This window comes from Aeromonas sp. R5-3 (genome assembly GCF_040908225.1).
Lineage (GTDB): Bacteria > Pseudomonadota > Gammaproteobacteria > Enterobacterales > Aeromonadaceae > Aeromonas > Aeromonas dhakensis.
The window spans coordinates 115,344-230,142 of record NZ_JBFODH010000019.1; the positions used below are offsets into that span (position 1 = coordinate 115,344).

A 114,799-nucleotide genomic window follows, 5' to 3' on the forward strand; every position below is an offset into this window, starting at 1 on the left:
TATAGAGACCGTGCTGGGGCGGCACACCACTGGCAATGGCCAGCGCCATGGCCAGCGGAATGGCGATGATGCCGACCGTGATGCCGGCGATCAGGTCGCGGCCGAAGCGGGGAACGCTGTAGGGTTCGTCAATACAGGATTGGCGTAAAGCAATGGCCAGCTTCACGCTTTGCAAAGGTGCTTGGTTGTGCATGTATTCGTAATACCAGAAGAGGGAGATAAAGGCCGGATTGAACCGGCGCCCGATCATCATCAAGGGCCGGCAGAGCTGTCGACACGGCGATGGTATCCTGGCCAACCATACCCCAGCCGATGAAATATTTCGATGGGCGGGATCAATGAATGGCCGTTACCACGCAATATTGCCGGTGATAGTCAGCATATCGACCACTTTTCTCACCATTACGCAGCACTCTCACTTCGCCTGCTAACCAATTTTTCCCTTCCTTATCCTTGTCGCGCCCTCCCCCTCTTTATATCTGCCCGTTGGATACGGTGCCGGCGCTCGCCCCTCCCTCATCTTGTCCCGGCAGCCAATGCACTTCGTCTACCCCCTCCTTACACGGCTGCGCCCCCTTGGCGAGCCTGCGAGGCTCACTCCAAGCTGCTGATTGTGCTGAAAATAGTCCGCAGCGGCCAAGTTTTGGGCAAACGGTCCAAAATCCCCTTTTTGCAGCGGATCGCGGGTTGACACCCGGCGGACGGGCCATTAATATCCGCACCGTCTCGACGAGACAGGCAATTCCTCCTTAGTTCAGTCGGTAGAACGGCGGACTGTTAATCCGTATGTCACTGGTTCAAGTCCAGTAGGAGGAGCCAATTCCCTCGTAGTTCAGTCGGTAGAACGGCGGACTGTTAATCCGTATGTCACAGGTTCAAGTCCTGTCGAGGGAGCCACATTCGAAAGCCCAGTTTTCGAGCTGGGCTTTTTCATATCCATCTCTCCATTGTTTCAAGCTGAGCCAGCTCCCCCTCACCGCTTGCTCTGCCACATTCCCCTCGCAGTGAACGATCCACTCTCCCTGTTTTCTCTCAACTCAAATTCGACTAACGATTACTCCGGTCCCTATCCGGTCAGCTCAGCTGGCGAATGGGTCACGATCTAGCCCAAACCAGAAGCCATCCCCTCCCCTGACGTAAATCCCCCCAGAAAAACCCTCCGGTCACAGCTTCCGGTCTTTCTGCTGAGAGACCATGGGGATGGTCAGACCGGAGCAAGTGGCTCTAGCGTGGAGATAACGCAAATTGAAAGATGGAGACGCTCAGGAAGGGCAAGGGAGGAGGAATGGTTAGTGGGCAAGACCGGAGCAGCTCTGGGGCATATCCGGTCGCTTGGGCTGTAGCTAAGTTTGCCAGGAGTTGTGTAAAGTCGCGTCGATGCCGACGAGGTGACGGGGCGTCACGACGACAAGATCGTCGGCATTTTCCGTTTGTTTGGAAAAAATCAGCCTACAAATCCCTAAGTAAAATCGCGTTGGATATCGTCCTTACTATCTGAATTTGCGAAGAAATCGCTATCAACAAAGTGGTATGCTTCCAACCATGTGCTCTGACCAAGCGTTCCAGCCCCCCCCCTCATAGCTTTGGCAAAGCAACGGTCGAGCTAGGCTTTAAGCAATTAGGAAACACGATCAATGATTTCTCATGGCATCTCAATTCCATGGATGTTTAGTACTGAGTGGATCAGACTAGATTTTCAAAACCCCTTTGACACGCATGTAAAGCAAACCCTGGATGTAGACCGCAGCACCGGCGAATTGCGCGTTTTCAATGTAGATCCGCACTGGGACATCGAGGGAACAAGAGCCGAGCTCACCCTGTCATACTTTGAAGCCAACAACCCCTCTTTTGCTGGTAAGGAATATCTAGAATTCTGGGGGGAGTCTTTGATCGAAATAGACCTTAAAAAGCCATGCGGTAGAGCCACATGGAAAGGCGAACACTCAAAAAGGTGGGACGGCTCCGTTGAATGGACCCGCATTGACCAAGCGCTAAGAGAAGTGAAGAAGCGTGAAACCGTAAGCCGGATCAAACGTGAGCAACAACGACTTCGTAATGCATTGTTAGCTTTAGACAAAAAGTGCGCTATCACTGGTGAGGAACTGCCGGAAGTTATCGATGCAGCACACATAATTTCCGCAGCTGATGGGGGCAAAGAGGTATTGGAGAATGCAATCCTCCTCCGGGCAGACCTACATCGGCTGCTTGACAGCAAGCAGTTCCACATCACAGCCAAAGGAACTATTGTCCCCAATCCGTCACTGCCATCTGGCTACTTGAAACTTCTAGCAAACAAACAACTCCCCACGGAAGTTCACCTTCGGGTTAGGAACGCTCTTCTCCAGGTACCCTAGAAAGACAATCCCCCGAAAAACTGGGGGATCACGAGTAGAGCACTCCCGTATCTTGAACGCAGAGACTATTGTCGTTAGAACTTGGAAAAATAGTGTCGGTGCTGGTGGCTTGGAATCTGAAATAATTATGTGTAACAGCCTACTCTGACCATCACCAGCATCTGTCACAGATAACACAACTCTTGCCAAAAGCTCGAAAAATCTCGTCGATGCCGACGAGGTGACGGTCGTCACGCCGACGCAACCGCCAGCAACTTTTGAAACATTGTTGAAAGCGTCGAAATGTCAACGATTTTGTGTCGATTTATTGCTTATGATTGCATAAATGGATTCAGGTCAGAGGATCTCAATTGGGTCAGAATCCTATCATTTGAATTGAATTATCTGTAAGATTACAGCATCTTGAGTGTATTATCACTCTATGTGAAGACAGTGTTTCCGTTCAGTTACTAGGTTGCCTCTATCTATGGAAAATTTAGAAGTTCTTGAATATTCGTTACATAAGGTTGATGTCAAATCTGCTGGACCAGTGCCTATGGCGTTGGATGGTACTGCGGAAGGATTAAAAACGTATACTGAACTTGTTTTGAAAGACCTGTTAGAAAGCCCTCGTAGCCGTTTCTTTAAATTTAAAGACATGGATGAACTGGTTGCATCATCACTTGTGACCTTATCAAAAGGGGCAGACTGGAAAGCCAAATCGAATCAAATTGCACGTAAATTGTATGATGTTGAAATTACAGTGCAGGATAAAATCAAGCAAATGACCAACGTTAAAGCTGGTGGATTATTACAGCTTAAAGTTAAACACGATGGATGCCTGAAGTTTGTTCTTATCAAAATTGATAATAGTGATTACCTTGATGAAGTTAATCTTTCTTTGAAATCTGGCTTACCTACATCTAAAGACAGATTACAGAAAGCGGCGGTAATTACATTTAATTCTGAATCTACCGTAGATGAAGTTATTGTATCAGACAGTAAAGCAACAATTACGGAATACTGGTATCTATCATTTCTAGTTGCAGAGCAGTTACAGGACTCTGAAACAAATACTAAAAATGCTTTTGCTGCTATCGATAACTTGCTCTCCAAAGAAGTAAAGAATGTATCTCCGGTAGACTATTGGTTCTTAAGAAATGATATAATCAATCATTTCAGAAATGAAAGCTCATTGGCCTATGACGATCTTGTTAATAAAGTAAAATCTCACAAACCTGAAACAGAAGAATTTAAGGCTAAGTTTGGTTCGTTTGTAGAAAAATTTGAAGCACTACCAACAACATCACCTCGACCTTTTGATACACAGTTTGACTTAGAGCCAAGTGTTATTAGGGCTAGAATTGTTAGAAAGGTTATGCTAGACAGTAACTTTGAATTACGAATAAATGGTGAAGTAAAAGATTTAAAATCACGAATTTCTGCAAGCAAAGATGAAAAAGGTAAATTCATTAAGATTTACACTGATAAGGGATATGAGGAATTTAAAACCTCTGAGGAAAAATAATGTCGATCGTCAAACGGATACTAGAGTTATTTGGTGAGATAAATAAGATTAGTGTCGTAGAAAACTTTTGTTTATACGAGGCTAAATATACATTTAATTCATCATCACCTCTAGATAAGCTGAATGATGATTTAGAGGTTATTCTTAAGAGACTAGATGCTCTTGGTGTGAATTTAACGATAACAGTTAATACTGCTGAACCCGTCAGAATATTATCGGAGAATACCGAAAACTTATCTCATAAAACAGATTCAATTATTGAGCATCTATCCTATTTACATGATGAAGATATAGGTGTTGAGTTAAGAGTTGATAAAGACCTGTCAAAACATTTTGATATATTTGACTTTGAAATATTTGTCCGCCACATAAGCACATTAACTTTACAAGAAAGTTTAGAGGCGTGGTGTAAATTTGATTTATCATCCCCTTTAAATATTAATGTTTGGGAGGATATAGATTACTTCTCTACAGAGTCAATCAGATTTATACCTGTCTATCCGTCATTACCAGAAAATAATGACGCTTTTTTATCAAAAATATATGTACATGACCGAGCTACACGAATAGAAAAACGAGATAAGTGTGGGCATTTTGCTAATGCAGCACAATTTTGTTTCATACCTGATGACTTCAAGGTTTGCATTGATAGTAATGCAGAACTAGGGCATTACTTTAATGGTTTATTTAATGCACTCTTGATTGTTTATTTGTCAGACTTTTCATCCATTTCTGATAATACTTTGAAGTATCGTCTTAAAGGTTATAAATTACTGTCTGAGACAGTAAGTCTGGACCAATTGATTGCGCATAACTCCAAGGAGTTAAGCAGTATTTATGAATGGACCTTTCTAGAGGGAAACTATACCGATAAAATCGGTTTAGCTCGAAATGTCTTATCTATTCATTTAGAGAATGAAACTCTACTCTCAATTGAAAGTGGAGCGGCTAATTCTGTACAGTCCGGCTATGACCTATACCTTAAAGATAATGTTAAACAATACATCGAAATTAAGAATAAGATTTCAGAATTCATACAAAATCAGTCAGATAAAGCATTGGAAATGACTAAAAACATGTTTTCAATGTTTAAGACTGGCCTATGGACATTCACAACATTCTTCATAACTGTCTTTTTATTAAGAGTTGTGAATAAAGGAACTATAGAAGGTGCATTTAGTTTCGAGGTGTTTGTTGTCAGTATGCTTTTAATAGCAATATCTTTCATCTATTTATTGATTTCTATATTCGAGATTAATTCAGATAGGAATAGATTACTTGGGAAATATGCTGATATAAGGAATCGATACAAGGATCTATTAAATAAAAATGACCTAGATAAGATTTTTGACGTAGACAACGTCAGCAAGAAAGAAAAACGCTATATTAACAAAAAAAGAAATTGTTATATTCTCGTGTGGTTGTTGACTAACACAATAATTGCCGGTGCTGTATGCATTATTTATTTCTCTTCAGCTAGCCCCTCACTTTATAAAAAATCGGAAGTTACTGAGTATATAGAACCAACCAAGATCAAAGTTGAAAAAATCAATGCAATCACAATTCAAGAGTCTCTGGCTCATAATGAGTAAATTCTGGGGCAATCGCATCGTAGTGTTATGCTTGACTTGAGAAGTTATAGTCAAGGGATACGCCATGACCATTGCTCGTTCACTAGCTCAAAGTTTTGGAATATCTCGTCGATGCCGACGAGGCGTCGGACCGTCCCTCCGACGCTACCGTCGGCAACTTTCACGAAAAATTTCCACTAAAGCCCCCTACTATCCCCCAGCAGTTCAACCTACAAATGCTGTCAGAAATGGCTCCTTTGGGTATCCCATGTTTTGAATGAAACCCAAACTATGGCAGACTGCCTGTTCACAAAAACCTTTGCATTTAAAAGGAGTTGTTTGCATGGCGACCAAGAGTATTGGCGAACTGACCCAAGATGAATTCTTGAGAATACTAGGCCCCGACCAAGGCAGTTCTAGGGATGGTAGCCGTGTTGCTGTGAGCCGATCGACCAGAAATAGCTGCGTAAACGTAGTCGATGGAAAGTTACAGGTAAATGGAAGTGACGAGTTCCGCCGCACAGTTGAGGCAGCAGATTAAATAAAGAATGCCTCCGCAAATGGATATGATGGTTCTGACCACAACCATCGCCAAGACACGAAAATAAATGTAAATCGGAATATTCAAACAAAGAACTTAACTAAAAAAATGGAGGATGATTTTTATATTTTGCGCGCTCCACAATTTTATTAAGTGGTTCAAAATCATAGTCTTTGAATTTAATGGTTACATACCGTAGGCGTGCATACTCTAAGTGCTTTGTTAATGTCCTTCCACTTTTAGCCAATATCGTGTTGACCGTCAGTACATGTCTGTATTCTACAGGTTTATCCATTCCTGCTTTGATAGCTCCCTGTAGGGCTAATGCTAAAGGTGTCATTCCTTTGCTAGCACTATCCCAAAGCATCATTAATAGCCTTGCTGCATCAACGAAAAGTTGTTTACTTTCATTAATCTTTATCGTCTTTACAGGTACCTCTGTACCTGTACCTGTACCTGTACCTGTACCTGTACCAAAATTTTCAGACCGAAGTGGGTTAAATATTGAAACTGGCCCAATCTCAAGCAATGATAGAAAATCTTCTGCCGCTTTATACCCACATAAAAAAGAACCTACTGCGCCACTTTCCTTATGTGTAAATTGAAAACAATAGTAACGCTCTTTAAGCACATAACCTGAGTAACTATATTTTTCCTGCCCAGGGAGGAGTTTAAAATGTGCGATAGGTACAATGTCATACTCAGTGAGTAATTCACGCCGGATCTCGGAACCTCTACGACGAAAACGCTCCGGCAAGCAATCCTTTTCAGTATTTATTATGCTGCACATAGTACCTTCCAACCCAAGAAATAATAATATCTAGCAAACGAAACCGCACATAACACTTACCCAAATCAAAATAGACTACCTTGTATTACTTCAGGACGTAATAGCTCAGTGGACACCCCCTCTGTACCACCAATCAAAAATGGACTTCTAGGATCATGTTTTGCCTTATTCTTTAAAACAGATGATTGACTATATGTGGCATAACAATATGAACATCCATGCAAGCAAGTATTATAAACACCTATATCAACACTTTTAATACAACCACACTCGGCTCGCTGACCACTGTCTTTTCTTTCACTTAACGAAATCCCAAACAATTTCATTAGAAGAGCATCATCAATACATTTCCCATGTGAGACCCCAACCTGTGAAAGATCTAGACCTTCAGCACATGATTCGATCTCCATGCCATGGGCAGATGCTACCTCAGACATATAAGATGACAGGTCTAATACTGATTGTTGCTCATGCAAAATATCTTTATATTCCAGCTCAGATATAACATCCAAATTTTTTTCTGTTTTTTTGTAAAGATCCGCAAAGCTAATAACAACCCGACTAGTTTTCCCCTCGAGCATAGAGGCTATTTTCTTAAACAGTCGTTTATGTTCATCTAAATCTACAATATTTGACAACAGTATGGGATCATAACGCCAAATAACGCGGTCATTACCAATCCGATCGCTTAGCTCAGAAAATGTTGCTATTGCCCTGTGCGGTCTTGGTACAGAATACTCTAATAGCTTAGGATAACCCGTAATTGTATATTGGAAATAATATCTATACCCTAACGAATCTAGCTCATCCAAATGCGTCATAAGCATTTGGGGATTCCTTGTCCAAAACACGATCGCATCTACTTCCGATGGAAGTAGTGATATCCTAGAAATCTGATGGGCATTAAATGGATTTCTTACAAGTAGAAAACCCGCCCTGATTCTATTCATAAACCATGGAGTATAGAATGCTGGAATATCAGTTCTTCTGCTTGCGCTAAGTATCATGGGCAGCCTATAGCATAAGAAACCATAGATGAACGATTCAACTTTACTTCACACGAATCTCTAATTTCATCTGGATAAGAGAAACGAGCCCAACCAGAAGTTGCAAACGAACCCGTCTTTTGAGCATTCAGTAATTTAAACATCAAATCCACCCGATTTATAACAGCTTCTTGATTACGATCATTGACAAGAATAATTGTTTTTTCATTAGACCACCTTTTAATGTTGCTAGATAAGTCAATAGCCTCAACATCTGTAAGCTCAGAAACTATGTAAGATAGTAAAATAACATCCTGAATGTCAATATTTATATCTATAGATGTTGCATTCTCATACAAGCACTCATAGTATTCGCTAACATGATTAAGCTTGGCATTATGCTCTGTATTGATCACCCTTTGGAACAAGTTGTCCCACTTGTTATTTATATCTATTTTTAGATATTTAATCTTGGCAGTATAAGGTTCTACCTTAAAAATATTTTTAAACATATGGTGTGAACGGTGAACGGAGCGAAACCCCATAATATCAGAACCAGGCCCACCACCGAGCGATAGAACATTCAAAGATTCTTTATTAATCACCTCATGCAGGCCTAGTTTTTCGATACCATAGCGGACCTCTGACATATGTACAGGCAGGTATCGTAAAACATATAGTTTCATTTTTTGCTCACATGAATAATCAATTTCATTTTCATAAAAATATTGCCTAGAGCAACACTGAGGGCAAGATGAAATACCTGTGACTGCATGCTCGCAATGAGAAAACTTATTAAAATCAATCTCGGCGTGTAAGTTTTCAATTAAAGTGTTCATATCTGCGCTCACAAATAAATGATGTTACGATGATACCCGAATGAAGACTTGATTCAAACATATATTATATCCATGTTATCCCCGACTCAGGGCCTTTTCATATCCACTATCCAAAGGACAGAACATGTTTATCCACCAAATTTTGCGCAAGCAAGTCGCCGCGATCAGCATCAAGCCAATGAGAGATGGCAGTATCGATTTCACGGTCAAGGGCAGCACCAAGGGAGCAGTCAAAGGTGCTATCACCGGAGCTGGCGTAGGTGCCCGGGGTGGTATCCCTGGAGCTGTTGCAGGCACCATCATCGGCGGCACTATCGGCTACATCACCGGCCCAGCGGACTGAGGGAGGTTAGCCATGGATGAGTTCATTCAAGAAGGGAAATACGCCTCCCACGAGACGCTAAAGGGTTATGCCCACAGTTGGCAAACGCTGAGCTTGTTGATGCAGGAGGTCATCACAAACGGTATGTATGTTCCTGAGTTCCTGCCAGATGAAAATCAGCCTGTGCTGCTGGTCGTGGTCAAAGAGGCGACCGTGCTCAAGGCCAAGTCCCTGCACAGCGAAGCGCCTGAAGTCTTGATCTCGATAGCATCCCACACTGGTGAATCAGTCAGGGATGACGACAACGGTTACTACGCTGACTACTGGCGGTTAGCTGCAGGAACCATCAAGCTGATCGACTGTGCCGAAGATGCTGTGTTCTGGCTGCCCTTCCCCGCTGTCGAAGCATGGGAACCCTATCGCTTCTCTGGCTACGGCTCACCGTTTGATGCCTTGTCTGCACCACTCCCTGTATTTCAGCATCTGGCCTTCTCGCTCAAGCCAGATCAAACCTCGCCTGATTTGGGCACCACTATCTACCTGAAATCCACTATCTGACTATCTCGAAGGACGCTAAGCATGAACACCAAAACCGATAAGCAAGCAGCCAAACAGCAAGTAAATACGACTGCCACAGCCAAGTTTGATGGCATACAAGTATCACCAGCCAAGGTGGTCTTGGTCAGTGGCGTAGCGACTCTGCTCTCGCCAGGCTCAACTACCACCGTGGGTTATGAGATTGGCCATGAACCCGAACAGGCTGAACTACTGATCCGTCTGACAGGTAGCAGTGGTGGCGGCCTCTGTTCCAAGGAGTGGTTCGGTCTGGCACAAGTAGTGGATCTACTGAAGGAGCAACAGCCAGACAAGGCTTTTACTTCCGGCCTGTTCAAGGTGATCTGGCACTTCAAAGGCAGTAGCAATAACGCTGGGTTCCTGGCTGCCGTACTGCGCCATCTGGAGTTGACCAAAGCGGCACCGGAAGTGCGGTTCGGTCACCTGGTAACGGGTAAACATACCGAGTGGTTTGATGGCCTGAAGGCCCAGCTGCCAGCAGAGACCAACGCAGCCCAGTAACCCGTTCAAGCCTCCTACTCTCCCCAACCCCTTTTACTCAATCTCAACGAGAACCAAGATATGAAACCGACCCTCGTTATCACGGGCTTGCCTGTGAGGATAAGTCACGACCTGAAAACGCTACTGGAGCAGGCCATCAGCTCAGCGTTCGAGGACTTCCCTGATGAGATCCCGGATGGCACAACACCAGCAGCCCTGACCCTCAACTATCGAGATCCTGACTACAGCGCAACAACTGGAGGCTATCACCCTGTCGAGATCCGCCTCGAACGTTGGGATGACGGCTGGCACCTGCGCTATGTCACCGACTTTGCCTATGTGGGCCAAGGCTGGTGTACCGAGTTGGCCAAGGAGTTGGATTTTGATTTCAGCATCGAAGAGTACACCCATTCGATGATGGGAGAGATTTCCCCGACAGAGGTGAATGAATGGTTTGACATCTGGCAGCAGAGCTTTTGCTGTTATGTCCAGATGGACGTATTCACCCGGACGGTGACACCTGACTGACCCAGTTCAGGCAAAAAGCTGAAAAAGTCGCGTCGGTGGTGACGGAGCGTCGGGAACCATTTAGGTCAATTCGTCATCTCGTCGCCACCGACAGCAAATTTCTACGCTTGGCGAATTTCCCCGCCCAGAAGACCGGATATCGACCGGAAGTTGGCCAAGCCCTGTTCCACCTCTGGCCAGAGACCAGCATTAGGCTCAGCCAATCCCCAATCTCACCCCAGCAGCACAAGGAATTGACATCCCTGTGCTGTTTTTTCTTGGGCAGGCTAACCCTACCCCCACTTATCAAATGACAGGAGACAGACGATGGCAAATGCTCCCTCCCGATTTCGCTTCACTCAAAAAGCCATTGAGGCCCTACCACCGAACCCACCCCATGCCAGATCAACAGAAGCCGAATACAGCGACACCCAGCTCCCAGGCTTTAAATGTCTGGTAGGCAAAGGGGAAGGTTCCAAGAAATTCCTGCTTCGTTATCTCTGGCAAGGACGTAAACGGGCTATATCTATAGGCCGCTTCCCCGATGTCGACCTGAACACGGCCAGAGATATCGCCACAGACTATAAACGTCTGCTTTCGCAAGGCATCGACCCCAAACAACAGAAGGAAGATAAGCGGCAGGAACTCACCCTGACCGAGTTGTTTGAACAGCATTACTTCCCCTATGCCATGCACCACAAACGATCATGGCGGGATGATGCTCAACGCTTTCGTGACCACTTAAAACCCGCCTTGGGAGCACGACTACTGTCAGAGATAAAGCTTGAGCAAGGCCAGGCCCTGCAAACCAACTTGCTGAGCAAGGTAAAGCCTGCCACCAACAACCGGATCACCACCTTGCTAAAAGCGATCCTGACTTGGAGTGTTCGAATGGGTTATCTGGATCAACACCCAATGAGGCACCTCAAAAGCCTGACCGAGAACAACCAACGTACCCGCTATCTGGACAAAGGAGAGATCAGACGGCTGTTTATGGCTGCGGATATCGATGAAAACCGTTATGCCGGTCAGTACGTCAAACTGCTGTTGCTGACAGGGCTGCGTAAGGACGAGTTGAGGCTGGCCAAGTGGGAACACCTCGATCAATCCCAGCTGACCCTGTTCATCCCCCACACCAAGAATGGGAAGAGCCGGATCCTTCACCTCAACCATATGGCTATGCAGATCCTCAAGGAGACCCACCCCATTGAAGGAAATCCCTATCTGTTTCCAGGACAGAAACAGGGCCAGCCGCTGAACAACGTCACCAGACCATTTAACCGGATGCTCAAGCGGGCAAGGATTGAGGGGCCAGTCTGTATCCATACCTGCCGCCACTCAGTCGCAGCCTTGATAGTCTCCAGTGGCGGAACCTTGTATGACGTGCAAGCTCAGTTGGGTCATGCCAGCAGCCAGACCAGCCAACGCTATGCACACCTGCACACCAGCAGGCTGAGACACACCAGCACCCAAGTGGCCAACTGTGTGGAACAGGCGTTGATACCTAGCAACACAGCCCACTCAGCCCTACCCCAACTCAGCCAAAACGGAGGAATTTAGGGAAAAATGCCGACGGTCGTGACGAGCTGACGGACAAACTCGACGCCTCGACGCGACCGTCGGCATTTTCAAACGTTTGAATACATGTACAGAACATTTCCCCCAAGCGTTATTTTCAAGATGAAAATCACTATTAGATTTAGTTTATGCTCCAGTTACATATATGTAGTTATATGTTGGAGGCTACCTCAAGTTATACTCTGCGAGTTGAGCCATCATTTCAGTCTGTATCCACTCTTCTGTTACGCCAAACTTTTCCCAAATTTTCAAACTGAGCTTTTCTATTTCATGATCTGCGATTTGAAATGTACGTATAAGTCGTTGAAGTTCATTTATCATTTCAACTCGCCCTCCAAAATCTGAAAAATGGGATGCGTAATCATAGAAAAAATCATGGGCCAACCAATTTCTTTTCCGCAACGCATCCTCAAGATATATTTTCAAGTCATGCGACAATCCAGCTTTTGATTTCACCTCACCCAATAGACGCCCAAATGTTTTATCATTTGTTTTATCGTATATTTCAAGCCATTGCTCTTGAGTTAGTATCGTTTCATCAAGCACTCTATATCCCATAGCAAAATTTACGAGTGATTTTTCGGCACATTGTGCATGGAATGCAGCTAAACCATAAAATGCATAAATTTCTCTTTCGTCTCCCAGTTCAAGTTCAGGTATGGGTTTTAATTCTTCAAAATCAAGTTCATTGATTTCCATTCAATCTCCAGTACAGGCGAGCTCAACAAAGCACCATTTGGCATCAAATAGCATAAAAACCATATCGAAGAACTATAAAAAATGCAATAACAACCTTCCGATAGAGTTAACCAAATCTCGACTATAAATTGCCAGCCATTTATTTGCATCATTGTCAAAATGTGAATCACTAAAACTGTTACGTGAATTGGCTATAGCTCCTGTTAATGTCGAGATACTAGTAACCATTAATTCTGGATAACTACCTAATGCGGACAACTTTGAATCAATGTCAGCACGTACAATTTTCGACAAAGGAAGAAGATCGCTAACATTATAACTATCAGGGACATGCTTATGTACATAAGATTTATAAAGACCTTCTAAACATGTGTAAGACAATGTCATTGCATTATTGTAATTTAATGTATCAATAGCCCTGTCTATTTTAGATAACGTTATGTTGAGCCTTTCTGAATTCCAATTGTCATTAGGTACAATTGCTTTAGGCACTGGACTCCCATCTCCAAACAAATAGGAAGCCAAATCTTGAGACTCTTCTGGGAAGTGCGGCGAAACAATGTCGATAAAAGCTCTAAAAACATCAAACCGGATATGCTCATCTAAGTTCTTTAATATATCCCAATAGAAATCCCTTCTAGTGGTACTCTTTTTCAAGCGATTTCGTTCCTCAATATATATGGAATACCCTGGTAATCCAGGGTCAAACTGCTGCACAACTTTTATGAAAGCTGGGCCACTATGATAAGCAGGAGTCCCAGACTTATCTAAAACGTTAAATAAACGACTATAAGCAGAGATCCATTCCATTCATATTCACCTTAATTACCTTAGCACACTATAGTGCACAAAATAGTATTTGAGCTTCATCAATGATTAACTACGATACAGTAAAGCCTATATTAACATCAATAAAACCAACTAATTTTGCTACATTTAAAAGATGTCGCTATTTTAGATATTTTCCGCATTTTCAGATACCAAAGTCCACACTGCTATACCAACTCTGCTTACCCAAACACTCCCCTGTCGTGAAGATCCAAGTCGACATGCCCTGTCGGGCACCTCCGTGACACTTGGATACCTTTGACTACGATGCTTCCCTGGATGGCAGAACACGACACCTTAGCCCAACGCCTCGGCGTGACCCTGACCAAGCTCAACAATGGGCAGCGGCTGGTGATCACCGAACTAGCCCACGAGTTCAATGTCTCGGCTCGCACTATCCAGCGAGACCTGAATGTCAGACTGGCTTATCTGCCGCTGGAGCGTGAGGGACAGACCTATTGGCTCGACCCCAGCTATCTGGGGAGAACCACCACACCTGCCATTTTGAGACTATGCGAGCAACTCGGGGCCAAAGCATTGTTCCCGGATGATCACGATACCCTGATCAAACACTGGCTCAACCCTGCATCAACACCTGTATTCGTCCTTTCCGGCTTTCAACTCGATGAAGACGACAGCCATCACCAATGGCTAAAGCCACTTGCCAAGGCAATCAGCCAACAGCTCAAAGTCAGGCTGTCATGGGTCGGTGAGCAAGCAGAGCAAAAGATTGCGCCATACCGCTTGGTCAATAAGCGGGGCCGCTGGTACTTGGCAGGGGTAACAGCGGATACGCCATTTATCGAACCCTTGTCGAGTATCGCCAACCTCCAGCAGATAGAAACGCCAGCAACGATCAGCGAACCACTGCAGCAACTACTTCAAAAGCTCATCGAGCAAGAAGCCATCCCCACTCACGAAGTCGTGATCAAGGCAGCTTCGCCTATCGCCCACGAGTTCAAGCTAAGGAACATCCTCCCCGAGCAGGCTCTTATCAGAGAGCTGGAGGACGGCAGCATCTTGCTGGCAAGCCGCGTTTTCGATGGGGCCCAGCTACTCCCTGTGATCAAAACGTACCTGCCACACCTTGAAGTGATCAGCCCTGCGGGGATCCAAGCGTTGGTCAAACGTGACCTCAAGGCCCTGCTCAGCCGGATGTAAACCACATTTTCACACCACTTATTTCAATCCCCGACACCACCTGTCGGGGCTAATCACCACTATCGGTAGTTCAACCAACAAGGAGCAAAAACATGGGATCTCCCACGATAACCAAGCTATCAGACCTCGTTCTACGCAGTCATGACGACTATGAAACAGTCTTCGAACACGTAGCCGCTCACCTGCAAGCAGAGGGGGGCACCATCAAGATTGCTGACCGAGCCAAGGGGGCGCTGGAAGCATCCTGGAAGTACGGTATCAATTCATTCGGGTTGCGCGTGACCGTGCATTTCAGTTCACCAGAAGAAGGGATTGTTGAGCTATCGCTGACAGGCTCCTTCGTTGATGCGATCGACACATGGGGCACAGCTAAGAAGAAGGCCAAGGCGATCGCGGAGGTGCTCCCCTTGCCTATTGATGTAGCCGCGTGGCCTATCCGTGAGCAAGCGTCGGTTCCATCTTCAACTCAACCAGCACCAGCGGGAGGCACAGTTCACCATAGAGGTAAGCGAAAGGTCTTGATGGCCCTGTTGGTCTTCTTTGGTGGTGGAATCGGCCTGCACAAGTTCTATGCCGGTAACTGGGGCTGGGGTCTGATCTATCTGGCCGCTTGCACCACTGGGATCCCGGTTCTGCTTTCTCTGGTCGAGTTCATCAAGGTGCTTTGTCTATCCCAATAAGAATTCGACAAGCGTTACAACTATCAGGCTGTGAGGGCATTTCAATGGGTATGGTAAGGGTAAAGAGGCTCGTTCTGGCTGCCAGTGTTTCACTGCTGATGGCACCAGCGGCTCAAGCCGGATTGCTCAGTAAATGGGACGAACTGACTGTGAAAGGGGGAGAGCTAGAAAGCTGTCCAGGCGTGACCTTGGAGCAACAGGCCGATAGCTTCTTTAAGGATCCCGATTGGTCGGCAGGCACAGCCGCCGATGGTCGAAAGCTGGTCAACGTGAGTGGCACGTTCACATACATGGAACGGCCTGCACGGGGCATGCTTCAGATGTGGGTTCAAGGCGAGGGGTTCAGCGTTGAAACGCTGGAGATAAATGGTCAGCCACAGCCTGAGATCATGATTGATGCCCTGCTGGACAAGATGTGTGAAGCAGCAAAAGAAGAAGCAGCTCCCCAAACAGCTCTACGTGGGAAACAACCCCTCCCCTTCATCGGCAAGCGCAGCTTTAACTTTGCAGGTGGAAGTGGCACAGAGCAATACATCACGATCCAACAGAACGGCAAGACGGTGATCGAAAGCTGTGGGGCATCCCTGATGGACGACAATGGCAACTTCCAAGACCCCAGCTGTTCTGTGGATTGGACAGGTACGTTTGCCACGCCACTCAAGACAAGCTCAGCTATGTATCGTATCGAAAAGGATCGGATCTACCAGATCGAGCCAGATGGCAGCCCAGCAAAAGACTGCTTGGCATCAAGAGAGGATTGCAGCGTCAGTCTGTATGAGTAGTGCTAGGTCGGCGGCATGAAAGCGGGAGCAATCCCGCTTTTTTTTAGCCAACGATAAAAAATCGTGACAGTCGCGTCGTCGGCATCGACGACATTTTCACATCACTGTATAAAAAACAGCCACCTCAAGTACTTTGCCATTTTAGCCCTGCAGAGCAGGTCGCTTGCATGCATGAGCGACTAAAAAAACGCCAACCAATCCAAGATTTCATTTTTTTCCAAAAATATTTCAGTGCATAAATCTATTTAAAAACGCCCGCAGCCAAGGCTTGTCATCATAAGCCCAAAAAACCTATCGCCTCGTTAAACGGCTATAAATCAGTTTAAATGGCATTTCAGAAAAACAAGAAGATGTCAATGACAAAAATCTGAAGATATACGAGTGATTTTATATTCTCAAAACATGAATATAGTCATCATTTTAAGCACAATAGTCCATTTATATGCGCCTTGCCACCTATTGACCTACAAAATTCGCCTGCTATTATTCACCGCACTTGGTCAGCACTGCTGGCCCGGTGGATCGGTAAGTAATAACCGATAGTTGCTGACAGTGTTGCCAGCAACAAGCGGATAAGGCCACCTACCAACTTGAAGCAATGTCAGTAGTTCACACTGCTGACGGTTGCTGTTCAGTACATCGAACAGCTTGCTTCGGCTAATTAGGTGACAAATCTTAGCGATGCTCTTTAACAACTTGACATTGTGCTAGGTCTCTACGCGTTAGAGAGCATCTAAATCAGATCATTTATGAGGTGATTTTTATGTCTCTTATGTTGGAACTGCTCAAGCCCTGTTTGGTCGACTCTGTCGCCCTGATCCAAAGCCAAGCTATAAAGCTCCCGCCCGATGGCGTGAAATTTATGCTCGATATGGATCGTTCACTAAATGTGCTTGTGGTAAGTGACAAATCAGCATTCAGCCGCCGCTTATATGCAATAGATCAACGTCTTGCTCAAGAGTTGGGCGATGTGGTCAAGTTGTACGCGTTTATACCGTTCCGCTCAGAAATTGGAGCTGTAGGTATGATGCAGGTGAATCTACAGTCAAAGGATCGTTATAGTACAACTAAAAGACAAATTCTTGAGGCTGCTACCAGTACCTATTCTGTGACGCGACTTGCTGATAGTTATGCTTTTTCCAAAAGCGAAGATAATCTTGGTATAGCACCGATTGCCGACCGAGAATATAACTCTATCTTGGAGCTTGTATTTTCAGAGTCAATTATTGCCTGCCGAGAACATCCGATTTTTAGGAAACTAGCTACGCCAGTCCTCCCAAACAATGACGAGAATGAGGAAAATGAAGAAAAAAGTAACAAAGGTAGTGATACCGTGAGTCTGCCTCCGGCAAGTGATGTTTTATCCATCGATATTGACCTCGAACACATTAATGATCTCCTCTGAAGAAGAGTTCAATGTAAAATTCAAAGAGAAGCTATTAGAGAATACGATTCTCAGCCGCAATATTACTCCCGCTATAATATCCCGCTATTCACCGTCTGGTGAGCCAAAAATTCCATCTATTAGTTCTAAAATCCCATTAATCTACGCCACAATAAATTACCTCTGTCATCAAAAGGGCGTAGAAATACGCCCTGATATTCATCCCTCTCTTATAAGCAACGCTCAGGGGGGTCTTGCTGAACTTGATGCCCTTTGGCGCATCATGGAATTTCACAGCATGACAAAAAACTCAACTAGCTTGAAGCATGTGTCCAAGGCTTTCGCAGCCAGTACGGGTCGAAGCGTTATATACGGGCCGAGCCTCACCAGCCTTAAGAAGAAATTCTGGCCCTTCATTCTAAATCCGATTTCTGGTTATCTCTATATACTGCTGGACTTCGGGCAACAGGAGCCGGCCATTGCGGCCTGCTTTGCCAGTGACCGAGAACTCCAGACGGCTTACCAGCAGGGGGATCTATACGAGCAAATCGGCAAACATCCCAGGCTCGCGGGCTTGAGCCGAGCCACCCTGAAAAAGCTGATCTTACCGTACTCATACGGGCAATCCGCTGGCGCTTACGCCAAGGAGCATGACATTCCCGTGACTGAAGCACAGCGCAGCTGGAACGCCCTGGGTGACATCTTCAACCTGATCAACCAAGAACTCAACCGCCGTTCCCAACAGGCTTTCCGTGATGGCTTCGTCAGATGCCTCGACTGGGGCGCCCATGTGACTCCCCTCAGTAACCCACGTGCTGTTCGTAACTGGCCCGTTCAGGCTGCTGGTGCCGACATCATGCGCAGATCTGTCATCGGCTTGGCAGAAGCTGGGATAGACCTCCGTTTAACCGTTCACGACTCGTTCTTGATCCGCGTACCGATAGCTGAGCAAGAGCAACAGGTAGCGAAAGCGATAACGGTGCTCAAACAGGCTAGTGCTTCGGTGCTCGGCGGGTTCGAGTTGAACGTGAAAATTGATGGTGTATTCGATGGGCAGGTTTCTGAGGGGATGATGTGATGAGCGAGCAAAAATTCAACGCACTGGTTTTGGCTGCCAGTTTTAAAGATACAGTTAAGTTGGCTAAAGATGCAGCAGACCAAGCGCTGGTCATCTTTCCGATGCGACCTGGGGTGTGTCACCAGCTTCGGTCTGAGCGGGTTCAAAAAGCATTGCGAGGCCACGCGAAGTCGAAGGAGACGAGGCTCAACAAGCACCGGATAGAAGAGGTGCTCGACGAGCTCGACGCTATCGCCTTCGAAGAGGGTGAAGTAATCAGCCCCCACTACCGTGTCGCACCGGTAGTCGGCGGTTATCTATACAACTTAGGGGCTGGTCGCTTCCTCCACGTAACAGCCGTAGGCGGAATATCAGTAGCAAGTGAGGTGCCTGACGGGGTTTACTTCACGGAGACCAGTTCCATGCTCTCTGCACCGACACCAGAATCAAAACTTGACGTTAAGGCACTGTTAAGCTGGTTTAATTGTTCCAATGCGGAGAAGCTGCTGTTACTCGCATGGCTTACGTATACAGTGGCTCACCCGAAAGCTGCCAAGTTACCTTACCCAATCCTGACGATCAGAGCTCCCGCAGGGTCTGGCAAAACGTTCTTGTGCAGTAAGTTGATCAGACAGCTGGTTGACCCGAGTTCAGTCGCGAGTCAAACGATGCCTAAGTGTATCAAAGATGTTGCGATTTCGGCCCAGCTCAACCATGTACTTATCTACGATAATCTCCGATTTATTCGGCGCGAACTTAGCGACGAGTTGTGCCAAGTGGCCACAGGGGGTTCGGTGGTGAGTCGTATGCTCTACACCAACGGTGAAGAGTTCAGCCTAGAATTGCGTTGTGCTTTGGTTCTCAACGGGATTCACTCTTTCGTGACCGAGTCAGACCTTGTTAGTCGGTGTGTCAATATCAATCTGGAACCCATAAGTGCAGATCATCGAAAATCTGAGGCTACATTATCAACCGAACTTGATGGAGCGTTACCCTCTCTGATTTACACCGTGCATGCTTTGGCGGCAAAGATTATGAGCGTGAAGGACTCTGTTGAGGTCAACTACAAGAGCAGAATGGCAGACTTCTCCTCTTGGCTGGCCGGACTGGAAGCGGTTTTAAAACGTCCACAAGGCCAACTCCAAGCGCTATATAAAGCGAATGTGGAACAGTCTAAAGTTGTTGGTGTCATGGATGATTCGCTTTTTATGGCTCTGACCGCATTTTCACGGCGCTTCAGTAAAAGTAACCGTTGGCGCGGCACTCCCCATGCTTTGTTTGAAGCACTCAGTTCCCAAACGTCAGTTAGCCTAGGATCCGATATGCCTCGCAATGCATCGGCAATGTCGCGGCATATAGCAACAATGACTGATGCACTAAAAAGTAACGGTGTACATACACGACGAGACCGTGACGCATACCGCTACTACGAGGTCTGGTTCGAGCCCAGGGGCACCGAGAATGCTGCCGATGCCGTCGGCTCGGCGAGTCTACCCGCCGCACAGCCAGTATCCCCTCCCTCATCTGAAACAAGCGAAGCAGACATAGAGGATCTGTTGGCATGACGCTGTAGTAACCAAGCCCCAACCATCGGTTGGGGCTTTTTACTTTATGGCACTCACTACATTCCAGCTCAGGTCCCTACCGGATCACCTAGTAGTTCTTGGCATGTTCCCTAAAGATCATCTGTGCAGCAATATCTATCTCTTCAAGCAACAACTCTCCGGACGAGACCCAGTCATGAGGGATGGCAGATGGCCACAAAGTCTCGACGGACGCGACGGCTCGGCGGTTATCCCAATCCGTTGATAAATGAATGAAGTCCAGTAGGAGGAGCCAATTCCCTCGTAGTTCAGTCGGTAGAACGGCGGACTGTTAATCCGTATGTCACAGGTTCAAGTCCTGTCGAGGGAGCCACATTCGAAAGCCCAGCCTTTGGCTGGGCTTTTTCGTATCCAACGTTCGAAGCTGCCATCCAGGCTACAGTGGCTTGTAATTTCACCGAACGGCCTCACATCCTCTCCTTACGTGCCCTTTCACGACACCACCCTTGCTTTTTTGCTTGCCTCTGCCGGATATTCGTTATCACAATTACCGCCCCTGTACACACCGTCAAAAGGACCCCTTGGCATGTCTGAGGATGCGATGCAAAAAGAAGCAGTGCCTGCTCAAGCCACCAAGCAGCCAAAAGATCCCGTCCGGCGTCTTACGCTGCAATTGGTCATGCTTGCCTTGATCGTCTTGGTCTATGTGCTGTTTGCTCAACGCCTGACCCCGATGAGCAGCCAGGGTACGGTACAGGCCTTTTTGATCCGCCTGGCCCCCGAGGTGGCCGGACGGGTGACTGCGGTGGAAGTCAGTGACAATCAGCAAGTTTCCGCCGGCATCCCTCTGTTTCAAATCAACCAAGAGCCCTATCTGATTGCCCTCACCCAGGCAGAAGCCCATGTGGCAGCTGTCGGGCAATCGATCGGGGCTGACACTGCCGCGGTGCAAACCGCCCAGGCCAAGGTGGTACAGGCCAAATCGGCCAAGGATAACGCTGCCGACAATGCCGCCAGGGTGGTCGAGCTGGCCAAACGAGGGGTCATGTCGATCGCGCAGCGGGATCAGGCGACGGCAACCTTGCAGCAAGCCAGGGCCTCCCTGGCGGCCGCACAGGCAGAGTTGCGTCGTGCAGAACAGAGCCTCGGGCCCGCCGGCAATGAAAATCCCAAGCTGAAAGAAGCGATGGCCGCCCTGGCCAAAGCCAGACTCGATCTCATTCGCACCACGGTCAAAGCGCCCAACAAGGGGGCCATTACCAACATACAGCTGGCGCCAGGCCAGTATGCCGCCGTGGGAAGTCCGGCAATGACCTTCATCGACACCTCGGCGGTCTGGATCAGCTGTATGCTGCCCGAGAACTCGTTGGAGTACCTGCGACCGGGCATCAAGGCCGAAGTGGTCTTCGATGTACTCCCCGGCCGCGTCTTCAAAGCTCACCTCGATACCCTAGGGTGGGGCAGTGCTGGCAATACCACCACAGACCAGACCACCGGCCTGCTCACGGCACCACAAAACAGCCCCAGTGCGCGCCAGTTTCCAGTGAGCCTGGTACTGGATGAGGCACTCCCCCGCGGGTTGCGCTATGGCTCCCAGGCCACCGTCATTTTCTATCCCAACAAGGTGGGCATAATGGATACGATTGCCGCCGGCTGGATCCGTGTTGTCAGCCTGCTGACCTATATTGCCTGATGATGAACAAAGCGTGGTGGCAATGCAGCCTGCGTCTTGGCGTCATTCCCATGGCGGCACTGGCGGTTACCCTGGCCATGGGTCAGGCCTTGCCCTTTCTGATCCCCATGTTCATCGTCATCATGCTGATGCTGAGTCCGACGCGCCTGCCGCTGATGATGGTAGTGAGAATGCTGGCTCTGATCGTCGGCTGTACCGCGCTCATCTGTTTTCTTGCACATGTGGTCGGCACCAATCCCGTCGCTTTCTGGCTCGCCATGGCTGCGGTTGTGGTACTGGCCTTTGCCCGCCTTGGCAAGAACCCTGACGATCTGCCCGGATTGCTGGTGCTGATCGTGTCGTCGATGACGATGGTGCTGGTACAAAGCCAGCCATCGCTGGTCCTGGCACTCCCCGTGTTGATGGGAAAAGCCTTTCTGATCGCCTATTTATGGTGTCTGCTGGCCTTTGCCATCTGGCCCCGGCCTTCCCCTCCGCTGATTCCCCTGACCGCCATGCGCGGTGATGAAAGGGTGATGCTGATCCTGGGAAAGAGCGCCGCTCTGTTGCTGGCCATCGGCATCGCCATCTGGCTGCAAGACAGCAGTGCCATCTTGATCGGGGCCACGATTGCCAACCTGCTGCGCGCCAGCGACCCCCATCTGACACGAATGAACAGCAAACCACTGCTGCAGGCCAACTTGCTGGCGGCGGCCTTGGCCACCCCGGTGATCCTGCTGGCCTACATCAGCCAGTCTCCCCTGATCCTGTCACTGCTGGCGCTCGCCGGCAGCATCTGGCTGGCGGGACGATTGGCGGCAGCCTGGCCCAAAGTGGTGGTGCAAACCGCAATGACGGTTTACATCACTTTGCTGGGAACCGCCTTGCCCCAATATCAGCAAGGGCTGCACCTGGTATGGGATCGACTCGCGACGCTGTTGCTGGTCGTCCTCTATTGCACCCTGGTTGTGCATCTCTTGACCACATCAACCGATAAGTCATGTCCTGCTTGAACGACATCATCTTGTCCAGACCGTTTATTGTCAGAGGGTAGAGACATGCTTTGCCCTTTGCGAGCCCCACTCGATTCAGGAGTTTCTATGCGCCGTTTCAACTTAATGCTCAATGGCAGCCGATTGATGATGTTTCCCTTCTATGTCTGCATCCTTGTCTGTGTCGCCCTCTTGATGGTGAAGTTCGCCATGCAGCTCTATGAGCTGTGTCGCGACATCATCGACATCCCCTATCTGGATCTCATCACAGGGGTGCTGACCCTGGTGGACTTCGTGCTGGTGGCCCAGATGCTGATCCTGGTGGCCATCTGCGGCTACGTGCAGTTCATCAAGACCCCGGAGCAGCGGGCAGCCCTTGGCGACAACTGGCTCAGCAAGATCAACTTCGCCTCCCTCAAACTCATCGTCATCAACTCCCTGGTCACCATCGCCGGGATCGAGGTGCTCAAGGCCTTCCTGACCGACGGTACCGGCAACGAGATCGAGATGAAGTGGTCGGTCATCGTCTTCCTCGCCTTCTCCACCGCAGCGCTCATTTATGCAGTCACCGAGCGGCTGGCGGACCACAAGTAGCGCCGGTTTTCATTCAGCCTTTATTCATCAAAGGCCGAATTGATAACTCTTTTCATTACCTTTACTGCATTGTAAACTTGCTCCCCCCGGGCTTTACTGCCCGGGCGTTGGAGCACCTATGACAAGCCTTTCCCTCTCACCACGACACTGCTGGCAGTGGCTGGCCTATCACCATCAGGCCGCCGAGGGCTCCCTCTATCTGATGTTCTTCTCCGGCCTGCTGCTGTGGGAACCGCTGACCCCGCTCTGGTCGCTGGCACGCTGGAACCTGTTCCTGCACGTCGCCCTCTCGCTCACCCTGTTTCCCCTGCTGTTTGGCGCGTTCTGGCTCTCCCATCGCAGCCTGCTGCGCAAAAGCCGCAAACCTTTCCTGCGCATCACGGGGCGCATCATCGAAGCCTTGCTGCTGGTCTGTCTGGCCAGCGGACTGCTGCTGGTACTGCACGGCACCCCGGGCGATAGCCTCGGCAACCTTGCCAGCTGGGCTCACTGGCTGAGCGCCCTCGCGTTGACTCCCCTGGTGCTGCGCCACGCCTGGCGCTGGACCATCTTGAAATGGCGCACCTGATCTTATGTTGAAGTTGTTGTTATCCCTGATGTTGGCCGCCCTGCTGCTGGGGACCGCCTCGGCCCAGGAGATGGGCACCGCCATGATTGCCTATGACGAGGGGAGTGCCCCGCGCCTCGTCACCGCCAACCAGAGTGCAGGCTCGGTCACCCTGCTTGAGCGCAATAGCGGCAAGCGACTTAAAGAGGCACAACTGGGGGGCGATCTGCGCCAGCTGGCCCGCGCAGACGACGGCACCCTGCTGGTCACCGATTACAGTGGCGATCGGTTGCTGCTGCTGGATGATGATCTCGACCTGGAAAAGGCGATCCCCACCGGCCATAGACCCTACGGGGTCATCTTCGACCCCAAGCGGCAGTGGTTCTGGGTCACGCTGTTCGAAGCAGGCCGCCTGCAGGCCTATGACACCACGGGCAAGCTGCAGCTGGATGCAGAAACCGCCGAGACACCCCGCGGGCTGGCCCTGACCGACGACGATCGCCTGCTGCTCACCCACGCCATGACCGGCCAGCTCGCCATCTATGATCTCGCCAAGCTTGAGAAGGACGCCAAGGGGGCTACCCTGCCCAAGCCCAAGCTCATCACCCTGGCCGAGACCCACAGCGACACCCCAAGCGACTCGCAGGGCTTGCCGCGCCTGCTGGACGGCATCACCCTCTCCCACGATGGCAGCGAAGCCTGGCTGCCCCACGTGCTGTGGAGTTTCGACCACCCCTTCCAGTTTCAGAGCACCGTCTTCCCGGCGGTCTCCATCATCGACCTGGATGAAGAGAAAGAGCGGGTCGATGAGAGAAAGCAGCTCTTCTTGCAGATCAACCTGCCCAGCGTCGGCAACCGCAGCCAGATTGTCTCCAACCCGTTCGCGGCGCGCTTCGCCGCTGATGGCAAGCGGGTCTACCTGACCCTGGCGGGCTCGGAGGATCTGCTGGTGTTCGACCTGTCGCGCAGCGGCAAGCAGAACAGCAACCGCCACCGCCGCAAGAAGTTTCAGGGCGGCGCCAAGGCGACCCAGCTCCTTCGCCACCTGCCGGGCCAGAATCCGCGCGACTTGTTTGTAGACGGCAACCACATCCTGGTCCACAACGTCATGGGGCAGGATCTCACCCGCCTCAACACCGGCGGCAGCGGCCCGTTTGCCCGGGTCACCGTCGATGTGCCCCACTTCGCCAAACTGGTCGAGACGGATCCGCGCCCCGAAGCGCTTCAGCGCGGCGAGCGGTTGTTCAATCTGGGCAACACCGCCGCCAACAGCCGCTTCCCCATGGCGGGGGACAACTGGATGAGCTGCAACTCCTGCCATCTGGACGGGTTCAACTTCACCAACCGCTATCTGATGGCGGCCCATCGCCAGCAGAGCGGCGACAATGCCATCAACGGCCACGCCAACCTCGTCAACATGGTGGCGGGTGACTTTATCGGCGAATACCTGCGCATGACCCAGCAGACCCAGGGCGGCATGGGCCATGACACTCGCGATGGCGCCGAAGCGGTCGACCCCGCCAGGCCCCAGCCGGAAGTGAAAGCGATGATGGAGGATCTGCACGCCTTCGTGACCGCCGATGGCAACCTCCCCTATCTTGCCAACTGGCTCAGGCTCGATGCCCCGCGCACGGATCCCGCCAAGGCGCCGACCACCCATCCCAGGGAGTGGCTCAACTCCGCCTCCTGCCAGAACTGCCACCAACAGGCGTTCCAGGACTGGAGCGAGAGCAACCACCGGCTGATGGGCAACTCCCACCCCTACTACAAGGTGGTGCAAGCGCTGGCCCGCGAAACCGAAGGGGAGGCCTTCGGCCAGTGGTGCCAGGGCTGCCACATGCCTCAGCAGGTGCTGAACGGCCAGCAGGATCTGCCCAAGGGTTCGAATATGTTCGAGCAAGGCGGCGCCTCGCTCATTGCCGCACACCAGAAAGGCGAACCCGTGGTGGAGGAAGGGACCGGCTGCGTGCTCTGCCATCGCATCACCAAAGTGGAAGATGCCGGCGGCAACAGCGCCTTTACCGTGAATCTGAAAGACCGCGAGAGCTATGTGTTCGAAGATGCCGCCGGTGGCAGCCTCAAGCACTGGCTGGCCGAGCGGCAGATCAACGCCCGCCCCGCCATGCACAAGGCCTCTTACCAGAAGGATTTCTACCGCGACGCGGCCCTGTGCAAGTCCTGCCACAACGAGTTTGCCCCCGGCACCGGCGCCAATATCGTCAACACCTGGGACGAGTGGGAAAGCTCCAGCTTCGCCAAGGCAGAGGATCCCGCCAAGCGGCGCACCTGCATCGACTGTCACATGAACCCAACACCGGGCAACGGCGGCGCGCCGGTGGCCGGCCAGTCCACCGAAAACGGCACAGTGAAAGAGCGGCTCTATCGCCACAACTTTACCGGCGCCCAGCACCAGCTGGTGGGGCTGAGGAGTGCAACGCTCGAGCAGGAGAGCCTGGCGCTCTTGCGCTCAAGCGCCACCCTCTCTGCCCGCATTGAAAACCAGAGCGGCCAGCCCGCGCTGGTAGTGCGGGTCGCCAATACCGGCGCCGGCCACGCCCTGCCCACCGGGGTGGCCGATTTCCGCGAACTCTGGCTGGAGCTGACCGTCACCGACGCCAGCGGTAAGCTGCTGCTTGCCAGCGGCCAGCCGGTGGATGGCGCCGTCCCTGAAGATGCGCGGCTGTTCAGAAAAGTGTTCGGCGATGCCGAGGGCAAGCCGGTGGGGCTCAAGTTCTGGCGCTACGCCAAGCTCCTTGAAGATACCCGCATTCCGGCCGATGGCTGGCGCGATGAAGCCTGGCCGCTGCCGGCGGATGCCCAGGGCCCCTTCAAGGCCGATATCAAACTCAATTTCCGCACCTACCCCAAGTGGGTCAATGATGCGGTGCGCGCCGCCGAGCCGAGCTTGCCGGAGCCACCCATAGTGCTACTCAATCGGCTGCAACTCACCCTGCAGCCTCTCCCCGTCACGCCCGCTACGGAGCCTCAAACCTGATGTTTGCAAGTTTTCTCATTACCCTGCGCGAGGGGCTGGAAGCCTTCCTGCTGGTCGGCATCTGCCTCTCCTACCTCGCCAAGCTGGGGGCGAGCCGCTACAACAAATTCGTCTATCTGGGGGTGGGGCTGGGCCTGCTTGCCTCTCTCGTGGTCGCCTTCCTGTTCCAGGTGGTGGTGAGCCAGTTCGAGAGCGAGCGCTACAACCATTTGCTGATGGCGGGGATCCTGATTTTTGCCACCCTGGTGCTCACCTACATGGCGGTCTGGATGCAGAAGCAGGCCAAATCCCAGGTGGGGGCCATGACGGCGCGCATCGATGCCGCCATCGACGGCGGCAACCTGTTCGGTCTGGTGCTGCTCGCCTTCCTGGCAGTGATGCGCGAGGGCTTTGAAACCGTGCTCTTCTTCTCGGCCCTGGTTTACTCCGGGCAAGGGGTGGATCTGCACGAGGGGCTGATGGGGGCGCTGGGCGGCCTGCTGCTGTCGGTGGTGCTGGTGTGGGGGCTGCTGCGCTCCACCCGCAAGGTGGCGCTGGCCCCCTTCTTCCGCTGGACCGGTCTGCTCATCATCATCATCGCCGCCGGCCTGCTGTCGTCCGCCGTCAACATGCTGCAGGCGGCCGGGCTCATCACCTTCTGGACCGAGCCTGTCTTCAACATCAGTCACATTCTCGACGATCAGGGGGTATTTGGTACCTTCCTGCGCGCCCTGTTTGGCTACAATGCCTCACCGGCCGGCCTGCAGTTGCTGACCTGGGCCAGCTACCTGGTGATCTTCGTCACCGTCTGGCATCGCAACTATCGTCCCCAGCGCTGATCGCCCAGCGCGGCGCAGCAGCGGATGACAAGGCGGCTCAGCGGGGCCGCCTTTTCCACTTCTTCTCTTTTGGTCAGCGTTTCGGATAAAGAGTCATGAACGACAATAACACACAACACATAGCGGTACTGGGCGCCGGCCCGGCCGGTCTGATGGCCGCCTGGCGCCTGCGCCAGGCCGGTTTTGCGGTCACCCTGTTCGAGCAGGAGAGCGTGGTGGGCGGCATGTGCGCCACCCAGACCTTCAAGGGGCGCGACGGTGAGTATCGCTTCGACTACGGCGGCCACCGCTTCATCACCAAGAACCCCGAGCTGCTCGCCTTTATCGACGAGCTGATGGGGGACGATCTGCTCCACGCCGAGCGCAAAAGCGTGATCCGCTTTGGCGGGCGCACCTATGACTACCCCTTGAACCTGCCCAATCTGCTCAAGACGGCGCCGCTCGCCCTGATGGCCGGTACGGTGAAGGATCTCCTGCTGCTGCCCTTTGCCAGGAAGCCCACCGATTTCGCCAAGGCGAGCTTTGCCGAGTGGATCCAGAGCCACTTCGGCCGCACCCTCTATCGCCAGTTCTTCGAGGGCTACACCGGCAAGCTGTGGGGCATCAACCCGGACAAGCTCTCCGCCGACTGGGCCGGCCAACGCATCAGCCTGATCGATCTCAAAGACGTGGCGCGCCGCCTGCTGCCAAGACGCAACGGCAGCATCTCGGTGCGCACCTATGCCCGCAAGTACCGCTATCCCAAATACGGCTTCGGCCAGATCTTCACCACCCTGGGGGAGCGGCTGGTGGCCGAGAGGGTTGAGCTGAAAACCGGCGCCACCATCACCCGCCTCGAGCAGGCTGATGGCCGCATCGAACGGGTTTATTGGTCACAAGATAACGTGGAGCAGAGCGAGCGATTTGATCAGGTGATCTCTACCCTGCCGCTGCCGCTCACCTGCCAGCATCTGGGCTTGCCGTGCGATCTGCACTACCGGTCGCTGCGCTTCGTCAATATGCCACTCAAACAGGAGAACCTGTCGGACAATACCTGGCAGTACCTCTCCGACCCCCATATTCTGGCCACCCGTCTGCAGGAGCCGCGCCGGCGCAGCCCCTTTATGGCACCCCAGGGCCAGACCTCGGTGATGCTGGAGATCCCCTGCAACCCGGGAGATGCCACCTGGCAGGCACCGCTCTCTGATCTGCGCGGCCGGGTCACTGCTGATCTCGCCAGTCTCGGCGTCGATACCGCCAAACTTGGCGATGAAACCTTCGAGGCTCGCAGCGAATACGCCTATCCACTGATGGATCTCGGCTACCAGACCCGCCGCAACGAGGCCATCCAGGCGCTGATGCCCATCACCAACCTCATCATGACCGGCCGTCAGGGGACATTCCGCTACATCTTCACCGACACCGCCATGGAGATGGGGATGATGGCCGCCGACATGGTGATCGACGGAGTGGACAGACGCCACGCCATCTTCAATCATCGCAACGAAAATACCGTGATCGAAACCCAGAGCGTGGCCTGATGGCCCCTGAATGTGGTGAACGAAGGAGGTGGACAGACGTCACGCCATCTTCAACCATCGCAACGAAAATACCGTGATCGAGAGCCAAAGCGTGGCCTGAGTGCCGCGCCATTGGCATAACCTCTTGGCAAATGTAAGGAGAACAGGATGACCATACGCCCGGGTTTACTTGCCCTCACCCTGCTGCTGACCCTGAGCGGGCAGGCGCAGGCTTACTCCTACGCCGCCGCCGGCAAGGAGCCGCTGATCGATGCCCGCGAGGCGCTGCTGGGCGCCGCCACTGACGGCAAGGATGCCAGCGCCACCTTGAGCGAGATCGCCGAGGAGCTGACCTATCTGGAGGAGCACCACAAGATCGAGCTGCAAGCGCCGCTCGCGGCCGCCATCAAGGCCAAAGACACCGCCGCTACCGCGGCCCTGCTCAACCGGGCCTACAAGGCGGAGATCGAGCGCCGCCTCGAGGGGGCCAGCCAGAACCTTGGCGACTACCAGACCGCCAAGGTGCTGGTGGTCAAGAGCAAGCGCTTCCTCGATTTGATCCTCCCCTCCCTCAGTGAAGGGGATCGCAAGGCCGCCGAGCAGGCGCTGGCCAAGGTGCTCGATGCCATCGGCAACCCTGGGGTGTTCGGGGTGGGCGCCAAGCCCGCCGATGCAGTTGCCTTTAGCGATGCAGAAAAAGCGCTGATGGCCGTGCTGGCGCCGCTTTGATGGCCACCTGCCCATCATTGCGCCACCTCGCCGTGACAAACGGTGGGTTTCGCTGCGCGCTACCCACCCTACGCACTTTGATGACCTCTCATTGATGACGACGGCCCCCTTCATCCCCGACCCTTCTCCCGCAAGGGGAGAAGGGGGGCGTCACCACGGCCGATTACGCTTCGCCAATCGACCCTACTTGCTGATCCTTCTACAACTGGCCTGGCTTGGCTGGCTGCTGGCCTTCCCGGTGGCCCTCGATTCCGACGATGCCCTCAACTTTGCCCACGGGGTGGTGCGCTTCAGCGTGCTGGAGTTCTCCCCCCACTTTCCGGGCTACCCCGCCTTTATCTGGCTGGCACGGCTGATCAATCTGGCGGTGGACGAACCGGCCCGCGCGGTGCAGTGGGCAAGCCTGTTGGGGAGCAGTTTGCTGGCGCCGCTCGCCGCCTCGCTGGCGGTCAAGTTGTGGCAACGGCCCAGCCTGCTGGCGCCGATCTGGCTGCTGGTGCTGGCCCTGCCGCTCACCCCGACCCTGGCGCTCTCCGGCCTCTCGGATGGGTCTGCGCTCGCCGCCTGGCTGGGGACGCTGCTGGCCTTGCAACAGCGCAAAATCGCGCTGGCCGGTCTGCTGCTGGGCCTGATGCTGGCGCTGCGCCCCTCCTATTTCGTGCTGGCGCTGCTGCCCCTTTGGCTGGGGATGGCGCAAAAAGGTCAGCGGCTTAACTTTCTGCTCCCCATCGCACTGGTTGGGTTATCCTGCCTGCTGTTTGTCTGGCAGGCCGATGGCTGGGCCTATTTCAGCGAGGGGCGGCGCTTTACCGACGGTCACTTTACCCTGTGGGGCAACACGGCAGCGGCCCACGGCGATCGGCTGCTGAGCTGGGCGAATACCTTCAACGATCAGCTCACCCCGCTCTGGCCCTTGGCTGTCGGGGGACTGCTGGTGCAGCCGCTGTGGCAACGATACAAGGGCCACGCTGCCGCCCTCTCCCCGACCTGGTCCCTCTACTGGCTTGCCCTGCTGCTGTGGACCCTGTTTGGCCAGAACCCGGACAATCCCCGCCATCTGGCCCCCATCACCCTGCTAGCCATCATCTTGCTGGCAGGCATGCTGCCGCGCCGGGGCGAGCTGCCAGCCATGCTGGGGGCCCTGTTGCTGCTGCTCTGCGCCCTCACCCCACCGGCGGCACCAGCCATGACCCGGGCTGCCAGACTGGCCGAACAAGCGTGCCCGGCGCTGGTGACCCAGTGGGGAGTGAGGCTGCTGCGCGAAACCACGGCCCTGCCCGTCACCGATGGTTGGTATCAGGGGGATGCCCGCCTTGCATTGGCGCAAGGGGCCTGCCGGCTCAGCCGACGTCCCCTCGGCCCGGAGGATCTGCCCGCAGGTAGCCGGCGAGTCTGGTTTGCCCCCCGCTTTCACGCCGAGCCCGGCCTCTGGCTCGGCATACAGGATCCCCCCCGTCACCAAAACTGGTAGACTGGATGTTTGTCACTCCCTGACTTCGCACTCATCAAGACTGGATAGCCTATGCCCCACGCCCCCCTCTCTCCCCGTTTCCTGTTCATCCTGCTCGGCGCCCTGGCAGGCCTCACGCCGCTCGCGGTCGACATGTACCTGCCCGCCATTCCGGCCATTGCCCGGGATCTGGCCACCAGCATCGATGGTGCCCAGCTCACCATCAGCGCCTTCCTCGGCGGCTTTGCCATCGGCCAGCTGTTCTACGGCCCGCTCGCCGACAGCTATGGCCGCAAGCCGGTGATCCTGGCGGGGCTGGTGATGTTTGCCATCGCCTCGGTGGGCTGCGCCATGGCGGATTCCCTGCCGGAGCTCTTGGCCTATCGGATGTTGCAGGCGGCCGGCGGGGCGGCCGGCTCTGTGGTGGTCAATGCGCTGCTGCGCGACCTGTTCGAGAAGGAAGCCTTCTCCCGCGCCATGTCGTTCGTCATTCTGGTGATGACGCTCGCGCCGCTGGTGGCACCCGTGGTGGGCGGCTACATCAGTGCCCACAGCGACTGGCGAGTGATCTTCTGGCTGCTGATGGGGATCAGCCTGCTCATCTGCCTGGTGATGCAGTGGAAAATTCAGGAAACCCTGAAGCCTGAGCACAAGCAGCCCCTCAACCTCGGCCAGGTGCTGCGCAACTACTGGGGCGTGCTCTCCCATCGCGGCGCCATGGGTTACGTGCTGTGCGGCGCCCTGTCGAGCTCGGGCATGTTCGCCTTTATCAGCGCCTCCCCCTATGTCTACATCGAGTACTTCAAGGTGCCGACCGAGCACTATGGCTGGCTGTTCGGCCTCAACATCCTGCTGATGATGGTGGTCACCTTCGTCAACAGCCGGCTGGTGAAGGGGGTGGGCGCCGAGCGCATGCTGCAATACGGCCTGCTGGTGCTGCCGCTGGCTGGCGCCCTGCTCATCTACAACGCCTGGAGCCAGACCGGCGGCCTGTGGGGCATCGTCATTCCGGTGGTGCTGTTTGTCGGCCACATCAGCCTGGTGGGGGCCAACGCCATGACCGGCCTGATGGGCCACTTCCCGCAGTCCGCGGGCACCGCCTCGGCGCTGGCGGGCACCTTGCGCTTTGGCATCGGCGCCCTGGTGGGGGTGCTGGTCAACCTCAATCCCCCCGAATCGCCGCTGCCGATGGCCATCGCCATCGCCGGCTGCGGATTCGGCTCGGCGCTCTGCTACTGGCTGCTGACCGGCAAGCGTGCCTGAGGACCCCAAGAATGACCAAGCCCTGTCCATGGACAGGGCTTTTTTGTGTTCGCTTGCGTGTGCGTGGCCCCTCAAGGGTCCGATGAGAGTCCGCTTCGCACCAGGATCTCGCTCTCCAGCCCATCCAGGCTCAGCTGATTCTTCTTGCGCCAGTAGGCTTCAATCCCCTCCCGGCCCTGCCGCTCGGACCAGTTGGCGAGGTCTTCCCTGTCCCCCTGGTACTCATACAGAGGCACCGACATGCCACAGGAGGCCTGGACGCGCGCTATGTCCAGCAGGAAGATCTGGCGGGCCGCGACGCTTTGGGGGAAGCGTGCCAGGAACGACGACCACTCAGGGTCACTCCGATGCAGCACCCTTGCCCGGCCATAGGCCCGCAGGATCAGCGGCGCCCCCTCGAAGGCGCAGAACATCACCGTCATGCGCGGGTGTTGCAGCACATGGGCCGCCGACTCGTTGCCACTGCCGGTCAGGTTGAGCCAGGCCAGGGTGTGGGCATCGATGACCCTCAGCGAGTCCCCGCCCTTGGGGGAGAGATTGACCGTCCCCTCTGCGGCCGCCGTGCCGACGAAGAAGATCTTCTGTGCCTCGATGAAGGTCACATGGCGCGGCGAGAGCGCCTCGAACAGTTGTCCCATCTTGTCTGTCTCTCCATGATCACCCGCTCAGAACAGGGCGCTGTTAAGCCACAGGTGCGCCCCTATGCCGACCATATAGCCAAGCAGAATGGCGGGCAACCACTTGAGGTGGCCAACGAAGGTGTACATGCCCCTCGCCTGCCCCATCAGGGCCACCCCGGCCGCCGAGCCGATGGAGAGCAAACTGCCCCCCACGCCAGTGGTCAGGGTCACCAGCAGCCACTGCCCCGCGCTCATCTGCGGCTCCATTGAGAGGACCCCATACATCACGGGGATGTTGTCGATAAGGGCGGAGAGCAGGCCGATGGCCACATTGGCCAGGGTCGGATCCCCCTGGTAGAGCAGTTGGGAGGCGAGCGCCAGATAGCCCATGAAGCCGAGCCCGCCGACACACATCACCACCCCGTAGAAGAAGAGCAGGGTGTCCCACTCCGCCTTGGCTATCTTGTTGAACACATCGAACGGCACCATGGAGCCCAGGCGCAGCAACCGGGCCTCGTCGCCGGTGCGCGCGTACAGCGCCCGCTCACGAGCCAGGGTGACGGGCTGCGTCTTGCGCAGGTAAAAGCCGAAGAATTGCAAATAGCCGAGCCCCATCATCATGCCGAGCACGGGGGGCAGCGCCAGGAAGTGATGGCAGGCGACCGCGGTCACTATGGTGAGCAGGAAGAGCAGCACTATGGTGAAGGCCCCGCGTCTGAGCACCACCCGCTCGTGGCTCATGGTGGGGGCATGGCGCGGCACCATCAGGCTCATCAGGGTGGCCGGCACCAGGAAGTTCAGCAGGGCGGGCACGAACAGCAGCAGAAACTGCTCGAAGGGCACCTGGCCCGCCTGCCACACCATCAGAGTGGTGATGTCGCCAAAGGGGCTGAAGGCACCGCCCGCATTGGCCGCCACCACGATATTGATGCAGGCCAGGTTGATGAAGCGACGCTCCCCGTTGGCCACATGGAGCACGACGGTGCACATCAAGAGCGCCGTGGTGAGGTTGTCCACCACAGGGGAGATGAAGAAGGCGAGGATCCCCGTCAACCAGAACAGGGAGCGCAGGCTGAGCCTGGTACGCACCAGGCGGGCGCGCAGGGCGTCGAACAGCAGCCGGTCCTCCATGGCGTTGACATAGGTCATGGCCACCAGCAAGAAGAGCATCAGCTCGGCGTACGCCAGCAGCGTCTGGCGAAATCCCGCCACCGCCAGCGGGCTCTGCCCCTGCCCGGCATAGACGATACCGATGACGATCCAGATAATGCCGGCTGCCACCAGCACAGGCTTGGACTTGCGCAGCTTCAGGTACTCCTCCGCCATCACCAGGGCATAGGCCAGGGCGAAGATGGCCAGAGCAAAGAGGCCGGCGCCGGTGTGCGTCATGAGCAAAGGGCCGCCGTCGGCGAGCGCGGGGGCGCAGAAGAGGCCGAGGATGACCGAAGAAAACAGACGTGCAGATCCAGACATGGGGCCCCTCTCTTGGAAACCGTCTGGTTTTGAAGCTGGCAGTGGACAGGGTCACCCCCTGCCCTCTCCCTGCTCGCGCCAGGCCCGGGTGGGCGAACGCTTGCATCAGGGGCGCGAGATCAGGCGGCGCTCCTTGCCCCTGCCATCAGGGTTATTTCTTGCCAAACCCCGAGCGTTTGAGGGTGTAGCCGGCACTGTTCTGCCAGGCATCCAGCCCGCTGCGGTTGTTGCCCGCCACCAAGCTGGCGGCCAGGCTCGGGCTGTTGAACAGCTGATCGGCGGTAAAGACGAAGCCCCCTTCGCTGCGCGGGGCCAGGATCCCCTTGCCCAGCAGCTCCTGACGCAGTTCGATCACCGCCTCGCGCAGGGAAGCCGCATCCTCGCCGTTGGCGGTGGAGCCCGCCAGCACCATGAAGCCGGGGTTCTGCCGCTTGCCCACCGGATAACCGTGCGCCTCGGCTCCCTTGCCGTTGAAGTGGTAGAGCTCGCGCTCGCCCGGCTTGTTGTCGGAGAGCGCCTTTTGCAGGGTCATCAGCTCGTTGTAAATCTCGATGGGGACCACGGCAGCCTGCTTGGCGCCCTTGCTGTCGACGATAAAACTGACTTGCTTGTGTAACATCCTTGCGCATCCTGTGACCCATGGAGGCCCCTATTCTAACCACCACAGGCGAGCGGGATCCAGCCAGGATCCTCACCTCTTTTGCAGCCTTGATCACTAACTGGCATAGTGGCACTCATCCTGAGGCGAGCCGAGGGCACGTAATGAAAGCCATTGGCCATCAACCGGTTATCCCATGCTGAATCTGCGCAATCTCGGCAAGAGCTTCGATAACGGCAGCGAACGGCTGCCGCTGTTTCACCACCTTGATCTGACCCTGGCGGCCGGCGAGATCACCCTGCTGCTGGGGCAGAGCGGCTGTGGCAAGTCGACCCTGCTGAACCTCATCGCCGGCCTGCTCCCCCCGGATGAGGGGGAGATCTGGCTGGGGGAGACCCGCCTCGACAACCAGTCGGCGGACGAGCGGGCCCGCCTGCGCGGCCGCCATTTCGGCATCGTCTATCAGGACTTCAACCTGCTGCCGACTTTGACCGTGGCCGAGAACCTCGCCCTGCCCCTTGCCATCAACCAGCTTGCCCGCGATGAGACACGCATTGACGGCCTGCTGGAGCGCCTCGATCTTGCCCACAAGCGCCACGCCTGGCCGGAGCAGCTCTCCGGCGGCCAGCGCCAACGGGTGGCGCTGGCCCGCGCCCTCATTCACCAGCCGAAGTGGCTGCTCGCCGACGAGCCCACCGGCAGCCTCGATGAACACAACGCCGAGCAGGTGATGGCGCTGATGATGACGGCGGTGCGGGGCACCGGCGCCGGCCTCTTGCTGGTGAGCCACAACCCAGCCTATGGCGCCCTGGCGGATCGGGTGCTGCGCCTTGAAGGGGGCCAGCTGGTCGAGCTCAAGGGGCGCCGCCATGACTGACGCCCACCACGGAGGGCTGTGATGTTGCCGCTGCCGCTCAAGGCGCTGCTGCGCCTCTATCGCGCTCATCCCTGGCTGCTGTTGATGAGCCTGGTCGGGCTCACCCTGGGGGTCTCTTTGGTGGTGGCCATCGAGCTCTTGAACCACAGCGCCCGCACCAACTTCGTCGCCGCCCGCAGCCAGCTGGCGGGGGAAGCGAACTACCGGCTGGCGCCGGACGGCGGGCTGGACGAGCAGCTCTATGTGACGCTGGTGCGAAGCCAGCCGAACCTCGACGCCATGCCAGAGCTGCACGGCTGGCTGCAAGATGAACAGGGGCGCAGTTTTCAGCTGCTGGGGATGGATCTGTTCAACCCCGGCCCCTTGCGCCGGCTGTTTGGCGCCGCGCCGGACAATAAGCCCACCTTCTCCCTCACCCGCGCCGACAGCATCTGGCTGGCCGCCCCCGAGGCCAGGCGCCTTGGCTGGCAACCGGGCCAGAGCCGCCGCTTCGCGCTGGGTGGCGCTGAAGGGGCGCAACCCCGCCCACTGACCCTCACCCTGGCCGGCACCTTCGAGCCCGGCACCGTGCCCATGGAGCGGCTGCTGGTGACCGACATCGGCCTCGCCCAGCCCCTGCTTGGCAAAGAAGGGCGGCTCGATCGCATCGTCTTCAAGCTCAGCGAGCAAGAGGCCAGCGCCTTGCAGGCGGCCCTGCAAGCCTATGCCCCTAAGCAGCCCCTCTGGCTTGAGCCCATCAGCCCGGCGCTCGATGCCAGCCAGCTCGGCGATGCGCTGGCGCTGAACCTCACGGCGCTCTCCCTGCTCGCCATGGCGGTGGGATTGTTTTTGGTGTTCAACGCCCAGCGCTTCGTGCAGAGCGTGCGCCGCCCCCAGCTGGCCCAGCTCATCATCCTCGGCATGCCGCCGCGCCGGCTGCTGCGCTGGCTGACCCTGGAGATCCTGATCCTCGCCAGCATCGGCACCCTGCTCGGGCTGCTGCTGGGCAGCTTCCTGGCCCTGGCCCTGATGGGGCAGCTCACCCAGGCGCTGGCGGATCTCTACGGCCCCAACCCCATCGACCTGCTGCGCCTCTCCCCGACGAGCCTTGGCAAGGCGCTGGTGATCGGCCTTCTGGGGACGCTCGCCGCCAACCTGCCCGGCTGGTGGCAACTGCTGCGCCAATCCCCCCTTGAACTGCGAGAGGGCAACAGTCGCCCGCCGGCTCATCCCTGGCAACGTCGGGGGCTCGCCATCGTCATCTTGTTGCTCTGCGCACTTTGTCTATGGCGGCCAGAAACCGGGCTGGGCGGCGCCCTCTTCGTGGCCGGCGGCTGGCTGCTGACCATGGCACTCGCCCTGCCCGATGTGCTGCGCGCCGTGCTGGGCCGGCTGCGCCGACGCGAGCGCGGCCCCCTCAGCGCCCGGCTCGGGGTGGCCGAAACCCTATATCACCTGGATCGCACCGCCATCGCGGTGATGGCGTTGCAACTGGCCATCGCGGCGGCCATCGGCATCGGGGTCATGGTGTCGAGCTTTCGCTCGAGCGTGGAGATCTGGCTCGGCCAGCGTCTGGCCGCCGATCTCTATGTCACCGCCCCCAAGGGGGTGGCCGGCAGCAAGGGCGCCCTGAGCGAGCAGACCCTCGACACCATCCTCGCCGCGCCGGACGTACGCGCCGCCTCGCGCCGCTCGGTGCACCCGGCCCGCTGGCAGGGGCAGCCCATCGAGTGGGCGCAGATGGACTTTATCCCCGAGCTGAAAGCCGCCTATCCGCTGCTGGCCGGACGCTGGCCCGCCACCCCCGACGAGGTGCTGGCGAGCGAGCCGCTGACAGTGCGCCTCGGGGTCAAGGTGGGACAGAGCCTCGAGGTGAGCGGCGAGCAGGGGCCAAGCACGCTTATCGTCACCGGCGTCTATCAGGATTACGGCAGCGACAAGGGGCAGATACTGCACGCCTTCGAAGGAGGCAAGGTGCAATCCCTTGCCCTCTTCAGCCCGGATCCCGAGCACCTTGGCGACAGGCTCAGGAGCCAGTTTGGCGAGCAGGTGAACCTGTTGCCCGCCCCCGCCATCCACGCCGCGGCGCTGAAGGTGTTCGATCAGACCTTCGTGGTGACCGAGCTATTGAAGTTGCTGATCCTGGGGATCGCCTTCGTCGGCATCGGCTCGGCCTTTATGGTGCTGGGGCTGGCCCGGCGCGGCGAGTTGCAGACCCTGCAGAGCCTTGGCTTGAGCCCCCGCCACTGCCGCCGGCTACTGGTGTGGCAGGGGGCGGGATTGGGGCTCCTCACTGCGCTGTTGGCCCTGCCGGTGGGCTATGGTCTTGCCTGGGTACTGATTGAGGTGGTCAACCCCCGCGCCTTCGGCTGGCGGCTGGCCTTCGAGGCCGCCCCCTTGCACGCCGTCACGGCGCTCCTGCTCGCCCCCGTCTGTGGCGCGCTCGCCTCCTGGTACGCCGCAAGGAGAGTGGTATGAAATATCGGTTGGCGCACTGGCTCAGCCATGGCTTGACGTTCCCATTGACCAGATCCCTGTCACCGCCCTTGATTCAGCGCAGAGAAGCACAGAGAGCTGCCGCCAACCATCCCCTCTCCCTTCGGGAGAGGGCCAGAGTGAGGGAAATCTTGTCCTCTTTACGGACCCAGTGGCTCGCAGCCCTCTTGATCCCGCTTGTTGCCATAAGCGGCAACGCGCAGGCCAGCGATCTGGGGAGCATCCTTGGCGGCGGCAACGATCACTTCAAAAAGGCCCTGCCGGGTCAGTCCATCCGCCTGCCCGCGGATCACGGTGCCCACCCCGACTACCGCTCCGAGTGGTGGTATCTCACCGGCAACCTGAAAGACGAGCAGGGACGCGGCTACGGCATGCAGTGGACCCTGTTCAGGCAAGGTATCGAACAACAGATAAAGACAGACAACCCCTGGCTCACTCCCCAGCTCTGGCTGGCCCAATTCGCCATCACGGATGTGAGCAAAGGCAGCCACCAGCAGGACGAGCGCACCAGCCGCCAGGGGCCGGGGCTCGCCGGTGCCAGCGGCGGTCAGTATTGGCTGAAAGAGTGGCGGCTTACCTCTCAAGGGGAAGCGCTCTTTCCCGCCACCCTCAAGGTGCAAAGCAAGGCGGGGGATCTTGATTTGCAGGTGAGTGCCGCCAAGCCGGCGGTGCTGCAGGGCAAACAGGGCTACAGCGAGAAGAGCCCGGGCAACGCCTCCTTCTACTACTCCTACCCGCGCCTGACCATCAGCGGCACCCTGACCCTGGATGGGGAGACCCGCAACGTCAGCGGTGAGGGCTGGTTTGATCACGAATGGAGCAGCTCGGTATTGGCCGAGTGGCAATCGGGCTGGGACTGGTTTTCGCTGCAATTTGACGATGGCCGCGAGCTGATGCTGTTTCGCCTGCGCACCAAATCGGGCCGCGCCAATCCCGAGAACCGCTACGGCATCCTGATTGAGCGGGACGGCAGCAGCCGGGTGCTGAACCCTGAGCAGATCCGCCTCACCCCCGGCAAGACCTGGCGCGGCCCCAAGGGGCAGCCCTACCCCATCGAGTGGCAGCTGGAGGCCGCCGATATGACGCTCACCATCAGGGCTCGCCAGCCCAATCAGGCCATGACGGGGCGCTTTGACTATTGGGAGGGGGCGGTGTCCGTTTCGGGAGATGCCAAGGGCGTTGGCTATCTGGAGATGACTGGCTACTGAGCCCTGCCCCCTGCTTACCCTCTGGCGGCAGCCCCCCACCATCAAAAACCCCGGCCAGGCCGGGGTAACAACCCTGTGCTGTGATGGGATATCAAGACGGGATCAGGGCTGCTTGTCGCCCACCATCATCAGACCATGCTGTTCCGGGAAGCCCACCACCAGGGTCGTCTTGCGGGTATCCGGCATCTCGAATGCGGCGACGTAGGCCGTTGCCCCCTCTTTGGCCTTGGCCAGGCCCAGCATCCACTTGTTCTCAAGCGGGCTGAGATCGCTTGATGCCTTGAAGCTGCACTTGCCAAACCCGCTCAGGTTTAACTTGCTGAGCCCCTTGCCAGGCTCTGCATTGCCCTTGCCGGTCAGGGTACAGCCCGCCTTGGGAAATTCGATCTCCAGGGTCAGGGAGCCGCCGTTGTTGGTGCTGCGGATCAGCCCCACCATGGCATCGCCAAAGCCGGCGTCATCTTCCACCCGCCAGCTGTCGCTGCTGATCGTCCGGGTGGCGAGCTTGCTCACGGCAAGGTGGCCGCTCCAGTCGCGATAGAGGGCGGTGCTCTGATCCGGATCCCGAAACTGGGTGCCGGTACGGCTGAAGTCAAAGGTCCAGCGCTTGACCTCCTTTCCAGCCAGATCGGTTACCGCTTTGTCTTGAAAGCTGATGAGGTTGTGGTCGTTGCTCTGGGCATCGAGCCGCTTGCCCCGCACCGAGGTGCGCTCCAGCAGCACCGGATAGATACCATCCTTGTTCTCTTTCTGGGCAGCCTGCCCGATCCATTGCGAAGAGGTAATCGACTTGCCATCGTTCTCGACCCAGACGCCCCAGCGCTGCTCGCCATCCCCCTTGGGATAGACCAGCGCCAATACCTCCACTCCCTTGATCATCTTGAGCGGCCCCTGATCGCCATCACGGCTGAGCAGGTTTGCCTCATAGACGCCGGCATCGGGCAACGGCAGCGGCGCGCGCTTGGCGATGCTGTTGGCCGCCTTCTCGCTGTCACAGGCGGACAGGGCGGCGGTGCAGGCGATGGCCAGCATGGCCTTGTGGTGCATTCTCATGACTCTTGTTCCTTGCAATTGCTTTGTTATGTGAGGTGCATTCAATCGCCGCTGAATTTACTGGAGGAAGGGTTCGCCGGTCGACGCAAGATCTGTAACCAGCTGTTACAAGGCATTGATGAGCAAGAGATAACACATGACTTGGTTGGCCGGGCGGTGCAGCAAAGTGGGATTACAAAAACACAAGTTACGAGGCTATCAAGAGGGATGTATGCAACGGAGCATTGCAAGGCGTGGCCAGGCACTGCTGCTCAAAAAAAAACACCACAACTCACTTAACGGGGTTTTATGTATCTCTTCGCCTCACAGAATACTGTGATAAGGAATGTCAGCGTAATGGCTGAACATTAGCTGACCCTAAATATACCAATGCTACGATAAATGACCGGCATCCCATTATTAAACAAAGCATTTAAATGGCGAACCACACATATTTCCACCCATCTTCGAACAGAATAATTTATTATATCCCTCCATTCTGAAACCAATATCCGCTCACAATTCCCATCAACTAAAAACACTCCCCTCCGCAAAGAAAATTCAATGAATGCCACAGATCACTAAAGATTTAAATAAATCAAATCAATATACCCCCCCACATGGGTACTTCACCAACAATTAATCCATCTGTAGCATGACTTGTTCACATTGGAGGAAAAACATGAAAGAATTTTTGCTAATGGTATTATTTATAATTCCATCGTTCGCTAACGCAAATACAAAACTGCCATTTTCATTCATTACTGAATGTAAAAAGGTTTTTAATGTAGGTGAGGTTAAAAGAGCAGACAATAGATATTCTTGGAAAGAGGATGACTGTCAATTCCTTCCTCAAGGACAATGTGTTGGCTCTATTAGTGTGCATAGTATATGTGGTGGAGCAGAGGATGGTGTGACTGTTATGAACCCAAAACAGGCACAAGATATGCCAAATGGTGGTGTCTTATTCTACACCACATATAATAGAGAACCATGTGACTGGGGAACAGGGAAGAGTGCTCATATCGCAGTGGTATATCAATGTTTTACTCCTACCACGAAGTAAACTCTTTTTCATGAATGACTTTCCATGCAAAATTGAGAGTCCGATTTTACATTGAATTTCATATGAAATGAAAAGGATGCCTGCATATATTTAAGTCACAGTGACGAATACAAAGGCAACATGAATTACTAAAAACACTCACTCTTCTTGAGATAGCCCCCTGACAGAATATATTCTGCCGGGGGATTATTTATCTCGCCGCCTGATCCACCAGATAGAGGATGCTGTGATAGGGAACGCCGGCGTGCTGGCTGAGCCCCATTTCGCAGGTGCGGCTGTTGCTGAATCCCTGACGGCAATCCCTGGGCACCTGGGCTGGCAGGCTGGCGAGCGCGGCGGCGTTGAGCTCCGGGGTCATCAGCCCCTTGTCGCCGGCAAAGCCGCAGCACTGGATATGCTCAGGCACGATCACCTCGCGGGCACAGGCGCGGGCCACCGCCAGCATCTTATCCCCCAGCCCCATGCGCCGGCTGCTGCAGGTGATATGGAGCATCACAGTCTCATCGATGGGAGTCAGCTCAAGGTGGGGCAGCAGGTGTTCCAGCACAAAGGTAGCGGGTTCAAACACCCGAAGGCCCTTGCCGAGCGCCCCTGAGAGCAGCCGTTGCACGCAGGGGCTGGTGTCGAGCAGCACGGGCCAGCGCCCCTGCTCGCTTACCTGCCACAGGACCTCGGCCAGATCAGTACGCTTGGTCTGTGCCACCTCGCTCATCCCCTTGCTGTCATAGGGCATACCGCAGCAGAGCCCCTCGATGCCTTGCGGCACTATGACCCGGCAGCCCGCCTTCTTGAGCAGGGATAACACCACGTCCGGCAGTGACGGAGCTTCCTCCTGCTGGCCAAATACCCGGCTGGCGCACGACGGCAGATAGACCAGGGCGCGCTCACCGGATCCGCCATGGCTCCCCTCCCCTGGCGGCCAGTGATAGCGGCTTGGCCCCGGCAGGGTGGGCAGCCAGGCGGGTGTGCGCTGGCCGCTCAGATGGCGAACCCCGTTCACCAGACCTGCCAGCGTTTTCTCTCCCAATAGCTTGCCAGCAATCCCTTTGAGGCCCAGCGCACCGCGCGCCGTGCGGGTAACGCCAGCGAAGTGATCGGCGCTCCAGCGGGCGATGGGCACGAAGCGCTGGTACTTGTCAGTGCGCAACTTCTTGATCAGGCTGCCGGTGTTGATGCCCACCGGGCAGCGATCAGCGCAGAGCCCGGTCGCTGCGCAGGTGTCGATGCCCTGATAGTCAAACAGCCGGGCCAGCTGGTTGGATGGCTCATCGGCACGATTGCGGCGAGCCAGTTCGCGATAGAGCACGATGCGCTGGCGCGGCGAGAGCGACAGGGTGCGCGAGGGGCAGACCGCCTCGCAAAAGCCGCACTCGATGCACGGATCGACGATGGCATCGCTCGCCGGCATGGGCTTGAGGTGGGCCAGATGGGCGTTGGGGTCGTCGTTGATGATGACGCCGGGATTGAGCAGGCCATCGGGGTCCAGCAGCGCCTTGATGCGCCGCATCAGTGCCATCCCCTCCGGTCCCCATTCCAGCTCCACATAGGGGGCCATGTTGCGGCCAGTGCCGTGCTCGGCCTTGAGCGACCCGCCAAAGCGCACGGCGACCAGCTCCGCCACCGCATCCATAAAGGCGCCGTAGCGGGCCACCTGGGCCGGATCGTCAAAGCCCTGGGTAAAGACGAAGTGCAGGTTCCCCTCCAGCGCGTGGCCAAAGATGATGGCCTCGTGATACTCAAACTCGTCGAACAGTTGCTGCAGCCCCGCCACCCCCTCCGCCAGGCGCTCGATGGGAAAGGCGACATCCTCGATGATGACGGTGGTGCCTGTGGTGCGCACCGCCCCCACCGCCGGGAAGAGCCCCTTGCGAATGGCCCAGAGCCCGGCGCTATCGCCGGTAAAGGGTACAGAGGCGACCTGGGCGAATTCGGCGGCCATCGCCGTCACCTGCTCGCAGCGATCGACCAGCTCCTCTTTCGATTCCCCATGCACCTCGATCAGCAGGGCGCAGGCGGTTAAGTCCAGCGCCTTGATAAAGTCCGGCAGGCCGGGCTTGCCCGCCACTGAACGAAGGGAGCGTCCATCCATCAGCTCCACCGCCGCCACCGGCGCATTTTTCAGGCGCGAGGTGGCCAGACAGGCCTGCTCGGCGTCCCGAAACACCAGCAGGGCCGAGGCCTTGTGGGGGTATTCGGGCACGGTGTCGAGCACCACCTCGGCGATAAAGCCCAGGGTCCCCTCCGAGCCAATCATCAGGTGGGTGAGGATATCGATGGGGTCCTCATGATCGAGCAGGGCATTGATGGCGTAGCCGGTGGTGTTCTTGAGCCGGTACTTGTGGCGAATTTTCGCGGCAAGCGCCTCATTCGCCAGCACTTCGGCGCGCAGGGCGGCGAGCCCGGCCAGCAGCTCCGGGCGCTTGGCCGCAAAGGCGACGCGGCTATGGGGATCGCCACTGTCCAGCACGGTGCCATCGGCCAGCAGCAGGGTCATGGCGTGCAGGGTGTGGTAGCTGTTGTGGGCGGTGCCGCAGCACATGCCGCTTGCATTGTTGGCGGCGATGCCGCCGAGCTTGCAGGCGTTGATGGAGGCGGGATCCGGCCCAATCTTGCGCCCCAGAGGCGTCAGATAGCGGTTGGCATCGGCGCCGATCACCCCGGGTTGCAGGGCGATGCGCTCGCCCTCGTCCAGAATGCGATGGCCGCGCCAGCTGTCGGTCAGGGTGATGAGCACCGAATCACTCAGGGCCTGGCCCGAGAGGCTGGTGCCGGCGGCGCGAAAGGTGCACGGCAGGTTCAATTCGCGGCACACTCCGAGCACGAAGCGCACCTCATCGAGGGAGTCGAGGCGCACGATGCGCTCGGGCACCAGCCGGTAGAAGCTGGCGTCCGTGCCGTGGGCCAGCCGCAAATCCGGGTCGCTCACCAGCCGCTCCGGCGGGATGCGCGAGAGCACGGCTGCGTCAAATTCATTCCAGCGCATCAGCAATCCTCCACCAGCACCACCAAGAGACGGCTCGGGCCGTGGGCGCCGTAGGCCAGGGTCTGCTGGATGTCGGCGGTCTTGGAGGGGCCGGAGACCAGCAGCAGGTTGGTGGGCATGGCCTGCTGCCAGCGCCCGGCCGCCACCAGCCCCGCCAGGTTGTCGGCGATGGTGGAGGCCGCCAGCAGCGCGATATGGCAGGGGGGCACAAGCGAAATGGTGCGCGGCTCGCCGCTATCCGGCAGCAATACCAGCGTCCCGGTATCGGCGATGGCCCCCGCGCAGTGGGTGATGCCCGCCTGACAAACGTCGAACAGCTCGTCTTTCCAGCTCGCGAACTCGCCAGAGGGGGTCAGCACAGAGCGCCCGGCGCAGGCGGCCGCGACCGCCGCCTGCCAGCGGCCGCCCTGGCCACAGGCCAGATGCGTCACGCCTTCCCCATCCAGCCAAGTGGCCAGACCCCGGGCAAGATTTGCCTCCTTGACGGTGAGGATCTCGGCGTGGCTGGCGCTGATCCCGGCAACAAAACGCTCGCGCCGCGCGCCGTCATCAGCCCCGCGCCAAGGCTGCCAGCCATGGGGGGCGTGGGCAATGGGGGTGGCGGCGCCGCGCAGGCGGTTCAAGATAGCCTCTTTGCTCGACATCTCAGGACTCCTTCTTCTTCTGGCGCAGCAGGGCGTGCAGGCTCTGGGGGGCGGGTTTGGGGGCTTCGCGGCACTGGGTCCAGGGGCCCAAGTGTTTGGGCATCAAGCCCCGCAGGCGACCGGCCACACCGGTCGCGGCGTGATAGAGGCGCGGGTGGGTGGCGGCAAAGGCAAAGCCCTGCATGGCAAGGGTCTCTAGCCGGCTCTTGGCCGCCCCCTGCCCCGCCAGCGGTTCGTGACCGGGCAGTGCGTCGTGTTTGGCCTCCCGGCGCAGGCGCTGCAACAGGTCGGGAATGGGGATGCGCACCGGGCACACCTCGCCGCAGGCGCCGCACAGGCTCGAGGCGGTCACCAGATCCTGGGTGCTCTCGATCCCCAGCAGGTGGGGGGAGACTATCTTGCCGATGGGGCCCGGGTAGATGGTGCCGTAGGCATGGCCGCCGATGCGGGTGTAGACCGGGCAGTGGTTCATGCAAGCACCGCAGCGGATGCACTGCAGGGTCTTGCGCAGCTCCTCGTCCCGATAGGCCTGGCTGCGGCCGTTGTCGAGCAGCACCAGGTGCACCTCGTCCGGGCCATCCAGCTCCCCTGCCCGGCGCGGGCCGCTGATGACGTTGAAGTAGGTGGTGATGGCCTGGCCGGTGGCCGAGCGGGTCAGGGCGCTGTAGAGGGGCGGCACGTCGGATAAAAACTCCACCACCTTCTCGATGCCGGTGATGGCCACGTGGACTTTCGGCACAGTGGTGCACATGCGCCCGTTGCCCTCGTTTTCCACCAGACAGAGGCTGCCAGTCTCGGCCACCGCGAAGTTGACCCCCGACAGCCCCATGCCGGCGCGGCGAAACTCTTCGCGCAGGGCCCGCCGTCCGGTCTGGATCAGCTCGTCCACGTCGGTGGTAGGGGTGAAGCCTTCCAGATTGCCAGCAAAGGTGTCACTCACCTCCTGCTTGTTCTTGTGGATGGCGGGCATGATGATGTGGGACGGGGTGTCGCCGTCGAGCTGGACGATAAACTCCCCCATGTCGCTCTCAAGGCAGCGGATGCCGTGACGCGCCATCTCGTGGTTGAAGCCTACCTCCTCGCTCACCATGGACTTGCCCTTGACGATGGAGCTCACCCCGTGTTGCTGGGCGATGCGAAGGATGATGGCATTGGCCTCGGCCGGCGTCTGGGCCCAGTGCACCCGGATGCCGTTGCGCTCGCAGTTGGTTTCGAGCTGCACCAAAAGATCGGGCAGGCGCGAGAGGCAGCGCTGGCGAATCTGCTCCGCCGCATCGCGCACCGCCGCTTCTTCGGCAGGGTCGGCGAAGGCATCGCGGCGCTTGGCGCGCAGATAATCCATGGCGCCGCGAAAGTTCTGGCGCAGCACGGGGTCGGCCAGGGCCGCCTCGGCCTGGGGATGGAAGCGGCGTGGCGAATACTTGGCGTGATCACTCATGATTAGCCCCCTGTTTTTGCGCTTGTAAGCCCTGAGCCACCGGCTCGCTATGGGCGAGCAGGAAGCTGGCCAGATGGGTGGCAGGGAGCGTCTTGCCCTGATAGGCCAGGGATCCCTTGATGTTCAAGAGGCACCCCCAGTCGGCGCTCACCAGGGTGTCGGCGCCGGTGGCCAGCAGGTGGCGGGTCTTGTCCTCCACCATGGCCTGGCTGATGTGGGGATGACGCACCGAGAAGGTGCCGCCAAAGCCGCAGCACTCGCTCTCGTAGGCCTGCTCGTGCAGGGTGACACCCTCGAGCTGCCCCAGCAGGCTGCGGGCCATGGTGTGCACCTGCATCTCGCGCCTGGCCGAGCAGGAGGTGTGCATGACGATGTTCGCCTCCCCCACTGTGCGCCAACGCACCCGGCAGACCCGGGTCAGGAATTCGGTGAGTTCGAACACCCGCTCGCAAAACGCCGCCACCTCGCGGCTCTCTGGAAAGAGGCGCGCATAGTGGTGGTGCATCATGCCGCCACAGGAGCCCGACAGCACCACCACGGGCCAGGGCTCGGGGAAGAGCGCCATCTGACTTTGCGCCACCTTGCGCGCCTCCTCCTCATGACCCGAGGTGTAGGCCGGCTGGCCGCAGCAGGTCTGCTTCTCGACAAAGTGCACCCTTATCCCTTCCCGCTCGATCAGGACGATGGCATCGAGCCCCGCCACCGGGTCGAACAGGTCCACCAGACAGGTGGCGTAGAGATAGACATCGGCCGGCTTGGCCGGATAGACCCGCATTACCTTCATCACTTGCTCTCCTTTACTTCAACTGCAGCAGTGCGTCCGAGACATGGAAGCTGTACATGAGCGCCAACCCGATAAGGCCTGTGGCCAGCAGGTAGTAGAGGGTCGGCAGCGCCGTCTTGCGCAGCGTCGCCCCCTCGCGCCCCAAGAGGCCCACGGTGGCCGAGGCCGCCACCACGTTGTGGATGGCAATCATGTTGCCAGCCGCTGCGCCCACGGCCTGCAACGCCAGCATGGCGGCGGTGGAGACGCCGAGGGTCTGCGCCACCTCAAACTGGAACTGGCTGAACATCATGTTCGACACCGTGTTGGAGCCGGCGATAAAGGCCCCCAGCGCGCCTATGGTGGCGCTCAGGGCCGGGAAAAACTCCCCGACGAGCCCGGCGGCAAAGTTGGCGGTGGTCACCGGCATGCTGGCGAGATCCGCCCCGTTGACGCCGGAGTTGATGAAGATGCGCACCATGGGCACGGTGAAGATCAGCACGAAGCCGGCGCCGATCAGGGTGCGGCTCGACTCGCTCACGGCGCGGCCGAGGGGCGCCAGGGCGCGGGCCTGAATGAGGGTGGCGAGCAGGGCGCAGAGCACCAGCAGGCCCCCCGGCAGGTAGAGCGGCTCAATGGAGGCGCTCACGCCCTTCTCTCCCAAGAGATCGGTGAAGGCGAGGCTCACCGACAACAGGCTTGCCTTGAACTCCGGGCTCACCCGGCTCGCCACCAGCAGGAGCGCCAGCGCCACATAGGGGAGCCAGGCCAGCAGCAGGGACATGGGGCGGCCGGCGGCCTCTTTGAGATCGAGCTTGAGGGAGCCCAGCCACTCGGCGGGCCACTCGTTTTCGGGGGTGAAATCCCAGCTGTTTTTTGGCACCAGAAAACCGGCCCGCGCCGCCGTTACCACCAGGGCCAGCCCCACCAGGCCACCGATGAGGGACGGAAACTCGGGGCCAAGCAGCATGCCGGTGAGGGCATAGGGCACGGTAAAGGCGAGCCCCGCGAAAATCGCAAACGGCAGGATGGAGAGCCCCTCGGTCCAGCTGCGATTGCGGCCGAAGAAGCGGGTCAGCATCATCACCATCAGCACCGGCATCAGGGTGCCGACGGTGGCGTGAATGAGGGCCACGTTGGTGGTCACCTGCTGCAGGTAGATGTCCCAGCTGCTGCCGCCGGCGCTCAGGGTGTGGCCGATGGCCTGGTTATCCAGCCCCTTGTTGATGCCCACCAGGATGGGGGTACCCACCGCACCAAACGACACCGGGGTGGACTGGATCATCATGCCGAGCAGCACGGCGGCGAGCGCCGGAAAGCCGATGGCCACCAGCAGGGGGGCGGCGATGGCGGCCGGGGTGCCAAAACCGGACGCCCCTTCGATAAAGGCGCCGAAGCACCAGGCGATGATGATGGCCTGGATGCGCCGGTCTGGCGAGATGTTGGTGAAACCGCCGCGAATGGCACTGATGGCACCTGTGTGTTTGAGGGTGTTGAGCATCAGGATGGCGCCGAACACTATCCAGAGCACGGTCACCGTGATGATGAGCCCCTGCAGGCTGGAGGCGAGCACCCGGGTCGGGCTCATCTGCCAGCCCCACAGGGCGATGAATACGGTCAGGATAAAGGCGATGGGCATGGCGCGCTTGGCGGGCCAGTTGAGACCGACCAGCAGCACGGCGGCCACCACGATCGGCGAGAAGGCCACCAGGGCCAACAGGGTGTCTGTCATCATTGCGTCCTTGTCCGAGCGGTGCAGAGGCGCACCTTGTTGTTGTTTTGTTAAGCGGACGTGACCTTACCCTGTTCTTTTTTCGTGATATATGGAAATAATGAACAACATTAGTTCCAAAAATCGATAAATATGACCAGTACCGACGACCTCATTCTCTTCGCCCAGGTGGTGGAGGCCGGCTCCTTCAGCAAGGTGGCCGAGCAAAATTCCCTGACAAATTCAGTGGTTAGCAAACGGATCGGGCGCCTGGAGGAAGAGCTCGGGGTGCAGCTGCTCTATCGCACCACCCGCCGGCTCACCCTGAGCGAGGCGGGCAAGGAGCTCTATCAGGGTGCCAAAAATGTGAAGGCCGCCGCACTGGACGCCTTCGATGCGGTGGCGGGATTTGGTGAAAAGGTGAGTGGGCATGTGCGGATGTCGGTGCCCACCATCTCCGGCGAGCTGCTGCTGGCCGATGCGGTGGCCGACTTTTGCCAGCAACACCCGGGGCTCACGGTGGAGATGTCGCTGGAGAATCGCTTCGTCAACCTGGTGGAAGAGGGGTTCGATCTGGTCATTCGCACCGGCTATCTGGATGATTCGAGCCTGATTGCCCGCCACATCCTCGACTCCCAGTGGGTGATCTGCGCCGCCCCCGCCTACGTGCGCCGCTTCGGCGCGCCGCGCGAGCCGTCGGATTTGCTCACCCACAACTGCCTGCGCTACGCCTACCAAAGCACGGGGGCCTCGGAGTGGGCCTTCAAGGGGGAAGAGGGCAACTATCTGCTGTCGGTGTCGGGCAGTTTTTGCACCGACAACGCGGGGGCCCTGCGCAAGGCGGCGCTGGGGGGGCGCGGCATCGTCTATGTGCCGCGCTGCCTGGTCTATCACGACCTGATGAATGGCGAGCTGGTGGATCTCTTCCCCGATCAGGTGGGCAAGAAACTCGGGATCTACGCCGTCTACCCCTTTACCCGCCAGCCGCCGCGCAAGATCAGGTTGCTGATCGAGCACATCCGCCAGCGCTACCTCGATATCGCCCACTACTTTGGCTGACGGGGGATGGCGCTCATCCCGTGTCAACGGGGGGCTTTTTGACCCGGGCAGCAGCGTTACCTAACATGGCCTCCCCTTCAGCGCGCTGGCTCAAGCCACCAGGGTCGCCTCAAGCAGGCGGTTGGCGCCGGCTCAGCCGGGTTGGGCGGTGAGAAAGGCCAGCGACTGGCGGTTGAAGTGCTCGGGCCGCTCCACATTGCAGACGTGGCCGCAACCGTCGATGATCTCGAGCCGGCTGTAGGGGTCGCGCGCCACCTGCTCGCGCACCGGCGCCAGGAACATGTGATCCTCCTCCCCCATCACATAGAGGGTGGGAATGGGCAGGGCCCGCTCCTTGAAATAGCGCATCAGGGGGTTCACCTCGGTGGCGAGGCGAAACCAGCGCTTGAACTCTTTTTGGCACAATTTGCGCGCCTCGCGCACGAAGAGGTTGCGCGACTCCTGATGGTGCTGGCGCGGCATGATGATGAAGGCAAACAGCCGGTAGAGCCACATGTAGGGCAGGATGTGCTGGCCGAGGCGGCCGAGCTGCACCAGCACCCGCGAGCGGATGTCGAGGCGCAAAATGGCGCCGCCCAGCACCATGCTCTTGACCCGCTCGGGGCAAAGCTCCGCCAGATGGCGAATGAGGATGGTGCCAAGGGAGATGCCGACGAAGTGGGCGCGGCGAATGTTGAGGTGATCGAGCAGTTGCAGGATATCCTCGGTCACCGCCCGAAAGCTGTAGTGACCCTTGATCACCTGCTGCAGCTTGTGGGACTGGCCGTGGCCGCGCAAGTCCAGCAGCAGCACGTTGAAGTGCTCGCGATAGGCCCGCAGCTGCTTGAACCAGATGGAGGAGCTGCCGCCCGCCCCGTGCACGAAGACTACCCAATCCCGCTCGGGACCCAGCTCGAAGGTCTTGTGATACAGCATCTTGCGACTCCCTCATCGACGGCATTGGGGTATAGTAGGCGCGCATCTTAGCAGATTTTTTCACCCGACTAATACGTTTGCACCGCAAGCAGCCAGGAGCATGACCATGGAGTTGACCCGTTTGAGATCCTTTCTGCTGACCCTGCCGGGCGCTCAGGAGGATACCCCCTTCGGCCCAGAGATCCTGGTCTATCGCATCGCCGGCAAGATGTTTGCCCTGCTGGACTGGCAGGCCGAGCCGCTGCGGCTGAACCTCAAGTGCGAACCCGAGCTGGCCCTGCTGCTGCGCGAACTGCACCCCGAGGTCAAACCAGGCTGGCACATGAACAAGCAACACTGGAACACGGTCACCTTCAACGATGGCCTGGCCGACGATCTCTGGCAGGGCTGGGTGCATCACTCCTACGAGCGGGTGGTGGCCGGTCTGCCCAAGGCCAAGCGCCCGCAGGCACCCCAGCGATGAGCCCCGCCATGGCGACAGCGCCCAGGCTCGTCCGGCTGAACGAGCAGCACATCCCCGCCCTTTGCACCCTGTTCGAGCAGTCGGTGCGAAGGATAGGCCCGCAGCACTACAGCCCGGAGCAGGTGGAGCAGTGGGCCCTCGGCGCCCGTCATCCCGGCTTTGTCGGCCAGCTGCGCGAGCACCACGGCTGGGTACTGGAGCAAAGCGGCGAGCCGCTCGGTTTCGTGACCCTGAGCCAGGATGGCCACCTCAGCCTGCTCTATGTGAGCGCCGATCACCCGCGCCTTGGCTATGGCGGCCTGCTGCTGGCCGCGGCCCTTGCCGAGGCGCAACGACTCGGACTCAAACAGCTGACGACAGAGGCCAGCGCCTTCAGCTATGGGCTATTTTTACGGTATGGCTTTGAGCTGACCGGATTGGAGAGCGTGGAGCGCGGCGGCGTCGATTTTATCCGTTATCGCCTGCACTGTCGCTTGCCAAGCTAGGTCCAGCCACTAAAATACGCACAGTTTTTCCGTATTGTTGAGGATTGAGGCCGCCATGGTTGTAGAAAGCGAAGGCTATATCGCCCTGATTGAGTATCTGGTGGAGAGTCTGGGACTGTTTGAAACCCAGCAACAGAGCAGTGGTGAACAGACCATCGAAGATCTGGTGAGCAGCCGGGTGGCCGGCAACCTGATGGCCATCTGCGAGCAGAATCCGCAGCTCGATCCCAAGTTGCGCTTCGTGATCATGCAGGAAGCCGATGCGGTGGTGGCCGATCTGGAAGAGGTGCTCTCTGCCGTCTGGCTGCGCGCCCCGACCCCGGAGCAGAAAGCCTTCCTCGAAGAGTTCATCGATCTCATCAAGAACCTGTTTGACGGCGCCATCAGCTGAGCGCCGTGGCGAACGTTCGCGTCGCCGCTCTCCCACCATTCTTCGCACCGTAGAAATGAAAAGGGCCGCCTTCATTGGCAGCCCTGCTTGCTAGCATTTCAACTCATCAAGTTTTTCAATGACTTTTATGAATTTCGAGGCAAGAAATGTGTCTGGTCTTGGCCGCCGTCCATGGTGGCTACCAAGTTGGGCAAGCCTGGTTCAAATAAGTTCCTTTCCATGACACATTTTTTTATGATTTTTTCACTCTCCTGACAAAGCCCGATAAAAAGGCCGCAAAGGCGGCCTTTTTCTTTTCACAAACAATAACGAGTCACAGATACCCGTCATCTTGCCCTAGCGGTTGAGGCTCGGCGGCAGGCAGACGCCGATGCCACCCAGGCCGCAATACCCGTCCGGATTCTTCTCCAGATATTGCTGATGGTAATCCTCGGCGTAATAGAAGGGGGCCAGCGGCAGAATGCGGGTGGTGATGGCGCGGCCGTCGCCGCTGGCCAGCATCGCCTGCTGATAGGCGGCCAGACTCTGCTGGGCGATGGCCTCCTGGGTGTCGTCCCCGAAGAAGATGACGGAGCGGTACTGGGTGCCTATATCGCCGCCCTGGCGCATCCCCTGGGCCGGATCGTGCTGCTCCCAGAACAGCTTGAGCAGATCGCCGTAACTGATCACCTTGGGATCGAACACTACCTGCACCGTCTCGGCATGGCCGGTCAATCCGCTGCACACCTCCTTGTAGGTGGGATTCTGGGTCACCCCCCCCTGATAGCCGGCAGCGGTGGAGTAGACCCCTGGCTGTTGCCAGAACAGGCGCTCCACGCCCCAGAAGCAGCCCATGCCAAACCAGGCCACCGCCATCCCTTCAGGCCAGGGGCCTTGAGTCGGGTGACCATTGACCGCATGCTGCTGGCCAATCACCATCGCCTCGCGGCGTCCCGGCAGCGCGTCTGCCGGCGAAATAATCTGTTCCATGCACCCTGTCCTTGTATAAAAACCTGTGCGATCGCACAGCTGACGAAAAGGAATATCGAAGATAACAGTTTATGGGCCGGGATCAACCTGAGGCGCACCGCCACACCGCTGCCCCCCCTGTCCCGCCTGGTATCGCCACCGTTCGACCAACCTGACCACCGTGATGACAAAATCATGCCAAATCAATATTTAGTCTTGATTTGTGCATTTATTTTCATATATTGAGCCCATTGCTGTTTTTTTATGGAAGAAGCCTCAAGTGCGTGAACGCGAACCCAGCCTGGTCTATGCCTTTCGGCAGTCAACCCCCTACGTCAATGTGCACAGAGGTGCCACCTTCGTGCTGATGATGGGGGGGGAAGCCCTCTGCCACCCCAATTTTGCCAACATCGTCAGCGATATCGCCCTGCTGCAGACCTTGGGCATTCGCCTGGTACTGGTTTTCGGCTCCCGCCCGCAAAACGACGAGGCGCTGGCCCGCGCCGGCATCGAGGCCCAGTACCACAAGCGGATCCGGGTCACCGATGACGCGAGCTTCGCCATCATCAAGCAGGTGTGCGGCGGCTTGCAGTACGACATCACGGCCCAGCTCTCCATGGGGCTCGCCAACACACCGATGCAAGGTGCCCGCATCAGCGTGGTGAGCGGCAACTTCGTCACCGCCCAGCCGCTCGGGGTGGATGACGGCATCGATTTTTGCCACAGCGGCCGGGTGCGCCGCATCGACGTGGAGGGGATCACCCGTCAGCTCGATCAGAAGAGCCTGGTGCTCATCTCCCCCATCGGCTGCTCGGTCACCGGCGAGAGCTTCAACCTGAGCTCGGAAGAGGTGGCCCGCCGGGTGGCGGTGGATTTGAAAGCGGACAAGCTCATCTGCTTCAGCAGCACCCAGGGGGTGATGGACCGCCACGGCGAGGCCATCTCCGAGCTCTTCCCCGAGCAGGCCGAGGAGCTGCTGGTGGAGCTGGAGCAGGCGGGGGAAGAGATGTCCGGCACCGCCCGCTATCTGCGCGCGGCCATCGCCTCCTGCCGCGGCGGCGTGCCCCGCTCCCACCTGGTGAGCTATCAGGATGACGGCGCCATGCTGCAGGAGCTGTTCAGCCGCGACGGCCTCGGTACCCAGATAGTGCGGGAAAGCGCCGAGCAGGCGCGCGCCGCCACCATAGAGGACATCGGCGGCATCCTGGATCTCATCCGTCCGCTGGAGGAGGAAGGGATCCTGGTGCGCCGCTCCCGCGAGCAGCTGGAGATGGAAATAGACAAATTCACCATCATAGAGCGCGACGGCCTCATCATCGGCTGCGCAGCGCTCTACTGCTTCATGGAAGAGGCGATGGCGGAGATGGCCTGCGTCGCCATCCACCCCGACTACCGCAACTCCAACCGGGGGGATCAGCTGGTGGCCAAGGTGGCCGAGCGGGCCAAACGGCTCGGCATCCGTCGCCTGTTCGTGCTCACCACCCGCTCCATTCACTGGTTCCGGGAACGTGGCTTCGATCCGCTGGAGGTGGAAGATCTGCCGGTTGAACGCCAGCGCCTCTACAACTGGCAGCGTCGCTCCAAGGTTTTGTCCAAGACCATTGTGTAACTCATTGATTCTGTGTTGAGTTGGCTGACTTTTTGAACTTTTTCACAAACTCGATTGACAGTGCAATCCAACGCAAGGTATTTCTAAATGCACTCCACCGCCCTGGTGGAGCCAGAAGAGGAGCGCTGCCCAGGCAGCCCGAGGGAGGACACCAGTGTCCGGTGAACTTGGGTCAGGGGGAGCAGCGCCGAGACATCTGAGGCAACTGGATACCTCAGTGTCGGCTGCGGGGGCTGAATCCCCCGGGTTGTCATCGGTAGTGGTCATCCCCCACCGCGCCCCGTCAGGGGCGGGTACGGGATGGGCTCTGCGGGTGGAGTGCTTCTGGCCGGGATAGTTTCGATCATTCCTGCCATTTTCAGCCTCCTCCTCTCTTTTTGCCCGATGGAACCGGATTTTCATATTAAGACAGGAGTAAGCAATGAGCCCGATCAATGTCGCCAAGTTTGGCGGAACCAGCGTCGCCAACGCGGCAGCCATGAACAACTGCGCCGACGTGGTGCTGGCCAACCCGGCCACCCGGGTGGTGGTGCTGAGCGCCAGCGCCGGCGTCACCAACCTGCTGGTGGCACTGGCCCAAGGCGATCTGGACGAGGCGGGCCAGGAGGCGCAGCTGACCAGACTGGCCGAGATCCAGCAGGCCATTCTGGCCGACCTTGGCCACCCGGGCGACGTGAGTGCCCAGATCCACGACCAGCTCGACGAGATCCGCACCATGGCGCGCCAGGCCCATCTGCGTACCGATGCCGAGCTGGCCGACAGGCTCATCGCCTGCGGCGAGCTGATGTCTACCCGCCTCTTTACCGAGCTGCTGCGCCAGCGCGGCGTCAAGGCCCGCTGGCAAGATGTGCGCCAGCTGCTGCGCACCGACAGCCGCTTTGGCAAGGCCAGCGTGGATCTGGCCGCCACCCGTGACCTCTGCCAGCAGACGCTGGGCCCCCAGCTTGGCGACAGCCTCATCATCACCCAGGGCTTTATCGGTGCCGACGGCGATGGCCGCACCACCACCCTGGGCCGCGGCGGCTCCGACTACAGCGCAGCCCTCCTGGCTGAGGCGCTCGATGCCGGCTCCATCGAGATCTGGACCGACGTGCCCGGCATCTACACCACGGATCCGCGCCTGGTCACCCGCGCCCGCCCCATCCCAGAAATCAGCTTCGTCGAGGCGGCCGAGATGGCCACCTTCGGCGCCAAGGTGCTGCACCCGGCCACCTTGCAGCCGGCGGTGCGCCGCGACATTCCGGTGTTTGTCGGCTCTGCCAAGGATCTGGCCGCCGGCGGCACCTGGATCCGCGCCAGCACCCGCACCAATCCGCTGTTTCGCGCCGTGGCCCTACGCCGCAACCAGGTGCTGGTGACCCTGCACAGCCTCAACATGTTCCACGCCTACGGTTTCCTGGCCGAGGTGTTCGGCATCCTGGCCCGCCACCGCATCTCGGTGGATCTCATCACCACCTCCGAGGTGAGCGTGTCGCTGACCCTGGATCACACCGGCAGCCAGAGCAACGGCGAACCCATCCTCAATGACAAGGTGCTGGCGGAGCTCGGCCAGCTGTGCAAGGTGCAGGTGGAGACGGGACTGGCGCTGGTGGCGCTCATCGGCAACCGGATGAGCGAGGCGGTCGGGGTGGGCAGTCAGGTCTTTGACGCCATTCGCGAACACAACATTCGCATGATCTGTTACGGCGCCAGCGCCCACAACCTCTGCTTCCTGGTCAAGGAGGACGAGGCGGGCCACATCGTCAACCGCCTCCATCAGGAGCTGCTCGACTAAGGGGCAGACAGCTCGCCAGGATCAACAGAGGGGCCGCCGGGCCCCTCTTTCTATATAGGGTGATTTCTGGATAAACGATGATCTTCCCTAGCCCGCCGTAGTCAGCGCCGGCAGCAGGTTGGCCCGGATCTCCTCACGCAGCTCTTCCAGCCGGCGCAGCAGCGCCCCCTGATCCAGCCCCGCCTCGTCGGGGCCCAGGTTGTCCGCCAGTTCGGCGTAATGTTCGGTCACCGCCTGCTCCAGCCAGTCGAGCCGGCGCAGGGTGAGCGGGCCACAGCTCTTGCCGCTGAGATCGTCGGCAATGTCGAGCCGGTGGCTGCGATACATGTCGCGCCACCAGTTGGCGGCGAGCGCCTCTTCGCTGGCCAGCGCCGATCGCCACTCCCCCAAGAGCCCTTGCAAGCGGGCCAGCACCGGCGCACTCGCCCCCTCCCGAGTCAGGTGCTGCAGCTCCCGCTGCGCCCAATTGACGCACAGGCCGCGCCAGTAGCGAAACTGCGGCAGCGGATCCGGCTCGTCTAGCCACAGGCCCGAGAGGGTGCGGGTCTCCAGCCGTTCAGGTACGTGAAAACCGGGATCGGTGAGGCCGTTGGAGTTGAATTCATGGCGGGGATCGAAGGGCCACATGTAGCCAAAGTCGAACACGCTGATCTGCTGACCGTCATCCAGCAGGTTGCCGGGGCTCGGATCCCAGTCGAACCAGCCCCAGTGGGCCAGCTCCGCCTGCACCGCCAGCATCTGCGCCAGGTTGCGCTCATTGAGATCATGCACCGGCACGCCTCGCAGCCAGGGGGAGACCAGCACCCCGGCCCGGGCCGAGCCAAAGCTGGTGCAGACCACATTGGCCAGGATGGTGGGGTGCAACTCCCGCAGGGCCTCTATCTCCCGGCGGCGCTCCAGCTCGGTCAGGAAGGCGGTTCTTCCGTCCACGTTAGCCACCAGAGAGTCGTGCCGGCGCCGCTTCAGGCACCAGTGATGTCCCTCCACCTTGAGGTGGAACACCTCGGCGGTGAGGCCGTGACGATAGACCTTGAGCACGGCCGGATGATCCTCCTTGAGACGCACCAGCTGGGCCACCGAGAGGGGACAGTCCTGCTCGCGCCCGATCCGGATTTCCTCCTTGCTCTCCAGCATGCGGAGCAACCTTGCCTGACGTGCCGCTACTTTGGGATTCATACATGTACCTCCATCCATATTGAGAGACTAAGCAGCAAGGCTGGAGCAGACCAGCGGCAAAGCGCCATGATGACGCTTTCATCACAGAATGAGTATGCCCCCCGGATCGGGATCACAGTTTGCATGGATCCACTGTCACGCAACCTTCATTGTTTGGTCATTAAATTGACAACAAGGAACAAGCCCATCACCATCGGGTCAAATTAAATGCAGCAGCCATGCATCACCGTCACTCGCTCAAAGGATGAGCCCATATGAAAGCCCCCACTTCAGCGCGCTTGCCAGCCAGGGTCTCCGGTCTCCCCGCCCTGCTGCTCGCCATGCTGGCCGCGCTGCTGCTGCTCACCCTGTTGCTGCCGCAGATCAATCCCGCCAGCTGGCTCGGCCGGGCCCAGCCGCTGGTGCTGGGGCCGGCGGACAACCCCATCGCCACCCTCACCCGTCACGCCCTGCTCTACAAGAGCGACAGCCGCGGTCTCTATCTGGTGGTTCGCAGCCAGTGGCAGCTGCGGGGGCCGCTGCAGGAGGGGGACAAGGTCAGGGTGGAGCTGCTCAACGACAGGGGCGAGCGCATCGATCAGCTGAGCCAGCCGGTGGACAAGCGCCAGCAGTGCCGCAAGGGGCGCTGCACCCTGGATCTCAACAGCACCCTGCGCGCCCCCGACGACGCCCTGGCCAGCCGCTATCAGCTGCGGATCGGCCTGCTGCTCAAGGAGAGGCCCGAGAGCGGCGAGTTCAGCCAGATCCTGCAGACCCTGCCGGAGCGAGGCTTCAACCTCACCTATCTCTGTACCAGTCTGCTGCTGGTGCTGGCCCTGAGTGCCGCCGTGCTGAAGGTGGTGCTGCCCACCCTCAGGCGCAATCTGCGCTGGCGCATCGCCGGCAGCCTGCTGCTCGGCAACCTCACCTTCGTGCTGCTGCACGGCTTCGTGGTGTTCAAGCTAGGGGAATTTCTGCTCTGGTCAGGCTTTCGCCCAGAGCACTACTACCTCGCCTGGGGCAGCATGGTGCTGGGCTGGAGCCTCTGCGCACTGGCGGGGTTCAACCTCTATATGGGGCTGGTGTTCACCGCCCTCTCCGGAATCGGCCTCTTGGCGAATTTCATGAAGATCGCCATCTACGGGGTACCTCTCGGGGGGGACGATCTCGGCAACCTGGTGGCACTGCTGCGCATTCTGCTGGAGCAGCATCCTGTGCTGCCGCTGCTGGGCGGTGCACTCGCCCTTTTCTTGTGCTGGCGCTTCGCCCTGTCACGCTGGGTGCTGCGCATCGCCGCCGCCACCGCCGCCTTCTTTGCGCTGTGCGTGTTTGCCACCCAGACCGGCAACAAGCTGCTGGGGCCCAACATTCGCTACGTGGACAGAGCGGTCAACTACCACAGGGACATCATCCGCTCGGGGCCCGGCCTCTATCTGTTCAACCTGGTGGACGAGATGTTGCAAAGCGGCAGCGTGTTTCGCTATCCCTTGCAGATCAACGAGTTCACCCCTCAGCTCAGCCATGTCAGCCTGAACCAGCCGCCCCGCTTCGATCTGGTGATCGTGCTGCAATATGAATCCCTCTGGCTCGGCTGGCAGGGCAAGATCTGCGCGCCGCCCCCCACCCTGAGCCTGCCGGCCAGCGTGCAGCAGTGGCACAAGACCATCCACTCCCCCACCACCGGCGGCATGACGGTGCTGGCGGAGTTCGAGATGAACACCGGTCTGCCGGTGGGGCTGCTCAAGCAGGGGGTGGTACCCTACTACTACCTCTCGGAGCAGGTGCCGGGCCTGGCGCAGAGTGCGAAGCAAAGCGGCTACCGGACCCTGTTTGCCCACCCCTATGTGGAGAAGTTCTGGGGCCGCGCCAAGGCGATCCCGGCCCTTGGCTACGAAGAGCGCTGGTTCGACAACCGTTTCACCACGCTCGAGCATAAGGGGCTCTATATCTCGGATGATGCGTTGATCGACCACCTGCTCAAGCGCAGCGAGCAGGATGAGCAGCCGCTGTTCGCCTACGCGGTCACCATGCAGGGGCACGGCCCCTTCGACGGGGATCGCTACCAGGCCCAGCAGCTCGACAAGGCCTGCCCGGATCAGAGCGACGCCGATCGCCAGCTGCTCAACACCTACTACACCGGCGTGGTGGATGCCATGGCGTCGCTGGAGCATCTGCTCACCAGCCTGGATCGCTCAGGCAAACGCTACCTGGTGGTGGCGTTTGGCGATCACCAGCCGTTCCTGATGTCCGCCGGCAAGGGCATCCACGGCGCCACACCGCCCCGCGATGCCAGCTACCAGATCCCCATGATGGCCTTTGCCCGCGCCGATGACCCCCTCAATCTGGCGACCCAGTTTGCCCCGGTGCGCCAGCTCTATCAGATGGGCCAGGCCACTCGTCAGCTGCTGGCAGGCGACATGACCCCCATCCCGGATCTGGCCCTGCTCCACCCGGTACTGGGAGAAGAGAAGGGATTCGACGTCTCACCCCTGGTGCCGCAGATCCGCGCCAGCTTCCGGCCCGACGCCCTGCCCTGAGCCCCGCTATCGCGGGACAGATGACAAAGAGGTCGCCCAGGCGACCTCTTTGTCTATTTGTCGATACGGCGATGGCAGCCAAAGCGGGCTCACTCGCCGAGCCAGGGCTCGCACAGGGTGAGACTCTGGGCCTCGAGATCCAGTTCGGCCTCGATGCCAAGGGGCAGGGTCAGCATGGGGTGGGTGTGGGCGCAGTCATACTCCGCCAGAATGGGGAAGGTCGGCTCCCCCACCACCTCCAGCAGGATGTCGAGCGGCCGCCGGCCGCTGCCCTGACTGTCGAACAGCTCGTGTTTGCCGAGCACCAGGGCACCGATGCGATCAAACACCCCGCACAGCTTGAGGTGGGCAAACGAGCGCTCCACCGTCTCTGCCAGATGAAGGCTGTCTTCCAGCAGCAGAATGTCCCCTTGCTCGATGGCCGGCATATAGGGGGAGCCCCAGATCCCCGCTAGGGTGTTGAGGTTGCCGCCAATGAGCCGGCCCCGCACCCGACCTGTGCCCACCGAGATCAGCCGGTTTGACCGGCACTGCTTGGCCCGGCTCTGCTGCTCCCAGTCAAGCCGCTCCTCGGTCCATTGCGCCGGGGTCGGCACTGTGTGAGGCACGGCGGCGCCACCGGCCTGGCAGATCTGGCGAAAGCCCGCCAGGGTCTCGTCCACCAGCGGCGAGAGCTCGCCAAAAGAGGCCACCAGCGCCGGTCCGTAGAAGGTGACCAGGCCGGTGCGGGCATGAATGCCGAGCAGCAGGGCCGTCACGTCGGAGTAGCCAATGATGATTTTGGGGTCGCGCATGAGCGCATCAAAATCGAGATAGGGCAGCAGGGAGTTGGAGTTGCTGCCGCCAATCACCGACATGATGCAGCGCACCTCTGGATCGCGAATGAGGGCATTGAGCTCGGCAGCCCGGGCGGCGATGGAGCCGGAGCGCCAGTGATCGCGCTGGCCGGTGAGGCTGCCCGCCTTGAGTCTGAAGCCCTGCCCTTCCAGAAACGCCCCGGCACGGGCAAAGCGGTTTGGCGCCCAGGCAGTGGCCGCACTGGAGGGGGAGAAAAAGCCGATGGTATCGCCGGGCTTGAGCCCCGGCGGCTTGAGTATTGTCATCGCAAACGGTCCTGTTCCAGATCTGGCCATCCAGGGCATGGCAGCCACAAGAAAGGACTCATAATAGCCATGATATGGCCGTCAAGGCACCAAGAAAAGATGGCAGATCAGGTAGTAACCGACGCCACCCGGCTGGTGATCACGAAGTCGAGACCCGCATGGGAGATAGCGCGGCTCACTTGCCCGCCGGCTGAACCCAGAAGCGACGCCCCCATGCCTGGCTTATCTCGTCAAAGGAGCCATCGCGGTGCATCTGCTCCAGCGCCGCCTGCAGGCCTTCGATAATGACGGCATCCGTGTTGCGGCTGAAGGCAAAATAGAACGACTTGGTCTCCTGAAACTCAAACATGGGGACAAACTCCGAGTAGTGATGGCCCAAGGTCTCTATGTGGTAGGCGGCCCCCATCTGCATGGCTGGCGCGACGTCGGCCCTGCCGTGCAGCAGCATGCGAAACTTGTCGTCCTCGTCGTGCACCAGCACCAGATTGAGCCCTTTCTCCGCCAGTTCGATGGCCAGCGCCGAGTCGCGTACCACCGCGATCCGCCAGGGGGCCAGGTCAGCCAGCTGATGGCCCACCACATCGTCGCGTTTTGCCAGGCGATACACCCAGGTGACGCGAGGCCCGATAGGGCCGACCCAATGAAAGAGCGCCTCGCGCTCGGGCAGCCTTATCATGCTGAAGATGACGGTATTGGGGTCATATTGCGCCATCTGATAGGCCCGCGCCCAAGGCAGGAGCTGGATGCCCTTGCGGTCGAGCCCGATGCCGCTGACCTCCAGCATTCGCTTGAGCAGATCCACCGACAGCCCCGTCACCTGGCCGTCCTTGTCCCGATAGTTGTATGGGGGGAGCTCCTCCGTCACCGCCTGAATGGTGGCCCCCATGGCGCTCCCCAGCCAGCACCACAGCAATACCCAGCGCAGAATATGGAGCATGATTGCACCCTCGAGCTGACTCTCTTGTCATGAGTATGATGGACGCGAACAACACAATACAGGCAGGCGGACAGGTGCATGTCAGGGCGCTGGCATCCCCCATCCGCTGGGAAGGCCGCAATAAAAAACCGGCAACAGGTTGCCGGTTTTTTATTGCATCAAGGCGTCAGACCAACACGGCGGTCCCGCTGATGCTGACCATCAGCATGCTGCCGCTTTGCCCCACCACCTCGTAGTCGATGTCGATGCCGACCACCGCATTGGCCCCCAGCGCCGCGGCGCGCTCCCTGAGCTCGTCGAAGGCGATTTCCCGGGCCCGGGCCAGCTCTTTCTCATAGGCGCCGGCGCGGCCGCCGATGATGTCGCGGATCCCGGCAAACAGATCCTTGAACACGTTGGCGCCAAGAATGGCTTCACCCACCACGATGCCGCGGTACTCGCGAATGGTCTTGCCTTCCAGGGTGGGGGTAGTTGAGAGGATCATCTGGGTTTCCTTGTGGATTGAACTGGGGGACAGCCTAAAGCAGCCAAGGGGGCGCAGGCAAGCAGGGAGACCCGGTTCGCCCCTGGCGGAGCATGGCGGCGCGGGCCTGCCAGCACGGATCCCGTGCGCGTCGACGACGTGGCACCTGTCCATATTCAACGACGAAAGGCGACATCGAGCCGTCGCATGGCCTGCTCCGACAGCCCCTTTCATTAGCCGATCCGGCTCAAACATCAAGTGACAAAAGTGTCAGTTGTGGCTCATTTTGCCTTTCCCTAGGGTGAGTCTGTCCCGGCCATGGACCGGAGACAGACCCACTTCTCACGAGGAGAGCAGCATGATGCAGCAGGATACCCGACTACCTCACCCCACCCTCGCACCGGGGGTATGTTCCCCCGCCAGCCAGCTCGCCGACACCACCATGGAGACCATGTCATGACCACGATCGCCACCCTGGATCTGGGGGATCAGGGTCTGCTGGCAGACTACCTGTCGGCGACCTCGCCCGCCCTGCTCAACCAGACCTATGCGAACTTGTTGTTGATGCAGCAGTCATTGGCCAACAGCGAGATCGACTCAATCCTCGCGGTCAAAATCGAGGCCTACCAGGCCCAGATGATGAGTCAGGCACGCTACTACCAGCAGACCAACCTGTCCGGCCTCATCCACCTGCTGAGCAACGGCTCCAACTTCTACGCCCTGGTCGCCGCGTTCAATCGCCTGCTTGGCCAGGAAGAAGACGCCGCCGTGCTCGCGGGGCGCGCCCGGCTGGCCGAGCAGCTGACGTCTCTCGCCGATCAGGCCCTGAGCTATCGGCTCAATGCCCAGGCACTCAATACCCGCGTGCAGGTGGCCTGGGGATCCCTGCGCCCCCTGATGGAGCAGTTCAATGGCGTCATCACCCAGCTCGAGCAGGATCTGATGGCCGATGCCAAGCGCCAGACCGAGATCATTGATGCCCTCAACCAGGCGATTGCCGCCAATATCCAGGCCATCGTCGATGAGGGTGGCAAGGCCGGTGAAGGGGTCAACCAGCTGGGGCGGGCCATCGTCACCTCGCTGACGCTGGAACAGAAACCGGCCGACAAGGAGGCCAAACCCGCCACGTCGCAGGAGATAGCCAAACAGACAGACCAGCAGACCCAGTACATGGTCTCCGGTCTCAAGGCGATCTCATCGGGCATTGCCGGCTCCAGCCTGGCGGCCCGCGAGCTCAAGACCAACACCGACAAACTGGCCGAGGCCTACCAGGCGCTGGCCGCCACCAACACCCTGCTGAGCGTGGCCAAGTCGGTGCAGGCGCAAAACCAGCTGTTTGTCGACACCTACAGCCGGGTTGCCGATGCCGTCACCCAGCTGCCTGCTGGCTGGCAGAAGGTGGCCGATGCCTACCAAGGGGCGGTGCCCGTGGTAGCCGACCTCAACAGCCCCGACGATGTGCGTCAGCTGCGACGCACCGTGGCGCTCAACACCCAGTCCTGGCTGCTGCTCGCGGGCCAGGTTGACGACATCAAGGCAGCCTACGCCGGCAACGGCATCCTGCCCGACGCTTAATCCCACCACGCAAGGACACGCCAAATGACCAACGCAACAACCATCACCATGGACCAGGGTATGGCCAACCAGGCTTCCCAGGCCCTGCAGATCCAGACCTACTGCAACAGCGTCAAGCAGCAGGTGCCGGTGGACTTCAGCCAGTTCCCGAACCTCAAGGACAACCAGACCCAGATCAACCAGGGGCTCGATCTGGCGAAGGGGCACGCCGACCTCTATCTCAATACCGTCCAGCCGCAGATCATCACCAACATCAGCAACATCTCCAACTACTTTGCCCTGCAAAACGCCATTCCGGCCGTGCTGCCGCCCGGCTCCACCAAGGCGCAATGGCTCAGGCAACTGAGCGTCATCAAGGAGCAGGCTACCGAGTATCAACGGCTCTCCGCCGACACCCGGCTGGTGATCGTCAATCTCAACAACAACCTCATCACCGACTCCAGCAACTTCCAGGGCATAGTGGTGAACCTCAACAGCAAGGTGCAGGGGGACAACGGGGTACTCGCCCAGCTCAACGGTGACATCGACAAGGTGAACGCGGCCATCGACGGCGCCATCGCTGGCATCGTCGCCGGGGGGCTGCTGGTGATTGGCGGCGCCTTCGTCACCGCCATCGGCGCCGTGGCTGACTTCGTCACCGCCGGCACCTCGACCCCGGTGGTCATCGGCGGGGTCGCCATGATGGTGGCCGGGGCCGGCGGCATCACGGCTGGCGCCATCGTGCTGCACAACTCCCTCGGTACCCGCCAGGACCTGTACCAGAAACGCAGCAACCTCAACAGCGAGGTACTGATCGCCACCCAGATCGGCAACGGCTACAAGGGGCTGCAGGTGCAGGCGCAAAACGCCGTCACCGCGGCCACCCAGATGAGCAACGCCTGGGACGCCCTCACCTCCGATCTGGGCAGCCTGATCACCGATCTGGACAAGGGGATCACCAGCGGCGACGACATCCGCCAGCTCTGGCTGACCGCCGCCGACACCACGGTCAAGACGGTGCTCACCGACGTGACCACCATCAAGGCCCAGATGGCCGGCGTGAGCCCGCTGCAAGTGCCGCAGACCGACACCATCGCCAACTTCGTGGCGCGCCTGGCCGCCTAACCCACGGGAGGGCGGCCTGGCCGCCCTCTTTTATAAGGAGACCCCATGAGCAACGGCATTCTTTCCCAATCCATTGCCAACATGCAGCAGGCCGAAGCGACCATTCAGTCCTTCAGCGGGCTGCCGCAAAACGCCGTCAACATCCAGCAGAACGTCGGTGAGGTGGTCGCGGCCCTGCTGCCCCAGGTGCAAACCATGCAGCAGCAGGTGCTGGCGTTTGCTGGCCGCCTGGAAACGCAACTGACCCAGCAGCTGGCCAATACCGGCCCCTTCAACCCCGACGCCCTCAAGGCGTTTGTCGATCAGGTCCAGCAGGAGATCGCCCCCATCCAGACCCTGACCGCCCAGACCCTGACTGCCAGCCAGGCGGCCAACGATCGCATCACGCAGGACAACATAGCGTTGCAGCGGATCGGCGTGGAGCTGCAGGCCACCATCGCCGGGCTGCAGTCCAACCTGGCCGGCGCCCGGCAGGAGCTGGACTCCCTCAACAAGAAGAAGCTCTACCTGCTGGGGCTGGGACTACTGGGGCTGCCTGGCCTCATCGCCCTGGCCGTCACCCTGACGCAGACCCAGAACAAGGTGAGCAGCCTGGAGGGACAGGTGAACCAGATTGAGGGGCAGATCCAGCGCCAGCAGGGCTTCCTCGGCCAGACAACGGCCTTCTCCCAGCAATTTGGCTCCCTCATCGATCGGGTGAGCAAGGTGGGCAACACCATCACCCTGCTCGGCGGCGACATTGCCAACGTCGCCCGCGATGCCGGGCAAGGGGATCCGGAACTGGCGCGGCTCTTCTTCACCGCCGCCCTCACCGAGGTGCGCACCCTGCAGGTGGACGCCTCCTGATACGACCGCAATAAAAAAGGAGAGGCCAAGGCCTCTCCTTTTTTATGGTGCGCGGGGTCATTGTAGTCCCGGCACGTTTGCCCCAGGCGGCTTAGTGCAGCTTCAGGGTCGGGCGCAGCACCCGGTTGATGCGGCCCACCAGCATGATGAGGCCGGTCTTGATGTAGCCGTGCAGGGCAATCTGGTGCATCCGGTAGAGCGAGATGTAAACCAGACGGGCGATATAGCCCTCCACCATCATGGAGCCGCGCATCAGGTTGCCCATCAGGCTGCCCACGGTGGAGAAGCGGCTCAGGGATACCAGCGAACCGTGATCGTGGTAGAGGTAGGGCTTGAGCTCGCCACCGTTCATCTTGGCCAGGATGTTCTTGAACGCCTGGGTCGCCATCTGGTGGGCGGACTGGGCGCGCGGCGGCACGAACTTGCCGTCCGGCTGCGGGCAGGCGGCGCAGTCACCGATGACGAAGATGTTCTCGTCGCGAGTGGTCTGCAGGGTCTCTTTCACCACCAGCTGGTTGATGCGGTTGGTCTCAAGACCGGCGATATCCTTCATGAAGTCCGGCGCCTTGATACCGGCCGCCCACACCATCAGGTCCGCTTCAATCAGTTCGCCATCCTTGGTGTGCAGACCATCGGCGGTCGCTTCGGTGATCATGGTGGCGGTGCGCACGTCCACGCCGAGCTTGACCAACTCCTGATGGGCGGCGCCACTGATGCGCTCCGGCAGAGCCGGCAAGATGCGGGGGCCCGCTTCCACCAGGGTCACCTTGAGGCTGTCGGTGGTCAGGTTCTTGAAGCCATAGGCGTAGAGCTGCTCCACCGCGTTGTAGAGCTCGGCAGAGAGCTCGACGCCGGTGGCGCCGCCGCCAACGATGGCAATCTTCACCTTGTCGCCCGGCTGGTATTCGGTGGCGAACTGCAGGAAGCGGTTCATCATGCTGTTGTGGAAGCGGTGCGCCTGGGAGGGGCTGTCCAGGAAGATGCAGTGATCCTTGATGCCCTTGGTGTTGAAGTCGTTGGAGACGGAACCGATGGCCATCACTAGGTAGTCGTAGGGCAGCTCGCGCTCGTTGACCACGATGTCGCCGTTCTCGTCGACGATCTTCGCCAGCACGATGCGTTTCTCGTCGCGCTTGATGTCGGTCAGGGTCCCGAGCTGGAAGTCGAAGCCGTGGTTCTTGGCGTGAGACTGGTAGCTCAGGGCGTCGATGCCCGCGTCCATGGAGCCGGTGGCCACTTCGTGCAACAGGGGTTTCCACAGGTGGGTGCGGTTGCGATCAACCAGGGTGATCTTGGCCTTGTTCTTCTTGCCCAGCTTGCGGCCCAGGCTGGTGGCCAGCTCCAGACCGCCGGCACCGCCGCCGACGACAACAATATTGGTCATGGTTAATTACCTCGGTTCCATTAAAGCGAAGGGAGCCATCGGCTCCCTTGATAGTTGAATCCATGACGTGACGATCAATCAGGCTTCTTTGAAAGCCTTCATCTGCTGCAGGTGATGAGAGATGTTCTTGAACTTGTGCGTCTCTCGTTCATCCCACACGATGTTGTAATAATTCTTCAATTCACGCTCAGTTTCGCCATTATCGCGCACTTCATCCTGAACGGAAAGGATGCAGAGGCAATTTCCTGAATTTTTACTACGAAACTCAGACACACATTTGGTGCCTATATCTTCGTACTCTTCCGGCCGGTCGATCTTGCCCTGCATGTTGATCTCGGGGTGCAGGTTGGGGTTGAAGATCACCTGCTTGATGCCGCACAGAAAGCCAATGCGCTCGCTCCAGTAGCCACCCAGTCCCACCCCGCAGATTAGAGGCTTGGGATCGGTACTCATGTCGAGCTGCTTCTTCACTTCCTTGAGCAGATGGCTCATGTCATGACGGGGGTGAACCGTGCTGTAGTGCACGAAACGTACATCATCATCGATAAACTGCAACTGCAGCACTTTCTCGTGATTGCCTGGGCTGGTGGCATCGAAGCCATGCAGATAGATGATCATGGATAAGACCTCAGGATCTGTGTCGGTTTTATCGAAACTACCCCAGCGGCAGGGCCCTGCGCCACCAAAACATCCAACTTTCTTGCTTTGGATCACGCCCTCTGTTGCTGATGAAACCAGAGCGGCGGGGCCGGCTCGCCATCGGCTATCAATCTGAGAGCCAGACCGACCGAAATGATAACCGGGCTACCAATCTGACAGCCCTCCCCTGCCGGCAGGAAAACGATTGGCAGCCATCGATGCTGTCAAGCGTGATCCCGCCTGCAAAAATGCGCATGAACAGGGCCAACAGGCCCCCATTCATGCCGACCGAGCACGGTTCCTGCACTCCCCCTGTGATGCAGCGCGAAGGCGACCTTCGTCTGCGTGGCCGGATCCTGGTCGACCCGGTCCTCATCCATGAACGGGACAGCCAGCCTGCCCCATCTTGCCCGGCCAGAGCCGCCGGGTCGCAAGGAGTGATCTGTTCATGCACCAGACCCAGCCCCCCGGGGCGGCCAAGGGCCGCGCCATCGACGAAGTGGAGCGCCTGCTCCCCCCCGGCCAGCTCTTTACCCTCGGCCTGCAGCATGTGCTGGTGATGTATGCCGGCGCCGTGGCGGTGCCGCTGGTCATCGGCGGCAGTCTGGGACTGCCCAAGGATCAAATTTCGTATCTCATCAGTTCGGATCTCTTCTGCTGCGGCATCGTCACCCTGCTGCAGTGCCTCGGCATCGGCCGCTTCGCCGGGATCCGCCTGCCGGTCATCATGTCGGTCACCTTCGCCGCCGTCATGCCGATGCTGGCCATCGGCGCCAACCCAGCGCTGGGGCTCACCGGCATCTTTGGCGCCACCATCGCCGCCGGCATCCTCTCCACCCTGCTGGTACCGCTCATCGGCCGCTTGATGCCACTCTTCCCCACCGTGGTGACCGGGGTGGTCATCACCTCCATCGGCATCAGCATCATGCAGGTGGGCATCGACTGGATGGCGGGGGGCAAGGGCAACCCCGAGTACGGCAGCCTGCGCTACATCGGCACCAGCTTTCTGGTGCTGGCCTTTATCCTGCTGGTGACCCGCTTCACCAAGGGCTTTTTCAGCAACATCTCGGTATTGCTCGGCATCCTGTTCGGCTTCGGGGTGGCCATCGCCATGGGGGAAGTGAGCCTGGACGGCCTGAGTGAAGCGGCCTGGTTCGCCCCAATAGTGCCGTTCGCCTTCGGCTGGCCCACCTTCGATCCCATCTCCATCGCCACCCTCACCGTCATCATGCTGATCACCTTCATCGAGTCGATGGGGATGTTTCTGGCGCTCGGCGACATCGTCGGCCACCCGGCCAGCCGGGGCGACATAGTGCGTGGCCTGCGGGTGGACGGCATCGGCGCCATCATAGGTGGCATCTTCAACAGCTTCCCCCACACCTCCTTCTCCCAGAACATCGGGCTGGTGAGCGTGACCGGGGTGTCGAGCCGCTGGGTCTGCGTCATGTCGGGGGGGATCCTGCTCGCCTTCGGCCTGGTGCCCAAGATGTCGGTGCTGGTCGCCTCCATCCCCCCCTTCGTGCTGGGGGGCGCCGGTATCGTGATGTTCGGCATGGTGCTGGCCACCGGCATCCGCATCCTGGCCAGGGCCGACTACAACAGCAATCGCCACAACCTCTACATCGTCGCCATCAGCTTAGGGATAGGCATGATCCCCACCGTCTCCGGCGCCTTCTTCCAACACTTCCCCGCTGCCCTGCAGCCGTTGTTTCACAGCGGCATCCTCTTGGCCACCCTCAGCTCGGTGCTGCTCAACCTCTTTTTCAACGGCTACCAGCCGGACCTGCGCCACCAGCCGAGGCCCCTGCTGGTAGGGCCGGTGCGCCCGCCCGCTCAGCCGCAACCAGGCAAACCCGCCCCATAAAAAAACCGCCGGACAGCATGGCTGCCCGGCGGTTCCATTCAGCAAGCCAGTGTTAACCGCGGGTCTGGGCGAAGCGCTCCACCGCCGCTTCCACCAGCGCCAGGCTCCCCTGCCAGAAGGCGGGCTCGCGAATGTCCTCCCCCAGGTGCTTGGCCACCAGCTCTTCTGCGCTCATGCGGCCGGTATCGCGCAGCAGGTCGCGGTAGGCCTGGGCCACATTCTGTTCTCCCGCCTTCTGGCGATGCATCAGCTGCTGATAGACGCCGAGGCTGAACAGATAGCCGAACAGGTAGGGGTAGTTGTAAAAGCCAAACCCGGCGATGGAGAAGTGCGCCTTGGCCGCCCAGAACAGGGGGTGATAGCGGCACAGACTCTGCTCGTACCAGCGGCCCCAGGCCTCGTCGGTCAGCGCCTTGAGCCGGGCCGGCGAGACATAGCCAGACGCCCGTTCCGCCACCAGGGCGCGCTCGAAATCGAAGCGGGCCGGGATGTTGACCAGGAAGGTGGCGGCGCCATCGGCTTCGGCCCAGGCGATGGCCTGCTGCTCTTCCGAGCTTTGCGCCTGCTCGAACAGGGCGCTGCGCACCAAGGTTTCGGCGAAGATGGAGGCGGTCTCCGCCAGCGTCATGGGGTAACGACGCTGGCTCATGGGCAGATCGCGAATGAGCCAGTTGTGCCAGGCGTGGCCCAGCTCGTGGGCGAGCGTGATGACGTTGTCCATGGTGCCGGCATAGGTGATGAAGACCCGCGGCTCCACCGGCTCGGCAAACTTGGTGCAGTAGGCCCCGGTGCGCCGGTTGGGGGTGGGCGCAGCATCGATCCACCCCTTTTCGGCCATCATGCGGGCAAATTCCCCCATCTCTGGATCAAAACAAGAGAACGCATCGGCGATGATCTCGATGGCCTCCTCGAACGGGATCTCGCGGCTCACCGCGGCCGGCGGCGGGGCAAACAAATCCTCCGGCCCCAGCTCCTCGATGCCGAGGCGCTCGGCCATCAGCCCCAGCGCCCGCTGACCCAGCCCGCGTGCGCGCCAGGTCTCCTGCATCAGGGTATCCAGGGTCGCCCGCTCGATATGGCTCTGATGGCAGGAGAGATCGAGCGCATCGAGCTGGCGGCTGCGGCCGCGCTGGCGCGAAAGCTCAAGCCGCCAGCCATTGAGGGCGTTCAAGATGGCGGCCACCGTCTCCTGCTCCCCCTCCCAGCCGGCGCTGATGGCATCGAACGCTTCCCGGCGCAGGGCCCGCAGCGGGCTGGAGAGCAGGTTGCTCGCCTCGGCCAGCCCCATCTCGCGGCCATCGATCACCAGCCGGATCTTGCCCACCAGATCGTTGTAGAGGTTGCCCCAGGCGTGCAGGCCGTCGGTGCCAAGGCCGATCACCAGCTGCTCAGCCTCCACCGGCAGGCGCTGATCCTGCAAAAGGCGCTCGTGGCGCAGCCGGTACGCCTCCTCCCCCAGCAGGGAGTCGGCCATCAGCTGCTCGAATTCGGGTTCCGGCAGGGCCAGCATCAGATCCTCGACCGGCGCCAGGGTCTTGAACAGATCGGCATTGAGGGCGCGGGCACGGGAGGCCAGCTGCTTGGCCAGCTCGTCGCGGGCATCCTGACTGCCACGGCAGGCCGCCAGCACGGCCAGGTTCCAGCCAATGTTGTGAATGTCCCGAGTCCGCAGCCGCACCTCGCGCAGGAAATCCTGCAGCGCCTGCGCATTGGCCCGGGCGGCGCCAAGCCCCTCGATAAACTGGCCGAGCTCGTCCAGACTGGCGCGCGCCAGGGCGAGATCCGCGCTCACCTGCGGGCAGTCGAGGGCGGGATAGATATGCTGGTTTTGCCACTGTTGTGGGTAGATTCGTTGCTGCATCAAACGCTCGTCATCAGGTTGCGGGGCCGGGCCCCGTTGAATGCGCGTGGCGAGCCACAGGCCCGCCACCAGGATAAAAACGGCCGGGCTACCTACACCAGCCGCTCGAGGCGGGCGACCGCCTCTTCCACATAATCGAGACTCTCCTGCCAGAAGGCAGGTTCACGAATGTCGACCCCCAAATGCTTCTCCACCAGCTCTTCTGCGCTCATGCGACCGGTGTCGCGCAACAGCTCCCGATAGGCGTGGACGAACTCGCGGCCCGCCCGCGCCTGCTGGGCATAGAGCCCCAGGCTGAACAGGTAGCCAAACAGATAGGGGTAGTTGTAGAACCCGAGCTCGGCGATGGAGAAGTGGCCCTTGCTGGCCCAGAACAGCTCGTCATATTGACTCAGGGTGTCACCATACCACTGCTGCTGCGCCGATTTCATCATCTGCCGCAGCTGGCCGGCCCCCACGTAGCCCTCCTCCCGCGCCGCCACCAGGGTCCGCTCGAAGGTAAAACGGGCCGGCACGTCGAGCAGCAGGCTGGCGGCCCGCTCCCCGTCCAGCCAGGCGATGGCCCGGCGCTGCTCCATGTTGTCGGTGGCCGCCAGCAGGGCATCGCGCACCAGCGCCTCGGCAAACAGGGAAGCTGTCTCCGCCAGCGTCTTGGGGTAGTCACGCTGCTCCAACGGCAACTCCCGCATCAGCCAGCTGTGCCAGGCGTGCCCCAACTCATGAGCGAGCGTGATGACGTTGTCCAGGGTCCCCTCGAAGGTGAGAAACACCCTTGGCTCGGGCGGCTCGGCATACTCGGTGCTGTAGGCGCCGCTGCGCCTCTGTTCGCTCGGGGCAGCGTCAATCCAGCCATTGGCCGCCATCATGCGGGCAAACGCCCCCATCTCGGGATCAAACCCGGCGAAGGCATCGGCCACCAGGGTCAGCGCCTGCTCGAAGCTGATGAGGCTGCTCGCCCCGACAGGCGCCGGGGCATAGAGATCCCAGGGGGCGAAGTCGTTGATCTGCTGGGCGCAGGCCATGGCACGCAGGGCGCGCCGCCCCAGCTCCTTGTGCTCGCCGGCCGCCGTCATCAGGGTCTCCAGGGTGGCCCGCTCCAGGTGCCCCTGATGGCAGGAGAGATCGAGCGCATCCCACTTGCGTTCCTTGCCGCGCTGGCGAGCCAGCTCGTTGCGCCAGCCGTTGATGGCGTTGAGGATGGCGGCCACCGTCTCCTGCTCCGCCTCCCAGGCCGCCTGGATGGCGTGCCAGGCCGCGGCGCGCCGAGACCGCTGCGGGTGGGCCAGCAGGTTGTCCGCCTGGGCCAGCCCCATGGGCTGCCCCTCCACCACCGGCCTGAGCCTTCCTACCAGGCCACCGTAGAGATCCCCCCACCCCTGCAGGCCATCCACGCTCAGCCCCGCGATCAGCTGCTCGCTCTCGAGCGACAACCACTGATCCCGCTGGCGCCGGTCGTGGCGAATGGCGTAGGCGAGTTCGAATAGCTCGGGATCCTGCAGCAGGGCGCGTACCTGCTCCTCGGGGGCACGCACCCAGAACAGGGCCACCGGTTTGCAGAGCTGGGCCAGGCTTGCCTGCAACTGCTGGCCGCGGGAGAGCAGCAGCCGGGCCGCCTCGTCGCGCCCGTCCCGACTGAGCCGGTTGTAGCCGTAGGTCTGCCAGTTCCACTCCAGCAGGCGTACCTCGCTCCAGCAGGCCCGGATGGCCCGCAGCAGATGGCGCAAAGCATTGGTGTCGTTGGTCTTGGGCAGTTCATCCAGCAGGGGTTGCAGGCGCTTCATGGCCTCGCGGGCACGCTGGAAGTCGGCGTCGATCGCCGGGCAGTCGGGGGTGGCATAGATGTGATCATCCTGCCAAACGGGTGGTTTCATGACGTTCCTTGTCTGTTTGCATCCATGTGGGTTGACCCCGCCTCTGTGAGCGGGTGTCAACCGGATAGTACGAAAGGAGGCCGGCCCTTGCCTAGCCCCCATCCGAGGCAACAGACGAGACAATATCTGACGGGATGACCCGCTATCGCGGAAATGCCTACCGACAGTCAGGCCACTGGCACTATTTGGCGGGCTTGAGCTTGCTCACCAGGGTCATGGCCAGCACCAGCACCAGCCCGGCCACCACGCCGGCCACGGCGTTGAGCAGGGTCGGCGTCACCAGTGCGAGGGCTGCGCCGACCGCAGGCAGGGTGGCCACGGCAGCGGCAGCCCCTTCAATCAGGTGGTGCACGAAAGGCCAGCCATGCACCAGGATGCCGCCCCCCACCATGAACATGGCGATGGTGCCGACCAGCGCCAGCAGGTGCATCAGCCGCGGCGCCGTCACCAGCAGCCTCTGCCCCACCGCCCGGCGCAGGGTGCCACCATCGGGCTTTTGCAGCAGATGCAGGCCGATGTCGTCGAGCTTGACGATGAGCCCCACCAGGCCGTAGACCCCCACTGTCATCAATACGGCAATGCCCGCCACCACCGACAGTTGCAGTGCCAGGCTGGCTCCCTGCACGGTGCCGAGGGCGATGACGATGATCTCGGCCGAGAGGATAAAATCGGTGCGAATGGCCCCCTTCACCTTCTGCTGCTCAAAGGCAACCAGATCATCGGGAATGGGTGCGGTATGCGCCTCCCCCTCGCTCGCCTCATGGGGCAGAAACTTGTGGGCCAGTTTCTCGGCCCCCTCGAAGCAGAGGTAGGCACCCCCCAGCATCAGGAGCGGGGTGATGAGCCAGGGCACCAGGGCGCTGATGGCGATGGCGGCCGGCACCAGAATAAGCTTGTTGCGAAACGACCCCTTGGCCACCGCCCACACCACCGGCAGCTCCCGCTCGGCGCGCACCCCGGAAACCTGCTCGGCGTTGAGGGCCAGATCGTCCCCCAGCACCCCGGCGGTCTTCTTCGCCGCCACCTTGGTCATCAGCGCCACGTCGTCGAGTACGCTGGCAATATCGTCAATCAGGGCCAACAAACTGGTTCCGGCCATATCAGAAAATCCTCATCAGGGTAGTCAGGGTCCCACGGTTCACCGGCGGCAACTGCCGATGTCGAGAGCGATGCCGGCCGAAGGGGGATCCCTATTGCGGGAAAAGATGGCACAGTGTAACCAGAAGCCGCCCGTTCGGCAGCAACCACATCAGGGTCATTTGGCCTTGATTCATCCGGTGCCCGCAGGCCCAAGGAGTGTTCCATGCAACCCTGGCAACCGCTGCTCACATTCTGGTTTGGCGAAGAGAGTGACGACGTCACCCGCGCCAAACGCCAAGCGCTCCTCTGGTGGGGCAAAAACAGCGCCACCGACGCCCTGCTCGCCAGCCGCTTCGGTGACCAGGCCGCAGCAGCCGCCGCTGGCGAGCTTGCCCACTGGGCCGAATCGGCCGAGGGCCGGCTGGCCCTGATCCTGCTGCTGGACCAGCTGCCGCGCAACATCCATCGGGGCACCCCGGCCGCCTTTGCCCAGGATGCCAAGGCGCGGGATCTCTGCCTCAAGGGGCTCTCGCTGGGAGCGGATCTGGCGCTGCCACCGCTGGAACGGGTCTTTTTCTACCTGCCGCTGGAGCACGCCGAATCCCGCGAGCAGCAGGCCAGAAGCGTGACCCTGTTCGAGGGACTGGCGGCTGAACAGGCTGACGGCCCGGCGCGGGAGACCTTCGCCGGCTTTGCCGACTTTGCCCGCCGCCATCAGGTGATCGTCGAGCGTTTTGGCCGCTTCCCCCACCGCAACGCCATCCTAGGCCGCGCGAGCACAACGGAAGAGACCGACTTCCTGCTGCAACCGGGGTCAGGTTTCTGACCCATAAAAAATCCCCGCCATGTGGCGGGGAGCTGGCACCCATAGTGATCACTGGATGCGATAGCGAGAGATCTGCTGGTGAATATTCTCGGTGGTCACATTCAACTCTTCCGCCGCAGCCGATGTCTCTTCCGCCGTGCTGCTGGTCTGTTGGACGACCTGGGCAATCTGCTCCACCTGATGGGCAATGGACTCCGCCGCCGAGCTCTGTTCGCGAATCGCGATGGTGATCTCACCGACCTGATCCATGACGCGATGGGAAGCATGACGGATCTGGGTAATGATCTCCCCGCTTTCAGTGGCCATGGCCACCCCCTGCGCTACTTTCTCTTCCACCTGAACCATCTTGGTCACCGTGAGCTGGGAACCCTGTTGAATCGCCTCCACCGTCTCCGAGATCTCCCTGGTCGATTGGGCCGTCCGCTCCGCCAGTTTGCGTACCTCGTCAGCCACCACGGCAAAACCTCGACCCTGTTCACCGGCTCGTGCGGCTTCAATGGCCGCATTCAACGCCAGCAAGTTGGTCTGCCCCGCCACATCGCTGATCACGTTCACCACGCCACCGATCCGGGAAATGCCATCACCCAATGCCGACACTTCGCTGGAAGCCTGACGAATGGCCTCTGCGATCTCGTTGATGGCTTTCACCGTTCTGTCTATCGTGGTCCCCCCATCGCTGGCTAGCTTGCCGGATTCATTGGTGATGCGGCTGGCCTCCTGGGTTCGCTGGGAAATATCCGTGATGCTCACCGTCATCTCTTCCACCCCGGCGGCAATGAGACTGGTGGCATCGTTGGCCTGGCTCGCCGACGAGGCAAGGTGATGAGCCGCCTGGGAGAGCGACTCGGCCGTGCTTTTTATCTGCAGGCTGCCCACTGAAAACTCGGTAAAGGTTTGCTGCAAGGTGTCCAGCAGACGATTGACAGCCGAGAGGGTCAGACCAATCTCATCTTGCTGGGCCACCTTGGCCCGCAAGGTAAAGTTCAAATTGTGCTGAATATCGGAGAGCGTCGCCATCGCCAGCCGCAGTGGATTGGCGACCTGTCTGAACAACCAGATAAACAGCACCAGGGTCAATATTCCGGTACCGCACGAAATAAACAGCATGGTCTGGAGGCTATTGTCGTAGTTCTTTTCACCCTGCAGTTTGACTGCCGCCCCCAAATCAATATTGAATTTCACATGTTTATCTATGGCCTTGGAAAACTGTTCGAACAGTGGCATGACATTGCTGGCGATAAAGTCTCTGGCCTCGGTGTTTTTATTATCACGAGACAATATCAGGACCTTTTCTATCTCCTGATAATATTGCTCGATGATGCGCTGATCATCCGTCGTCAGTTGCCGATCCTCTTCATTGGAGAGCATCTCTGCTTGGTATTTTTGCAACAGAGAGCGGATTTCAGTACGCAGATCTGCAATGCCCGTCTCAATCTGATTCATCTTGCTGTTGTCGGTATTGAGCACATGGGTCTGGATCAAGGCGTGCAATGCGTAAAAATCGGCTTGTACCTGTTTGATGAGGGAGATGCTGGGCACCGTATTGTCGGTGACATAACCGAGATCAGTGTCGGCAGCAGAGAGTCGGTTGATGCTGAACCAGCTGAGAAAGGTCAGGGCCAGCATAACCAGCAGGGCAATGAGTTGAAGCCGGCGAGCAATGTTCATAAAGGCATACTCCGTTAATAAACTCCATTGCAGTGTAGACGATGGGCAACCTCCGGATGGCCCGTAAAATGTGCGCTTCCTTGCACATCTGTCACTGCTGCCAGCCCTCGCGTTTCACCCGCTGCCGATGGTCAGATCCAGGCCCGAAAATAGCCTCGCAGGCTGAATGTGAATGCGAAAAAGACCCGGTTACGACTGCGCCGGCCAACCAATAAAAAAGAAGGAAGACATGTCGTCTTCCTTCTCGCTATTTATATTCGCTCGGGATGACCCGGCAGGCCCGCAGTGTGGCGGCCGTCGATGAAGGTCACGCCGCCTCCGCCAGCTCCTCTTCTTTTTTCTGGTAAGCCTGCGGCGTGAGCCCCAGCAGCTCCTGCACGGTGGAGGCCACCGTGATGGAGGAGATGGTGCCCACCAGGATGCCGGCGAACAGGGTGAAGGAGAAACCGTAGAGAGCGTCGCCACCGAACAGCAGCAGAGCCCCCACCGTGAACAAAGTAGTGCCCGAGGTGATCATGGTGCGGCTGAAGGTGGCCTTGATGGCCGCGTCGGAGCAGTCGTGGATCCCCATCTGGGTGCGCGAGCTGAGCAGGTCCCGCAAGCGGTCGGAGATGACGATGCTGTCGTTGAGGGAGTAGCCGATCACCGCCATCAGACCGGCGATGACGTTGAGATCGAACTCGATGTTGAACAGCGCCAACAGCCCCAGCGCCACCAGACCGTCGTGCAGCACCGACACCAGGATGCCGATGGCCTGACGCCACTCGAAGCGTACCGCCAGGTAGGCGGAGATGGCCAAGGAGGCCACCAGCACCGCCAGCATCCCCTGCTGGAACAGCTCGGCGCCCACCTGGGGGCCAACGATGGTGGTGCGCAGCAGCTCCACCGGCAGGTTGAGCTGCTGGCCCAGCATCACCGCCAGCTCCTCGGCCGGCCAGGGCAGCTCGTGGGGCGGCAGCTTTATCAGCCACTCGCCGGGCACGCCGGCGCCATGCAGCTCGACTACGCCCGCCAGGGGAGCCGTCAACAGGGCGTTGAGCTCATGGGCCTCCTTCAGGGTCTGGATGCGAAACTCCAGCAGGATGCCCCCGGTAAAGTCGAGACCGAGGGAGAGGCCGTTGATGGCGAGCACCGCGATGCTCGCCACGGTCAGCAGCACGGAGGCCCACAGGCCGATGTAACGCCAGCGGGTCAGCCCCATGGCAATGATCATTCTCAGCATTTTTCTTCCCTCGACAGCAGATGGCTCTGGCTTCCCGCAGGGAAGCCCATGGCGCGGGCGCGGAGCAGGCTCGAACGCGCGGCGCGATGACACAGGTGGTGATCCGTCATGGTCACACCCTCAGCAGCTTGGCGCTGCTCTTGCCCCACAGGGGGTTGATGATGGCGCGCGTGCCCCAGATGCCGGTCACCATGCTGGAGATAAGGCCCAGGATCAGGGTGATGGAGAAGCCCTGCAGCGGCCCGGAGCCGATGGCATAGAGCACCACGGCGCAGATCAGGGTAGTGATGTTGGCATCGAAGATGGTGCGAAACGCCGAGCGGTAACCAAAGTCGATGGCGTTGGCCAGCGAGCCCCCTTCCCGCAACCGGTCCTTGATCCGCTCAAAAATGAGCACATGGGTATCCACCGCCATGCCGACGGTGAGTACCAGACCGGCGATCCCCGGCAGGGTCAGCACGGCCCCCGGCAGCACCGCCAGCATGCCCACCTGCATCAAGAGGTTGGCGATGAGTGCCGTGATGGCGACCCAGCCGAACTTGCGATACCAGGCCATCATGAACAGCATCATGCCCGCCATGCCAAACGCCAGCGCGGTGAAGCCCGCCTCTATGTTCTGCAGACCCAGGGTCGGGCCTATGCTGCGCTCTTCCAGGATCTTGAGGGGCGCGGTGAGGGCGCCGGCGCGCAGCAGCATGGCCAGCTCCTGGGCTTCCGGTACGCTGCCAATCCCGGTGATGCGGAACTGGTTGCCAAGGGCGGTCTGGATGGTGGCGACATTGATCACCTCGCTCTGGGCCCGCAACTTGCCCTGGGCGTTGGTCTTGTACTCGGTGAAGACGGTGGCCATCGGCTTGCCCACGTGCTGGCGGCTGAACTGGTTCATCTTGCTGCCGCCCAGACTGTCGAGCACGATGTTGACCTGGGGTTGCCCCATCTCACCCATGTTGGCGCGGGCATCGACGATGTGCTCACCGGTCAGCACCGGCTTGCGAGCCAAGCCAATCGCCTGGCCGCTGCGATCCGCCATGAAGAAGCGGCTGTCGGCCTGGGCTTCGTAGAAGGCCAGCGAGGCGGTGGCCCCGATCACCTCTTTCGCCTGCTTGGGATTGTGCACCCCGGGCAGCTCGATGCGGATGCCGTCCTGACCCTGGCGCTGGACCGAGGCTTCGACGATGCCAAGCTCGTTGATCCGCTTTTTCAGGATCGACAGGTTCTGGGTCACCGCGTTGTTGGCCAGCAGGGTGCGCTCGGCCTCGCTCATCACCAGCCGCAGCTCGTTGCCGCTGCGCTTGAGGGTCCACTGATCCTGCCGGGTGCCGGCGGAATCCTTGATGATGGTGAGCCAGGGCGCCTGATCGGCCACCTCAGGCAGGGTCACCCTCACCTCCCCTTCGCTCACCCGGGCCACGTTGGCGCCGCGCAGGCGCGCCTCGCGAAACTGGGTGCGCAGCATGTCCACCAGGTTCTTGGTCTGGTTGTCGATAACGAAGCTCAGATCGACCCCGATCAGCAGCTGGGAGCCACCGCGCAAGTCCAGCCCGAGCTTGATGGGGGCGGCGCCGAGCTGACTTATCCAGCCGGGGGCGTTGGAGTAGAACTCCAGGGTCAGCGCCGAGCTGTCATAGCCCTGCTGCTCCAGCAGCTGCTTGGCGCGCTGCTGCTCTGCCTGGCTGGCAAACACCAGCTCGACCCGCTCGCCCTGCTGCACCTGCTTCTGCGGTTCGATGCGGTTGTCGGCCAGCAGGGTACGCTGCGCCTCGGTCAGGCTGGTCTGGCCGTGCAGGCCGAGGGAGGGCTGCTCACCGAAGAAGGTGGGCAGGGAGTAAAAGGTAAAGGTGAGCAGCATCAGCAGCAGCAGGGCGTACTGCCACATGTTCATGCGGTTCAAGGTGATACGACTCTTTTTTCTCATGAAATCAGCCTCTGTCAGGAGAAGGCGGCGCACTCGCCACGCCCGGGCGGCGGCACGCAAAAAAACAGGAATAAGACAGTGGCCCGTTCACGCGCGGTGAGCAGGCATCAGGAGGCGATGAGGTGGTATGAAGGACCGGACCCCATCGGGATCAGGCGAGGTAGCTCTGACAGAAACGGTATTGCAGGTGCTGGCGTTGCAACCGGTGCCGATGGATGGTGGCAAACCGATCGCGGAAACTGTGCTTGCGATAGAAGAGAGCGGCATAGAACAGCAGGCCGCACAGCAGCAGCAGGATCGCCTGTTGGGACCAGCTGGTGACAAGCTCGTACACCACGCTGCCGGGCTGGTTATCGCTGCGCAGGGAGTGCTCGAGCCGCAGCAGATGATTCTGGTGGGAGCTGACGAACTTGACGATGCCGTCGTCGCTGTCGCTGGCACTGTGGATCACCTGGCCTTCGTCGGACGCCGCCGCGGCGTCATCCATCAACTGACCATGCTGGGCGTGATGCTGGGATACGGGCAGGGAAAACCCCTCCACCGAGAGGGTGGAGAACAACAGAGCGAGGGTGATGAGCAGGGTCATCAGCGCCAGTTTCACTTTGTCGGTCAGGTTCAAAAAGTTAATTCCCGCATAATAGAAAGGGCAAACTACCACAGGGGGCCCGTTGGAACAAGGATGAAGGGGTCGCCAACCCCCTTCCCCACAGGCTGGCCGCAACCATTACCCCTCAGACATCTGCCTGAAATCGCGGGCATATCCCTTGAGCAGGCTGTAGAGATGGGCCCGCTGGGAGATGTCCAGCGACTGGCTGAGATCGCTCAGCCAGTTGACGGTGCGCTGGCGCGACTGATCGGTGTAGCCGGTGAAGCGACCATCCATCAGGCCGTCCCCCTGTTGCAGCAGAGCGGTGAGCTGGGCGCCGAAGTCCTGGCTCTGGCGCTGCTTCATCAGCCGATCCAGCTCCTTGGTCCAGGCGGTCTGAAACTCAAGCCAGGGGGCCTGCAGTTCGTACTGCCACTGGGCCCACTGGGCCACCAGCGGGGCCTGGGCCGGCTTCACCTCGCCAATCCAGAACACCAGCCGCTCGTTCATCTTGTCGCGAAATTCCTTGAGCATCTCCTCCCTGGGCTTGTCGGCAAACTCTTTTTCCCGCTCGGCCTGACGGGTGAGCCTGTCCTTCATGAACATGGCCACCTGCGCCTCGGTCAGGGTACGCGCCAACCGCACCGCCCGCGGCACCGTGTCCTCCAGGGTGCGGGTCAGGCTCTGCTGGGCCGCATCCAGATGGCGGGAGACCTGGGCCGGGGTCATGGGGCTCGCCACCGCCTTGGCCAGCGCATCGAGATCCTTGGCGTAGCGCGGTACCTCATACTGGCGGTGCCAGGCCATCAACCCCTTCACTTCGTTGTCCAGCAGCCGCTTCTGGCTGCGATCCAGCGAGAAGTAGTCGTCCAGCTGCCAGACGATGGCCACGTCGAGCCAGTAATAGACGACCCGGGTGGAGCAGCCGGCCAGCAGCAGACAGAGCAGCAGCAGACTCCAGCTACTGGGCTTGCGCCAGGAAAAGGTGGTCACCATGCAGGGCTCCAATGTTGATGAAACAAAGTTGACGAAACGGATGATTCATAATGCCTGACCCTCTACTCCAGCCGCTGCCGGTTGAGATCGATCAGCGCCTGGTAATCGGGCCCCGGTTGCTGCTCGGCCATCAACAGCGCCCACAGCAGCCCTATGTAGTCGACCCAGGGCAAAAAGGCCCGGCTCTGAAAGCCGCGCGGGCCGACCGGCTGCCCTGCCCGCTCGCAGTAGGCCTGCTCCAGCGCCTCGCGCTGGGCCTCCTGCCAGTTGTGGGTGCGCTGGATGCTGGCCACCTCGAAACCGGGATGCCCGGCGGCGCCATACTCCCAGTCGATGACCCAGGGCCGGCTCCCCAACAAATTAGCCGGATTGAGATCATGATGGCAAGGGAGCCAGCAATCGGCGGGCTCGCGGCTGGCCAGCAGCCCCCGCTCCAGCGCCGGCAACCAGGCCGGCACCCGGGCCAGCCGGCCACGATAACCCGCGCTGTGGGCCCGCACCGCCATCACCACGCCCGGCACAGGCAACCGGTGCAGCCGCGTCAGCACCCCGGCCAGCAGCGCTGGCTGCACCTCGGCCGGGGGCGGCGCCGCCAGCCAGTTCGGCTCGTCGCACCACTCCAGCAGCATCAGGCCAGTGGCGGGATCGCTGTGATGGCAGGGCAAGGCCAGCCCCTGCCCCACGGCTCCCTGATAGAGCTGCCATTCGGTGGCCCGATCGATGCCAAGGCGCACCGGATCGGGGTGGCCCTGGCGCAAAAAGTGACTGCGCCCCGAGGGGAGGCGCAGTCGATAGTTGCAGTTGGTCAGGCCGCTGGCCAATGGCTCCAGCCGACCCGAGCGCCAGGGTGGCGGCAGGCGGGACAGCAGGGCGCGCTCGGCGGCGTCCAGAGAGGACTCTTTCGACTTACCAGCCAAAGGTGGACTTCTTGGCCTGCTTGCGGATCTCCTTCTGATCGGCCCACAGCAGTTCGCCGTTTTGCAGATCCATCAGGTTCATGGTCATCTGGTAGTAGACATCCTTCACCTTGCCGTTGTCCTTGACGATGCTGGCGAGGTTGCCATAGACCATGTAGCGAGCACCGGTCTGCTTGCCCAAGCGCACCATGGAGGCAGGATCCACCATGCCGCTGCTCTGCTGGTATTCGAGCTGCTGCTTGACCGCCGCCACCTTGCTCATGTCGACGAAGCGGAACTTGCCGGCGCGCAGCAGCTTGGTGCGGATGGTGTCGGTGATGGCCTCGGTGTCGATGTGTTCGGAGGTCTTGTTGCGGATGGAGTCCATGAACATCACCGGACGGCCGCCGGCGGTGATCTCGCTGGTGGCCGGCGACGCCAGCATGGAATCCGCCATCTTGTCGGCGATGGCCTGCAGATCACTTGAACCGTAATCGACGGTCACCGTCTCGGTTTCGGTCGGATCGCCATAGCTGACGGTGGTGCTGGAGCAGCCGCCCAGCAGCAGGGCGCCGGTCAATATCAGCAGGGCATGATTCATTTTCATCAGTAGGATTCCTCAATCACTTCGCGTACGTAAATCCGGTAGCCCCGGGCGGCCGGGCTCGGCGCCAGAGCAGACAGGGTGCGGGTCTGATAGCCGTGCAGCTTGAGCGGCGTCCAGCCGCGGCCATCGCTGGCCACCTCCTGCCCCGCCTCATCATACCAATAGAACAGGTATTGCAGCTTGTTGTCACCGCGCTGGGTGCTGGCCGCCGCCACATTGACCTGCAGCAGGCCGTTCTGTTCGCGCCGGCTGAGCTCGGTCAGGGTGACATTGACGTTTTGATGCTGCTCCGCCACTGGCGCGGCGCCCGCCGCCCCATAGAGCGCCACGCCGGAGGTATTGGTGGCGCAGCCTGCCAGCAGCAGAACCAGGCCCAGAGCCAACCCGTGTGCTTTCATCTTGCTCTCCTTGCCGGCGACCCCGAGGGGCCCGACCGGTCACTCATGTGTATTGCCATCGTTCGCCGTCACAGCGGCATCACCCGCGTCGTCAGCCCGGCACCGAGCCGCTGCACCCACACCAGGGTGGTGCGTCCCTGGTGAATGGTGAGCGGCAATTGCCGCTGGGCTGCCCCGACGCCTATACCAGTACTGAGGGTGAGGTTCACGTCACCCGCCGGCAGCATCCCCTGCCAGCTCGCTGCCTGGGCCGGCAGCGTCAACCAGCTGCGGGTGTCAGCCCGCTCCGAGAGGGTATTGAAGATGCCGACCAGAATATTGCCCACATCGCCCCCCTCCTTGGCGGCGGTGCGCCGCACCTGCTCCTTGGCCACCAGCCGCAGCGCCTGACGGGTCAGCATGCCGGGCAGCCGCTCCTGCAGATCTTTGGCCGCCAGCGCCTCCAGCCTGACCAGTTCGCTGGTCTGCTCGACCCGCTTGCCCACCGACACCGTGAGCGGCCCGGTGTCGCTGGCCCGATTATCGTAATAGGGGATGGCGACGGTAAAAGTGCGAAAATCGCCGCCGGAGGTGGCGATGGGTAGCGGCAGGAACAGCTCGCGCCGTGCCGGGATCAGCCCATCTTCAAACAGCACCACCAGCTGGCCCTGACTCTTGGCCAGGGGCGGCGCCTTGCGGCCCACCTTTTTCTCGGTTTCGCGGATCTCGTCCGCGGCACCACGAAGCACAGCCAGGCGCAGCAAGGCATCCTGCAGGCTCCGGTTGTCCGGTGCTATCTGGTAACCACGCTGATAGTCGACCCAGGCATCGTTGAGATCGCCGGCCGCCTCATAGAGCACGCCGGAGAAATAGAAGGTGTAGGCGTTCTGGAAACCGTTCTTGACCCGCCCTATCAGCCGGTCGAGCTCGGGGGCGCCGCGCGACATCAGCTGGCGCATCTCCCCTTCAGTTGCGGTATCCGCCTCGGCCTCTTCGCTCTTTTGCTTTGCCTTGCGCACCTCGTCGGCCCGCCGTTTAAGGGCCTGCTCCTGCACCTGGTTGGCGCGACGCACCTCCACCAGCGCCCCCTCGGCATCTCCGCGCTGCAGGTAGTTGAGAGCCAGATAGTGGTGCAGCATGGTGCGCTCGTAATCGGGCGCGCGGTAAACCATGGTCTGGTCATTGGTAAGCAGGCTGCCCGCCTGGGCCAGCCCCTGGCTGACCCGGTACTCGGCCTGATTGTCTTCCCACGCCAGCCGGCTGTCGGCGGCGGCAAAGGCCAGCTTGCTGGCGGCATCCTGACTCGCCAGCCAGGCGATGCGCCCCTGCTCGAGCCGGTCCAGCACATAGGTATCGTCCCCCGGCGTGGAGTCGCGCACCTCGGGCAGCGCCTCGGCGGCATGACCCAGCAACAGCTGGTTGCGCAGCGGCACCATCTGATCGGAATAGGAGACGAACATGTCTTGCCAGTGGGAGGCGCAGCCCCCCAGCAGGGAACCGGCCAGCAGCAGACCGGCCAGTGGCAGGCGCGGCATCACAGGCTGAGCAGGGGTCCCAGCGGCTGGCCGCCGACCAGATGCAGGTGGATGTGGTAGACCTCCTGCCCGCCGTGGCGGTTGCAGTTCATGATGAGGCGGTAGCCATCCTCGGCAATGCCCGCCTCGCTGGCCAGCTTGCGGGCCACGGTGAACATCCGGCCCAGCGCCAGCTCGTGATCCGGCTCCACATCGTTGACGGTGGGGATCAGCACGTTGGGGATGATCAGGATATGGGTCTTGGCCTTGGGCTGGATGTCGCGAAAGGCGGTCACCAGGTCGTCTTGATAAAGGATGTCGGCGGGGATCTCTTTGCGGATGATTTTGCTGAAAATGGTTTCTTGCGCCATGGATAACTCCTTTATATGAAAAAGAAAATTCAATGCCTGTCTCAAGCGGTTCCAACGCCCGTCATCAAGGCCCGGCAAGTGTGACACAAGCCGACATTTGACACAGCCGTTGTCCCATTCTCTTCAGTTATTGTTAAAAATACCGATAGCCGGAAGACGTCTGCCGACGTTGCTCGCCCACAGTGGTAGCAGGGTATCAAATGGACGGGGTATTCAGGCAAGGGACTTTTGCATATACAGCGGGACAATAATGAAACAAACAATGTCAGACCTCTCCATCTTGCAGAGGGTCTATCTTGGCTTTGCCATCCTGGTGGCCGTGATGGCGGCCACCTCGGTACTCACCTTCCGCAGCCAGAGCGAGCTAAACCAGGCGCTGGATCAGGTCACCCGGCAGACCATGCCGCTGGTGATCGCCAGCAGTCAGACCCAGATCAGCCTGCTCAGCGCCAACAAGTGGCTCACCGACGTGCTGACCGAGCAGGATCTCAAGCAGATCCCGGCCGAAGTGGCCGAGCTGCAGCAGGCCAAGGCGCAGGTCGACCAGACTCTCGCCACCCTTGCCCAACAGGCGGCGGAACACCCGGAGCTGCAGAGTGAGCTCGGCGCGCTCAACCAGCTGGTCAAGGACTACCTGCAGCTGACCGAGACCCTGCCCACCGAACACCAGGCCCTGCTCAGCCGGCTCTACAAGGTGAACCAGGCCAAGGGCCAGTTCCAGGTCAGCCTGCCCCAGTTCAAGAAGAACCTGGGGGACATGATGATCACCATCGACGACAGCTTCATCAAGATGCTCTCCGAGACCCTGACCACCAAGCTCTCCGCCATTGAACTCTCCACCATGGATGCCCTCAATCAGAGCATACCCGCCCCCATCGAGGCGGCGCTCAAGCGCAACAAGATGCAGATCGAGGGCTTCAACAGCACCATCAAGGATCTGCAGGGGGAGCTCAAGGAGTTCGACAACAACATGGGCCACTACGTGCACGGCTTCGTGCGCGACACCACCGCCAGCGACGGCGTGCTGGCCCAGTACCTGGCGCTGATGCAGCAGCAGGAGCGGATGCGCGAGCAGAGCAAGCAGGCCGGCAAGCTCATCGTCAACATCCAGAGCAAGCTCGAGCAGATCACCGCCCAGAGCCAGCAGCTGATGAACAACAGCATCCGCGCCTCCGGCAAGGTACAGACCCAGAGCACCCTCACCCAGGGGGTGGCGCTGGTCATCGCCATCACCATCGCCATCCTGGTGGCCTACACCCTCGGCAAGGCCATTCGCCGTCCGCTCAAAGAGCTGCTGCGGGTGCTGACCGAGGTGACCCAGGGCGACATGACCCAGCGCATCGGTTTTCGCAGCAACAACGAATTCGGCCGGCTCGGCAGCCAGGTCAACCTGCTGATCGAGCAGATGGGCGAGGTGCTGAGCCAGCTCTCCCAGGCCTCCAACCAGCTCAACAACGCCGCCCACGACAACCGCCACACCACCGAATCGGTGCGGGCGGATCTGGAGAAACAGCGCCAGGAGACCGCCTCGGTCGCCGCCGCCATGACCCAGATGGAGGCCTCGGTACGCGAAGTGGCCCAGGCCGCCAACCAGACCCTGGAGCGGGTGATGGACGTGGAGAAAGCCTCCGAGACCGGTCGCAAGGTGATGGCCGGCAACATCACCACCACCCACCAGCTGGCGGGCAAGCTGCAGCAGACCGGCAAGGTGATTGGCGACGTGAGCGCCATGAGCGGCCAGATCGGCAACATCCTCGACGTCATTCGCGGCATCGCCGAGCAGACCAACCTGCTGGCCCTCAATGCCGCCATCGAAGCGGCCCGGGCCGGCGAGCAGGGGCGCGGCTTTGCGGTGGTGGCCGACGAGGTGCGCAGCCTGGCCGGGCGCACCGCCCAGTCCACCAGCGAAATCCAGACCATGATCGAGAACCTGCAGCAGGGGGTCGCCAAGGCGGTCACGGTGATGCAGGAGTGCTCCCGCGAGATGGACAGCTGCATGGATCAGAGCTCCCACGCCAACAACGCCATGGAGGAGGTGCAGGGCATAGTGGTGCTCATCAGCGACATGTCGAGCCAGATCGCCTCCGCCGCCGAGCAGCAGCAGGCCACCAGCGCCGACATCGCCACCAACCTCAACCGCATCTCCGACATCTCGGATCTCAACTACCAAGGGATCGAGCGGGTGGCCGAGACCAGCCAGCAGCTCGACTCGCTGGCCGAGCAGCAGGAGAGCCTGGTCAAGCGCTTCCGGCTCAGCGCCTGACGCCAACCCCGGCAACGACAAGGCCCCGCAGATGCGGGGCCTTGTTTTTTACTGGCAAGCAGGGCGGGATCAGGCGTAGGCGATGGCGCCCTTGCCCACCCCTTCATAGGCGACAATCTTGATGAACTTGTCGCCCACGCTCTTCTTCACCTCGCGGGCGATGTAGTGAGCCAGCAGCTCTATAGTGGTGTCGGTGTCGATCATCTCCACCTCCGCCGCCGGCATGGCCAGCTGGAACAACCCTTGCGGCGCCACATACTTGAAACCGACGTAGTGCTCACCGGCCTCTTGCAGGATGGCCTTGGCCTGCTCGCTCAGCGCGAGATCGCCGAGGGCCACCCGATCCTCGTCGGTCCCCAGGTAGATGTCGGCCCAGCGCTCGGCCCAGTTCAGCTCAAGCTCCTGGTCGCGCTCGCCGTCCACGTGGATCTCGATGGGAGAGCGGTGGCCGTGGGCGATACGCTGGCAGTTGCCGTCGTGCTTCTTGAGGCCGTGGCTGTAGTGGTAGAAGGCGCCGTCGATGGCCTCCTGGCGCAGGGTCAGCGACAAGTCCTTGATGTTGCCAGGCAGCCGCTTGGCCAGCACCGCCAACAGATAACGGGTGACGGACTCCTTGTCCACCTGGGGCGCCGGAATGAAGGCGAAGCCCTGGCTCGGGCAGCGCAGGTGGATGGAACGACCGGGCCGCAGCAGATCGACGGTGCTCTCGTCACCGTCCAGCTGGGCCACCTGCACCAGGGGGCTCTCGGTCGGCACCAACAGCTTGTGATCCACCTCGTCGTCGATGATCGACTTGATCAGCTTCTTGACCCGGCCGAAGTCCAGCAACATGCTCATCTCGTTGAGCTCGCCGCTCATTTCGATGTCCACCAGCCAGCTCTCCCCCACCATACCGCGGCGTTCGCACAGGTAGCTGGAGTCGATCACGGTCAAATCTTTTACAAATAACTTCATCAGTCAGGCCTTGCTACAGAGAAAGGGCGGTTTGCGCTATTATGACCCGCGATTATCGGCAAAGGAACTGGAACCCCCCATGAACAAATTGCTTATCAAGAATGCCACCCTGGTCAACGAAGGCCGCATCTATGCCTCCGACGTACTGATCGAGGGGGAACGGATCGCCCGCATCGCCCCGGATATCAGCGCCCCCGATGCAGTAGTGATCGATGCCGCGGGCCGTCACCTCATCCCCGGAATGATCGATGATCAGGTCCATTTCCGGGAGCCGGGGTTGACCCACAAGGGGACCATCGCCAGTGAATCCCGGGCCGCCGTGGCCGGTGGCACCACCAGCTTCATGGAAATGCCCAACGTCAATCCCCAGACCACCACCCTCGATGCCCTCGAAGCCAAATACCAGATAGCCGCCAACTCCTCCGCCGCCAACTACAGCTTCTACCTCGGCGCCACCAACGACAACCTGGAAGAGATCAAGAAGCTCGATCCGAAACAGTCCTGCGGCATCAAGATCTTCATGGGTGCCTCTACCGGCAACATGCTGGTGGACAACCAGGAGACCCTGGCCGCCATCTTCCGCGAGAGCCCGGTGATGATCGTCACCCACTGCGAGGACACCCCCACCATCAAGGTGCTGGAAGACGAAGCCCGTGCCAAGTGGGGCGAAGATGTGCCGATGCGCGAGCACGGCCGCATCCGCAGCGCCGACGCCTGCTACAAATCCTCCAGCCTGGCGGTCTCCCTGGCCAAGCAGTACGGCGCCAAGCTGCACGTGCTGCACCTGACCACGGCGAAAGAGCTGTCGCTCTTTACCGCCACCCCGGATCTGAAGGATCTCAAGGACAAGAACATCACCGCCGAGGTGTGCGTTCACCATCTGTTCTTCAACGAGGCGGACTACGACACCCTGGGCAGCCAGATCAAGTGCAACCCGGCGGTGAAGAGCGCCGCCGACCAGCACGCCCTGCTGGATGCGGTGCGCAATGACGTGCTCGATATCATCGCCACCGACCACGCCCCCCACACCTGGGAAGAGAAGCAGAACAGCTACTTCAAGGCGCCGTCCGGCGTGCCGCTGGTGCAGCACTCCCTGCTGGCCCTGCTGGAGCTCTATCACAACGGGGTATTCTCGCTGGAGACCATCGTCAAGAAGACCTCCCACGCGGTAGCCGAGCGCTTCCAGGTGCAGGATCGTGGCTACATCCGCGAGGGTTACTTCGCCGACCTGGTGCTGCTGGATCTGGGCAAGCCCTACGTGGTCAACGACAGCAACCTGCTCTATCTGTGCGGCTGGTCGCCCTTCAACGGCTACCGTTTCCACAGCACGGTGGAGATGACCCTGGTCAACGGCCAGATCGCCTGGCAAAACGGCCAGGTCACCAACGAGGTGCTGGGCAAGCGGCTCACCTTCAACCGCTGAGCCATCTCAATCGGTGCCACCGTCACCATAGCACCATCACAGGCCGCCCACCCGGGCGGCCTGCTTGTTTGAAGCGGTTCTCAACCCCGCCATGAGCGGTTTTTGGGCAAGTGGCGGCACTTTGAGCGCCGATTGTTCGCAAAGCAGGCGAACGCACCGCCGCCGCGGTTTCCTTGTTGACAGGCCGGGTCCATCTCCATAAACTCAGCCCCCGTCAGCTCAGACTGACTTCGTCGGCGTGTAGCGCAGCCAGGTAGCGCACTGTCATGGGGTGTCAGGGGTCGGAGGTTCAAATCCTCTCACGCCGACCATCATTCCCCGAGAAAGGCCTTGTCAAACGACAAGGCCTTTTTTCTTTCAGGCGCGCCACCGCAGGAAACGGCCCCCCGATTGTGCCCCCCATGGCTTTGTGCTGTAGTGAAGCCCTCTGCTGCCAACCGGTGATCGAGATGCCCTCTCCCCGTCCCTCCGTGCCCGTCCTGCTGCTGGCCTGCCTCTGCGCTGCCCTGCTGCTCGGCTGTGCCACCCCCTATCACAGCGAACCCTCGTTCTGGAACGGCCAGACCGGTTTCTCCCAGACCCGGCTCGGGCCGGACAAGTGGCAGCTGGAGTTTGTCGGCAACGATCTGGTGAGCCGGGAAACCGCCCGCAAGTACGTGCTGAAACGGGCGGGCGAAGTGGCGCAAGCCGAAGGTTATCAGTGGCTTGAGGTCAACGAGTTGACCCTGCAACGAGATGCGGTCAGAGTGACCCCGAGCCGCCCCCTGTTCGGGTTCGATGACGACGAGCCGGACCCCTTTCTGGATCAGCGCACCGTGGAACACCGCATCTCGGCGCTGCTGGTCTTCACCCTCGCCCATCACGCCAGAAACGACCGCAGCATGAAAGCCGATTATCTCGCGAAAATTAAAATAAACAGCGATTAATACAGGCAAATTGCAAGATCTATATCACATACACCTAATCGCAACATAAAATTCTGCTACAAGGCGCTGGATTTACCCCCCCGGATTAGGCATGCTGCAAGCACACCGGCTGTCAGGAATCTACGGCTCGGATCACAAAAACGGACTGAAGTGGCGCCCTTGCCACTTGAAATGCTTTGCACTCATCAAAACTGGGACCCACCCCATGAAAATGAACAAATTGACGGCTGCCATCCTCATCGCAATGCTGGTTGGCATCCTTACCGGTCAGGGCTATCGCATGTTTGCTCCTGACCAGGCCGCCGGCTTTGCCGACGACATTACCCTGCTGACCGACATCTTCCTGCGCCTGATCAAGATGATCATCGCCCCTCTGGTATTCACCACCCTGGTGGTCGGCATTGCCAAGATGGGCGACACCCGCACCGTGGGCCGCATCGGCGTCAAGACCCTCGGCTGGTTCATGCTCGCCTCCCTGCTGTCACTGACCCTGGGACTGGTGATGGTTCACCTGATGCAGCCTGGGGTGGGGCTCTCCCTCTCCCTGCCCGATGACACCGCCAGCTCCGGCGTGGTCGCCGGCGCCATCTCCCTCAAGGACTTCGTCACCCACGCCATCCCGAAAAGCGTGGTCGAGGCGATGGCCACCAACGAGATCCTGCAGATCGTGGTGTTCTCCCTCTTCTTCGGACTGGCTGCCGCCGCCCTGGGGGACGCCGCCAAGCCGGTGGTGAAGCTGATGGCCAGCGGCGCCGAGATCATGCTCAAAGTGACCGGCTACGTGATGAACTTCGCCCCGTTTGCGGTGTTTGGCGCCATCGCCGCCATGGTCGCCAAAGAAGGGCTCGGCATCCTGGCCACCTACGGCACCTTCATGGCCCAGTTCTACCTGGCACTGGGTTGCCTCTGGCTGCTGCTGATCGCCATGGGCAGCCTGTTCATCCGCCGCCGCATGCTGACTCTGCTGGCCCTCATCCGCGAGCCCATCCTGCTGGCCTTCTCCACCGCCAGCTCCGAGGCTGCCTATCCCAAGACCCTGGATCGGCTGGAGAAGTTCGGTTGTGACAAGCGCATCGCCAGCTTCGTGCTGCCCATGGGCTACTCCTTCAACCTGGACGGCTCCATGATGTACTGCACCTTCGCGGTGATGTTCATCGCCCAGGCCTACGGCATTGAGCTCTCCATGGCCCAGCAGATCACCATGCTGCTGCTGCTGATGGTCACCTCCAAGGGGATGGCCGGCGTACCGCGCGCCTCCCTGGTGGTGATTGCCGCCACCCTCAACCAGTTCCAGATCCCGGAAGCGGGCATCCTGCTGCTGCTCGGCATCGACCACTTCCTCGACATGGGTCGCTCCGCCACCAACGTGCTGGGCAACGCCATCGCCGCCAGCGTGGTGGCCAAGAGCGAAGACAGCCTGGGGGAAACCGCGCCGCTCGGCGAGGTGGATACCGCCAAGGCGTGATCCCCGCCATCCCATCAAAACGGCCCGCATCTGCGGGCCGTTTTCTTATGCCTCATGGCAACAGCACGCTCCCTAGCACCAGCGCCGCACCCGCCGGCAGTAATCGGCATAGGCATCACCAAAGCGCTCCTGCAGCGCCCGCTCCTCCGGCACTATCTGCCAGCGGCTGAGCCAGCCCCACAGCAGCAGCGGACCGAGCCACACCAGCAGCCCGCCCAGATAACAGGCCAGCGCCATGGTCCAGCAGAGCAGCCCCAGGTACATGGGGTTGCGGCTGACACGAAAGATCCCCCCGGTCACCAGTGCACTGGCCTGCGCCGGGTGCAGCGGCGTCACCGTGGTGCCCTGGCGGCGAAAGCGCAGCACGCCTCCCAGCCCGAACAGGCTGCCGAGCATGGCCAGCAACAGGGCCGGCAGCGGCCAGCCACCGTTCACGTCACCCGCGCCCCATCCCAGCATGGCCGCCACGATCAGGCCAAACAGCAGCAACGGTGGTACCCGACACTCAAGACTCATCATCTATTGGCTCCCGGAAGGTGCCACGATCGGCACCTTGCGTTACACTCCCCGGCGGGAAAGCGCCGTGGAAAATTGACAAAGTTCATAACGATAACAATGCCTTGGCTACACTTTATCCCATCTGCATGAAAACGGTCACCCGCTGACCGCCATGCGCCTCAACCCAAACAATAAAGAAAGGAACCACCCCATGCACAAGAAGACACTGCTGGCCACCCTGATCCTGGGCCTGCTGGCCGGTCAGGCCGTCGCAGCCCCCTATCTGCCGCTCGCCAGCGATCACCGCAACGGCGAAGTGCAGACCGCCAGCAATGCCTGGCTGGAAGTTGATCTCGGCGCCTTCGAGCACAACATCCAGACCCTCAAGGATCGCCTCGGCGACAAGGGGCCGAAGATCTGCGCCATCATGAAGGCGGACGCCTACGGCCACGGCATCGACCTGCTGGTCCCCTCGGTGGTCAAAGCGGGCATCCCCTGCATCGGGATTGCCAGCAACGAAGAGGCCCGTGTGGCCCGCGAGAAGGGCTTCACCGGCCGCCTGATGCGGGTGCGCGCAGCCACCCCGGCCGAAGTGGAACAGGCACTGCCCTACAAGATGGAAGAGCTCATCGGCAGCCTGGTGAGTGCCCAGGGCATCGCCGACATCGCCCAGCGCCACCACACCAATATCCCGGTGCACATCGCGCTCAACTCCGCCGGCATGAGCCGTAACGGCATCGATCTGCGTCTGGCTGATTCCAAGGAAGACGCACTGGCCATGCTCAAGCTCAAGGGGATCACCCCGGTCGGCATCATGACCCACTTCCCGGTGGAGGAGAAAGAGGACGTCAAGATGGGTCTGGCCCAGTTCAAGCTGGACTCCCAGTGGCTGCTGGAAGCGGGCAAGCTGGATCGCAGCAAGATCACCATCCACGCCGCCAACTCCTTCGCCACTCTGGAAGTGCCGGACGCCTACTTCGACATGGTGCGCCCGGGCGGCCTGCTGTACGGTGACTCCATCCCCTCCTACACCGAGTACAAGCGGGTGATGGCGTTCAAGACCCAGGTTGCCTCCGTCAACCACTACCCGGCTGGCAACACCGTCGGTTATGACCGCACCTTTACCCTCAAGCGCGACTCCTGGCTCGCCAACCTGCCGCTCGGTTACTCCGATGGCTATCGCCGCTCCCTGAGCAACAAGGCCTATGTGCTGATCCAGGGCCAGAAGGTGCCGGTGGTCGGCAAGACCTCTATGAACACCATCATGGTGGACGTGACTGACCTCAAGGGGGTGAAACCCGGTGACGAGGTGGTGCTGTTTGGCCGTCAGGGAAATGCCGAAGTGAAACAGGCGGATCTGGAGGAGTACAACGGCGCCCTGCTGGCGGACATGTACACCATCTGGGGCTACACCAACCCCAAGAAGATCAAGCGTTAAGCCAGTCTTTGCCATGAAAAAGGGCTCCCGCGGGAGCCCTTTTGCTTGTTTGCCAATTATGCCGTTTTCTTGCGGGTCACCCAGAGGCTCAACCCCATGGATGCCAGCAGGATCAGCGCGACCACGCCCAATGCGATGCCAGTCGGGATCTTGAAGATATCCAGCAGCAGCATCTTGACCCCGATAAACATCAGGATCAGCGCCAGGCCGTATTTGAGCAGGGCAAAACGCTCGGCCACACCCGCCAGCAGGAAGTACATGGCACGCAGGCCCATGATGGCGAAGATGTTGGAGGTAAGCACGATAAAGGGATCCGTGGTCACCGCGAAGATGGCCGGGATGCTGTCTACCGCAAAGATAAGGTCGCTCACCTCGACCAGCACCAGGATCAGCAGCAACGGGGTGGCATAGCGCACACCGTCACGCCAGACGAAGAAGTTCTCCCCCTCCAGTGTCTCGGTCACCTTGAAGCGACGGCGCATCCAGCCCAGCAACGGGTTGTTGGCGAGATCCGGCTCCTTGTCGGCCGCCCACAGCATCTTGACCCCGGTCAGCAGCAGGAAGGCGCCAAACAGGTAGAGGATCCAGTGGAACTGCTCGATGAGCCAGCTGCCGGCGAACACCATGCCGGCCCGCATCACGATGGCACCCAGAACCCCGTACAACAGTACCCGGCGCTGCAGCTCGGCCGGAATGGCAAAGTAGCCGAACAGCATCAGCCAGACGAAGACGTTGTCTACCGCCAGCGCCTTCTCGATGAGGTAACCGGTGAGGAACTCCAGCCCCTTCTGGTTGGCGATCTCGCGGCTGGCGCTGTGATCCAGCCAGAACCAGATGGCCAGGTTGAACAAGAGCGCCACGCTGATCCAGATGAGGGACCAGATGCCCGCCTCTTTGAGCGACACCTTGTGCGCCTTGCCGCCGCCGACAAAGCGGATATCAATCCACAACAGGACCAGCACTATGCTGAAGAAACCGGTCCACATCCACCATTCACCCATTTTTCACTTCTCCCAAAAACGACAAAACCCACGGCCGGGAGGCAGTGGGTTCGCGTCTGGAGCAGATACACCTTGCCTCTCGGCAAGGTCTCACTTACAGCCGATTTTCATCGACTGCCCGGCTGCCGGGTGCACTGCAGGATATGGGTGCACCGTAATGACGACAAACCGGCGAGAAGTTACTCCCCTTGTTGCGCGGATAGTAACAGCGGAAAAAGATAACGCCAAGAGGCATCTTCATGCCGGCTGCAAAAAAACAGGGCGCCACCCGGGCGCCCTGTTCTGCCTACTCATCCTCAGAGCGGATCCGCCTTGAGGCAGGAGACCGCATGGTCGAAGTTGCCCTCGAGCTGGGGCCGAGTCTTGGCACACTCAGGGCCTGCCACCGGGCAGCGGGTACGAAACACGCAGCCTGAGGGCGGATTCATCGGCGATGGCAGCTCCCCTTCCAGGATCTGGATGGTCTTGCTGCGCTCCAGATCCGGATCCGGAATGGGCACCGCCGACATCAGCGCCTTGGTATAGGGGTGCAAGGGGTTGGCGAAGATCTCCTTGCCGGTCCCCAGCTCCACCGCATTGCCCAGATACATCACCAGCACCCGATCCGAGATGTGCTTGACCACCGACAGGTCGTGGGCGATGAAGATGAGCGACAGCCCCATCTCCTTCTGGATGGACTTGAGCAGGTTCACCACCTGGGCCTGGATCGACACATCCAGCGCCGACACCGGCTCGTCACAGATGATCATCTTGGGCTCGAGGATCAGCGCCCGGGCGATGCCGATGCGCTGGCACTGGCCACCGGAGAACTCGTGGGGGTAGCGGTTGACCAGGTTGGGCAAGAGCCCCACCTTGCTCATCATGGCGCGCACCTTCTCCTTCACCTCCTCTTTCGGCAGAGCCGGGTAGAAGGTGATGAGGGGCTCGGCGATGATGTCACCTATGGTCATGCGCGGGTTGAGGGAGGCCAGCGGATCCTGGAAGATCATCTGGATCTCCTTGCGTTTTTCGCGCAGCGCCTTCTGGTCAAGCTTGGTCAGATCGTTGCCAAGCCACACCACCTTGCCGTCGGTGGCCGGCACCAGGCCGATCAGCGCCCGGGCAAAGGTGGATTTGCCGCAACCCGACTCCCCCACCACGCCCAGGGTCTCCCCTTCGTAAAGGCGCAGAGTCACCCCGTCCACCGCCTTCAGGGCGGAGGGTTTGGCCCAGGGCCAGGCCTTGTCACTCTTGATGCTGAAGTGGACCTTGAGGTCGGACACTTCCAGCAGCAGTTTCTTGTCAGTCCCCATTTAGTTCACTCCCTTGATGATGGCATCCGATACCCAGTGGCAGGCCCGCTCCCGGCCGTCGTTGAACGGCGTCAGAACTGGGGATTGCCGGCCGCAAATCTCGCTCACCCGGTGGCAGCGCTCCTGGAAGGGGCAGCCGGTGGGCAGACGCAGCAGGTTGGGCGGATTGCCCGGGATGGTGGGCAGCACTTCCCCTTCGGTATCGAGGCGGGGAATGGCGCGCAGCAAGCCTTCGGTATAGGGGTGGCTCGGGCGATAGAAGATGTCGTTGACCCGGCCGTACTCCATGGTACGGCCGGCGTACATCACCAGCACCTTGTCGCAGATACCGGCCACCACGCCAAGGTCATGGGTGATCATGATGATGGCGGTGTTGAACTCGCGCTTGAGCTCGTTCATCAGGGTCATGATCTGGGCCTGTACCGTCACGTCCAGCGCCGTGGTCGGTTCGTCGGCGATGAGCAGTTGCGGCCGGCACAACAGCGCCATGGCGATCATCACCCGCTGGCGCATGCCGCCGGAGAACTCGTGCGGGTACATCCCCATCCGCTTGCGCGCCTCGGGGATCTTCACCGCATCCAGCATGCGCACCGACTCCTCGAACGCCTCGGCCTTGCTGACCCCCTTGTGCAGCATCAGCACTTCCATCAGCTGATCCTTCACCTTCATGTAGGGGTTGAGCGAGGTCATGGGGTCCTGGAAGATCATGGCGATCTTCTCGGAGCGGATCTTGTTGAGCTTGTGCTCCGGCAGGTTGAGGATCTCGTCGCCCTGAAACTTGGCAGACCCTGTGATGATGCCGTTCTTGGCCAGCAGCCCCATGATGGCGAACGCGGTCTGGGACTTGCCCGAACCGGATTCCCCGACGATACCCAGGGTCTCGCCGGCAGAGAGAGAGAAGTTGAGGTCGTTGACCGCTACCACATTGCCGTCCGGGGTCTTGAACTCGACCCGCAGATCTTTTACATCCAGTAACTTCATAAAAACTCCTTATCGATCTTTCGTGACGTTTTCCTGTCGATCCGATGCGCTGTCCGCCCGATTGAGCCGCACTGTGCGGCCCTTCGGCGCGTTGTTCCAACGCTCTTTCGCCGCTTTATCAGCGATCCTTCGGATCGAGGGCGTCACGCAGACCATCCCCGAGGAAGTTGAAGCAAAACAGGGTCACCACCATGAAACCGGCGGGGAACAGGAGTTGCCAGATGGCCACTTCCATCGACTTGGAGCCTTCATCCAGCAGGGCACCCCAGCTGGTCATGGGCTCTTGTACCCCCAGCCCCAGGAAGCTCAGGAAGGATTCGAACATGATCATGCCCGGTACCAGCAGGGTGGCGTAGACCGCCACAATCCCCAGCACGTTCGGCACTATATGGCGGGTGATGATCTTCCACTTGGAGACGCCGCAGACATGGGCCGCCTCGATGAACTCCTTGCTCTTGAGGCTCAGGGTCTGGCCACGGACGATCCGCGCCATGTCGAGCCAGCTCACCGCACCGATGGCGATGAAGATGAGCGCCAGGTTGCGGCCGAAGAAGGTCACCAGCATGATCACGAAGAACATGAAGGGGAAGGCGTTGAGGATCTCAAGGACCCGCATCATCAGGCTGTCGACCCGACCGCCGATGAAACCGGATGCCGCGCCGTACAGGGTGCCGATGATGACGGCCACCATGGCCCCCATGATGCCGACCATCAGCGAGATGCGCCCGCCAAGCAGGGTGCGCACGAACAGATCGCGCCCCAGGCTGTCGGTGCCGAACCAGTGGCCGGTCTCCATGTCGGGGCCGGTCTGCATGGCGCCCCAGTCAGGATCGTCAAAGGTGTACTGGGACAGATGGGGCCCCACTATCACCGCCAGGCCGATGATGGAGAGAATGATAAGGCTGGTCAGAGCCGCCTTGTTGCGCAGGAAACGGCGACGGGCATCCTTCCACAGGGAGCGTCCTTCCACCACTTCCACTTTCTGGGCGAACGCCTCGATGGCTTCGCGTTTTTCAGTTGTGACAACCATGATGTACTCCCGACTTAGTAACGGATCTTGGGATCGATAAAGGCATAGAGAATATCGACCACGGCGTTAAAGGTGATGGTGAGGGCGCCGACCAGAATGGTCAGACCGAGCACCATGGAGTAATCACGGTTGAGGGCACCGTTGACGAACAGCTGGCCAATCCCCGGCAGACCGAAGATGGTCTCGATCACCACGGAACCCGTGATGATGCCGACGAAGGCCGGGCCCAGGTAGGAGACCACCGGCAGCATGGCCGGGCGCAGCGCGTGTTTCAGGATGATGTGGCGCAGCGGCAGTCCCTTTGCTCGGGCGGTACGGATGAAGTTGGAGTTCATGGTCTCGATCATGCTGCCCCGCATGATCCGCGAGATGGCGGAGATGTAATACATCATCATGCCGAACACCGGCAGCACCATGAACTGCACGCCACCACCCTGCCAGCCACCGGCCGGGAACCAGCCCAGATGGATACTGAAGAACAGCACCAGCAGGGGCGCCAGCACAAAGCCCGGGATCACCACCCCGGCCATGGCCGACGACATCAACAGGTAGTCGATGACGGTATTCTGTTTGAGGGCGGCAATGGTGCCGAAGGTGACCCCCAGCGTCACCGCAAACAAAAAGGCGAAGGAGCCTATCTTGGCGGAAACCGGCAGTGCCTGGCTCACCAGATCATTGACGGTGAAGTCCTTGTACTTGAAGGAAGGACCGAGATCCCCCTGCACCAGGTTGCCCAGATAGGTGAGATATTGCACCCCGATCGGCTTGTCGAGGCCATATTTGGCTTCGATGTTGGCCATCACTTCGGGTGGCAGGGTGCGTTCGCTGCTGAAGGGGTTACCCGGCGCGAAACGCATCATGAAGAAGGAGACGGTGATCAAGACCAGCAGAGTCGGGATCGCTTCCAGTAGACGTTTAAAAATGAATTTCAACATAGACAATTCCTGTCCTGTACTGCTTCCAAAGGGTCGCGGTTGTAATAAAGGCCCGCCGTCTGGCGGGCCCTGCTTGTTATGCGACTTGTAACGAAAATCAGTGGGCGATGATGTACATGTCTTTGCTGTACAGGTTGTCCAGCGGGTTGGCCGGATAGCCGCCCACGTAGGGCTTGACCATACGGGAAGTCACGTACTGATAGATGGGGGCGATCGGCATGTCCTTGGCCAGGATCTCTTCAGCCTGGACGTAGAGCTTGTTGCGCGCCTCGGCATCCACCTGATTGCGCGACTCGTTCATCAACTTGTCGAACGCCAGGTTGGAGTATTTGCCGTCGTTGTTGCCGTGGGTGGTCTGCATCAGATCCAGCATGGAGGAGGCTTCGTTGTAGTCGGCGATCCAGCCGGCACGGCCCACGTCAAACTGACCCTGTTTCTTGGTCTCCAGGTAGGTTTTCCACTCCTGGTTGACCAGGCTCACCTGCACGCCCAGCTTCTTCCACATGGAGGCCACGGCAACCGCCACCTTCTTGTGGTTGTCATCGGTGTTATAGAGCAGCTCGAACTTGAGCGGTTTGCCCGGGCCGAAACCGGCTTCGGTCAGCAGCTCTTTCGCCTTGGCATCACGCTCTGCCTGGGTCAGCTTGGACCAGGCCGGCGCCACCGGCTTGAAGCCATCCACGAAATCAGGGACCAGGGTGTAGCCCGGGGTTTCCCCCTTGCCCATCACCTTGTCGGCGATCACGTTGCGGTCGATGGCATAGGAGAGCGCGGTACGCACCCGCACGTCATCAAACGGCTTCTTCTTGAAGTTGTACTGGTAGTAATAGGTACCGACGTAGCCGCTCACCTTCACCTCGTTCGGCAGATCCTTCTTCATCTGCTTGAAACGCTCGATGGGCATGTTGTAGGTGAGATCCACTTCGCCGGCCAGGTAGCGGTTCAGCTCGGCGTTGGTGGACTGGATCGGCAGATAGGTCACCTTGTTGATGACGGTCTTGGCGTCGTTCCAGTAGTTTTTGTTGCGCTCGACGTCGACGCGCTCGTTGACCACCCAATCCTTCAACACATAGGCGCCGTTGGATACCATGTTGCCGGGCTGGGTCCACTTGTCACCGAACTTCTCGACCACCTTCTTCGGCACCGGGTAGGTGGTGGTGTGGGAGAGCATGCTGACGAAGTAAGGCACCGCCTTCTCCAGCTGCACCTCGAAGGTGTAGTCGTCCACCGCCTTCACGCCCAGCGTATCTGACGGCTTCTTGCCGGCAATGATGTCGGAGGCGTTGACGATGGTCGGGATCTCCAGATACCAGGAGTAGGGAGAGGCGGTTTTCGGATCGACGGCCCGTTTGAAGGCATATTCGAAGTCGTGGGCAGTGACCGGATCCCCGTTGGACCACTTGGCGTTTTTGCGCAGGTGGAAGACGAAGTGTTTGTTGTCCTTGGTTTCCCAGGACTCGGCCATGGCGGGGAGCACTTCACCCTTGGGGCCGGAGGAAACGAGACCTTCGAACAGGTCACGCAGAATATTGGATTCAACCGTTCCTTCGGTTTTATGCGGGTCGAGAGTTGCGGGCTCGGAGCCGTTGCCTTTCACCAGCTGCTGAACCTCAGCCAGCTTGGTACCTGCGGGCACATCGGCGGCTTGTGCCGCGTTGACACCGCCAAACAGAGCTGCCACCAATAGGGTATTAATCATTGTTTTTTTATGAGTCATTTCCATACTCCACAAGAACATTCCATGCATTTTTCCATCAACGAGATAAGTACCCCGCTGCCAGCATAATTCCCTGACATTTCTGATAATGCAATAGATATCGTCAGGCAGGACTGGACTTCATGGTCAAAAAAGCAGCTTTTGACCAATTATTCAGAATTTAAATATCCCGTAATGGACGTTTTTTATACAAACCCGCTCGATTCTAGGAAATGACCAACAAAAAAGAAACAATAAAAAGCCGGTCACAAGGACCGGCTCCAACAAAACAGACCTGAATCACATCAATCCGGGGAAGACCCCCTTGATCCCCGCCACCATGATCTCGATACCCAGCGACATCATGATGAGACCCATGATCCGGGTCACCACGTTGATGCCGGTGTTGCCCATCACCTTGAACAACAGGGGGGCGGCGCGGAATATCAACCAGGAGCAGAAGGCAAACACCATCACCACCAGCGACATGCCCAGCATCTGGGACCAGGTGCTCTGACTGGCGTAGACGATGGAAGAGGAGATGGCACCGGGGCCCGCCATCAACGGCAGCGCCAGCGGCACCACAGCGACAGATTCCCGCGCGGCCAGTTCCCCTTTCTCCTGTTTGTTGTGCTTCACCTCCCCCAGCTTGCCCTGCAGCATGGACCAGGCGATCAGGGTGATGAGCGAGCCGCCGGCGATGCGAAAGGAGGCCAGCGAGATGCCAAACCCGTCCAGGATCAGTTGCCCCATGGACATGGAGACCAGCAGGATGATCATCACCGCAATGTTGGCGGTGGTGTTGGTCTTCATCCGCTCTTCCGGCGTCTGATGGCTGGTCAGGCTGACGAACACCGGCAGCAAACCGAGCGGGTTGATGATCGCAAACAAACCGATGAAAAACTTCAGATATAAAGAGACGTCAATCGCTGCCATAGGCGCCATCCAGAAGTAGTACGAGGCCCTGTGGGCCACCCCGATAAACCGAGCGTAAATTTACATCATGCCCGAATCCTTCACCAATCAAATAATCTCACCCTTTCCGTGGCTTTTCAGTTAGTTCCTCTAATGCATCGACGAAATTCGACAGATTGAGTTGTTAATAAAGATTGTCGCAATTTAACACTCTGATAAAATCGCTTCGAGTTTTATCTGGCCATGGAGTTTGGCCGCAACATTTCATCTCAGCAAACAAGGATTTCGTGATGATTGATACGGACATCAAGTTGCAGTGGCACCTGGATGCACTGCCCGCAGGTACCCTAACCCCCCTGCAGGGCTTCTTCCGGCGGCTGCCGGTTGATCCCTACATTCAAGGCAGCTTTCGCCAGCGCCGCTACGGCCGGGTGGAGAAGGAGGGCTCCCGCTTTCAACCCCTCGACAACGGCGTCTTCTTTCAGGCGGCCGCCATCAACAAGTTTCTGGGGGATGTGCCCAGAACCTATGCCGAGCTGGAGCCTGCCTTCGTCGCTCACCCCTCCTTTATACAACTGCTGAAACTGTTCGCCCGCCACACCCGGCTGGAAGACGGTCAGGCCATCGGCATTCACCAGATGCGCATCGTCACCGGCGAAGGAGAGAGCGTCCCGCCCGCGCCGGAGGGGGTGCACCAGGATGGCTTTGACTTCATCGGGGTCTTCTTCTGCGGCAGTGAAGGGGTCAGCGGCGGCGCCTTGCAGCTCTATCATGGATTAAAAGAACAACCATTTTTCCAACAACAATTAAACGTCGGTGAGTATCTGATCCTGGATGATCGCCGTTTCTATCACAATGCCGCCCCCATTCTGCCCCTGGGCACGGACCGGGGACATTGGGACGTGATCGTGCTAACTGCTTGAAAAATGGTGCGTGAACCCCTGTTCACGCACCATTCATCCCGCCTCTGGCTCACTAAACAACCGCGCAACATCTGGCAAACATGTATTGTGAAACAAAATTTCTTTTGTTCTTTTGTTACACATGATCCAGATCAAGTTTTTCTGAGTCAGCCCCGCTCTATAATCGACTCAGAAAGCGATTTAGTAAGGCATGTAAATACCCCGTTGTGGTGATTCTGTTCTTGACAGGGCATCTATAATTGCCGGGCATTGCCAAGGTCTTACTAAACAGTTTTCAAATCATCAGGAGATAAACATGGCAGTAACCAATTTGGCTGAACTGGATGCACTGGTTGCCCGCGTCAAAGAAGCGCAGCGTGAATTCGCCAGCTTCTCGCAAGAGCAGGTAGACAAGATCTTCCGTGCCGCCGCCCTGGCCGCCAACAACGCCCGTATCCCCCTGGCCCAGATGGCCGTGGAAGAGTCCGGTATGGGTATCATCGAAGACAAGGTTATCAAGAACCACTTCGCCTCCGAATATATCTACAACAAGTACAAAGAAGAGAAGACCTGCGGCATCCTCAGCGAAGATGACGAGATGGGCACCATCACCATCGCCGAGCCGGTAGGCATCATCTGCGGTATCGTACCGACCACCAACCCGACCTCCACCGCGATCTTCAAGTCCCTGATCTCTCTGAAGACCCGCAACGCCATCATCTTCTCCCCGCACCCCCGTGCCAAGAACTCCACCAATACCGCAGCCAAGCTGGTACTGGATGCAGCCATTGCCGCCGGTGCTCCGAAAGACATCATCGGCTGGATTGACCAACCCTCTGTTGAGCTCTCCAACGCCCTGATGAAGCACAACGACATCAACCTGATCCTGGCCACCGGTGGCCCGGGCATGGTGAAGGCCGCCTACTCCTCCGGCAAACCCGCCATCGGCGTAGGTGCCGGTAACGTACCGGTCGTCATCGACGAAACCGCCGACGTGAAGCGTGCCGTCGCCTCCATCCTGATGTCCAAGACCTTCGACAACGGCGTGGTCTGTGCCTCCGAGCAAGCCGCCATCGTGGTCGACTCCGTCTACGACCAGGTGAAAGAGCGTTTCGCCACTCACAACGGTTATGTGCTGTCCAAGGAAGAAGCCGACAAGGTCCGCAAGGTCATCCTGATCAACGGCGCCATGAACGCCAACATCGTGGGTCAGCCTGCGGTCAAGATCGCCGAAATGTCTGGCGTCACCGTGCCTGCCAACACCAAGATCCTGATCGGTGAAGGCGTGAAGATCTGTGAAGAGGAAGAGTTCGCTCACGAGAAGCTCTCCCCGACCCTGGGTCTGTTCCGTGCCAAGAACTTCGAAGAAGCCGTCGAGATGGCCTGCGACATGGTCAACCTGGGTGGTATCGGCCACACCTCCGGTCTCTATACCGACCAGGATCGCAACGCCGACCGCATCAAGTACTTCGGCGACAAGATGAAGACTGCCCGTATTCTCATCAACACCCCGACTACCCAGGGTGGTATCGGTGACCTGTACAACTTCGCGATGGCACCGTCTCTGACGCTGGGCTGCGGCTCCTGGGGTGGCAACTCCATCTCCGAAAACGTGGGTCCCAAGCACCTGATCAACAAGAAGACAGTCGCAAAACGGGCAGAAAACATGCTGTGGCACAAACTTCCGAAATCCATCTACTTCCGTCGTGGCTCCCTGCCGATCGCCCTGGGCGACCTGGAAGGTAAGAAACGCGCCATGATCGTGACCGACCGCTTCCTGTTCAACAACGGCTACGCCGACGAAGTGGTTCGTCTGCTCAAAGGCCTGAAGATGGAAGTTGAAGTGTTCTACGAAGTCGAAGCCGACCCGACCCTGTCCGTGGTACGCAAGGGTGCCGAAATGGCCAACTCCTTCAAGCCGGACGTGATCGTCGCCCTGGGCGGTGGTTCACCGATGGATGCGGCCAAGATCATGTGGGTAATGTACGAGCACCCGAACACCGCGTTCGAAGATCTGGCCATGCGCTTCATGGACATCCGCAAGCGTATCTACAAGTTCCCGAAAATGGGCGTGAAGGCCGAACTGGTCTGCATCACCACCACGTCCGGTACCGGTTCTGAAGTGACCCCGTTTGCGGTCGTGACCGACGATGCCACCGGCGTGAAATACCCGCTGGCCGACTACGAGCTGACCCCGAACATGGCCATCGTCGACGCCAACCTGGTGATGGGCATGCCCAAGTCCCTGTGCGCCTTCGGTGGTATCGATGCCGTGACCCACGCCATGGAAGCCTATGTTTCCGTGCTGGCTAACGAGTACTCCGACGGTCAGGCACTGCAAGCCCTGAAACTGCTGAAGGACTACCTGCCCTCCAGCTACCTGAACGGTGCCAACGACCCGATCGCTCGTGAGAAGGTACACAACGCGGCCACCATCGCCGGTATCGCGTTCGCCAACGCCTTCCTGGGTGTGTGCCACTCCATGGCTCACAAGCTGGGTGCCGAGTTCCACATCCCGCACGGCCTAGCCAACGCCCTGCTGATCAGCAACGTCATCCGCTACAACGCGAACGACAACCCGACCAAGCAGACCGCGTTCTCCCAGTACGACCGTCCGCAGGCTCGTCGTCGCTACGCCGAAGTGGCCGACCACCTGGGTCTGACCGCCGCCGGTGACCGTACCGCCGCCAAGATCGAGAAGCTGCTGGTATGGCTGGACGAGCTGAAGGCAACCCTGGGTATCCCAGCCTCCATCCGTGAAGCCGGCGTCGCCGAGGCCGACTTCCTGGCCAAGGTTGACCAACTGGCCGTGGAAGCCTTCGATGACCAGTGCACCGGCGCCAACCCGCGCTACCCGCTGATCAGCGAGCTGAAAGCCATCCTGCTGGACACCTACTACGGCCGTCCGTTCACCGAGGAGGCCCAAGCTGCCGCCAAGGTTGATGCCAAAGTAGAAGGCAAGAAGAAGTCCAAAGCCTGATAAGCTGAGTCGACTCGAGAGCCCGCGCACATGCGCGGGCTTTTTTGTTTGTCTATCTGCTTAATTTTGCTAGCTTGTTCATAGGCATTCATGAAATGCGAGCGAGCGTATGGCGCTGATACAGGCATCCATAGAACAGTTGCGGGTCGGTCACTATATCCATCTTCCCACGGGATGGACCAATCACCCTTTTATGTTCAATGCCTTCAAGATCAAGGATCAACAGCAACTCGACATCATCCGCCACCTTGACCTCAATCTGCTGATGGTCGACCCCGACAAGAGCGACCTCCCTCTCGAGCCCCTGTTGCGTGGCGATATTCCGAGCCCAGGCCCCGATCTCTCCGTTGTCGAAGAGCCGGAGGATAGCGGCCCTCCCCCGTTTGACGAGAAGGCATTTCGTCGCTCCCTGCGCGCCGCCGACAAGGCCTTCGGCCAGTCCATGTCCGAGCTGCGCGATGCCCTGGGCGCCCTCAACCTCAAGCCGGACGAAGGGCTCGCCAACACGGCGCAGATTGTGCGCAACGCCGCCGCCCGCATCAGCGCCCACGAGGGCCCACTCGGGCTGCACCTCATTCGCAGCCCCCATACCGACATCCTGCTGCAGCACAGCCTGAACGTGGCCTTCATCGCCATGTTGATGGCACGGGAGCTGGGCATGACTCCCATCGAGATCGAGGAGACCGGGCTGGCCGGGCTGGTGCACGACATTGGCGAGCTGAAGATCCCGACCCAGATCACCCAGAAGCGGGGGGAACTCAACAAGTCGGAGCAGAACTTCCTCAAGATGCACCCCCAGTACGGACTGGAGATGCTGACCCAGTTGCAGGCCTTCGAGCCCAAGATCCGTCAGGTGGCCCACCTGCATCACGAGCGGCTCGACGGCAGTGGCTTTCCCCTTGGCATCAAGGGGGGCGAGATCCCGCCGCTGGCACGGATCATCGGGTTGGTGGATTACTATGACGAGCTGCTGCACCCGCGCAACAGCGCGACACCGGCTGCGCCGAGCCAGGCCATCAGCCAGCTCTACAAGCTGTCGCAAAAGAAATTCGACCAGGATCTGGTCAAGCTGCTGATCAAGGTACTGGGGGTCTATCCGCCGGGCTCGCTGGTGCTGCTCTCCGACGACTCGGTGGCCCTGGTGCTCTCCACCGAACCCACCATGCCCCTCAAGCCCAAGGTGTTGCCCTACATCAAGGCACAACGACCGGAAGGGGTGGCCATGGTCGACCTGCGGGAGGATGAGCGCACCATCAAATCCTTTCTCAAGCAGGAAGATCTGGACGAAGGGCAGCGTCTGTTTTTCAACCTGACCCGACGCTTCTGTTACTATTTTGCATTCTGAGTTATCCCCAGAAGCTGGGGATAACTCATTGGACAAACCTGAATAATTGCCCGATTACCCTCAAAATGGTTTGCCACGTCCCCTGGATAAAAAACGCCCGACCTGCTGGTCGGGCGGAGCATGCCACCTCCGTGTGGCGTATCCAACGGATACATTCATGCTCAATTCAGCAATATCAATCCTTGGGCAATTACACAAATATCAATTTAACATGCTGATTTGATATGGTTTTATTCCGCGTTTCTGGCACACTTCGCCGGCGTTATGGCCAGAATGGCCCACAGAACAAGATCCTGATCACATTTATTCAAGACTGCCGCTTTTTTCGGCACGGACTCTGAGGAACGTTTTTTATGCAGTTGGTCCTCTCCCTGCTTCAACAGATGAGCGTCAGTCTGGTCATCGCCTACCTCTTTTCCAAGAGTCCGCTGCTGCGCCCACTGACCAACTATTCGGTCAGGCTGCCCCACAAGGTGCTGATTTACCTCATCTTCTCCTGCTTCTGCATTCTGGGTACCTATGTGGGGCTGGATATCGACGATGCCATCGCCAATACCCGCGCCGTGGGCGCCGTGCTGGGGGGACTGCTGGGAGGCCCGCTGGTGGGATTTCTGGTGGGACTGACCGGCGGGATACACCGTTATACCCTGGGGGGGTTCACCGATCTCGCCTGCGCCATCTCCACCACCTGCGAAGGCTTGCTGGGCGGACTGGTGCACTGGCGACTGATGCGGGCAGGCAAGATGGATGCGCTGTTCGAGCCGCGCATCGCCTTCTTCACCACCCTCTACGCCGAGATCATGCAGATGGTGATCATCCTGCTGGTAGCCAGCCCGTTCGACAAATCCCTGCTGCTGGTGCGCACCATCGCCACCCCCATGATCCTTGCCAACTCCTGCGGTGCGGCCCTCTTCATCAGCATGATCCGCGACCAGCAGCGGATGTACGAGAAGTTCTCCCGGGTCTTCTCCGCCAAGGCGCTCACCATCGCCAACCGCACCGTGGGGATCATGAGCCAGGGCTTTACCCCCGAGGCCAGCACCCGCATCGCCCAGATAGTGCAGGAGGAGACCGGGGTCGGAGCGGTCGCCATCACGGATACCGACAAGATCCTCGCCTTCATCGGCATCGGCGAGGATCACCACAAGCCGGGTACCCCCATCACCTCCGCCATCACCATGCAGGCCATCGCCCAGAACAAGGTGCTGTTTGCCGACGGCAACAGCCAGCCCTACCGCTGCAGCATCTCGCCCCAGTGCCAGCTCGGCTCTGTGTTGGTGATCCCGCTGCACGGCGACGAGGGGGTGATCGGCACCATCAAGCTCTATGAACCCAAGAAGCGGCTGTTTCTCAAGATCAACCACACCCTGGGGGAAGGGATCGCCAACCTGCTCTCCCAGCAGCTGCTGACCGGCCGGCTGGAGCAGCAGCAGCGGCTGCTGGTGCAGTCCGAGCTCAAGCTGGTACAGGCCCAGATCAACCCCCACTTTCTGTTCAACACCCTCAACACCATCAGTGCCATCACCCGGCGCGAGCCCGAGCGGGCGCGCCAGCTGCTGCTCCACCTATCCCTGTTCTTTCGCAAGAACCTCAAGCGCCAGAGCGGGCTGGCCACCCTGCAGGAGGAGCAGGAGCACTGCCAATCCTATCTGGAGATCGAGCTGGCCCGCTTTGGCGACCGGCTGACGGTGCAAAACGACATCCCGCCCGACCTCGCCGGCCTCAAGCTGCCGAGCTTCACCCTGCAGCCACTGATTGAAAATGCCATCAAGCACGGCATCTCCACCCTGCTGGAGCAGGGGCGCATTCGCCTCTACACCGAGCAGACGACGGATCGGGTTACCATCCACGTCGAAGACAATGCCGGCACCTGGCAGGAGAAACCGGCCGGTGACGGGCTCGGCATGACCCTGGTGGATCGGCGCCTCAAGAGCGCTTTTGGCAACCGCTATGGCCTGAGCGTCAGCTGCGAGCCCGACTGCTGGACCCGGGTCTCCGTCACCCTGCCCAGGGAGGCGTCATGATCCGGCCGTCACACCAAGCCAGTTTTGCCCCCCAGTCACGCAGGAGAACACCATGATCCGCACCCTCATCGTCGATGACGAGCCGTATGCCCGCGAGGAGTTGATGCAGCAGCTGGCCGCCGAGCCCGATATCGAGCTGCTGGGGACGGCCGCCAACGCCATCGAGGCGCTGCCGCTCATTCAGCGGCTCAGACCCGACGTGGTGTTTCTCGACATCCAGATGCCCAAGCTGAGCGGCATGGAGCTGGTGGCCATGCTCGATCCCCTGCCCCGCATCGTGTTCGTCACCGCGTTTGACGACTACGCCATCCAGGCGTTCGAGGAGAACGCCTTCGACTACCTGCTCAAGCCGGTGGAGCCGGCCCGCCTCGCCAAGACGCTGGCGCGGTTGAGACAGGATCTCAGCCCGCAGCCCATGACGGCGATCGCCCCCGCCATTCGCCACATTCCGGGCTACCTGCACAACCGGGTGCGGCTGCTGCCCATCGAACAGGTGGAGTACGCCTTCTCCGATCTCGGCGGCGTGCACGTCGCCAGCCAGGGCGAGCTGTTTCACACCCAGCTCACCCTCAAATCACTGGAAGAGAAGACCCCGCTGCTGCGCTGCCACCGCCAGTACCTGGTGGCCCCGACCGCCATCTTCGAAATCCGGCTGCTGGAGAATCAGCTGGCGGAGATAGTGACCCCGAGCGGTGCCCAGGTGCCGGTCAGCCGCCGCTACCTGAAGGAGTTGAAGGAGCAGCTCGGGCTGGAGTGAGCCGCGCGGTGTGAGCCGGATCACGAGCGCCAACCGCTCGGGTCGCCATACGGCCGCTCGCCCCTTTTTACCTGCCGTTAACAGTGCAAGCCCCTACACTGGCCGCGCACACCAAAAAATAACAAAGCAGGAGCGTAGCAATGATCTGGTTCTTCCTCTGTGTCGGCTTGCTGATAGCCGGCTACTTCGTATACGGCAAATTCATCGAGCGGATATTCGGGCCAAAACCCGAGCTGAAAACCCCCGCCATCACCATGGCGGACGGGGTGGACTATGTCCCCATGTCGGACAAGAAGGTCTACCTGGTGCAGCTGCTCAACATCGCCGGCGTCGGCCCCATCTTCGGCCCCATACTGGGTGCCCTCTACGGCCCGGTCGCCATGCTGTGGATCGTCTTCGGCTGCATCTTCGCCGGCGCGGTTCACGACTACTTCTCCGGCATGCTGTCGGTACGCGCCAAGGGCGCCTCTGTACCGACCGTGGTTGGTGAGCACCTGGGCACCGCCGCCAAGCACTTCATGAACCTCTTTGCCGTGGTGCTGTTGATGCTGGTGGGCGTGGTGTTCGTGCTGAGCCCGGCGGGCCTCTTGGCCAACCTCACCTCCACCGACCTGGTCTACTGGATTGTGGCCATCTTCGCCTACTACATCCTGGCGACCATAGTCCCCATCGACAAGATCATCGGCCGCTTCTACCCCATCTTCGGCGCCCTGCTGGTGTTCATGTCGGTCGGCCTCATCATCGGCCTCATCGTCTCCGGCAAAGGCTTCTACAACACCGGGATGGACTTCTCCAACCTGCACCCGACCGAGCTGCCGCTCTGGCCGCTGCTGTTCATCACCATCGCCTGCGGCGCCGTGTCCGGTTTTCACGCCACCCAGTCCCCGCTGATGGCGCGCTGCATGCAGAACGAGAAATCCGGCCGCTTCATCTTCTACGGGGCCATGATCGGTGAAGGCATCATCGCCCTCATCTGGTGCACCCTGGGGCTCTCCTTCTACGACAGCACAGAAGCGCTCAACGCCACCCTGGCAAGCGGCGGTCCCTCTGCCGTGGTGCACGAGGTCTCCACCAGCCTGCTCGGCACCGTTGGTGGCATCCTGGCCATCCTGGGCGTGGTGATCCTGCCCATCACCTCCGGTGACACGGCGTTTCGCAGTGCCCGCCTCATCGTGGCGGACTTCCTCAACCTGACCCAGAAGCCGATGGCCAAGCGACTGCTGATCGCCATCCCCATGTTCATCCTCGGTTTCATCATCTCCAAGGCCGAATTCGGGGTGATCTGGCGCTACTTCGGCTGGGCCAACCAGACCACCGCCGTGATGATGCTGTGGGCCGCCGCCGCCTACCTCGCCAAAGAGGGCAAGCTGCACTGGGTCTGCACCCTGCCGGCCATGTTCATGACCGCCGTGGTGTTCACCTATCTGGCCAACGCCCCCATCGGGTTCGGACTGGAGATGGGCGTCTCCACCCTCATCGGTCTGGCCAGCACCCTGGTGGTGACCGTCGCCTTCCTGATGAAGTTCAGACCCGCCCTGATCGGCAAGGCCAGCGAAAGCTGATCCACGCCAAACATGTCAGAAAAGGAGCCATAAAGGCTCCTTTTTTTGCTGCTAATTTCCCCTCACTGATGCCATACTCCCTGCGTAAGTCCTTGTCATGGATACGACTTTATGGACTCGCCCCAATAATACCGTCATCTATCTTGACGATTTCGAAGCCACTTAAGCTTCAGTACAACAAGATTGCTTAAGATTTCGGGCCCAACAGGATGGAAACCCGGTTGCTGGTTGTGTTGCAGAACCCGGGATCCAATGACAATGCTGTGCGTCACGCCGGTGGAGGCATAAATGACACTCGATTATTTTGCTCTTGGTCTGCTTTTTTTTGTGGGTTTGGTCATCTTTTACGGGGTCATCGTCATTCACGACATTCCCTATGAAATAGCCAAGCATCGTCAGCATCCCCATCAGGATGCCATTCACGTGGCCGGCTGGGTCAGCCTGTTTACCCTGCACGTGCTGTGGCCCTTCCTCTGGATCTGGGCGACCCTCTACCGGGAGGATCGGGGCTGGGGCTTTACCCAGCGTATCGAGCGCGACGAGAAACACCTCGCCGAGCTCAAGGATGAGGTCGCCGCCCTGCGCAGCCGCCTCGATCAGCTGACCCAAGAGAAGGAGTGATCATGGATCTCTTGCTGGTACTCACCTACACCGCCATCTGTGTAGCTGTCTTCAAAATCTTCCGCATCCCGCTCAACAAGTGGACCGTGCCCACCGCCGTGCTCGGCGGCGTGCTGCTCATCGGCACCCTCATCATGCTGATGAACTACAACCACCCCTACTCAGAGATGGCGCGTAACTACTACGTCTCCACCCCCATCGTTCCCCTGGTCAAGGGCCGGGTCAGCGAGGTCGCGGTCAAGCCGGACCAGAAGGTGAAGAAGGGTGACGTGCTGTTTCGTATCGACGACGAGCCGTTCCGCCAGCGCACCGCGAGCCTGGAGGCCAGGGTCAGCTCCAACGAGGAGCACCTCAAATCCATCGAGGCGCGCATGCGCTCGGCCAAGCTCGACCGGGATCGCGCCGCCGAGCTGATGCGCCGCGGCATCGGCAAGCAGCGTGATCTGGACGTGACCCAGGCCAACGTCGACGATCTGGTCGCCCAGCTCGATCAGCAACAAGCCACCCTGGACGATGTGCGGGCCCAGCTGCGCGAAGCCAAGTACCAGCTCGACCAGACCGTGGTCTATGCCCCGAGCGACGGCCATGTGGTACAGCTGGCCCTGCGCCCGGGCATGATCGCCACTCCCTTCATGTATCGCCCTGTGATGACCTTCATCCACGAGGACGACAACGCCTACGTCGGCTGGTTCTGGCAAAACAGCATGCAGCGCCTGGCGGTAGGGGACGAGGCCGAAGTGGTGATCGACGGCATCCCCGGCAAGATCTTCAAGGGTGAAGTAGAAGCGGTGATCCCCGCCATCGCCTCCGGTAACGTGCAGGCCAATGCCGCGCTGATCGACCAGAGTTCGGCGGTGATCCCCGGCCGCCTGCCGGTGCGCATCAAGATCACCGACCCGCGCTGGCAGGAGTATCAGGTGATAGCCGGCTCCAGCGGTCAGGCAGCCATCTACACCAAGCATTTCCATCACGTGGCCATCATGCGCAAGGTACTGCTGCGCATGGCCAGCTGGATGAACTACATCTTCCCCTTCCACTAAGCCGCAACGACGCAGCCAGCGGGCCGGCACCATGCCGGCCCGCTGTTTTTTGGCGCCAAGTTCCCTATAATGGCGCC

General features: G+C 59.5%; 98 protein-coding genes, 4 tRNA genes and 1 riboswitch (1 of these 103 running past the window's edge). Of the genes, 57 read left to right on the plus strand and 45 right to left on the minus strand.

Going from position 1 to position 114,799, the window contains the following annotated elements; all coding sequences use genetic code 11:
- Positions 1-253, minus strand: partial view of a C4-dicarboxylic acid transporter DauA gene (dauA, locus tag AB5Y95_RS10210; RefSeq protein WP_368160881.1) — the 5' portion only. Its footprint begins 1,544 nt before the window's first position; 253 of the gene's 1,797 nt are visible here — the first part of the coding sequence; the start codon lies at positions 251-253; the stop codon falls past the left edge of the window.
- A 490-nt stretch (positions 254-743) separates the two neighbouring features.
- On the opposite strand from dauA, the gene AB5Y95_RS10215 reads away from it, so the two are divergent.
- The 5 genes from AB5Y95_RS10215 to AB5Y95_RS10235 all read left to right on the plus strand — a co-directional run bounded on the left by AB5Y95_RS10215 (position 744) and on the right by AB5Y95_RS10235 (position 5,453).
- Positions 744-819 (plus strand) — tRNA-Asn (locus AB5Y95_RS10215).
- 2 nt (positions 820-821) lie between these two features.
- Positions 822-897 (plus strand) — tRNA-Asn (locus AB5Y95_RS10220).
- Positions 898-1,634: 737 nt separating this feature from the next.
- Positions 1,635-2,354: an HNH endonuclease gene (locus tag AB5Y95_RS10225; RefSeq protein WP_236286846.1), complete on the plus strand. Its 720-nt coding sequence runs from the start codon at positions 1,635-1,637 to the stop codon at positions 2,352-2,354.
- 466 nt (positions 2,355-2,820) lie between these two features.
- Positions 2,821-3,861 carry a nucleoid-associated protein gene (locus AB5Y95_RS10230; RefSeq protein WP_368160884.1) on the plus strand — a complete coding sequence of 347 codons (1,041 nt, stop codon included), beginning with the start codon at positions 2,821-2,823 and terminating at the stop codon, positions 3,859-3,861.
- Positions 3,861-5,453, plus strand: coding sequence for a hypothetical protein (locus AB5Y95_RS10235; RefSeq protein WP_368160886.1), 1,593 nt, complete (start codon positions 3,861-3,863; stop codon positions 5,451-5,453). The genes AB5Y95_RS10230 and AB5Y95_RS10235 overlap by 1 nt, the downstream gene beginning before the upstream one ends.
- A gap of 620 nt (positions 5,454-6,073) precedes the next feature.
- Here the strand turns inward: AB5Y95_RS10235 and AB5Y95_RS10240 are convergent.
- From AB5Y95_RS10240 to AB5Y95_RS10250, 3 genes are all read right to left on the minus strand, one after another.
- Positions 6,074-6,730: a hypothetical protein gene (locus AB5Y95_RS10240; RefSeq protein ID WP_368160888.1), complete on the minus strand. Its 657-nt coding sequence runs from the start codon at positions 6,728-6,730 to the stop codon at positions 6,074-6,076.
- 98 nt (positions 6,731-6,828) lie between these two features.
- Entirely contained in the window at positions 6,829-7,770 is a 942-nt protein-coding gene (locus AB5Y95_RS10245) for a DUF1848 domain-containing protein (protein ID WP_368160889.1), read from the minus strand.
- Positions 7,767-8,588 (minus strand): hypothetical protein, encoded by an 822-nt coding sequence (locus AB5Y95_RS10250; RefSeq protein ID WP_368160891.1) that lies wholly within the window; start codon positions 8,586-8,588, stop codon positions 7,767-7,769. The genes AB5Y95_RS10245 and AB5Y95_RS10250 overlap by 4 nt, the downstream gene beginning before the upstream one ends.
- Before the next feature lie 124 nt (positions 8,589-8,712).
- Here AB5Y95_RS10250 and AB5Y95_RS10255 point away from each other — a divergent pair, with 124 nt between their 5' ends.
- The 5 genes from AB5Y95_RS10255 to AB5Y95_RS10275 all read left to right on the plus strand — a co-directional run bounded on the left by AB5Y95_RS10255 (position 8,713) and on the right by AB5Y95_RS10275 (position 12,033).
- Positions 8,713-8,931, plus strand: coding sequence for a hypothetical protein (locus AB5Y95_RS10255; protein WP_368160893.1), 219 nt, complete (start codon positions 8,713-8,715; stop codon positions 8,929-8,931).
- A 12-nt stretch (positions 8,932-8,943) separates the two neighbouring features.
- The gene (locus AB5Y95_RS10260) at positions 8,944-9,468 is read left to right on the plus strand and encodes a hypothetical protein (protein ID WP_368160895.1); all 525 of its coding nucleotides are present in this window, start codon (positions 8,944-8,946) and stop codon (positions 9,466-9,468) included.
- Positions 9,469-9,489: 21 nt separating this feature from the next.
- Complete coding sequence (locus tag AB5Y95_RS10265; RefSeq protein WP_368160897.1) at positions 9,490-9,987, plus strand: hypothetical protein; 498 nt, start codon at positions 9,490-9,492, stop codon at positions 9,985-9,987.
- A 60-nt stretch (positions 9,988-10,047) separates the two neighbouring features.
- Positions 10,048-10,494, plus strand: coding sequence for a DUF2787 family protein (locus tag AB5Y95_RS10270; RefSeq protein WP_368160899.1), 447 nt, complete (start codon positions 10,048-10,050; stop codon positions 10,492-10,494).
- A 306-nt stretch (positions 10,495-10,800) separates the two neighbouring features.
- Entirely contained in the window at positions 10,801-12,033 is a 1,233-nt protein-coding gene (locus AB5Y95_RS10275; protein WP_368160901.1) for a tyrosine-type recombinase/integrase, read from the plus strand.
- 183 nt (positions 12,034-12,216) lie between these two features.
- Here AB5Y95_RS10275 and AB5Y95_RS10280 read toward each other — a convergent pair whose 3' ends face one another.
- Entirely contained in the window at positions 12,217-12,750 is a 534-nt protein-coding gene (locus AB5Y95_RS10280) for a hypothetical protein (RefSeq protein ID WP_368160903.1), read from the minus strand.
- 72 nt (positions 12,751-12,822) lie between these two features.
- A complete protein-coding gene (locus tag AB5Y95_RS10285; protein WP_368160905.1) occupies positions 12,823-13,560 on the minus strand; it encodes a hypothetical protein in 738 nt (245 codons plus the stop codon).
- A 297-nt stretch (positions 13,561-13,857) separates the two neighbouring features.
- Here AB5Y95_RS10285 and AB5Y95_RS10290 point away from each other — a divergent pair, with 297 nt between their 5' ends.
- From AB5Y95_RS10290 to AB5Y95_RS10370, 17 genes are all read left to right on the plus strand, one after another.
- Positions 13,858-14,739: a helix-turn-helix transcriptional regulator gene (locus AB5Y95_RS10290; RefSeq protein ID WP_368160907.1), complete on the plus strand. Its 882-nt coding sequence runs from the start codon at positions 13,858-13,860 to the stop codon at positions 14,737-14,739.
- 92 nt (positions 14,740-14,831) lie between these two features.
- On the plus strand, positions 14,832-15,419 hold the full coding sequence (locus AB5Y95_RS10295) for a TM2 domain-containing protein (protein WP_368160909.1): 588 nt from the start codon (positions 14,832-14,834) through the stop codon (positions 15,417-15,419).
- Between the two features lie 44 nt (positions 15,420-15,463).
- Entirely contained in the window at positions 15,464-16,201 is a 738-nt protein-coding gene (locus tag AB5Y95_RS10300) for a hypothetical protein (RefSeq protein WP_368160911.1), read from the plus strand.
- A gap of 763 nt (positions 16,202-16,964) precedes the next feature.
- Positions 16,965-17,606 carry a hypothetical protein gene (locus AB5Y95_RS10305; RefSeq protein WP_143248387.1) on the plus strand — a complete coding sequence of 214 codons (642 nt, stop codon included), beginning with the start codon at positions 16,965-16,967 and terminating at the stop codon, positions 17,604-17,606.
- Positions 17,593-18,663 carry a DNA polymerase gene (locus tag AB5Y95_RS10310; protein WP_172442736.1) on the plus strand — a complete coding sequence of 357 codons (1,071 nt, stop codon included), beginning with the start codon at positions 17,593-17,595 and terminating at the stop codon, positions 18,661-18,663. Before AB5Y95_RS10305 ends, AB5Y95_RS10310 begins: the two co-directional genes overlap by 14 nt.
- Positions 18,663-20,207 (plus strand): hypothetical protein, encoded by a 1,545-nt coding sequence (locus tag AB5Y95_RS10315; protein WP_099359238.1) that lies wholly within the window; start codon positions 18,663-18,665, stop codon positions 20,205-20,207. Before AB5Y95_RS10310 ends, AB5Y95_RS10315 begins: the two co-directional genes overlap by 1 nt.
- Positions 20,208-20,483: 276 nt before the next feature.
- A tRNA-Asn gene (locus AB5Y95_RS10320) sits at positions 20,484-20,559 on the plus strand.
- 213 nt (positions 20,560-20,772) lie between these two features.
- The gene (locus tag AB5Y95_RS10325; RefSeq protein ID WP_368160914.1) at positions 20,773-21,879 is read left to right on the plus strand and encodes an HlyD family secretion protein; all 1,107 of its coding nucleotides are present in this window, start codon (positions 20,773-20,775) and stop codon (positions 21,877-21,879) included.
- A 2-nt stretch (positions 21,880-21,881) separates the two neighbouring features.
- Positions 21,882-22,871, plus strand: coding sequence for a DUF2955 domain-containing protein (locus tag AB5Y95_RS10330; protein ID WP_368160916.1), 990 nt, complete (start codon positions 21,882-21,884; stop codon positions 22,869-22,871).
- 87 nt (positions 22,872-22,958) lie between these two features.
- The gene (locus tag AB5Y95_RS10335; protein ID WP_005301997.1) at positions 22,959-23,444 is read left to right on the plus strand and encodes a YqhA family protein; all 486 of its coding nucleotides are present in this window, start codon (positions 22,959-22,961) and stop codon (positions 23,442-23,444) included.
- 118 nt (positions 23,445-23,562) lie between these two features.
- A complete protein-coding gene (locus AB5Y95_RS10340; protein ID WP_368160918.1) occupies positions 23,563-24,012 on the plus strand; it encodes a hypothetical protein in 450 nt (149 codons plus the stop codon).
- A gap of 4 nt (positions 24,013-24,016) precedes the next feature.
- Complete coding sequence (locus tag AB5Y95_RS10345) at positions 24,017-26,986, plus strand: YncE family protein (protein WP_368160920.1); 2,970 nt, start codon at positions 24,017-24,019, stop codon at positions 26,984-26,986.
- Positions 26,986-27,804 carry an FTR1 family protein gene (locus tag AB5Y95_RS10350; RefSeq protein ID WP_005302005.1) on the plus strand — a complete coding sequence of 273 codons (819 nt, stop codon included), beginning with the start codon at positions 26,986-26,988 and terminating at the stop codon, positions 27,802-27,804. The genes AB5Y95_RS10345 and AB5Y95_RS10350 overlap by 1 nt, the downstream gene beginning before the upstream one ends.
- Positions 27,805-27,899: 95 nt before the next feature.
- Positions 27,900-29,324: an FAD-dependent oxidoreductase gene (locus AB5Y95_RS10355; protein WP_368160921.1), complete on the plus strand. Its 1,425-nt coding sequence runs from the start codon at positions 27,900-27,902 to the stop codon at positions 29,322-29,324.
- A gap of 147 nt (positions 29,325-29,471) precedes the next feature.
- Positions 29,472-30,032, plus strand: a complete 561-nt coding sequence (locus AB5Y95_RS10360) for a hypothetical protein (protein WP_368160923.1) — start codon at positions 29,472-29,474, stop codon at positions 30,030-30,032.
- A gap of 187 nt (positions 30,033-30,219) precedes the next feature.
- Positions 30,220-31,503, plus strand: a complete 1,284-nt coding sequence (locus tag AB5Y95_RS10365; protein WP_368160925.1) for a hypothetical protein — start codon at positions 30,220-30,222, stop codon at positions 31,501-31,503.
- A gap of 51 nt (positions 31,504-31,554) precedes the next feature.
- Positions 31,555-32,745: a Bcr/CflA family multidrug efflux MFS transporter gene (locus AB5Y95_RS10370; RefSeq protein WP_005302014.1), complete on the plus strand. Its 1,191-nt coding sequence runs from the start codon at positions 31,555-31,557 to the stop codon at positions 32,743-32,745.
- A gap of 71 nt (positions 32,746-32,816) precedes the next feature.
- Here the strand turns inward: AB5Y95_RS10370 and AB5Y95_RS10375 are convergent, their stop codons facing one another.
- The 3 genes from AB5Y95_RS10375 to AB5Y95_RS10385 all read right to left on the minus strand — a co-directional run bounded on the left by AB5Y95_RS10375 (position 32,817) and on the right by AB5Y95_RS10385 (position 35,457).
- A complete protein-coding gene (locus AB5Y95_RS10375; protein WP_019839330.1) occupies positions 32,817-33,383 on the minus strand; it encodes a pyridoxamine 5'-phosphate oxidase family protein in 567 nt (188 codons plus the stop codon).
- 27 nt (positions 33,384-33,410) lie between these two features.
- Positions 33,411-34,838, minus strand: a complete 1,428-nt coding sequence (gene nhaD / locus AB5Y95_RS10380; protein WP_139398309.1) for a sodium:proton antiporter NhaD — start codon at positions 34,836-34,838, stop codon at positions 33,411-33,413.
- Positions 34,839-34,989: 151 nt separating this feature from the next.
- Positions 34,990-35,457 carry a DUF4357 domain-containing protein gene (locus AB5Y95_RS10385; RefSeq protein ID WP_005302024.1) on the minus strand — a complete coding sequence of 156 codons (468 nt, stop codon included), beginning with the start codon at positions 35,455-35,457 and terminating at the stop codon, positions 34,990-34,992.
- 175 nt (positions 35,458-35,632) lie between these two features.
- Here AB5Y95_RS10385 and AB5Y95_RS10390 point away from each other — a divergent pair, with 175 nt between their 5' ends.
- The 3 genes from AB5Y95_RS10390 (at position 35,633) to AB5Y95_RS10400 (ending at position 39,996) form a co-directional block, all read left to right on the plus strand.
- On the plus strand, positions 35,633-36,313 hold the full coding sequence (locus AB5Y95_RS10390; protein WP_208201325.1) for an ABC transporter ATP-binding protein: 681 nt from the start codon (positions 35,633-35,635) through the stop codon (positions 36,311-36,313).
- 21 nt (positions 36,314-36,334) lie between these two features.
- Positions 36,335-38,770 (plus strand): FtsX-like permease family protein, encoded by a 2,436-nt coding sequence (locus tag AB5Y95_RS10395; protein WP_368160927.1) that lies wholly within the window; start codon positions 36,335-36,337, stop codon positions 38,768-38,770.
- A gap of 185 nt (positions 38,771-38,955) precedes the next feature.
- On the plus strand, positions 38,956-39,996 hold the full coding sequence (locus AB5Y95_RS10400; RefSeq protein WP_368161058.1) for a lipocalin-like domain-containing protein: 1,041 nt from the start codon (positions 38,956-38,958) through the stop codon (positions 39,994-39,996).
- Between the two features lie 102 nt (positions 39,997-40,098).
- Here AB5Y95_RS10400 and AB5Y95_RS10405 read toward each other — a convergent pair whose 3' ends face one another.
- Entirely contained in the window at positions 40,099-41,043 is a 945-nt protein-coding gene (locus AB5Y95_RS10405; protein ID WP_368161060.1) for a hypothetical protein, read from the minus strand.
- A 667-nt stretch (positions 41,044-41,710) separates the two neighbouring features.
- On the opposite strand from AB5Y95_RS10405, the gene AB5Y95_RS10410 reads away from it, so the two are divergent.
- Complete coding sequence (locus AB5Y95_RS10410) at positions 41,711-42,094, plus strand: hypothetical protein (protein WP_336290847.1); 384 nt, start codon at positions 41,711-41,713, stop codon at positions 42,092-42,094.
- Between the two features lie 190 nt (positions 42,095-42,284).
- On the opposite strand, the gene AB5Y95_RS10415 is transcribed toward AB5Y95_RS10410, so the two are convergent.
- From AB5Y95_RS10415 to AB5Y95_RS10435, 5 genes are read right to left on the minus strand one after another with little or no spacing between them, the layout of a single operon-like run.
- Positions 42,285-45,077 carry an FAD-binding and (Fe-S)-binding domain-containing protein gene (locus AB5Y95_RS10415; RefSeq protein WP_368160929.1) on the minus strand — a complete coding sequence of 931 codons (2,793 nt, stop codon included), beginning with the start codon at positions 45,075-45,077 and terminating at the stop codon, positions 42,285-42,287.
- The gene (locus AB5Y95_RS10420; RefSeq protein WP_368160931.1) at positions 45,077-45,721 is read right to left on the minus strand and encodes a lactate utilization protein C; all 645 of its coding nucleotides are present in this window, start codon (positions 45,719-45,721) and stop codon (positions 45,077-45,079) included. The genes AB5Y95_RS10415 and AB5Y95_RS10420 overlap by 1 nt, the downstream gene beginning before the upstream one ends.
- 1 nt (position 45,722) lies before the next feature.
- Entirely contained in the window at positions 45,723-47,159 is a 1,437-nt protein-coding gene (locus tag AB5Y95_RS10425; protein WP_368160933.1) for a LutB/LldF family L-lactate oxidation iron-sulfur protein, read from the minus strand.
- Complete coding sequence (locus AB5Y95_RS10430; RefSeq protein WP_368161062.1) at positions 47,152-47,943, minus strand: (Fe-S)-binding protein; 792 nt, start codon at positions 47,941-47,943, stop codon at positions 47,152-47,154. Before AB5Y95_RS10430 ends, AB5Y95_RS10425 begins: the two co-directional genes overlap by 8 nt.
- Positions 47,944-47,956: 13 nt before the next feature.
- Positions 47,957-49,654, minus strand: a complete 1,698-nt coding sequence (locus AB5Y95_RS10435; protein ID WP_368160935.1) for an L-lactate permease — start codon at positions 49,652-49,654, stop codon at positions 47,957-47,959.
- Positions 49,655-49,786: 132 nt separating this feature from the next.
- On the opposite strand from AB5Y95_RS10435, the gene AB5Y95_RS10440 reads away from it, so the two are divergent.
- Positions 49,787-50,692, plus strand: coding sequence for a LysR family transcriptional regulator (locus AB5Y95_RS10440; RefSeq protein WP_368160937.1), 906 nt, complete (start codon positions 49,787-49,789; stop codon positions 50,690-50,692).
- A 132-nt stretch (positions 50,693-50,824) separates the two neighbouring features.
- Here AB5Y95_RS10440 and AB5Y95_RS10445 read toward each other — a convergent pair whose 3' ends face one another.
- Positions 50,825-51,607, minus strand: coding sequence for an alpha/beta fold hydrolase (locus AB5Y95_RS10445; protein WP_005302068.1), 783 nt, complete (start codon positions 51,605-51,607; stop codon positions 50,825-50,827).
- A gap of 106 nt (positions 51,608-51,713) precedes the next feature.
- Here AB5Y95_RS10445 and AB5Y95_RS10450 point away from each other — a divergent pair, with 106 nt between their 5' ends.
- Genes AB5Y95_RS10450 through AB5Y95_RS10460 form a run of 3 tightly spaced genes read left to right on the plus strand, consistent with a single transcriptional unit; the run spans position 51,714 to position 52,946 of the window.
- Positions 51,714-52,070 (plus strand): MmcQ/YjbR family DNA-binding protein, encoded by a 357-nt coding sequence (locus tag AB5Y95_RS10450; protein ID WP_368160939.1) that lies wholly within the window; start codon positions 51,714-51,716, stop codon positions 52,068-52,070.
- Positions 52,067-52,555, plus strand: a complete 489-nt coding sequence (locus tag AB5Y95_RS10455; protein ID WP_368160940.1) for a GNAT family N-acetyltransferase — start codon at positions 52,067-52,069, stop codon at positions 52,553-52,555. Before AB5Y95_RS10450 ends, AB5Y95_RS10455 begins: the two co-directional genes overlap by 4 nt.
- Positions 52,556-52,610: 55 nt before the next feature.
- Complete coding sequence (locus tag AB5Y95_RS10460) at positions 52,611-52,946, plus strand: DUF3802 family protein (protein ID WP_005302076.1); 336 nt, start codon at positions 52,611-52,613, stop codon at positions 52,944-52,946.
- Positions 52,947-53,282: 336 nt separating this feature from the next.
- Here AB5Y95_RS10460 and msrA read toward each other — a convergent pair whose 3' ends face one another.
- On the minus strand, positions 53,283-53,915 hold the full coding sequence (gene msrA / locus AB5Y95_RS10465; protein WP_005302079.1) for a peptide-methionine (S)-S-oxide reductase MsrA: 633 nt from the start codon (positions 53,913-53,915) through the stop codon (positions 53,283-53,285).
- A gap of 259 nt (positions 53,916-54,174) precedes the next feature.
- Between msrA and argA the strand changes: the two genes are divergently transcribed.
- The gene (gene argA, locus AB5Y95_RS10470; protein WP_026139042.1) at positions 54,175-55,503 is read left to right on the plus strand and encodes an amino-acid N-acetyltransferase; all 1,329 of its coding nucleotides are present in this window, start codon (positions 54,175-54,177) and stop codon (positions 55,501-55,503) included.
- A 107-nt stretch (positions 55,504-55,610) separates the two neighbouring features.
- Positions 55,611-55,835, plus strand: a riboswitch (Lysine riboswitch).
- A gap of 89 nt (positions 55,836-55,924) precedes the next feature.
- Positions 55,925-57,277, plus strand: coding sequence for a lysine-sensitive aspartokinase 3 (gene lysC, locus AB5Y95_RS10475; RefSeq protein ID WP_368160943.1), 1,353 nt, complete (start codon positions 55,925-55,927; stop codon positions 57,275-57,277).
- An 87-nt stretch (positions 57,278-57,364) separates the two neighbouring features.
- Here lysC and AB5Y95_RS10480 read toward each other — a convergent pair whose 3' ends face one another.
- A complete protein-coding gene (locus AB5Y95_RS10480; RefSeq protein WP_219325548.1) occupies positions 57,365-58,453 on the minus strand; it encodes a hypothetical protein in 1,089 nt (362 codons plus the stop codon).
- 254 nt (positions 58,454-58,707) lie between these two features.
- On the opposite strand from AB5Y95_RS10480, the gene AB5Y95_RS10485 reads away from it, so the two are divergent.
- A complete protein-coding gene (locus tag AB5Y95_RS10485) occupies positions 58,708-60,969 on the plus strand; it encodes an LTA synthase family protein (RefSeq protein WP_368160945.1) in 2,262 nt (753 codons plus the stop codon).
- Between the two features lie 89 nt (positions 60,970-61,058).
- On the opposite strand, the gene AB5Y95_RS10490 is transcribed toward AB5Y95_RS10485, so the two are convergent.
- From AB5Y95_RS10490 to AB5Y95_RS10500, 3 genes are all read right to left on the minus strand, one after another.
- On the minus strand, positions 61,059-62,072 hold the full coding sequence (locus tag AB5Y95_RS10490) for a S66 peptidase family protein (RefSeq protein ID WP_206866841.1): 1,014 nt from the start codon (positions 62,070-62,072) through the stop codon (positions 61,059-61,061).
- 175 nt (positions 62,073-62,247) lie between these two features.
- Positions 62,248-63,009 (minus strand): ABC transporter substrate-binding protein, encoded by a 762-nt coding sequence (locus tag AB5Y95_RS10495; protein ID WP_258117151.1) that lies wholly within the window; start codon positions 63,007-63,009, stop codon positions 62,248-62,250.
- A gap of 166 nt (positions 63,010-63,175) precedes the next feature.
- Complete coding sequence (locus tag AB5Y95_RS10500) at positions 63,176-63,493, minus strand: heavy metal-binding domain-containing protein (RefSeq protein WP_005302101.1); 318 nt, start codon at positions 63,491-63,493, stop codon at positions 63,176-63,178.
- Between the two features lie 435 nt (positions 63,494-63,928).
- Between AB5Y95_RS10500 and AB5Y95_RS10505 the strand changes: the two genes are divergently transcribed.
- Genes AB5Y95_RS10505 through AB5Y95_RS10515 form a run of 3 tightly spaced genes read left to right on the plus strand, consistent with a single transcriptional unit; the run spans position 63,929 to position 66,997 of the window.
- A complete protein-coding gene (locus tag AB5Y95_RS10505; protein WP_368160947.1) occupies positions 63,929-65,047 on the plus strand; it encodes a hypothetical protein in 1,119 nt (372 codons plus the stop codon).
- Positions 65,048-65,071: 24 nt separating this feature from the next.
- Positions 65,072-66,151, plus strand: a complete 1,080-nt coding sequence (locus AB5Y95_RS10510; RefSeq protein WP_005302109.1) for an HBL/NHE enterotoxin family protein — start codon at positions 65,072-65,074, stop codon at positions 66,149-66,151.
- 45 nt (positions 66,152-66,196) lie between these two features.
- A complete protein-coding gene (locus AB5Y95_RS10515; RefSeq protein WP_017782951.1) occupies positions 66,197-66,997 on the plus strand; it encodes a hypothetical protein in 801 nt (266 codons plus the stop codon).
- A gap of 91 nt (positions 66,998-67,088) precedes the next feature.
- On the opposite strand, the gene AB5Y95_RS10520 is transcribed toward AB5Y95_RS10515, so the two are convergent.
- Together AB5Y95_RS10520 and ycfP are read right to left on the minus strand one after the other, a co-directional pair.
- Complete coding sequence (locus AB5Y95_RS10520) at positions 67,089-68,381, minus strand: NAD(P)/FAD-dependent oxidoreductase (RefSeq protein ID WP_010633673.1); 1,293 nt, start codon at positions 68,379-68,381, stop codon at positions 67,089-67,091.
- A gap of 78 nt (positions 68,382-68,459) precedes the next feature.
- The gene (ycfP, locus tag AB5Y95_RS10525) at positions 68,460-68,999 is read right to left on the minus strand and encodes an alpha/beta hydrolase YcfP (protein WP_005302119.1); all 540 of its coding nucleotides are present in this window, start codon (positions 68,997-68,999) and stop codon (positions 68,460-68,462) included.
- 469 nt (positions 69,000-69,468) lie between these two features.
- Here ycfP and AB5Y95_RS10530 point away from each other — a divergent pair, with 469 nt between their 5' ends.
- On the plus strand, positions 69,469-70,884 hold the full coding sequence (locus AB5Y95_RS10530) for a nucleobase:cation symporter-2 family protein (RefSeq protein ID WP_368160949.1): 1,416 nt from the start codon (positions 69,469-69,471) through the stop codon (positions 70,882-70,884).
- 52 nt (positions 70,885-70,936) lie between these two features.
- Here the strand turns inward: AB5Y95_RS10530 and AB5Y95_RS10535 are convergent, their stop codons facing one another.
- The 3 genes from AB5Y95_RS10535 to AB5Y95_RS10545 form a co-directional block, all read right to left on the minus strand.
- On the minus strand, positions 70,937-72,745 hold the full coding sequence (locus AB5Y95_RS10535) for a M3 family oligoendopeptidase (protein ID WP_043169536.1): 1,809 nt from the start codon (positions 72,743-72,745) through the stop codon (positions 70,937-70,939).
- Positions 72,746-72,837: 92 nt separating this feature from the next.
- Entirely contained in the window at positions 72,838-74,616 is a 1,779-nt protein-coding gene (locus tag AB5Y95_RS10540; RefSeq protein ID WP_368160951.1) for a M3 family oligoendopeptidase, read from the minus strand.
- 181 nt (positions 74,617-74,797) lie between these two features.
- Entirely contained in the window at positions 74,798-75,715 is a 918-nt protein-coding gene (locus AB5Y95_RS10545; protein WP_368160952.1) for a DUF808 domain-containing protein, read from the minus strand.
- Positions 75,716-75,919: 204 nt separating this feature from the next.
- Between AB5Y95_RS10545 and AB5Y95_RS10550 the strand changes: the two genes are divergently transcribed.
- Positions 75,920-76,522, plus strand: coding sequence for a DUF924 family protein (locus tag AB5Y95_RS10550; protein ID WP_368160954.1), 603 nt, complete (start codon positions 75,920-75,922; stop codon positions 76,520-76,522).
- A gap of 48 nt (positions 76,523-76,570) precedes the next feature.
- Here the strand turns inward: AB5Y95_RS10550 and AB5Y95_RS10555 are convergent, their stop codons facing one another.
- The 10 genes from AB5Y95_RS10555 to hinT all read right to left on the minus strand — a co-directional run bounded on the left by AB5Y95_RS10555 (position 76,571) and on the right by hinT (position 86,674).
- Entirely contained in the window at positions 76,571-78,190 is a 1,620-nt protein-coding gene (locus AB5Y95_RS10555) for a methyl-accepting chemotaxis protein (protein ID WP_017784064.1), read from the minus strand.
- A 307-nt stretch (positions 78,191-78,497) separates the two neighbouring features.
- Positions 78,498-79,412, minus strand: a complete 915-nt coding sequence (secF, locus tag AB5Y95_RS10560; protein ID WP_026141873.1) for a protein translocase subunit SecF — start codon at positions 79,410-79,412, stop codon at positions 78,498-78,500.
- 112 nt (positions 79,413-79,524) lie between these two features.
- Positions 79,525-81,327, minus strand: a complete 1,803-nt coding sequence (gene secD, locus AB5Y95_RS10565) for a protein translocase subunit SecD (RefSeq protein ID WP_026141534.1) — start codon at positions 81,325-81,327, stop codon at positions 79,525-79,527.
- A gap of 151 nt (positions 81,328-81,478) precedes the next feature.
- Positions 81,479-81,985 (minus strand): hypothetical protein, encoded by a 507-nt coding sequence (locus tag AB5Y95_RS10570; RefSeq protein ID WP_322111579.1) that lies wholly within the window; start codon positions 81,983-81,985, stop codon positions 81,479-81,481.
- A gap of 66 nt (positions 81,986-82,051) precedes the next feature.
- The gene (locus AB5Y95_RS10575) at positions 82,052-82,909 is read right to left on the minus strand and encodes a DUF6279 family lipoprotein (protein WP_017764232.1); all 858 of its coding nucleotides are present in this window, start codon (positions 82,907-82,909) and stop codon (positions 82,052-82,054) included.
- Between the two features lie 62 nt (positions 82,910-82,971).
- Positions 82,972-83,826 (minus strand): choline kinase family protein, encoded by an 855-nt coding sequence (locus tag AB5Y95_RS10580; RefSeq protein WP_201971207.1) that lies wholly within the window; start codon positions 83,824-83,826, stop codon positions 82,972-82,974.
- Positions 83,816-84,412 (minus strand): penicillin-binding protein activator LpoB, encoded by a 597-nt coding sequence (gene lpoB / locus AB5Y95_RS10585; protein ID WP_005302153.1) that lies wholly within the window; start codon positions 84,410-84,412, stop codon positions 83,816-83,818. Before lpoB ends, AB5Y95_RS10580 begins: the two co-directional genes overlap by 11 nt.
- The gene (locus tag AB5Y95_RS10590; protein ID WP_010633660.1) at positions 84,412-84,810 is read right to left on the minus strand and encodes a YcfL family protein; all 399 of its coding nucleotides are present in this window, start codon (positions 84,808-84,810) and stop codon (positions 84,412-84,414) included. Before AB5Y95_RS10590 ends, lpoB begins: the two co-directional genes overlap by 1 nt.
- A 68-nt stretch (positions 84,811-84,878) precedes the next feature.
- The gene (locus AB5Y95_RS10595) at positions 84,879-86,324 is read right to left on the minus strand and encodes a COG3014 family protein (protein WP_368160957.1); all 1,446 of its coding nucleotides are present in this window, start codon (positions 86,322-86,324) and stop codon (positions 84,879-84,881) included.
- The gene (hinT, locus tag AB5Y95_RS10600) at positions 86,324-86,674 is read right to left on the minus strand and encodes a purine nucleoside phosphoramidase (protein ID WP_010633658.1); all 351 of its coding nucleotides are present in this window, start codon (positions 86,672-86,674) and stop codon (positions 86,324-86,326) included. Before hinT ends, AB5Y95_RS10595 begins: the two co-directional genes overlap by 1 nt.
- Before the next feature lie 262 nt (positions 86,675-86,936).
- Here hinT and AB5Y95_RS10605 point away from each other — a divergent pair, with 262 nt between their 5' ends.
- Complete coding sequence (locus AB5Y95_RS10605; RefSeq protein ID WP_026141251.1) at positions 86,937-88,937, plus strand: methyl-accepting chemotaxis protein; 2,001 nt, start codon at positions 86,937-86,939, stop codon at positions 88,935-88,937.
- 69 nt (positions 88,938-89,006) lie between these two features.
- Here AB5Y95_RS10605 and AB5Y95_RS10610 read toward each other — a convergent pair whose 3' ends face one another.
- Positions 89,007-89,891: a 6-carboxytetrahydropterin synthase gene (locus AB5Y95_RS10610; protein WP_042007654.1), complete on the minus strand. Its 885-nt coding sequence runs from the start codon at positions 89,889-89,891 to the stop codon at positions 89,007-89,009.
- A gap of 79 nt (positions 89,892-89,970) precedes the next feature.
- Here AB5Y95_RS10610 and AB5Y95_RS10615 point away from each other — a divergent pair, with 79 nt between their 5' ends.
- From AB5Y95_RS10615 to AB5Y95_RS10630, 4 genes are all read left to right on the plus strand, one after another.
- A complete protein-coding gene (locus AB5Y95_RS10615; RefSeq protein ID WP_017782966.1) occupies positions 89,971-91,314 on the plus strand; it encodes a dihydroorotase in 1,344 nt (447 codons plus the stop codon).
- A gap of 234 nt (positions 91,315-91,548) precedes the next feature.
- Positions 91,549-91,625: transfer RNA gene (locus AB5Y95_RS10620), tRNA-Pro, on the plus strand.
- A gap of 138 nt (positions 91,626-91,763) precedes the next feature.
- The gene (locus tag AB5Y95_RS10625) at positions 91,764-92,240 is read left to right on the plus strand and encodes a hypothetical protein (protein ID WP_368161064.1); all 477 of its coding nucleotides are present in this window, start codon (positions 91,764-91,766) and stop codon (positions 92,238-92,240) included.
- A 205-nt stretch (positions 92,241-92,445) separates the two neighbouring features.
- Entirely contained in the window at positions 92,446-93,705 is a 1,260-nt protein-coding gene (locus tag AB5Y95_RS10630) for a dicarboxylate/amino acid:cation symporter (protein ID WP_368160960.1), read from the plus strand.
- Between the two features lie 72 nt (positions 93,706-93,777).
- On the opposite strand, the gene AB5Y95_RS10635 is transcribed toward AB5Y95_RS10630, so the two are convergent.
- Complete coding sequence (locus AB5Y95_RS10635; RefSeq protein WP_065017990.1) at positions 93,778-94,224, minus strand: isoprenylcysteine carboxylmethyltransferase family protein; 447 nt, start codon at positions 94,222-94,224, stop codon at positions 93,778-93,780.
- Positions 94,225-94,414: 190 nt separating this feature from the next.
- Here AB5Y95_RS10635 and alr point away from each other — a divergent pair, with 190 nt between their 5' ends.
- A complete protein-coding gene (gene alr, locus AB5Y95_RS10640) occupies positions 94,415-95,641 on the plus strand; it encodes an alanine racemase (RefSeq protein ID WP_368160962.1) in 1,227 nt (408 codons plus the stop codon).
- Between the two features lie 56 nt (positions 95,642-95,697).
- Here the strand turns inward: alr and AB5Y95_RS10645 are convergent, their stop codons facing one another.
- The 7 genes from AB5Y95_RS10645 to AB5Y95_RS10675 form a co-directional block, all read right to left on the minus strand.
- On the minus strand, positions 95,698-96,642 hold the full coding sequence (locus AB5Y95_RS10645; RefSeq protein ID WP_368160964.1) for a TerC family protein: 945 nt from the start codon (positions 96,640-96,642) through the stop codon (positions 95,698-95,700).
- A gap of 296 nt (positions 96,643-96,938) precedes the next feature.
- Positions 96,939-97,934 carry a murein tripeptide/oligopeptide ABC transporter ATP binding protein OppF gene (oppF, locus tag AB5Y95_RS10650; RefSeq protein WP_005302185.1) on the minus strand — a complete coding sequence of 332 codons (996 nt, stop codon included), beginning with the start codon at positions 97,932-97,934 and terminating at the stop codon, positions 96,939-96,941.
- Positions 97,935-98,915, minus strand: coding sequence for an ABC transporter ATP-binding protein (locus AB5Y95_RS10655; protein WP_017786762.1), 981 nt, complete (start codon positions 98,913-98,915; stop codon positions 97,935-97,937).
- Positions 98,916-99,033: 118 nt separating this feature from the next.
- The gene (gene oppC, locus AB5Y95_RS10660; protein WP_005302192.1) at positions 99,034-99,945 is read right to left on the minus strand and encodes an oligopeptide ABC transporter permease OppC; all 912 of its coding nucleotides are present in this window, start codon (positions 99,943-99,945) and stop codon (positions 99,034-99,036) included.
- 14 nt (positions 99,946-99,959) lie between these two features.
- Positions 99,960-100,880 carry an oligopeptide ABC transporter permease OppB gene (gene oppB / locus AB5Y95_RS10665; protein WP_005302198.1) on the minus strand — a complete coding sequence of 307 codons (921 nt, stop codon included), beginning with the start codon at positions 100,878-100,880 and terminating at the stop codon, positions 99,960-99,962.
- Between the two features lie 97 nt (positions 100,881-100,977).
- Positions 100,978-102,597, minus strand: a complete 1,620-nt coding sequence (locus AB5Y95_RS10670; RefSeq protein WP_005302201.1) for an ABC transporter substrate-binding protein — start codon at positions 102,595-102,597, stop codon at positions 100,978-100,980.
- Positions 102,598-102,876: 279 nt separating this feature from the next.
- Positions 102,877-103,512 (minus strand): YchE family NAAT transporter, encoded by a 636-nt coding sequence (locus AB5Y95_RS10675; protein ID WP_005302204.1) that lies wholly within the window; start codon positions 103,510-103,512, stop codon positions 102,877-102,879.
- Between the two features lie 269 nt (positions 103,513-103,781).
- Here AB5Y95_RS10675 and AB5Y95_RS10680 point away from each other — a divergent pair, with 269 nt between their 5' ends.
- From AB5Y95_RS10680 to AB5Y95_RS10715, 8 genes are all read left to right on the plus strand, one after another.
- The gene (locus tag AB5Y95_RS10680) at positions 103,782-104,414 is read left to right on the plus strand and encodes a 2OG-Fe dioxygenase family protein (RefSeq protein ID WP_208200973.1); all 633 of its coding nucleotides are present in this window, start codon (positions 103,782-103,784) and stop codon (positions 104,412-104,414) included.
- Positions 104,415-104,709: 295 nt separating this feature from the next.
- On the plus strand, positions 104,710-107,373 hold the full coding sequence (gene adhE, locus AB5Y95_RS10685) for a bifunctional acetaldehyde-CoA/alcohol dehydrogenase (RefSeq protein ID WP_017784052.1): 2,664 nt from the start codon (positions 104,710-104,712) through the stop codon (positions 107,371-107,373).
- Positions 107,374-107,482: 109 nt separating this feature from the next.
- Entirely contained in the window at positions 107,483-108,718 is a 1,236-nt protein-coding gene (locus AB5Y95_RS10690; RefSeq protein WP_005302214.1) for an HD-GYP domain-containing protein, read from the plus strand.
- A 353-nt stretch (positions 108,719-109,071) separates the two neighbouring features.
- Complete coding sequence (locus tag AB5Y95_RS10695) at positions 109,072-110,742, plus strand: sensor histidine kinase (protein ID WP_017782973.1); 1,671 nt, start codon at positions 109,072-109,074, stop codon at positions 110,740-110,742.
- 52 nt (positions 110,743-110,794) lie between these two features.
- Positions 110,795-111,499, plus strand: coding sequence for a two-component system response regulator BtsR (gene btsR, locus AB5Y95_RS10700; protein WP_010633645.1), 705 nt, complete (start codon positions 110,795-110,797; stop codon positions 111,497-111,499).
- Between the two features lie 140 nt (positions 111,500-111,639).
- Complete coding sequence (locus AB5Y95_RS10705) at positions 111,640-113,061, plus strand: carbon starvation protein A (RefSeq protein ID WP_010633644.1); 1,422 nt, start codon at positions 111,640-111,642, stop codon at positions 113,059-113,061.
- 288 nt (positions 113,062-113,349) lie between these two features.
- Positions 113,350-113,682 (plus strand): DUF3302 domain-containing protein, encoded by a 333-nt coding sequence (locus AB5Y95_RS10710; protein WP_005302225.1) that lies wholly within the window; start codon positions 113,350-113,352, stop codon positions 113,680-113,682.
- 2 nt (positions 113,683-113,684) lie between these two features.
- Entirely contained in the window at positions 113,685-114,722 is a 1,038-nt protein-coding gene (locus AB5Y95_RS10715) for an HlyD family secretion protein (RefSeq protein WP_242763673.1), read from the plus strand.
- Positions 114,723-114,799: the final 77 nt, after the last annotated feature.

Excerpts from the sequence above, each read along its gene's own strand:
- AB5Y95_RS10255 (WP_368160893.1), top strand. The coding sequence starts at position 8,713 with ATGTTTATCCACCAAATTTTGCGCAAGCAAGTCGCCGCGATCAGCATC.
- AB5Y95_RS10270 (WP_368160899.1), top strand. The coding sequence starts at position 10,048 with ATGAAACCGACCCTCGTTATCACGGGCTTGCCTGTGAGGATAAGTCAC.
- AB5Y95_RS10510 (WP_005302109.1), top strand. The coding sequence starts at position 65,072 with ATGACCAACGCAACAACCATCACCATGGACCAGGGTATGGCCAACCAG.
- AB5Y95_RS10335 (WP_005301997.1), top strand. The coding sequence starts at position 22,959 with ATGCGCCGTTTCAACTTAATGCTCAATGGCAGCCGATTGATGATGTTT.
- AB5Y95_RS10290 (WP_368160907.1), top strand. The coding sequence starts at position 13,858 with ATGGCAGAACACGACACCTTAGCCCAACGCCTCGGCGTGACCCTGACC.
- AB5Y95_RS10675 (WP_005302204.1), bottom strand. The coding sequence starts at position 103,512 with ATGGCAGCGATTGACGTCTCTTTATATCTGAAGTTTTTCATCGGTTTG.
- AB5Y95_RS10355 (WP_368160921.1), top strand. The coding sequence starts at position 27,900 with ATGAACGACAATAACACACAACACATAGCGGTACTGGGCGCCGGCCCG.
- AB5Y95_RS10340 (WP_368160918.1), top strand. The coding sequence starts at position 23,563 with ATGACAAGCCTTTCCCTCTCACCACGACACTGCTGGCAGTGGCTGGCC.
- AB5Y95_RS10710 (WP_005302225.1), top strand. The coding sequence starts at position 113,350 with ATGACACTCGATTATTTTGCTCTTGGTCTGCTTTTTTTTGTGGGTTTG.
- AB5Y95_RS10450 (WP_368160939.1), top strand. The coding sequence starts at position 51,714 with ATGGAGTTGACCCGTTTGAGATCCTTTCTGCTGACCCTGCCGGGCGCT.
- AB5Y95_RS10265 (WP_368160897.1), top strand. The coding sequence starts at position 9,490 with ATGAACACCAAAACCGATAAGCAAGCAGCCAAACAGCAAGTAAATACG.
- AB5Y95_RS10315 (WP_099359238.1), top strand. The coding sequence starts at position 18,663 with ATGAGCGAGCAAAAATTCAACGCACTGGTTTTGGCTGCCAGTTTTAAA.
- msrA (WP_005302079.1), bottom strand. The coding sequence starts at position 53,915 with ATGGAACAGATTATTTCGCCGGCAGACGCGCTGCCGGGACGCCGCGAG.
- alr (WP_368160962.1), top strand. The coding sequence starts at position 94,415 with ATGCACAAGAAGACACTGCTGGCCACCCTGATCCTGGGCCTGCTGGCC.
- AB5Y95_RS10425 (WP_368160933.1), bottom strand. The coding sequence starts at position 47,159 with ATGAGTGATCACGCCAAGTATTCGCCACGCCGCTTCCATCCCCAGGCC.
- AB5Y95_RS10635 (WP_065017990.1), bottom strand. The coding sequence starts at position 94,224 with ATGATGAGTCTTGAGTGTCGGGTACCACCGTTGCTGCTGTTTGGCCTG.
- AB5Y95_RS10680 (WP_208200973.1), top strand. The coding sequence starts at position 103,782 with ATGATTGATACGGACATCAAGTTGCAGTGGCACCTGGATGCACTGCCC.
- AB5Y95_RS10605 (WP_026141251.1), top strand. The coding sequence starts at position 86,937 with ATGTCAGACCTCTCCATCTTGCAGAGGGTCTATCTTGGCTTTGCCATC.
- ycfP (WP_005302119.1), bottom strand. The coding sequence starts at position 68,999 with ATGATCATCTATCTGCATGGCTTCGATGCCACCAGCCCAGGCAATCAC.
- secD (WP_026141534.1), bottom strand. The coding sequence starts at position 81,327 with ATGAGAAAAAAGAGTCGTATCACCTTGAACCGCATGAACATGTGGCAG.
- AB5Y95_RS10230 (WP_368160884.1), top strand. The coding sequence starts at position 2,821 with ATGGAAAATTTAGAAGTTCTTGAATATTCGTTACATAAGGTTGATGTC.
- AB5Y95_RS10690 (WP_005302214.1), top strand. The coding sequence starts at position 107,483 with ATGGCGCTGATACAGGCATCCATAGAACAGTTGCGGGTCGGTCACTAT.
- AB5Y95_RS10555 (WP_017784064.1), bottom strand. The coding sequence starts at position 78,190 with ATGAACATTGCTCGCCGGCTTCAACTCATTGCCCTGCTGGTTATGCTG.
- AB5Y95_RS10515 (WP_017782951.1), top strand. The coding sequence starts at position 66,197 with ATGAGCAACGGCATTCTTTCCCAATCCATTGCCAACATGCAGCAGGCC.
- AB5Y95_RS10390 (WP_208201325.1), top strand. The coding sequence starts at position 35,633 with ATGCTGAATCTGCGCAATCTCGGCAAGAGCTTCGATAACGGCAGCGAA.
- AB5Y95_RS10275 (WP_368160901.1), top strand. The coding sequence starts at position 10,801 with ATGGCAAATGCTCCCTCCCGATTTCGCTTCACTCAAAAAGCCATTGAG.
- AB5Y95_RS10405 (WP_368161060.1), bottom strand. The coding sequence starts at position 41,043 with ATGCACCACAAGGCCATGCTGGCCATCGCCTGCACCGCCGCCCTGTCC.
- AB5Y95_RS10325 (WP_368160914.1), top strand. The coding sequence starts at position 20,773 with ATGTCTGAGGATGCGATGCAAAAAGAAGCAGTGCCTGCTCAAGCCACC.
- AB5Y95_RS10285 (WP_368160905.1), bottom strand. The coding sequence starts at position 13,560 with ATGGAATGGATCTCTGCTTATAGTCGTTTATTTAACGTTTTAGATAAG.
- AB5Y95_RS10260 (WP_368160895.1), top strand. The coding sequence starts at position 8,944 with ATGGATGAGTTCATTCAAGAAGGGAAATACGCCTCCCACGAGACGCTA.
- AB5Y95_RS10280 (WP_368160903.1), bottom strand. The coding sequence starts at position 12,750 with ATGGAAATCAATGAACTTGATTTTGAAGAATTAAAACCCATACCTGAA.
- AB5Y95_RS10350 (WP_005302005.1), top strand. The coding sequence starts at position 26,986 with ATGTTTGCAAGTTTTCTCATTACCCTGCGCGAGGGGCTGGAAGCCTTC.
- AB5Y95_RS10420 (WP_368160931.1), bottom strand. The coding sequence starts at position 45,721 with ATGTCGAGCAAAGAGGCTATCTTGAACCGCCTGCGCGGCGCCGCCACC.
- AB5Y95_RS10225 (WP_236286846.1), top strand. The coding sequence starts at position 1,635 with ATGATTTCTCATGGCATCTCAATTCCATGGATGTTTAGTACTGAGTGG.
- AB5Y95_RS10630 (WP_368160960.1), top strand. The coding sequence starts at position 92,446 with ATGAAAATGAACAAATTGACGGCTGCCATCCTCATCGCAATGCTGGTT.
- AB5Y95_RS10670 (WP_005302201.1), bottom strand. The coding sequence starts at position 102,597 with ATGACTCATAAAAAAACAATGATTAATACCCTATTGGTGGCAGCTCTG.
- AB5Y95_RS10375 (WP_019839330.1), bottom strand. The coding sequence starts at position 33,383 with ATGGGACAACTGTTCGAGGCGCTCTCGCCGCGCCATGTGACCTTCATC.
- AB5Y95_RS10460 (WP_005302076.1), top strand. The coding sequence starts at position 52,611 with ATGGTTGTAGAAAGCGAAGGCTATATCGCCCTGATTGAGTATCTGGTG.
- AB5Y95_RS10250 (WP_368160891.1), bottom strand. The coding sequence starts at position 8,588 with ATGAACACTTTAATTGAAAACTTACACGCCGAGATTGATTTTAATAAG.
- AB5Y95_RS10695 (WP_017782973.1), top strand. The coding sequence starts at position 109,072 with ATGCAGTTGGTCCTCTCCCTGCTTCAACAGATGAGCGTCAGTCTGGTC.
- AB5Y95_RS10445 (WP_005302068.1), bottom strand. The coding sequence starts at position 51,607 with ATGCTGTATCACAAGACCTTCGAGCTGGGTCCCGAGCGGGATTGGGTA.
- lpoB (WP_005302153.1), bottom strand. The coding sequence starts at position 84,412 with ATGAAAATGAATCATGCCCTGCTGATATTGACCGGCGCCCTGCTGCTG.
- AB5Y95_RS10435 (WP_368160935.1), bottom strand. The coding sequence starts at position 49,654 with ATGACAGACACCCTGTTGGCCCTGGTGGCCTTCTCGCCGATCGTGGTG.
- lysC (WP_368160943.1), top strand. The coding sequence starts at position 55,925 with ATGAGCCCGATCAATGTCGCCAAGTTTGGCGGAACCAGCGTCGCCAAC.
- AB5Y95_RS10535 (WP_043169536.1), bottom strand. The coding sequence starts at position 72,745 with ATGCAGCAACGAATCTACCCACAACAGTGGCAAAACCAGCATATCTAT.
- AB5Y95_RS10480 (WP_219325548.1), bottom strand. The coding sequence starts at position 58,453 with ATGAATCCCAAAGTAGCGGCACGTCAGGCAAGGTTGCTCCGCATGCTG.
- AB5Y95_RS10520 (WP_010633673.1), bottom strand. The coding sequence starts at position 68,381 with ATGACCAATATTGTTGTCGTCGGCGGCGGTGCCGGCGGTCTGGAGCTG.
- AB5Y95_RS10645 (WP_368160964.1), bottom strand. The coding sequence starts at position 96,642 with ATGGGTGAATGGTGGATGTGGACCGGTTTCTTCAGCATAGTGCTGGTC.
- AB5Y95_RS10530 (WP_368160949.1), top strand. The coding sequence starts at position 69,469 with ATGCACCAGACCCAGCCCCCCGGGGCGGCCAAGGGCCGCGCCATCGAC.
- hinT (WP_010633658.1), bottom strand. The coding sequence starts at position 86,674 with ATGGCGCAAGAAACCATTTTCAGCAAAATCATCCGCAAAGAGATCCCC.
- AB5Y95_RS10395 (WP_368160927.1), top strand. The coding sequence starts at position 36,335 with ATGTTGCCGCTGCCGCTCAAGGCGCTGCTGCGCCTCTATCGCGCTCAT.
- secF (WP_026141873.1), bottom strand. The coding sequence starts at position 79,412 with ATGCTGAGAATGATCATTGCCATGGGGCTGACCCGCTGGCGTTACATC.
- oppC (WP_005302192.1), bottom strand. The coding sequence starts at position 99,945 with ATGGTTGTCACAACTGAAAAACGCGAAGCCATCGAGGCGTTCGCCCAG.
- AB5Y95_RS10705 (WP_010633644.1), top strand. The coding sequence starts at position 111,640 with ATGATCTGGTTCTTCCTCTGTGTCGGCTTGCTGATAGCCGGCTACTTC.
- AB5Y95_RS10410 (WP_336290847.1), top strand. The coding sequence starts at position 41,711 with ATGAAAGAATTTTTGCTAATGGTATTATTTATAATTCCATCGTTCGCT.
- AB5Y95_RS10610 (WP_042007654.1), bottom strand. The coding sequence starts at position 89,891 with ATGAAGTTATTTGTAAAAGATTTGACCGTGATCGACTCCAGCTACCTG.
- AB5Y95_RS10440 (WP_368160937.1), top strand. The coding sequence starts at position 49,787 with ATGACCAGTACCGACGACCTCATTCTCTTCGCCCAGGTGGTGGAGGCC.
- AB5Y95_RS10430 (WP_368161062.1), bottom strand. The coding sequence starts at position 47,943 with ATGAAGGTAATGCGGGTCTATCCGGCCAAGCCGGCCGATGTCTATCTC.
- AB5Y95_RS10655 (WP_017786762.1), bottom strand. The coding sequence starts at position 98,915 with ATGAAGTTACTGGATGTAAAAGATCTGCGGGTCGAGTTCAAGACCCCG.
- AB5Y95_RS10300 (WP_368160911.1), top strand. The coding sequence starts at position 15,464 with ATGGGTATGGTAAGGGTAAAGAGGCTCGTTCTGGCTGCCAGTGTTTCA.
- oppB (WP_005302198.1), bottom strand. The coding sequence starts at position 100,880 with ATGTTGAAATTCATTTTTAAACGTCTACTGGAAGCGATCCCGACTCTG.
- AB5Y95_RS10545 (WP_368160952.1), bottom strand. The coding sequence starts at position 75,715 with ATGGCCGGAACCAGTTTGTTGGCCCTGATTGACGATATTGCCAGCGTA.
- adhE (WP_017784052.1), top strand. The coding sequence starts at position 104,710 with ATGGCAGTAACCAATTTGGCTGAACTGGATGCACTGGTTGCCCGCGTC.
- AB5Y95_RS10495 (WP_258117151.1), bottom strand. The coding sequence starts at position 63,009 with ATGCTCCATATTCTGCGCTGGGTATTGCTGTGGTGCTGGCTGGGGAGC.
- AB5Y95_RS10385 (WP_005302024.1), bottom strand. The coding sequence starts at position 35,457 with ATGTTACACAAGCAAGTCAGTTTTATCGTCGACAGCAAGGGCGCCAAG.
- AB5Y95_RS10590 (WP_010633660.1), bottom strand. The coding sequence starts at position 84,810 with ATGAAAGCACACGGGTTGGCTCTGGGCCTGGTTCTGCTGCTGGCAGGC.
- AB5Y95_RS10540 (WP_368160951.1), bottom strand. The coding sequence starts at position 74,616 with ATGAAACCACCCGTTTGGCAGGATGATCACATCTATGCCACCCCCGAC.
- AB5Y95_RS10455 (WP_368160940.1), top strand. The coding sequence starts at position 52,067 with ATGAGCCCCGCCATGGCGACAGCGCCCAGGCTCGTCCGGCTGAACGAG.
- AB5Y95_RS10500 (WP_005302101.1), bottom strand. The coding sequence starts at position 63,493 with ATGATCCTCTCAACTACCCCCACCCTGGAAGGCAAGACCATTCGCGAG.
- AB5Y95_RS10505 (WP_368160947.1), top strand. The coding sequence starts at position 63,929 with ATGACCACGATCGCCACCCTGGATCTGGGGGATCAGGGTCTGCTGGCA.
- AB5Y95_RS10305 (WP_143248387.1), top strand. The coding sequence starts at position 16,965 with ATGTCTCTTATGTTGGAACTGCTCAAGCCCTGTTTGGTCGACTCTGTC.
- AB5Y95_RS10245 (WP_368160889.1), bottom strand. The coding sequence starts at position 7,770 with ATGATACTTAGCGCAAGCAGAAGAACTGATATTCCAGCATTCTATACT.
- btsR (WP_010633645.1), top strand. The coding sequence starts at position 110,795 with ATGATCCGCACCCTCATCGTCGATGACGAGCCGTATGCCCGCGAGGAG.
- AB5Y95_RS10370 (WP_005302014.1), top strand. The coding sequence starts at position 31,555 with ATGCCCCACGCCCCCCTCTCTCCCCGTTTCCTGTTCATCCTGCTCGGC.
- AB5Y95_RS10235 (WP_368160886.1), top strand. The coding sequence starts at position 3,861 with ATGTCGATCGTCAAACGGATACTAGAGTTATTTGGTGAGATAAATAAG.
- AB5Y95_RS10295 (WP_368160909.1), top strand. The coding sequence starts at position 14,832 with ATGGGATCTCCCACGATAACCAAGCTATCAGACCTCGTTCTACGCAGT.
- AB5Y95_RS10310 (WP_172442736.1), top strand. The coding sequence starts at position 17,593 with ATGATCTCCTCTGAAGAAGAGTTCAATGTAAAATTCAAAGAGAAGCTA.
- AB5Y95_RS10595 (WP_368160957.1), bottom strand. The coding sequence starts at position 86,324 with ATGCCGCGCCTGCCACTGGCCGGTCTGCTGCTGGCCGGTTCCCTGCTG.
- AB5Y95_RS10625 (WP_368161064.1), top strand. The coding sequence starts at position 91,764 with ATGCCCTCTCCCCGTCCCTCCGTGCCCGTCCTGCTGCTGGCCTGCCTC.
- oppF (WP_005302185.1), bottom strand. The coding sequence starts at position 97,934 with ATGGGGACTGACAAGAAACTGCTGCTGGAAGTGTCCGACCTCAAGGTC.
- AB5Y95_RS10485 (WP_368160945.1), top strand. The coding sequence starts at position 58,708 with ATGAAAGCCCCCACTTCAGCGCGCTTGCCAGCCAGGGTCTCCGGTCTC.
- AB5Y95_RS10715 (WP_242763673.1), top strand. The coding sequence starts at position 113,685 with ATGGATCTCTTGCTGGTACTCACCTACACCGCCATCTGTGTAGCTGTC.
- AB5Y95_RS10490 (WP_206866841.1), bottom strand. The coding sequence starts at position 62,072 with ATGACAATACTCAAGCCGCCGGGGCTCAAGCCCGGCGATACCATCGGC.
- AB5Y95_RS10345 (WP_368160920.1), top strand. The coding sequence starts at position 24,017 with ATGTTGAAGTTGTTGTTATCCCTGATGTTGGCCGCCCTGCTGCTGGGG.
- AB5Y95_RS10360 (WP_368160923.1), top strand. The coding sequence starts at position 29,472 with ATGACCATACGCCCGGGTTTACTTGCCCTCACCCTGCTGCTGACCCTG.
- AB5Y95_RS10550 (WP_368160954.1), top strand. The coding sequence starts at position 75,920 with ATGCAACCCTGGCAACCGCTGCTCACATTCTGGTTTGGCGAAGAGAGT.
- AB5Y95_RS10575 (WP_017764232.1), bottom strand. The coding sequence starts at position 82,909 with ATGGTGACCACCTTTTCCTGGCGCAAGCCCAGTAGCTGGAGTCTGCTG.
- AB5Y95_RS10415 (WP_368160929.1), bottom strand. The coding sequence starts at position 45,077 with ATGCGCTGGAATGAATTTGACGCAGCCGTGCTCTCGCGCATCCCGCCG.
- AB5Y95_RS10615 (WP_017782966.1), top strand. The coding sequence starts at position 89,971 with ATGAACAAATTGCTTATCAAGAATGCCACCCTGGTCAACGAAGGCCGC.
- AB5Y95_RS10330 (WP_368160916.1), top strand. The coding sequence starts at position 21,882 with ATGAACAAAGCGTGGTGGCAATGCAGCCTGCGTCTTGGCGTCATTCCC.
- nhaD (WP_139398309.1), bottom strand. The coding sequence starts at position 34,838 with ATGTCTGGATCTGCACGTCTGTTTTCTTCGGTCATCCTCGGCCTCTTC.